Genomic DNA, 115,343 nt, shown 5'->3' with positions numbered 1-115,343 from the left:
AACGGCAATTTTGAAGAATTTGGCAAACAATTTCGCGCCTTTTTTGACAGTCAACCACCGGAAAACAAGGTTTGGGCAGTTGTCTTGAGTTCGGCGATTTACGAATACTTTGTCCGCTATATATCGGCGGCTGCGGGTATCGATCCGTTCAAAGAATTTCGGGTAATTATTGTGCCGCCGCCGCAGATGGTGACGAACATGAGAATTGGTGCGATGCAGGCTTACATGGTAGCTGAACCTTGGAATACGCGGGCAATTACAGGCAATTTGGGAGTGGGTTTTACCTTCGCGCAAGGCAAGGAAGTTTGGTTGGGACATCCCGATCGCGTTTTGGGAGTCATGCAATCATTCATTGACGAAAACCCGAAGACTTATTACTCGCTGGTTAAGGCGATGGTGGAAGCTTGTCAGTTTTGCAGCAAGCCGGAAAATCGCAGTGAAATAGCAGCACTGCTGACGGAGCGATCGTTTACGGGGGCAAAACCGAAAAAAGGGGCGATCGACAAATTTACGAAGCCGGGAATAGTTGGGGAATATAATTATGGTGGGTTTGATGAAAAAGACCGCACCATAACATCGGAAGATACAACTATTTTCTTTGATATTCCGAAGAACTTGCCTCAGATACCGGGAAATCATTCAACCTTTTTGTGGCAGTCTCATAGTATTTGGTTGATGACTCAAGCCGCCCGCTGGGGACACATTAAGGAGGTGCCGAAAAATGCCGATGAATTAGCTAAGAAAGCTTGGAGAACCGACCTTTATCGTAAGATTGTTGCCGAAATGGCGATCGATTGTCCCAAGGAAGATTATAAGATTGAACCTGCGGAAGTTTTTATTGACAAAAAAGCATTCGATCCCAGCGATCCGGTGGGTTATTTGAAGAGTTTTGAAATTCGAGCCGATCGCCCTCAATCTTTTTTTCAGTCTTAATGTTTGACTGCTTTGGCTTTTCCTAATATGCCGCCAGAGACTTAAGTCTCACAGCGAGTAGCTAAAGTCGGTTTCCACCGCCGGACGAAATTTGAGGATTTAAGCAGTCGCAGTTCAATTAAATTAACACTTTACTATTTTTCAGGAGAATAGCATGACTCAATTTACTTCTACATCTAACGCAACCAACGACAAAGTTAACAGTAAATTTACCGGATTTCTGGAAATAAATAACTTGTCCAAGTCGTACAAAACCGCTGATGGTAGTGGATTTAGCGTTTTGGAAAATATCAACTTAAGTATTGGGGAAAACGAATTTATTTCAGTAATCGGTCACTCGGGATGTGGCAAATCGACGCTGCTGAAAATAGTAGCAGGTTTGGAGCAACAAACTGCTGGAATCGTGACCCTCGAAGGCAAGGAAATTCGCAAACCGGGAGCCGATCGCATGATGGTATTCCAGCACTACGGATTGCTGCCTTGGTTAACGGTGCGGGAAAATATTCGGCTGGCAGTTGATGAAGTTTTGCAAAATCTCAACCGCCCGGAGAAAGTTAGCCTTGTCAACGAACACCTAGCAATGGTAAACTTAACAGCAGCAGCAGATAAATATCCCGATCAAATTTCAGGGGGCATGAAACAGCGGGTTGGGATTGCGCGAGCTCTCGCACTTCGCCCGAAGATGTTATTAATGGACGAACCGTTTGGAGCCCTGGATGCTCTGACTCGCGGCAAGTTGCAAAAGCAGGTGCTGGATATTTGGGAAAAGCACAGACAAGCTGCAATGATGATTACCCACGATGTGGACGAGGCAATCTATATGTCCGATCGCATTGTGTTGATGACAAATGGCCCGGCGGCGACAATCGGCGAGATTTTGGCAGTACCGTTTGCCCATCCGCGCGATCGCCAAGAGTTGCGGGAATCTCAGGAATATTACGAACTCCGCAACTACGCTTTGAATTTTCTCGATCGCTACTTTACTCAAGACGAATAACGCCTGACGAAGACACAGAAAAGTTCACTTAAGAGAGGTCAAGCCTGTGAATCTCAAAACAATTTTAGCGCGTTTTGAAAGTGCATTAGGATACCAAAACTTAACGGAAAAAATGGTGTTACTGCCGGAGCCAAAAGCACCAATTTCTAAAAAGTCAAAATTGACAAAGACGACAAAAGGTATCAACTTTATTGTCGGTTACAATAGCTCTCCTCAAAGTCAAACTGCTCTCGACATTACAATGTGGATGGCGCATCAAACTCGTTTGGTAACAACAAAAGAAGTCACGGTGCAAGTCGTCTACGTGCTCGATGAATCGCCCAGCAGTGATCACGAAGATACTTGTAGTTTGGGTGTAGAAACTCCCCGGGCGATCGGGCAAAAACCATCGGATTTAGAGGAAATATCTGCCCTGAAGTGTGCAGCACCTGCGATCGCTTTGCCTGCTGCGGAAATCCAATCGGTATCGCAGCGGGAAACTTGGATCGATCCGCCTTATTTTCGAGCAATTTTTTGTGGAAACAATGAGTATGAGGTAGCAGATAAATTGTTGTGGCAAGCCCGCTGTTTGGCTGAGGAATGGCGCGGTTTATTTAAAGCTCACTTGCGGATCGGCCGGGTAGCCACAGAATTGAGAAATGTCGTAGAATTAGAATCAGCAAATTTATTGTTTTTGGGCTGCAATTCTGCCAATCACCCGCTCGTCAAGCAACTGGGAAAAAAATTTCCCTGCTGCGTGCTCGGCATTCCTGAACAACTCAGCTATCCGAGGGATTTGGCACCTGAAGAAAGTTTGAGCAAGTTGCAGTTTGCTACAGCTATGCCTGCACGCTAAACGGGAACTTAGGCAAAACTACTATTATGTAAGGCGTGTGGCGTACTGAATACATAATAGTAGTTTTCTAAATCCGGATTAAATACTCTTTTTATTTCTTAATTTCTTAGTTTCTTAGAAAGCAATACGGTTTACTTAATATTGTCCGAAGAGAGGAACGAAGCAATCGCAGAGTTGATTTTTAATCGTATTTTACCCCTAGGAAGGTCTTAAGTCAACAGTATTGTCTTAGAAAGAAACTAATTTTTGTGTAAATGCAATGGGAAGATACGGTTATACCATTTTGACAAAAGATTGCTACACAATAAATTTCCTGTTCGTTTATTATACTGTTGTGAGAAGGTGCGGATTTGTTATATTGTCGATAGGTAGCTAGGGATTATTCGTGGCGGCGCACCCTACCATCTTCGTCTGTTAAAAAGCTCCGAAATTTTGTGTAAATGCCATGGGAAGAGACGGTTACTCTGTGATATCGCGTCCGGATTAACCGCACTACCAAAGGTTTGTAGTAAGGTTTGTAGTGCGGACTTCAGTCCGCTATAGGGCTGCCGAATAAATTCCGCACTACCAACTGAAATAAAAAAACGCAAAAAATGCACCCACTCCCGAAGGAAGTGGGTGCAAAAAAAAACCAACTGTATTTTTTTTAGCTAAGGAATGAAAAGTTAATAACTTACACTTTTATTCTTGTGGGATGGGCGTCTCGCCCGTCCCGAAAGGGCGGGCGAGACACCCCACAAACTTGTGTAAATTATTTAATTCGCGATCCTAAGAAGTCAAAAATCCCTTAATAGGCATCTTGCAATTCGTAAAAGTCGGGGGAAATGTAATCTTTCCGCAGCGGCCAGCCTACCCAATCTTCGTTCATCAAAATCCGTTTCAGATTCGGATGTCCTTCGTAGATAATGCCGTACATATCGTAGGATTCCCGTTCTTGGAAATCTGCTGCTTTCCAAATCCAGTAGACTGATGGTACTCTGGGATCGGAGCGGGGGATGAATACTTTGACCCGGACTTCTTCGGGATGGGAAGCATTATCTGTCAGCTTGGCCAAGTGGTAGACGCTGACTAAATATTCTCCAGGGCCTTGGTCGTAGGCGCACTGGCACTGCATATAATTGAAGCCGTAGGCGTACAGTGCTGTTGACATCGGAATTAGGAATTCTCGATCGACCTTTAGTATCTCTACACCCAAATTATCGGGCGCTAAAGCTTCGTGTTCAAAGCCATTCTGAGTCAACCACTGAGAAACCTTCCCAGCTTCAACAATCGCAGATTCTGTCTCAGCCACGTGGTACCTCCTGTTTTTGTACGGAAAGCAGGGCGGGCGGTACGGGCATTCCCATGGCTTCCGTCAATTCCTTGGGTGGGGCTATGCGGCCGGGAATTGACAAATATTTGCCGTCCAAAATGTCGTCTACTACTTTCATTTTGTGGGGTCTGGTGTAGTAGCGATGAGTCGGTAGCAAGTTTGCACGTTCTTGCATCGAGTCGTTGGCGATTTTTTTACGCAGTTTGATAATTGCGTCAATAATCGCTTCGGGACGGGGAGGACAGCCGGGGATGTAGACATCTACGGGAATCAGTTTGTCAACGCCTCTGACTGCTGTGGGGGAGTCTACGCTGAACATTCCGCCGGTGATCGTGCAGGCGCCCATGGCGATGACGTATTTGGGCTCGGGCATTTGTTCGTACAGCCGCACCAAGATGGGGGCGTACTTCATGGTAATTGTACCGGCGGTGATTAACAAGTCGGCTTGCCGCGGGCTCGATCGCGGTACTAAGCCGAATCTGTCAAAGTCAAAGCGCGATCCGATCAAAGCTGCAAACTCGATGAAGCAGCAAGCCGTGCCGTACAGCAGCGGCCACAGGCTCGAAAGTCTCGCCCAGTTATAGATGTCATCAACCGTGGTTAGGATGACGTTTTCTGATAGTTCGGATGTGACTTGCGGCCGCTCTGCGGGATTGACAATTAGGGATTTTTGTGATGTATCTGAACTTAAGACCATTCTAAGGCTCCTTTGCGCCACGCATAGACAAGAGCAATAACGAGGATCGTGATGAAAAACAAGGCTTCGATGAAAGCCAACAGTCCTAGCTGGTTGAAAGCAACCGCCCAAGGGTAAAGGAAGACGGTCTCTACGTCGAAGATGACGAAGACCAGGGCGAACATATAATATCGGATGTTGAACTGAATCCAGGCTCCGCCGATCGGCTCGACGCCAGATTCGTAGGTAGTGCGTCGGTCGTAGGGACGACTTTTGGGCCGCAGTACCTTAGACGCCGTGAGGGCGAGGATAGGCACTAGGCTCGAAATTAACAGGAAGCCTAAGAAATACTCGTAGCCGCTAAGTGCAAACACGGTGAATGATTACTGCCTCTGTGAAAGGGTTCTGTAACTTGTCTTTACATTATATAGATTTTGGGTAGCTAAAATTACGAGTTGATCGAGATTAACGGTACATTTTCTGCAATAATTTTTAATGTATATTTTAAGATTAGCTGACCTACTCTTTTGGAGCTATGAGCGATCCAGCCACTGAGACTAAAACCCTTGACCGGCACGAGTGCCGCGCCTGCGGCTACGTCTACAATCCGAAAAAGGGCGATCCTAAAATTGATATTGCCCCGGGCACGGCTTTTGAAGATTTGCCCATGACTTGGGTCTGTCCCGTTTGCGCGGCGCGCAAGCCGATGTTTCAAAACCTCGGTCAGCAGGAAGGAGTTTCGGGATTTAAGGCAAATCAGCGCTACGGTGTCGGTGTGAACGGCATGACTGAAGGTCAGAAAAGTTTGCTAATTTTTGGCGGCTTGGTCGTTGGTTTCTTGTTGTTACTTAGTATGTATGGTTTGCAGTAAAACGATTGTGAGATTTTGGCAACGAATTGTAATGTTATTGGCGGCTGCACTCATCTGTACGAGTTGCAGCACGATCGGTTCTGTGAGTTACAACCCCTGGCAGGTGATTTCCTTGCCGACGTCCGCTAATTTGCAGGATATTGCCTTTACGGGTAATGACGATCGCCACGGCTGGGTTGTCGGTTCGGAGGCGACTTTGTTTGAAACCACCGACGGCGGGACTAACTGGAAGCCGATGGCTCTAGATATTGATGAGCCGAGGTCGCGTTTCTCGTCGGTGAGTTTTTCGGGTTCCGAAGGCTGGATAGTCGGCCAGCCTTCGGTTTTGCTCCACACGAACGATGAGGGCAAATCTTGGACGCGGATTGCTTTGAGCTCTCAGTTACCGGGTTCTCCAAGTACGATCGCAGCTATTGGCCCAAATACGGCTGACATGACGACGGATGTCGGAGCAATTTACCGGACTTCTGATGGCGGCAAAAATTGGAAAGCGATCGTCCAAGATTCTTTTGGGGTAGTTCGCAATATCAACCGTTCAGAAGACGGGCAGTATGTTGCGGTATCCTCGAAAGGCAATTTCTACTCGGTGTGGAAACCAGGACAAGAATCTTGGGAACCCCACAACCGCAACAGTTCTCGCCGCCTGCAAAATATGGGCTTTACCAAGGACGGGCGTTTGTGGATGCTCGCCCGCGGCGGTCAAATTCAGTTTAGCGATCCGTCGAATCCTGAAGGTTGGGGAAAACCGTTTTTTCCCGATCGCAAGGCGAGTTGGGGTTTGCTAGACATGGCTTACCGAACTGATAATGAAGTTTGGGTAGCCGGTGGTGGCGGTAATTTGCTGTGCAGTTTGGACGGCGGGAAAACTTGGCAAAAAGACCGCGAAGTTGAAGATGTTCCTGCTAATTTTTACAGGATTGTCTTTATGGGCCCCGATCGCGGATTTATTATCGGAGCCAGCGGTACTCTACTGAAATATCAAGGTTCAGCGCAAGCTGCTTGATAGTAGAATAGTAATAGAGATTGTCTGTCGATTTGTTGTTGAAAGGAGGATTCTACATGGCCGGTACAACTGGAGAACGTCCGTTTGGGGACATTATTACAAGTATCCGTTATTGGGTAATTCACAGCATCACCATTCCAGCTTTATTTGTTGCTGGATGGCTGTTTGTGCAAACGGGTTTGGCTTACGATGCTTTCGGAACTCCTCGCCCCAACCAGTATTTCACACCGCAGCGCGAAGAAGTGCCGATTATCTCGGATCGCTTTGAAGCTAAGAAACAAGTTGATCAGTTCATTGCCAAGTAATTTAACAAGGAGTTGGAAAAATGACTAGCAGAACGCCAAACAATGAGCCGATTTCGTATCCGATTTTTACGGTACGCTGGTTGGCAGTTCATACTTTAGGTGTCCCAACAATTTTCTTTTTGGGCGCGATCGCAGCAATGCAATTTATTCAACGATAGGAGTTTACAATGCCTGAGCGCGTTCCCAATCCCAACGAGCAGCCCGTCGAGTTAAATCGGACTTCCCTATATTTGGGTTTGTTGATGATTTTTACTCTGGGTATTTTGTTCTCCAGTTATTTCTTTAATTAACTGGTGACGCGAGTTTGATGTCTGTAGTTCGATCGAATTTGTTTTGCTGTGAATTAGTGAGGTGACGGCTATGTTTAGTGAAAGTGGCAGAATTCCATTGTGGCTGGTAGCTACTGTCGCAGGCCTCGGTGCTCTGAGCATTTTGGCTCTTTTCTTCTACGGCGCTTATGCCGGTTTGGGTTCTTCGATGTAAGGACAATTTGGCATATTTTTATGCCTCTAACCCCCCTTTTTTAAGGGGGGTTTTAATTATAAAAGAAGGAAGAAGGAAGAAGAAAGAAGGAAGAAGGAAGAAGGATATATAGCGGTTCTCGCTCTGGATGAGGTAGGCGAGATTCTGCGAATTCGGGTTGAGATCACGAGTTTTTACATCCAGAAACCAGAACAATAGGCACAAGCAATTACCTTTTTCCAAATTAGCACACATACCTCATATGAGAGCTGGAAAGGCTATAGACTGCAAGGGCTTCAGCAATTAAGAACGCGATCGCCCTCAGGCGGATTTGTGAGAGTGAAAGTGTTGATTATTTAGCAAATTTATAAGATTTTGGTGCAACGATCGCAGTGCTAACTTTTGGGCGGGGTGGAAATTTGCGACAATGAGCAGATTAATTGGCAGATTAATGCACTTGGACGACATGGGGTCGGGTTTAAAACGAGTATCGCAGCAGCAAGTCGGTTAAAACGACGGAAACATGATTAATGTTGAGTTTGATTGGAGATGATGCGGGGGCGCTGGCTGCGTGTGGGATCGGGCTGCGCGATCGCTCGAATCTTGACTCGCTCCGGATTGGTGGTCGTTAGAATAGCATTAGGAAGGAGTAGGAAATATTTGTATAGTTATGACTGCTGTTGCTGCAAAACGCTTTACTATCGCTGAATATCACCGCCTGGGTGAATTGGGTTTTTTTGAACCGCACGATCGGGTAGAGTTGATTAGAGGAGAAATCGTACTGCTGCCACAAAATACAACATTCCACTCGGATTGCTATGCTAATTTGGTTGATTCTCTAGTTATACTTTTGGGCGATCGCGCGATCGTGCGGGGACAACAACCGATTATTTTGTATGGTGAGAGCGAAACTGTGCCGGATGCGGTAGTTGCTCGCAATCGAGCTGATGATTATTTGGCTTCTACACCGGAACCTGCGGATATTTTGTTGGTAGTTGAGATTGCTGGTGCGACTTTGAGTTACGCTCAGAGGGAAAAATTATCGGTTTATGCTGAAGATGGCATCTCGGATTACTGGATATTGAATTTAGTCGATAATTGCCTAGAAATTTATCACGATCCGTATCAAGATAATCAAGGTAGGTTTGGTTACAGGTTGAAAAGAATTGTTTTGCCGCATGAAACGGTGGGAATGCTGTGTTTCCCAGATTTTTGTCTTGATTTATCGAGGATATTTCCGGCGCCGGATGATGTTTAATATGATTGAGAAGCTGTCTTTTGGCATAACTATAGTAAAGTTAGATCCTGCGGACTTGAGTTTTATGTTGAGGCTGTTAGTCGAAAATTGCTTGCATTCCTCACGACGATCGAACAAATTTGATGTTTGGTGATGAATCGGGGAAGTCTCAGGTTGACCACCACCACCCGAAATTTACATATAACTTATCGTAGTTCTCAGAAATATGAGTTAGGTTTGGGGTAATCGGGAAAAAGGTAATTCGGAATTGGCAATCACCGAAAAGCTGGGGCTTGGGCATCTAGTGTCGTGATTTCTTACCAATCACCAATTACCATAAGCCGGCCTCATCTTTTTAAGAAAGACTATAAATGAGTCTGTAAGCCAGATGTTTGGTGTCTGTAGGATTCGCACCACTGCCAAAATTGCTCCCAAAATCGCCTCTTGGTGCGGGACGGATTGTGAAAATAGCCAAAAGTTGCGAGTAGAATGGTGCAAGAGCCGATCGCTCGATCGTAGTCCATAGCGAAATATGACCCCACCGCAGCCGCCCCGCAAACCTCAAACCGTCTTGGGTGCGATTACCCAAGCAGTCCAGACAATTGCTAAGGTTAATTTTAACCAGCTAGCCCTGAAACCGAATGCCAAAGTACCCGAACTCTGGGTGCAGGATGCGGGTGCAGCTAAAGCTGAGGTATATCCGCTATTGGGCGATCGATATTTGTTAGGTCGATCGTCCAAAGCTTCAGATATTGTAGTTCGCAACCCCGTTGTTAGTCACGTCCACCTATCCCTAGCACGGGATACTCGACGGCGCACACCTTTTGTAATCAAAGACGAAGACTCTACAAACGGCATTTACAGGGGAAAAAGACGAATTAAAAGTATGTCCCTGCGTCACGGAGACGTGTTCACATTAGGCCCACCGGAACTCGCCGCCGCCGTTAGAGTTCAGTACGTAGATCCGCCACCTTGGTATTTAGAATTTTTGCGCTACAGCTTTTACGGTGTCAGCGGAATCACCACTCTAATCGCTATTTTGGTTGGTGTTGAATCAACTAAGTTTCAAGTACGGCCTCTACCGAGAAGCATTAATGGGCCCGTGATAGTTTACGCCCGCGACGGTCAAACTCCGCTGCGTCCTCCTCAGAATAACGCTCACTTAGAATTAAAGAAATTGCAGGATTTTTCGCCTTATTTATCCAAGGCGGTACTGGCTTCGGAAGACAGCCGCTACAACTGGCACGTAGGGGTAGATCCGCTGGGGATTTTGCGGGCGCTATTGACAAATGTTCGCGGGGGAGGAATTCGCGAAGGTGGCAGCACTTTGACGCAGCAGTTAGCGAGGAGTTTGTTTCGAGATTATGTAGGTACTCAAGATTCGGGGGGACGCAAGTTCCGGGAAGCCGTGGTTGCGTTGAAACTGGAGACTTATTACAGCAAAGATGAGCTGTTGCTGACTTATTTAAATCGAGTGTTTTTGGGAATTGACCTCTACGGTTTTGAGGATGCGTCTCGATTTTATTTTGCCAAGTCGGCGAAGGACTTGAGTTTGTCTGAGGCGGCGACTTTGGCGGGTATTTTGCCCGGGCCAAACAGTTTCAATCCGATTCAAAATTATCAGTTGGCGGTGCAGTATCGCGATCGGGTAATCGAACGAATGCGCGCGATGGGGACAGTTTCTCAGGAAGAAGCCGATCGCGCGAGGCGATCGCGAATTGACATCAATCCCAAAGCCCGCCAATACCTCCAAAGTACGATCGCGCCTTATTTCTACAATTATGTCTTTGACGAATTGGAGTTTTTGTTGGGGGAGCAGTTAGCCAGAGAAGGGAATTTTATTGTAGAAACAGGCTTGAATCCCAGCCTGCAAAAAGTAGCTGAAGCTTCCCTCAAAAATGCCGTCGAAAATGCGGGAGCGAGTGCAGGTTTTTCTCAAGGAGCCGTCGTAACTCTCAATACTAAAACAGGAGAAGTCTTAGCTTTAGTTGGGGGCGTAGATTACTTGCAAAGTCAGTTTAATCGGGCAACCCAAGCATTGAGACAGCCCGGTTCTACATTTAAGATTTTCACCTATACAGCCGCCCTAGAACGCGGCATACCAGCCAGCAAAACTTATTCTTGCGAGCCACTTTCCTGGGGGGGACAAAGTTACAACGGCTGCGCCAGAACCAGCGGTAGTGCGGATATGTATCGGGGTTTAGCACAGTCGGAAAATCCCGTTGCTTTGAGAGTCGCCCAAGATGTCGGTTTAGACAATGTAGTGGAGATGGCGAGACGTTTGGGAATTACATCTCCCCTGCGTTCTGCCCCTGGTTTGGTATTAGGTGAAAGTGAAGTTAATGTATTGCAATTAACGGGTGCGTTCGGAGTTTTAGCGAATCGGGGTTTGGGGAATCGCCCCCACGTAATCAAGCGAATTATTGATAGCAGCGACTGCAAAGATCGAAATGATTTTAAAAGTTGTCGGGTGATTTATGATTATCAAAAAGATGGCGTTGCTAACCGGCAGTTAGTTTCTGAAGGGGTAGCGGATACGATGACTGATATGCTGCAAGGAGTTGTCCGGGGAGGTACTGGTAGCAGTGCTGCTTTGGGGTTGGGAGAAGCTGGAAAAACAGGCACAACTAATGATAATAAAGATTTGTGGTTTGTTGGTTATATTCCCAGCGAGCAAATGGTGACAGGAGTTTGGTTGGGAAATGATGATAATTCTCCGACTGGCGGAGGTAGTGCAAATGCTGCTCAGTTGTGGGGAGAATATATGCGGCAGGTGGCGCGTTGAAAATAGGTTCGTAGTGAGGACTTTAGTCCTTCTTTTCCACTTTTGTAGGGTGTGTCGCCATCAACAATCCGTAAATTAAATCGACAATCTCATGGCGACGCACCTTAAATAATAGTTGAGGAAACAAACCAACAATTGTTGTGTAGCACTTTTTTGACAACTGGTATAATATCACATCCGGTCGATTACCATAACACAAACGGTTTGTAGTGTGGACTTTAGTCCGCAGTATGTTGCGGACTAAAGTCCACACTACGAACGCTCAATTGTGTTTGTCAGGTGCGTCGCTATGAGATTGTCTGTCTTGTTTGGAGATTTTTCAAGGGCGACACACCCTACAACTACTTCCGTAGATTCTGCCCCAATTATTCCGCTGATTTTACAATCTGGGAAACAGGCCGACAGCCTGACAATATTGAGTGCAAATTGACGACATTTCCGATTACGGCGATCGCAGGTGCGGAAAATCCAGCGGCCTCAACTTGCTCTACAATTGTACTCAAAGTGCCGATCAATTCTTCTTGTTCCGGGCGCGTTCCCCAGCGCACTAAGGCTATGGGCGTTTCTGCACTCAATTCGGCTGCTGTTAATTCGCCGACTATATAAGGTAAATTGTGGATTCCCATGTATACTACAATGGTTTCGGAGCCACGGGCGATCGCCTGCCAATTTACCTCTGGCCGATATTTTCCCGCTGATTCGTGGCCGGTGACAAAGGTGACTGACGAACTGTACGATCGATGTGTCAGAGGAATTCCCGCATAAGCCGGGGCCGCAATCCCAGAAGTGACACCGGGTACAACTTCTACAGAAACTCCAGCTTTGACCAAATCTTCCATTTCTTCGCCGCCGCGCCCGAAAATAAATGGATCGCCGCCTTTGAGACGAACTACGATCGCATTATCTTGAGCTTTTTCGATCATTAGCTGAGTAGTTTCGTCCTGCATTAACGAGTGACGCCCTTTGCGTTTGCCGGCATCGATTCGTTCTGCTTGGGGGTTGATGACTGCCAAAATTTGAGGGCTGACTAAGGCGTCGTAAATCACCACATCTGCACACTCTAACAGAGCTTTTCCCTTTAAAGTCATCAAGCCCGGATCTCCGGGGCCTGCACCTACTAAATACACTTTACCTAAAGACATTTTTCTGGATTCCTTTACGTCTTCTGTGTCTCTGCGGTTCATTTTTGAATTAAATTATGAATTAAGTCTGCTAATTCTACACTTGCGCCTAGAGGATTTGCGAGATGAAGCTCTGCTGTGGGAAATTGCTGCTGTAGCTGATCGACATTTTTGGCGATCGCATCTGTAATTCCTCCATTAAACAAGAAGTATGGCACAATTCCTATTTGCTGCTGTCCACCGCGAACTAAATTGTCGATTTGTTCTGACAAACTCGGCTTTACCGACCAATAAGCTGTCTCTGCACTGAGTTGGCTGGCGATTTCTTCAACTGTCGAGTTACCTCCGGGGCGGCGGCTACCGTGGGATAGTAAAATCCATTTTGGCGATAACAAATTGGGGAGAAAAGCTACTGCTTGCATCTGAGTTTTTAGCAAGTTTGTTAAGCCTGCTGCTTGAGTACCTAAATGCGGGCGCACTTCTATTTTTAGTTTGGAACCAAAAGTTTTTTGGGCAATTTCCACCTCTGTCGGGATGTCGTCGGCGACATGAACTCCCGGTAATAGAAATACAGGGAGAATTTGCAATTCTGTCAGTCCGAGGGAAAGGGTATGTTCCCCAAAATTGCTAATTTGTTCGTGGAGTGGCGCGGGGCCGAGTTCTAGGGTAGCGGTGGCTACTGCGGAGAACGAGTCAGGCAATTTTTGAGACAGCAGTTGACTTAGATTTTCCAAACCTAGTTGGGGTCTGGGGTCGCGGCTGCCGTGGGAAACTAATAAATAGGTCGATCGCAATTTCAATATGGATGTGATGTTTATGTTCGATGATGATTTCAAATAATTATAACACCAGAGGGTGCGTGAGATCAGGCAGATTAGACGGCGGTTGAAACCGCGTCTACACAAACGATGTCCGCCTCCGCGGACTGAAGATAAGATCAGACGTGCGGTTGAAACCGCCCGGTATTCAACCCGCGGAGGCGCGTGAGTGTTTGTGTAGACGCGGTTTCTAACCGCCCTGTCTTCTTCAACCCGCGGAGGCGCGTGAGTGTTTGTGTAGACGCGGTTTCTAACCGCCTTGTCTTCTTCAACTAACCGCCCGGTTTTCTAGCAATTTCAACTACAATTCTTGTCGCATTCGGTTAATTTTGCTGACAGGGCATCGAGGTGCCGCAGCCACTGAATGCCGCCTACCCAACTGCGATATGGGAGGTGTCCGATTGGTGCTTGCTGAGTAAATTTAACTTTTCCTGGACTGGTAGTTGAATTGTATGTTGGCCAGTTTACCCGATCGCAAAATCTGACATAATCTCCCTTGACACTTTCGTAGATTTGCTTTTGGACGCTGAAGCCAAACCGACCTTGACTGTAGTGCAGCCACAGGCGATCGACTGTTTGCAAATCTTCGCATGGTAACTTATAAATTTGGCTGACTTCTAGCTGAGTTCCCGGTGTCAGCGACAGACACTGACACATTACAGCCCAAGTTTCGCGATCGGCTTCTTTCCACTTTTTTGTTGACAAAAAATACCGCAGTTTGGTATAATCAACTCCCGCTGCTGAAATCATGGTAAAATCAAAATCTGAAATCGCAGATGAGGAAACAGTTTCTGCGTAATTGGCGACTAATTTCGGTGCTAAAACTGGATACTCAGTAGCTGGAAGCACTTTTAAATAAGAAATTATTTTGGTATCAATGAGATTAAGAACTATCGGATTTTCTTGCGAAACAGAATCAGGATCGCGCACATCTAAAACTGCCTTAATATCTTGCAAAACTTCCTCGGCAAAACTGTAGCGCTGAGCAAGATGAGTGTGCAGCAATTTATCTAAAATTTCACCTAAATCGGCCCTAATAGTCGTACCTTTGGGGAGAAACTCTCGCCAGTACCAGCGCTCGGTTTTATAATCATACATATCCAACGGCGGAACCTGCGTCATCAGGCGAATGCAAGTAACACCTAAACTGTAAAGGTCGCTAGCAGGAAATACTTTACCGCGCATTTGTTCGGGGGCGACATAATCTTGACTTCCGATGAGGGTTGCTGAACGGAGTAAAGCTGAATCAGTCAGCAATTTGGCAATGCCAAAATCGATTAATACGAGTTTGTTGTCGGACAGGCGGCGGATAATATTTTCCGGTTTGACATCGCGGTGAATGACGCGCTTGTCGTGGATGAATTGCAGCACGGGTAATAGGTCTTGCAGCAGTTGCCAAATTTGATTTTCATCGCAGACACTCTGGTCTAATTCTTGCTTGAGAGTCGGCCCATCTATAAACTCTTGAACTAAATAAATATGACTTTCTTGTTCAAAAGCTGCTAATAATGTGGGAATTTGCGGGTGTTTTCCCAATTCGTCTAAACGGACTGCTTCTTGGTGGAATAATTCAACAGCTTTCTTGAAGATTTCGGGATCGCGGTCATGAAAATAAAATTGCTTGACAGCGCAGCGTGGTTGTGATGGAATGTCTTCATCAATGGCAAGGAAAGTTTTGCCGAATCCGCCTTTACCTAAGACTTGAATTGGGCGATACCGCTGTCTCAATAACAGATTAAAGCCACAGTTTAAGCAAAGTTCTGCGGTGTTGGGGTTTTCGGGTTTTTGACATTCTGGATTTACGCAGTAACTCATATTGATTTGGGATTTTTTTTAAACGAACCGCGAAGGCGCTAGGGTACTAAGGAACAAGAGGAGAAGGAAGACGGAATTCATGCAGATGCAGATGGCGGTTGAAACCGCGTCTATAGAACCCATTTGACATCTTTGAGTTTTTGGGTTGGGTGACGAGAAATACCTAGATTAACCCGGTTTCTGAGATTTACGCCCGGGGCAAGAAACCGGGTTTCTACGAGTTTTTGGGTTGGTCACGAGAAATACCGAGAGAAACCCGGTTTCTGAGATTTACGCAGAATAGATCTCAAATGGGTTCTATACAAACGATTTCCACTCGCCTGCGGTCTCTAAAGAAGATAATGTTATTTTAACCGCCTGGTCTTCAACCCGGGAAGTCCGCGTGAGTGTTTGACAAGAAGCGGTTTTAACCCCCCGGTTTTCTGGGGCGCGGAATTATTGCTGTTGGCGAAGCCCGCCGGAGGCTAGGCCAACGAAGACGATCGCCCAAACCGACTATTGTGCTAAACTCACGCTGTATTGGGAATTTGAAGCGCAAGCGATCGGTCTGGTTCAGGGAGGCTGAAAAATATTTTTGCTTTACCCCTAGACTTGTGCTGGAATATAGTGCTATAGTTAGAAACGTTATGGCGAGTGTAGCCAAGTGGTTAAGGCAGTGGTTTGTGGTACCACCATTCGTGGGTTCAATTCCCATCATTCGCCCTTTTAATTTGATTGTGCAAACACAGACGCCCGTTGGGTGCATCGCCTCCGCGACGGCGGTTGAAACCGCGTCTACACAAACAATGTCCGCCTCCGCGGACTGAAGAAGGTGACAAGATTTTTATCGTCTTCGTCTTCAACCCGCGGAGGCGGGTTTCGTCTGTGTAGACGCGGTTTCTAACCGCCGGGTCTTCTGAAGAAGGTAACGTGATTTTTATTGCCCGGTCTTCGTCTTCAACCCGCGGAGGCGGGTTTCGTCTGTGTAGACGCGGTTTCTAACCGCCGGGTCTTCTTAACCGGTGCTTAACCGGTGCGATGCACACCTACAAATTCAATTGGTGGGCGATGCACACCCTACGAATCTATAGAACCGATTTGACATCTTTGAGTTTTTGGGTTGGGTGACGAGAAATACCGAGATTAACCCGGTTTCTGAGATTTACGCGCGGGGCAAGAAACCGGGTTTCTACGAGTTTTTGGGTTGGTCACGAGAAATACCGAGAGAAACCCGGTTTCTGAGATTTACGCAGAATAGATCTCAAATGGGTTCTATATGCTAATCTTAAATCCAATCTAAAATCTAAAATCCAAAATCTAAAATCAAAGTATGCCATCTTTAGTAACAGAAGATTGGGGATATAAATTTAGTGGCGATCGCACAATTAGTAAGTTTATTGGCCAAGTTGAAGGAGACGCGGCTTTAGCGAAATATTGCGATTGGGAATGCAGAGATCGGGCGGAAGTTGTAATGTCGGAAATAGCCGGCCAATCTCCGAGTCTTTTCTACGTGCGGCGCCAAAAGGTAAATGAGAGATTTTCGGAAGAGGAAATCTGGGAATTGGTGCTTGCTACGGATCGAGATGATTGTGAATTACCCGAATTGTTGCAAAAAGCCGATCGCACTTTACGATTGTTAGCAACTGTACGCATAGAAGATGGAATCGGTGGCTTAAAACTGCTGGATGCTGGATTGGTAGCGACTCCGAGAGGTAGAAAAGATGGATATGCTTTGCCGGTACAGTTGCGACTTTTGCCGAAAAGTAGATCGCCAATTCCTGCAAAGTCGATCGCCCGCATTCAACAAATGCCATTCTGGAACGATAGACACATACCGAGTACCGAACAATTAAAAGTTTGGCACACTTTCTTGAATGTGGAAAAACGCATCGCCGAAGCGCGTCAATTTTGCGTACCTTTCCGCGCGCACAACTATGATTCTGGCTTCAAAATCGTTACTTTTGAAATCGATCGCAATTCGGCAACTCTTGACGGCTACGATGAGAATCCCTTACAAATCGGCGACTTTCGCGAAAGGCTGAAACAAGCCAGAAATGAAGACATTATTTTGTTTGATTCGCCGCCCGGAAGCAGAAGCGGGCGTGACGGCGAGACTTTGGGTAGTATTGCCGAAATTGAGTTCGATCGTGGTAAGTTACGGATTAAGTTAGATGTTGATTTGGGCGATCGCCTGGCGGGTGGCAGATATCAACTACCCAAACAAGGATTTTTGTATTTCGAGGCGGCGGGCGATATCAGTCAGATCGATCGCAAAAAGAAAGCTTTAAAAATGCTGACAGATGGGCGCGCTCAAAATCCCTATTTAAGCGAGTTTATATTCGACTCTTCCCAGGCGAGAATTCCCGACAAGCTGGTTAAGTTGGATCGGGAAGACTTATTAAATCGCAATGCTAATGATGATCAACTCGCCGCCGTAGAAATGGTGCTTTCGGCGCGGGATTTAATTCTAATTCAAGGCCCGCCGGGAACCGGGAAAACGACGGTGATTGCCGAAATTTGCTATCAAATTGCGCGTCAGGGTGGGAAAACTCTGATTGCTTCCCAAGCTAATTTAGCCGTTGATAATGCTTTGAGTAGGCTGGTGCACAATCCGGCGATTCGGGCTTTGCGGAAGGGAAAAGCCCATAAGGTACAGGAGGAAGGCCAGCCGTTTTTGGAAGAAAATGCGATCGGCACTTGGCTGCAAAATACGGCGATTGATTGCGAACAAAAGCTATCGCAGCGTCAAGTTAATGTGACATCTTTGCGGCAGTTGTTGGCAGATTTCGACAGATTTAATGCCTACTTTGCTGCTGAAAGAGCTTTTTTTAAAGAACAAAAACATCTGCACGACGGGAAAGCAGATATTGAGGAAAAGTTGACCGCGCAATCAGCAGCGTATCAAGAAAGTTTAACCGCAAAAAGTGAGATTGCATTTTTATTTGATGGGCTGGCTAATCTGCTATCTGCGCCGGAGATTAACTGGGAATCTTCGGAAGTTGCCGAGTTTATGCCGAAACTAAAACCTTATTCTGAAGATAATGTTTTAGTTGAAAACTTTATGGCGAATGTGCGGATTTGCGTGAATCATACTATTCAAATAGGATTCGATCGCCCGACGTGCGGCGCGTTTGGGATTGCGGTTTGGTTGCGGGAAACTGTAGCAGCGCAAATATCGGAATTTAAGACGGCTTGCGATCGCGCTGAGGAAGCTTGTCACGCTATGTCAGGGGTTGCGGAATCGTTGCGGATGTCGCGCCAGTTATCGGATGCAGTCAATCAGCTACAATTGGGCGACAAGCAAAATCAGACACACCGCCACAATCTCGAACAGAAAATCAGTAATTTGGAACTGCGAAAAGCCGAAATTGCCGCCGTTGTTGTCGCCGTTGCGGGATGGATTGAGACGGCGGATACGGGATTGTATGAAGTCGTGAAAGCTTGCTGGGAAACGGGCGCGATGCTCACGGATGATATGGTAGAATTGCCCGCAGGACTTTTGAAAATTGCCCGTCAGCTCAAAATGCCGATCGTCCCGCCGAAGTGTAAAGTCAGTTTACCTGATCTGGATCGGTTGCGACAAGCCCTATCCCACGAAGCCAACGCAGGTTTTAAGGACATTCAAGGGCAACAATTCCGGTTTAGCGAGTTTTTGCACCTAAATTTGAGTCAAACGCCGATCGTGCTCACTGTGGGCGATCGCGCACAATGGCAACAATTAGCCAGAGACTTCGCCAGCTATTCCCAAATTAGTGCCAGTCAACGCAAATTTATCATCGACAAAGCCAGCACTTTCTTAGCTAACATCCAACAATTTTACAGTGAAGCCTTGCAGCCAACTCAAATCCAGGCAACTTGCGATCGCCTAGTCAAAGAATTGCTGCACAGCATCCTCGGAAACGCCCGCCAGTGCATAGTTCCCCTAAAAACCGAAACCGAACAACAACTAATTAAACAGCAACAATTATTAGATAAAATAGGTCAAACCGTCAGCCAGCAGCAAATATCCGCCGCCCAACTTCAGGTAGAAACAGCGCAGCAAGCAGCCAACTTAAAAATTAGCGAAGTTACGAATCTATTGCAAGCAATTGTCGCATTACCAAATGTACCAGAAAAGTTGAGGATTTTAGCCGAACAATATCTCGCGCAGAAGTCGAATATTTGGGAACAACCGCAGCAGTTTGTCAAACAAGTTGACGTTTGGAAAAGTAGCATTATTCAACTTGAGAAATCCATTACTGAATTACATCCATTCTGCATTTTGGAAGTCATCAAAACTACTCTTGATGAGCAATTATCCCCCCTGCAAATTGCCGCCACAGCTTCCCAACAGCAACTCGCACAACTGCAAACAGAATTAAGCGAAATTACGGCTCAACTTCAACAGCAACAACCCGCGCCAGAATTAATCGGAGAGAGAAGTTGGTGGGAATCAGCATGGCAAAATATCCCGACTAAATACCAGATAGAAGTCCCGATTACGGGATTATTTAACGTAGATTTTTTAAGCAAAATCAAGCGTATATTCAAACATTGGCAGCGGGAATTAGAACGAGAAGAAACAGCCCTCAATCGTTCTCAAAACTTAGTCACAGATTGGATTGAAAAACTCCGCAATCCCTCAGAGAAAGACCGCAACGATTTAAAACAAATTTATATTGACAATGCGAACGTCATCGGCATTACCTGCGTACAAGCTGCGAGTTTCGATTTTAGCAAAAACTTTCCCAGCTTTGATGCAGTCATCATTGACGAAGTGAGCAAATGCACTCCGCCAGAATTATTAATTCCGGCTTTGAAGGGCAGAAAATTAGTATTAGTGGGCGATCACAGACAATTACCGCCAATGTTTAATCAAAGTACAATCGATGATATCGCCGAAGATATTGGTTGTACGGGAGATGAACTTAGCTTTATCAAAGAATCGCTGTTCAAAATATTGTTTGAAAATGCAGGCGACGGTATCAAAAAAATGCTGACAACTCAATACCGAATGCACCCGCAAATCATGGGCGCAATCAATCAGTTTTACCAGCAAAAGCTCAATTGCGGGATTTTGGAAGCAGACACGAGGCGCGCGCACCATCTCACAGGTGAGATCATTAAAGAACACAATCACATCCTGTGGGTGAAAACGCCCGTGGGACAAGGGTTTGAAGAGGGGAAACAGGGTACTTCGCGGTTGAATGTCAAGGAGATAGATGCGATCGAGCTTTTGTGCGAACAGATGGAAACCGCTTGGCGGCCTAAAATGGTACAGGGTGAACCACCGAAGGAAATCGGAATCATTACTTTTTACGGTGCTCAATTGAATGCAATTAAAGATAGAATCGCCTCCGAAAGATTCCCATCTTTGAGCATTCGTACTGGTACGGTTGACATATTTCAAGGCATGGAAAGACCTGTAATTATCGTCAGCACAGTATGTAATAATGTTAGGGGCGATATTGGATTTGCTAAGGAACCGGAACGGGTGAATGTGGCTTTTTCGCGCGCCCAGGAATTGCTGATAGTTGTCGGCTGTCACGATTTATTTACCCAACAAACAGGTACTGTGGGAAAAATGTATCAGGAAGTTTCAAAAACGGTGCGTCATTGCGGAGGTTTTGTAGATGTTGCTAGCATCCTCAACTAAACAAATTGACTCGAATTTAACTTCGCTAGCGGCACAAATTGAGCAAGAAAACCCTGGCTTGTCAGTGTTGGCGGCGCGTCAATTCCGCTTTGCTATCCGCCAAACTCCGCTGGAAGTCGCGATTAGTGAACCGCGCGAGTTTAATGTGTTAGAAGAGTTCATTTTGCGGGCTGGTGTGGAGTTCGATCCCGCGCCGACTTTGCAGGAATTAGCCGATTTGCTGGGGTTGGATCAGGTTTTTGTGAAGACTGCGGCGACGAATTTGGTTAATTTGGATATTTTGGATGTCGCGGATCATGGTAGAATTACGATCGCGCCCCAAGGTCAAGATTTTGTAGAAAAAGGTGCAGTTAGTCGATCGCAAATCCAATCAATTTACGCCATCTCCGATCCATTAAATCAAACTCTCACCTTCGGGTTCGATGCTTTACCCGCAGAATCGCTCAACTTACCAAATTTAGCAGAGTTAGTCTCACTCGAACATCAAATTAGCGACCTTGCAGAGTTAAGCATAACAGAAATGCAGCCGTTGATTCAAGCTTCCGGCTTAGGAATCCACGCCCCAGCCAATGGCAAAATTGTGTCTGAGTGCGCTGTTATCGGCGACGATATGGATATTTGGCAAATTGTATCAGTTTTTGTGTTGCTGGATGCGATCGCAAATAAAACCACCATCCAAGCCCGACAGGGAAAACAAATATTAGAAACAGCATCAAATCGGCTAAATGAGCTCGAATCTCAGCAGAAATTGTTGAATGAATTGTGCAAATCCACCGCAGAAATCCCACAACCTGAGTCAGAAACAATCCCGGTTCCAAAAACTCCTAAAAAGTCATCAAAGAAGAAAGCCAAGGAAATCGAGTCGGGAAACAAGTAATCTGCGGACTAAAGTCCTCACTACAAACCTGGTTCGTAGTGCGGACTTCAGTCCGCATTTACTCAAAATTATTGAGAAAATTAGTATTTTAATGATTGACAATATACTGTAATTTCGCTAAAATTTGTAGTTACGCGATATCAGGTATTTCTAATCGTATACGATTCAAAAAATGAGGTAATTGTGCAATGGACAAACTAGCTCAATATCGTCAATACGTTCAGACATTAATCACCCGTTATGCCGAAGAAGATGTTTCTAATGATGAAGTCGAAGTGCAACTTATCTGCGACACAGAACGAGATCATTATCAGTGGATGAATGTCGGCTGGGAACACCTTAACCGAATTTATCGAAGCATCATTCACATTGACATCAAAGATGGAAAAATCTGGCTTCAGCAAAATTTGACCGACCAAGATCCTGCGAAAGAATTAGTTGAAATGGGAGTGTCAAGAGAGGATATCGTTTTGGGATTGCAACCGCCATACAAACGACCGTATACTGATTATGGTGTAGCTTAAACAGTTGACAGTTGACAGTTGACAGTTGACAGATGTCCACTTAGTATAGGGCGCGTCTCTTGGGAAAATCCCAATTATTTTGCATTCGCTTCTGTGACGCACCCTACAATGATTCTATTGAGCTTTAACGCATTTCAGCATCCGCAAAGTAGCCGCCGCCGCGTAATTCCGCTTTGCAGAATCATCGGGAGCAAAACGAGTTCCAACTTCGTTGAGAGGCGAAGCTACACTACAATAACCAGACATTTGAGTAATAATAGCAGCAGCCCAATGATTCTGAGTATCCGAAAAACCTTGCTGCGGCCGATCTGAAACTAATTCCGGCTGCTTTCCCCGCGCAGATAAACCAAATTCTCCTGCTCTTCGCAGCACCGCCATCAATTCAGCGCGAGTCACTGATTGCATCGGTTTAAAAGTGCCATCTGTATAGCCACTAACTATTTTATTTTCCCGCGCAAATTTAACTTTTCCGGCACTCCATCTGGTGCTATCAACGTCGCTATAGGGACGGGTAGAAACATTGCTAGGAAATGTGATATTAGCACCTGGGATTCCTTTTAAAGATTCCAATACTAAAGATACTAATTGTTCTCTGGTAACGGCAAGTTGTGGCCGAAAGGTATTATCTTGAGCAAAGCCGGCGACAAATCCTAGCGCTACAGCTTCTTTTATTTCGGAAGCGTAGATATCGGTAGCAATATCTCCGAATGTATTTCCGCCGGTATTTCCGCCAGTATTTCCGCCAGTATTCCCGCCAGTATTTCCGCCAGTATTCCCGCCGGTATTTCCGCCGGTATTTCCGCCGGTATTTCCAGTTGTTCCTGGTGCGGGTTGACTGCTAGTTAAATAAAAGTGACCTAATACTTTGCCTTGATAAGCTCTTTTGGTGAAGCGCCAAGCTGGATCGAGGGTGATTTTCATAAAGCCGTTTGTGTCGCCGTTTGTGCGGCCGATGACGATGGGTTGATCGTTGGGATCGACGGGAATTCCCATTAGTAAAATATTGCCATCAATATTTTGCAAAATTAGGCTGTATTTTAATGCTAAATCGGTGCCGGCCATGCGGATAGAAAAGCCGTTGCTGTCGGTGGCCCGACCGCAAATGCCGGTGAAATCAAAGGTAACTAATAACGGATCGACTGTCACGGGATTAGAGCCGCTTTCGCTCCAGCACTTGCGTCTGTCTGTGACTTGTTCTACAATTAACAGTTGGTAGCCGCCTAAACCGCGGGGTTGGGCGATCGCAATTACTCGATCTTGGTTAATTTGGCTTTCGTCAAAAGTATATGCTTTCGCTGGAGCGATCGCCCCGAGTGTTAAAATTGCTGAACCGACAAAGGCGGCCGCTGCTCGTACCAGTGAATGTTTCATAGTTTTTCCCTATTTACCCATTGTTTTGGCGAGACATCTCTAGAATATGAAAAGCTCGCACATCTGAGACAACAAGATAGAATTTTACCATTACTTGTTCCGATAATGCTCAGTCCGATCAAATAAACATCATAAAATTGGTTCGATCGTGCGGACTTTAGTCATCGGAAAATTGATAGGACTAAAGTCTTCACTACGAACCAATTGAAAAATGGTGCGTTACACTCTGGTTAACGCACCTTAAAACAAATATTGAACAAGTGCCTTTTCTACTTAGCGGAACATACTGCTAACAGAACTATCTTCGTGAATCCGCCAAATAGTTTCGCCCAGCAAATTTGCTACCGAAAGCACCGTCAACTGCTTGAATCGGTTCTCTTCAGGTACGGGAATTGTATTTGTAACAATTACTTCTTCTAAGACTCCGCTAGACAAACGCTCGATCGCCGGATGCGAAAAAACTGCATGAGTAGCACAAGCATATACCTGTCTCGCACCTTCGCGGCGTAACAATCTCGCACCTTCGCAAATCGTGCCCGCAGTATCGATCATATCGTCCACTAACACGGCTGTTTTGCCTCTAACATCCCCGATGAGGTTCATCACTTCGGCGACGTTGTGAGCTTGGCGGCGCTTGTCAATAATTGCTAGGGGAGCATCGCCAAGCTTTTTGGCAAAAGCTCTCGCCCTAGCAACTCCGCCAACATCCGGCGAAACCACAACAATATCTGTCAACTGCTTGCTCGCGAGATAATCTAAAAGCACTGGCGAACCGTAAACATGATCGAAGGGAATGTCAAAATAACCTTGAATCTGAGCCGAGTGCAAATCCATACCCAAAATGCGATTTGCTCCGGCTTCAGTAATCAAATTAGCTACTAACTTGGCAGTAATTGACTCTCTGCCGGCTGTTTTGCGATCGGCCCTAGCATAACCATAGTAGGGAATCACGGCAGTAACTTGTCTTGCCGAAGCGCGACGACAAGCATCGATCATAATTAGTAATTCCATGAGGCGATCGTTCACCGGACAGCAAGTAGGCTGAATTAAGTAAACATCGCAACCCCGAATCGATTCTTGAATTTGAACGTAGAGTTCCCCATCAGCGAACCGCTTGCGAACCATCGGCCCCAAATCGATCCCCAAATAGCGAGCCACCTCTTGGGCGAGGGGAACGTTAGCAGAACCGGAGAACAGCCGCAGACGGTCGTGAGCGGAAACCGGCGGCTCGGGAAGCGGAAGCGGTAAAGTAGCAGAACGGATCACAGCAGGCCTCTTGCAAGACGTTTATTTAACCGCTATCTTACCATCGGAAATTAGAAATGTTCAGCCTATATTTGAAGAGATTTAACTTTCGGGGGGGCAGGAAGTGTTAAGTTAGGCGAACTGAATAGGACTTGCACAAATATGTCCGATAAACAGAGTTTATGGCAGGCTGTGGACAGTCAGAAGTACGATCGCACTTGTGGCTGTTTGTCTAAAAATTATGGCTACAGTCTGTTTGGGGCGGAGACTCCAAGTGCAGCCGCCCCAAATTCGGTGTGCGGCCCAAGCCCTCCGGGTTCAAGACGATCGAAACACCACCAACAGGCAATAAACTTGCAAAATACTGTAAAAAAGTTAAGAATCGGAAGCATACTCCTGATTTTTGAGATCAGGCAAAGCAAGGTAGAAATCGATGAGCTTAAGAGAACGGATTGACGCAGAAATCAAAGCAGCGATGAAGTCGAAGGACAAAGTTCGCTTGGAAACTGTTCGCGGCATCAAAAAAGTTATTCTCGAAAAAGAAGTCAGCCTGCGTCCTTCGGGACAAGAGACGCTGACAGAAGCTCATGAATTGGAAATTTTGATGCAAATAGCCAAACAGCGCCGGGATTCGATCGACCAATACCGCAAAGGTGGCCGCGAGGACTTAGTGGCACAAGAGGAGGCGGAGTTGGCAATTCTGGAAGAGTATTTGCCGGCGCAGATGTCAGACGAAGAGGTGAGTCAAGTGGTTGACGAGGTGATTGCGTCGGTGGGCGCTACTTCTGCTAAAGATATGGGCAAGGTGATGGGCAAGGCGATGCAGCAGCTTAAGGGCAAAGCTGATGGTAACAGAATTCAAGACATGGTGAAGGCAAAGCTTAACAGTTGACTGTTGGCGGTTGACTGTTGGCGGTTGGCGGTTGGCGGTTGACTGTTGGCGGTTGACTGTTGACTGTTGACTGTTGACTGTTGGCAGTTGACGGTTGACAGTTGGCAGTTGGCAGTTGGTGGTTGACAGTTGACTGTTGACTGTTGACTGTTGGCAGTTGGCAGTCAGGAGGGAGAATTTAGTGGTAAATCTTCTGGGGTTTGGCTTTGCGGACGGGTTTTAGGGGTCGATCGCAAAGCAACCAGAGGGAGTTTACCCCTCGTTGACCTGGAAAAAACCAAATTTCTCAAAGTTGCTCAAAAAAAATGTAAAATGCTAACTTTGGTCGGGACTGGGAACTACAGACAGTGAAGTAAACTCTGGGGCATTAAAGACCTAGAATTCTAAGTCTGCGATCGATCGCCTATTATTTAACAGTTTCTACTTAAACTTATGCAGCCACCTATTGCTATTGGAACTCTACTACAAAACCGCTACCGCTTGGTAAGTATTTTAGGTCAAGGGGGATTTGGCCGGACTTATTTAGTAGAAGATGAAGGGCGGTTTAAAGAACGCTGCGCCCTGAAGGAATTGATTCCAATGCAAAGCGGGCCTTACGTTTTGGAAAAATCGAAGGAATTGTTTCAAAGAGAGGCGGCTATACTTTACCAAATTGCCCACCCGCAAATTCCCCAGTTTCGGGCAATATTTGAAGAAAATCAACGTTTGTTTTTGGTGCAGGATTACGTGGAAGGGATGACTTACCGCGAACTTTTGCTCGATCGCACTTCCACAGGTAGCACCTTCAGCGAAGCCGAAGTTTTAGTATTTATAAGGCAAATGCTGCCGGTACTGGCTCACATCCACGCCCGGGGCATCATCCACCGCGACATCTCGCCAGAAAATATTATCCGCCGAGAAATGGACAAGTTGCCGGTACTGATTGACTTTGGAGTGGTGAAGGAACTCGCCACCAAGGTGCAGTCTCCCGAAGGCACAGCCCATGCGACAACTGTGGGTAAAATTGGCTACGCGCCGATGGAACAGTTACAAAGCGGACGCGCTACGGCGAGCAGTGACCTGTATGCTTTAGCTGTAACGGCGATCGTCCTGCTGACGGGCAAAGAACCGCAGGAATTGCTGGATCAAACAACGCTACAGTGGAATTGGCAGCAGCGAGTGCAGGTAAGCCCGGGTTTGGCTTTGGTGTTGAATCGGATGTTAAATCGCTCTCCGGGCGATCGATATCAATCTGTCAGCGAAGTCGCCCAAGCACTCGACACCCAAACTAATCCTAACCCTCAATCTAACGTCCCCACTGCACCACCCGCGTCAGCAGTCGTGCCGTCAAATGCTTCGCTAATCGCAACGGTAGCCGTGGGCCGGCCACCCGAGTCCGAGCCGATGGTGCCCCTGAGTCCCGGCCCGCAAAACCAGCCAGATCCGCTAATTGAGGCGGCTGGTGGCTCTTTGTGGGATAATCCCGCTGCTGCGATCGGACTGCTAACAGGCTTAGTCATCTTGACAGGGTTTGGTTCCTGGGCATTAGTAGGCTCATTTCTCAACAAACCGACGCCCAAACCTACTCCCACAGCGCCACCACCAGTCATCATAAATCCGACGCCGAGACTAACGCCAATACCAAACCCAGAACCTTTACCAAGCCCAAGCCCAGAACTAAGTCCACTACCAACTCCAGCACCTGTACCGGAACCAAGCCCAGCACCTTTGCCGGAACCAAGCCCAGAACCTTTGCCGGAACCAAGCCCAGCACCTTTGCCGGAACCAAGCCCAGCGCCTGTGCCGGAACCAAGCCCAGCGCCTGTGCCGGAACCAAGCCCAGCGCCTGTGCCGGAACCAACACCAACGCCCAAACCTACCCCTACGCCCAAACCTACGCCCAAACCTACGCCCAAACCTACCCCAGCACCGGCTCCGGCACCTTCACCGACTCCCGCACCAACTCCCGCACCTTCACCGACTCCCAAACCTACCCCAGCACCAACTCCCGCACCTGCACCGACTCCTGCACCGACTCCCGCGCCCTCGCCGGAACCTGCACCAACTCCCGCACCGTCGCCGGATCCCGCGCCAACTCCCGCGCCGTCACCGGAGCCTGCACCAACTCCCGCACCCTCGCCTTCACCCTAGTTCTGGCAAAATTCCCCTAGACTAAAGTTGAAGCCAATTACTTATTCGCTATTTGCCAATGAACTCGCTGCTGATTGCTGGAACTGATACCGACGCGGGCAAAACTGTTTTGACCAGCGCTCTGGCTGCTTATTGGCAAATGTATTTTCCCGATCGCAGTTTAGGAATTATGAAGCTGTTGCAAACCGGCACGGGCGATCGCGAACTCTACACCCGTTTGTTTACCCTCGACCAATCCCCCGAAGAACTCAATCCTCTGCACTTTAGCGCGCCTTTAGCACCGCCGGTGGCTGCGGAACGTGAGGGGAGACATATCGAACTTGAAAAGGTCTGGACGGCCCTGCAAAGCCTCACTGAGCGCAAGGATTTTGTGTTGGTCGAGGCTTTGGGAGGACTGGGTTCGCCTGTAACCCGGGAACTGACGGTGGCGGATATTGCGCGAGATTGGCGTTTGAGGGGTGTTTTGGTGGTACCTGTGAGGTTGGGCGCGATCGGGCAAGCTGTAGCAAACGTTGCCCTCGCCAGACACACAGGCTTTCAGCTTAGAGGCATTGTCCTCAATTGCGTGCAAGCTTGTTCGGAACAAGAAATTGCCGATTTGGCGCCGATCGATTTAATCCAGTCTTTGACTCAAATGCCAGTGTTAGGTACTTTGCCATATTTAGATGACCCAAATGACCTGACAAAATTAGCGGCATCAGCTTCAGGATTAGATTTAGAACGCTTATTACCAGGAGTTAATTTAGTTTCTACAGCTTCCAAATAACCCTATTCTCAACACCTCTCTTGCTCATTCTTCTCATCCTCTGCGTACTCTGCGCCCTCTGCGGTTAATCAAAAAAAATCTCCGGCACAACTCAGATAGGATTGATATAGCATTTACATTTGATTGTTGAATAAGATTTTTTTTACCACAGAGAACACAGAGAGCGCAGAGAAAGAAAGGAGAGAGTTTTACAAGTTGTTCATAATTTAAAAAAACATGGTTTCTACTGTGCCGAATTTAACTGATGTCGATTTATCTCAATTACGATTGGAGATTAGAAGTTTGCAGCCTCAGCTAGTGGAATGGCGGCGCCGCTTGCACCAAAAACCGGAGTTGAGTTTTGATGAGAATTTAACGGCGCAGTTTGTCTCGCAAAAGTTGCAGGAATGGGGGATTGAGCATCAAACTAATATTGCTAAAACGGGTGTTGTCGCAACTATCGACAGTGGGAAACCGGGGCGAGTTTTGGCAATTCGGGCGGATATGGATGCTTTGCCGATTCAAGAGGAAAATGAGGTGGATTATCGATCGCAGCATGATGGTATTATGCACGCTTGCGGTCATGACGGTCATACTGCGATCGCCCTTGGGACAGTCTGCTATCTCGCCAAACACAAACACAGCTTTTCGGGTAAGGTAAAATTCATCTTTCAGCCCGCCGAAGAAGGCCCGGGCGGCGCAAAACCGATGATTGATGCGGGAGTTTTGCAGAATCCTGATGTTGAGGCGATCGTCGGCTTGCATTTGTGGAACAATCTACCTTTAGGCACTGTAGGCGTCCGCAGTGGCGCGCTGATGGCGGCTGTAGAAGTTTTTGACTGCACGATTTTTGGCAAAGGCGGGCATGGTGGAATGCCACATCAGACTGTAGATGCGATCGTCGTTACAGCCCAAATAGTCAGCGCCCTACAGGCAATTGTCGCACGAAACATTAACCCGATCGACTCCGCCGTAGTTACAGTAGGCAAATTCCACGCAGGGCACACCCACAACGTCATCGCCGACACCGCCCACATCGGCGGCACAGTGCGCTATTTCAATCCAATATATCAAGGTTATTTCACTCAGCGCATCGAACAAGTAATTCGCGGAATTTGTCAAAGTCACGGCGCAACTTATAAACTCGATTATTGCGCGCTTTACCCGCCAGTCATCAACGATTCCAGCATGGCTGACTTAGTACGTAGCGTAGCCGAATCCGTTGTAGAAACTCCTGCGGGAATAGTACCGGAATGTCAAACAATGGGCGGCGAGGATATGTCATTCTTTTTACAAGAAGTCCCCGGTTGCTATTTCTTCTTGGGCTCGGCAAATCCCGAGAAAAACTTAGCTTACCCGCACCATCACCCGCGCTTTGATTTTGATGAAACTGCGCTAGGGATGGGTGTAGAAATGTTTGTGCGCTGCGTAGAACAATTTTGCAATTAACTTTCTTCATAGGTTCGTAGTGAGGACTTCAGTCCTTCTTGTTTGCGGACTGAAGTCCTCACTACGAACCTGGTTATTTATAGGTTCGTAGTGAGGACTTCAGTCCTTCTTGTTTGCGGACTGAAGTCCTCACTACGAACCTGGTTATCTATGGGTTCGTAGTGAGGACTTCAGTCCTTCTTGTTTGCGGACTGAAGTCCTCACTACGAACCTGGTTATCTCGTTTGAAAGATATTCTGCACCATTTTCTTATCTACACTCGCCGCCACCTTATCCAATTCCGCAACCTCCCCCGAGTCCAACTTCCAGCCCAAAGCACCAATATTATCCATCGCTTGCGCCGCAGATTTAGCTCCAGGAATCGGAATAGTTTCTTTACAGATACACCAATTGATTGCTACCTGCGAAACAGTCTTATTTCTGAATGTCGCTATTTCTCGCAAACAATCCAAAAGTAATTGCATTCCCGGCAATAACTGCTTGCAAGCCAAACCTCGAATACCCTTAGGAAGTATACCATTTTCAGAATATTTACCAGTCAGCAAACCCAAAGCTAAAGGACTGTAAGCAATCAATTTAATACCCAATTCATCGCAAACATCTTTCAATCCGAGTTCAGTCACCGGATAGGTAGAAAGTAGCGAATATTGCACTTGTAAAGTAACAATTGGAACTTGGCGCGAACTAAATCTTTGATGCACCCATTTCAATCGTTTCGGCCCGTAATTAGATAAACCCACTCCCTTGACCAATCCTTGCTCGTAAAGGTCAGCCAAACCGTCCAAAAGAGCCCCCTCTTGCCAAGGGGCATAATTAGCCGTAGACCAGTGCATTTGCACCAAATCCACATTCTTTCCGAGGCGTGCAGCCGAGGCTTTTCCAGCCGATATCATGGATTTTCGGGTGAGTCTCCAAGGATAAGCAGCTAGTTTTGTTGCAATACAAATATTATCTTGATTTGCACCTTGATATTGTTGAGAAAACTGCCCCAAAAGTTGCTCGCTGCGTCCGTTTAATTTCCCGGTTCCGTAGGAATCACCTGTATCAAATAAAGTGACACCATTATTAACAGAAAGATTGAACACGGCTTGTAATTCCGCGTCCATACTTTCATCGTAACCCCAAAGCAGTCGGTTTCCCCAGGCCCATGTACCGCAGCCCATTTTTGGTAGTACAATTTGTTGATTTGTTGGCATTTTTATTGATGATTAATGATTGATAACCTGTTCTACATTTAAATTTAATTTTTCTTTTCGGGCGGGCTAGGAGCAACGCCCCACAACAGATTCAAAAAACAAGATGGTTGAAATTAGACCAAGACCAGCTTATCACGGTAAGCTGTAGCACAGCACACATCTACTTTTTACTTTTTTGATGTGGTTGGTGAGGGTGATGGCGAAGGTGGGCTATTTTTTGTAGGTTGATTTGGCTTAGCTTTGGGATCTGGTTTGGCTGGGGGTGGCGGAGGAAAAGTTGCGGCGCGTCTGGGTATTTGTAGTGCTGTGCGGAATGCAGAAGATGGGAAGAAAGCACTAAATTGAGAAAGTCTATCTGCAATTGGTTCAGGTGCATCTTCCCACAAGCTTTCGTAATAAAAGAAAGCAGCACCTAAGCCGTATTCTTGGACAGCCCGTACCTGGGATTGAATTTGCTGCATTGGTACTCGGCGATTTCTCAAACCTGTCATAATCCCAACTCCGGTGGGAATCTTTTGCTGTGCTTCTCGCATTTCTGGACGGTTAATCTTGTCCACAAATGATTCTAAATTGGGACGGTACACTTGCACAATTAGTTCATCGGCAATATCCAAACGCACCCAAGCCAGCCAATCTTGCAGGTGATATTTGTAAGCAAATTCGTAGTAATTGGGAGAAATTGAGAAAATTGCATTGGGTTTTGCTGCTTTGACGGCTTGATTTAGTTGCGACATAAACGCCGTAATTTTATTAGCCCGCCATTTCACCCAGGCTGGATCTTGAGAATCGGTTGGAGGTGCTTTTTTTGTTTCTTTAGTATACAAAGCGACTGTATATTCGTCATAGCCAAATTCTGATGGCAAACTCATGTGATCGTCGAATTGAATGCCGTCGGCGTTGTATTGTGTGGTGATTTCTAGTACAAGTTCAGTAATAAATTTCTGCACTTCGGGATGAAATGGATTGAGCCAAACTACTTCGCCACCTGCCCCATTTGATGTTTGGCTACCGTCTTGTTTTTGTGTGAGCCAATCGGGATTATTTAATGCTAATTCTGAGGTAGGAGGAGTCATGAAACCAAACTCAAACCAAGGAATTACTAGCAAGCCTTGGCGGTGGGCTTGAGCGATTAAATCTCCGATCATATCTTGTCCGTCTAACCCTCTATAAACAAAGGGTTGAATATCTCTTTGCTGGGCGACTGGGCTGGGATACATTGCATAGCCAGAGTTCCAGACTACGGGATAAATGGTGTTAAAATTTAATCGCTTTAATTGGCTGACAGCCTCGGCTACTTTGCGCCTATCTCTGAGGATGTCTTTGTCATTTGTTGTCATCCAAACTCCGCGAATTTCTTGGCGGGGTTGTTGGGCGATCGCCCTGATCGCATAATTACCCAGCAATACTATAATGAATGAGAGGGCAAACAGCAGTGGGAACAGGCGTTTAATCGATCGCGACCAACTGCGAGGAATCATCCGTAATGTCATAATTGTGAATGGTGAGTTAGCTATCAAACACACCCCAGCATAAGTTGGTGATAAAATTTGCTCGCTCTACAGTCTACAGCCATTTGTGCTGAATGTACGATCGCACAATCGCTGTAAATCTGTGATGCAGGGGGTGAGTGAGAGCATTTTGTCAAAGTGCTGGCCAATCTTCATTACACGCCACCAGCTCTCCTGACCGGACAGCGCTGCCTCCCGAAGTGGAAGTGTTGTACAATATCGGTGCTGAGATATTTCGATCGAACATCTGTAATTGTGAAAGATTTAGTCTTAATTGGTGGCGGTCACAGTCATGCTATTGTATTGAAAATGTTTGGTCTCAAACCGCTGCCCTCCGTGCGGTTGACTCTGATTAGCGACGTAGTGCACGCGCCTTATTCGGGAATGTTGCCGGGACACGTTGCCGGATTTTACGATTATGATGAATGTCACATCGATTTGCGATCGCTCGCGGAATTTGCCGGATGTCAAATATTGGTCGATCGGGCGATCGCGATCGACTTTAACAAAAATTTAGTAATTTGTCAAACCATCCCTCCAATTAACTTTGACGTGCTGTCTGTGGATATCGGCAGCACTCCCGCCACTCTATCAGTACCGGGTGCGGCAGAATACGCAATTCCCGCTAAGCCTGTACCGGAATTTTTAGCTAACTGGAATCAGTTAATTGCTGAACAACAAAATCAGCCAGAAAAACCCGTGCGGATTGCCATTGTCGGTGGCGGTGCAGGCGGCGTAGAATTGGCATTAAATATGCAATCTCGTTTTGCGAAAGAAGAGGGAAGAAGGAAGAAGGAAGAAGGAAGAAGGAAGAAGGAAGACGGATTAGAAATTCACTTGTTTCATAGCGGTGCTGAATTGATGCCGGGACATAACTATAGAGTACGTCATCGCCTCAAAGAAATTCTGATTACTCGTGGCATTAAAGTACATTTAATGGAAAAAGTCCGTGCGATAGAAAACCAAGAAATGATTGAAATAGCATCCAATGCCCAATGCCCAATGCCCAATGCCCAATGCCCAATGCCCAATGCCCAAATATACTGTAAATCGGGTTTGAACATGGAGTGCGATCGCATTTTTTGGGTAACACAAGCATCCGCCGCCCATTGGATCGGAGAATCAGGTTTAGCGATCGACTCAAACGGATTTATGCAAGTCAACCATTACCTGCAATCAGCCTCTCACCCCAACGTATTCGGGGCTGGAGACATCGCCACCATGATTAACCATCCCCGTCCCAAAGCAGGCGTATTTGCCGTGCGTCAGGGCAAACCGCTGTTTGAAAATTTGCAACACTTTTTACTAGCACAACCGCTGAAACCCTTTGTACCACAGGAAAAATATTTAGGCTTAATCGGTACCGGGAATAAAAGAGCGATCGCATCTCGCGGCACGTGGATGTGGGAATCAGCATTACTGTGGTACTGGAAAGATTGGATCGATCGCCAATTCATGCAACAATTCAGTAATCTGCCCAAAACCAACAATACCAAATAACAATACATTCAAATCTAATCATCTCTCCTCTACTCTTCCTCCGCGTACTCTGCGCCCTCTGCGGTTAAAAAATCCAAAATCAGCATTACTGTGGTACTGGAAAGATTGGATCGATCGCCAATTCATGCAACAATTCACTAATCTGCCCAAAACCAACAATACCAAATAGTAATACATTCAAATCTAATCTCCTCTTCTCTTCCTCTGCGCCCTCTGCGCCCTCTGCGGTTAAAAAATCCAAAATCATTTAAAATTGCTATACTAATACCAAAATAAAAAAATAACTATGTCGAGAAAAATTGGATTTTGGCTACTTTGGATTGCCTTCAGCACCTACGCCTTTGTATTTGCACCACCCGACAGCCCTGACACCATCACACTAATTACCAACCTTTCCACAGGCAAAGTAGCAGACATCAACCCCTTAATTGTAGCCTTATTCAACATCATGGGAGTCTGGCCGCTCATCTACAGTTGCGTCTTATTCGCCGACGGTAGAGGGCAGAAAATACGAGCATGGATTTTTGCCACTTTATCATTCGGTGTCGGCGCATTTGCCTTACTGCCTTATTTAGCCCTCCGCGAACCGAATCCAGAATTTGCTGGAAATAAAAATATATTCTTAAAAATATTAGACTCCCGATTTACTGGGATTGTCCTAACATTAGGCGCTGCGGCGTTAGTTGCTTCTGGCTTGACAAAAGGCGATTGGTCTGATTTTGTTCAGCAGTGGCAAACCAGCCGTTTTATCCACGTCATGAGTTTAGATTTTTGTATGCTTTCTCTGGTATTTCCTGCCTTATTAGCCGATGATATGGCGCGCCGAGGAATGCAAAATTCTACAGCATTTTGGGCGGTAACATTAGTGCCGTTGTTTGGCCCGTTGGCTTATCTGTGCACGCGCCCACCATTGCCAGCAACTGATTCTAAAACTGTTACCAATTAGACAGCAGTGCCGACACTGCTCGGTTTAATCTAGGAATTAAAATAAGTTTGTAGTGAGGACTTCAGTCCTTCTTGCGGACTAAAGTCCGAACGATCGAACCTCTAAAATAAGTTTGTAGTGAGGACTTCAGTCCTTCTTGCGGACTAAAGTCCGAACGATCGAACCTCTAAAATAAGTTTGTAGTGAGGACTTCAGTCCTTCTTGCGGACTAAAGTCCGAACGATCGAACCTCTAAAATAAGTTTGTAGTGAGGACTTCAGTCCTTCTTGCGGACTAAAGTCCAATATAAATAATTATCTGCCACTCTGTAGCAAATGAAAAAATATCCCATCATTGGCATCACAACTTACAACCGCAGTCAAGCAGGTGAATATTGCCTCAACGGATCTTATATTGATGCAGTGCAGGCAGCAGGTGGCATTCCGATTTTACTGCCGCCTAATCAATTAAATCCGGCTAGTATTTTTGATGCCGTAGATGGTTTGATTTTTTCCGGTGGTGGAGATATCAATCCAGAACTTTATGGCGGTTTGCTCGATCGCACAGTTTACTCGGTTAACGCAGAACGTGATAACTTTGAATTAAGCTTAGCCAAGCTAGCTTTCAAGGCGGATATACCTGTGTTGGGGATTTGTCGCGGAATGCAAATCCTGAACGTAGCTAGCGGTGGCAGTTTGGTGATTCACGTACCGGATGCTTACGGTATGGAGGTTAGTCACGGATCGGGCATTCCCCCACGTGCGATCGAGCATAGCATTGAAATTGAGCCAAACAGTCGGCTCGCAAAAATCATGGGAACAACTTCCACAACAGTTGTTTCCTGGCATCATCAAGCAGTGCGGAAAGTAACATCCGATTGGGAAATTGTAGCCGATGCACCTGACACTTTAGTAGAAGCAATGGAGCACCAAAATCATCCTTGGATGATAGCAGTGCAGTGGCACCCAGAGATGTCACCAAAATGTTCAATAAACTCTCGAATTTTTCAGGCTTTCGTGCAAGCAGCCGCTGCAAAATTCATGAATTCTACAAAATCAGCTACAAATCTAATTCCTACATTTTCATAATCAATTATTCTTGATAGTCTGTGTCTATTTCAATATCGAGCGTATCTTCATCTATTCTGACATACAGAACATTCGGGCGACAGCAAACTTGACAATCTTCGATGTAAGATTGCTCCATACCTGCGCTGATATCAACAAAAGTTGTACTCGGTTCGCCGCAAAAAGCACAATAATATTCAGCCGTTGTTTCCATCTTTTTCGCACTCTCTTTTTGTAACTTCGTGGCGGTAGCGAAACATATCTGTTAAGCGCATTTCTACCCACCAACCTAACAACAAATCGACAATCGGGCCGCCCGGTATCGAAAAGGCGATCGCATCCGTTAATCTAGTCTGACCATTTTCTGTGGTAAACTCGTGTCGGTGAGTCCAACTTGCCATCGGCCCCTCAGTTTGTTCGTCCACAAACAAGCGATATTGTTCGCACTCAGTGTGAGTCGCCACCCATTTTACCGGAATCGGCCCCAATAACAAGCGAAATTCTGATACAGCGCCGACACCAAGTCCACCTTCGCGGCGAATGATTTTTACCGGTTGCCAAGGCGGAGTCAAAAGTTGCAGAATATCCGGCTTTTCGTAAAATTTCCAGACTGTTTCAACGGTGGCATCAATCAGAGACGAGTATTTAAAATTGGGCATTTTTTGAATTGCGCTAAACAGTTAATTCCGCTGGAATTTCAGCATTTACAGTATTATCCTCTGTATCAGTACAAACAGCAACAGTTAGTTTCAATCCCAAAGCATTCAGCCAAGTTCCCAGATTATAAATCGTATCACTGCCTTGATGTGACAGCAATTCATCCAGTTGTTTCAAGTGCAATTCATATTCTTCTGGAGTCATTTTGGGTTGACCCAAAGCTTCTGCTACATCGGTGAGTGCCTGTTTCAGCAGTTGAGGTTCCGGGTTTTCTTCTTCAATTGTCGCAGTTATGTAGGCGGCTGATAATGCCGGATCTTTTCTGAGAGATTCAATCAAAAACGGATGATCCGGGATACTTTTAGTCATTGCTTTCACTCCTATTATAATCTGTCCAGTATTCTTTTGCTTGGCGGATATCTCGGCTTTGAGTGCTTTTATCTCCACCGCAGAGAAGAATCACAATTGTTGTTCCTACTTGCCCAAAATAGATTCTAAAACCAGGGCCATAGTCTATTCTGAGTTCGCACACTCCTTCTCCAACTGAACGATAGTCTCCAAAATTGCCAGTAATAACCCGATTTAACCTAGATCTAATTTTGGCTTGAGTATTGGCATCTTTGAAGGAATCAAACCACTCAGCGAAAGGTACTCTGCCGTCGGAGGTGATATAACGCTTAATTTCCTTGGGTTGGACTTCTGGCATAACTATATTATAGCTGGGTTAGACATCCCAGTATACTTGCAACTAATTATACTCAAGAAATGCCACAGGGGAAAGATGAAAAAACTTAGCTAACTTTTGAATTTGACTCACCGTCAATTCCCGCTTTCCATTCATTACCTCAGATACCCAAGACTCGGATTCAAAAATATCAATCAAATCTTTTTCTTGAATATTGTCTTCAATCATCAACGCTTTCAGTAGTTTAATACCTTGCAAAACTGGCATTGGCTCATGTTTTTGTTCGTAATCATAAACAAGTGTACCCAGCACATTTAAGTAATCTCGATCGTCTTGCGTGAGAGTTCTCCGATTCACAATAGAATCAATCCGATTTTGTGTAGCAATCAACTCAGCTTCACAAGTAATTGGACGCGGTGGAAAAGTCGTGATGATCTCAATGTAGTAGCTACTAGGAGTTTTTAAACCAGTTGTCATTTTTCCAGTTCTCCTTATCATATTCTGCATGAGTTAAAACACAGCGGACAAACACTATCTGGTATTCATAATCGATAAAAGTAATTAATCGATAGTTATTACCACCAATATTAAATACCATAAAGTTACCGACTAAATCAGCCGAAGGAAATACTTTATGCGTATCTACTAAACTTTGCCATTCAGCATCACAACTACGCTGATACCACAGCAACAGACTTGTTTCAGCATTGGGGTGTGTTTCCCAAAATTCTTTTAGTCGTTTTCGGCTAATGACACGCATGAGACTATTATAATCTAATTTACTAAACCGGACTTAATGAATTCTCACATCCTTTATCTTGCTGTCGCGTTGTATGAGTCATCGCCTCAGCCAAATGCTTCTTCAAAGTCGCCTCTGGTAGCGGCCCTTTCAAATGACTCCAAGGCAAAATTCGATCCAATTCCCACTCTTGAAAAACATAAAAATCCATCTCCGGTAACTGTCCGCGCAACTCCTTAAAAGCCCGCCGATAACTGCCCAAAGTATCGCCGTAATGCCGGACTAATTCTAATAGCCGAGATAATCTACGATCGCCCTTCGATAGCAAACCCTGAATTACCGACCAGTTATAGCTTTCAGGTCTAAATTCTAAACCCAACTTCCGCATCTCTTTATCTAGAAACTTCAGTCTCTTCTCCGCATCTTTGTTCACACCAAACCACTGAAAAGGAGTGTGAGATTTCGGCACAAAAGTGCTGCATCCCAGAGTCAATCGCAAACCAGGAACAGCTTTTCTGATCGCTTTCATCATCGCCACAGTCTCCTCCAAATCCTCCATCTCTTCCCCAGGAATTCCCGCCATTCCGTAAAGTTTAATCCCTTTTAAGCCCCCAGCTTTAGCATTGATAGCAGCTTCGATAATTTCCTCATTTGTGAGTTTTTTGTTGACTATTTTACGGAGGCGAACGCTCCCACTTTCCACAGCAATTGTAATCGATTTGCTATCTCTTTTTGTCAATATTTCTGCGAGTTTTACTGTCACTGTATTCGTCCGTACCGAAGAAAGACTCAGCCGCACGCCGTCATATTTCGGATGATTCAAATGATCTAATAAAACTTCAAATTCCGGGTGCTGAGTCACCGAAGCACCCAACAAACCCAAACGATTAGTCACAGCTAAACCGCGATCGATCGCCGGAATTAGCGAATCCTCCAAACTCGCAGTTCTAAATGGTAAAGTTAGATAACTTGCCAAACAAAAACGGCACATTTCTGGACAACTTCGCACCACTTCTACCATATAAATATTTTCCCAAGCCGCCTTTTCTGTCACCACAGTAGAAGCAGACAAAGTATTACCGCGATAAGTCTGTTTTTCCACCATACTAGGAATTGCAGAGCTCACAGGTTGAATCGATTTAATCCCCGCAGTTGCATCCAGATAAGTTACTTCGTATAAACTGGGAACATAAACCCCCGGAACTTGGGCTAAATGCCGTAATTTAGTTTGTCTATCGGCGCTACGAACTTCTTTACAAGCATCAATAAAATTATCAATGAGATGTTCGCCATCTCCGAGCAAAATTACATCAAAAAAATCTGCAAAAGGTTCAGGATTAGCCGTAAGCACCGGGCCGCCACCGAATACTATTGGATGGTTATCAGTTCGTTTTGACGACCAAATCGGAATTTCTAGAGATTCCAATAAATTGAGAATATTTACATAATCAAGTTCCCAAGAAAGCGAAAATCCCAGTAATTCTGGATGTCGGGGAAGTTGTTCGCGAATATCAGTAAATAAACGGCTGACTTCAAGATCCGATCGCACAGCCAAAGTTGCCCATACTATCTGATAGCCGAGACTGGTAATCCCCACCGTGTACTCGTTGGGAAATGCAAAAATAGTCGGAATAGCATCAGCATCGGGGGTTGCTGGGGCAAATAGCAGGCGTTCTTGGGCAAATGGATTAGGAGTCACAGGCAAGTTGAGCTTTAAGAATATATCTGTTTCTACCTCATTTTAAGGCATTACGAAAGATAAAGTTATTGTATGGTGCGTCAAGTTTAGCCGTAGGGTGCGTCGCTATTCAACTATCTCCCCAAAAAATCGACAATCTCATAGCGACGCACCTGTGTTATCGCCAGCAGAGTGCAAACAACCACGATAAAAATACTATTACTCTGAAATTGAATCGCTATCATCTCGGTTTCTCGGTGGCGGTGCACCGTGAAAAGTCGCAATCAGCAAACAGATAATCCCAGCATTAATAAACACATCGGCTAGATTAAACACAGGGAAACGAATGATCCGAAAATCGATAAAATCTACAACGTGGCCCAAAACAAATCGATCGATTCCGTTACCCAACGCCCCACCCAAAATCAAACCGTACCCAGCTTGTTCCCAGCGGTTAATTCGCGGCCCGAACCAAGCCAGCACCATCAATCCCACACTCACGCCCAAAGACAGCCACCGCAACCAAATAGCCCCGCCATTGCTAAACAAACTAAAAGCTGCACCGGTATTAACAACATAGGTGAAGTGAAATATCCCCGGTAACAGCGGCTGAGTCTGCGGGGGAACCGTCAAGTCAAAATTTTGCACCACCCAAAACTTAGTCAAGTGGTCTAAAACCAAACTGATAATAGCAGCAACCCAGAACAAGGGATTTCTTTTAAAACGCATGGATTAGGGAATAGAAGATAGGGCATCGGATATTTATTTATTGGCCGCAGCGAGATGACTCTCTCGTTGTGCAATAACAGTATAACCCAATATCGATTTTAGATTGGAGAATTCAAGAATTGACACCACGAATCAATCCGGGGACTCTGTACCTTGGATGCTTTCCGCCATAACCTCCAATGACAAATGACAAATGACAAATGACCAATGACCAATGACCAATGACCAATGACCAATGACTAATGACTAATGACCAATGACCAATGCCCAATGCCCAATGCCCAATGCCCAATGCCCAATGACTAATTAATAAAACATCAAGCGGCGCAAAGTAAATGACAGAAGTGCGATCGCACAAACTACAGCCAATTGTCCCGGCATGGGATAAACCGAATATTTCAGAATTTCATCGAATAAAGGTATTTTTTTCCCCGGAATCAGCAAGTAACTAAAAATCAGATAAATTAAGCCGATCGCGTGAACTGTAAATAAACCACATAAACAACTAAAAGCCATCGATTCCAACCGCGAAGCCACCTTAAAAGCCACCCAGCCGCACACCCAAGCACCAGGCACAAAACCCAGCAAATAGCCAAAACTCGCTTCTTTGAGATAGCCGATGCCGCCACCTTGAGCAAAAACTGGCCACAAAGTCAATCCTAATACCAAATAGGCAATTTGTGAGAGAGCAGCAGCATTTTTGCCACCCATGCAGCCTACGAGCAAGACGGCTCCAATTTGATAAGTAACACCTAAAGAGTACGCCTGAAGTCCGCGATCGTCCCAAAACCCGATCGGCATTGTCACAGATGCAGGCAAAAAAGTACCTCCTATCGTTAGGAGCAAACCAATAACAGCCCAGATTAATTCGATAGGAGCAGGCATTATAACGAAGGAAGAAGGAAGAAGGAAGAAGGAAGAAGGAAGAAGGAAGAAGGAAGAAGGAAGAAGGAAGAAGGAAGAAAGAAGAAGGAAGTTGCGATCGACTTTTGATGCTTGTGCAATACGAGAGCGTTTTAACCGTCAGGGCGGTTTCTGTATCATCAAACAATGTTCGTCACATGGTGTTCGTCAGATGCAAGCTGGAATGCCCGCAGCTTTTAAGTTCTCCATACTAGCACCTTGTCAAAACAACCACCATTGTAGGGTTTTATGGTTCTCAAGTCTCGATCTGCCGATCGCCTAATCGGGACTTTTGCGCGATCGTCAAAATCGAATACTTATTTTTCTACCAATTTATCAGCGAAATATTATCATATGACATCTGTCAAGCTCATCAATCGATTTGATTGATTAATAATATTAATCTTAAAATGTGATTAAATGTAAAGATTCTTAACCTAACCTTTACTTTGGCGCGATATGCTGGTGCGGGACACCTGTATAACGATCGCAAATTTCGTATACCTATGCTTTTTCGTATCAACTTGATTAATTCAAACCGTCTGACTACCGCAATTTCCGCAATGGCGATCGCTCTGAGCTTAACAGCTTGCGGCGGCGGCAGCAGCACAACCAGTAGCAGCCCCAGCCCCGGCGACACCGCCGCCTCCCCCAGCGCAGCCCCCGTTGCAGCCCCAGCAGCCAACACCAAACTCGCCCTAGCCTCAGACGTAGCCATCACAGCAGCAGGCGCATCATTCCCCGCGCCCTTATATCAGCGTTGGTTTCAAGACTTCAACAAAATCAACTCCAAAGTACAAATCAACTATCAATCAGTAGGTAGTGGCGCTGGAGTCGAACAATTCACCAAAGGCACAGTAGACTTTGGTGCCAGCGACACCGCCATGAAAGACGACGAAATCGCCAAAGTTCCAGCAGACAAAGGCGTCCTTTTGTTGCCAATGACAGCCGGCAGCATCGTCATCGGCTACAACCTCCCAGACGTACCCGAACTCAAACTACCCAGAGACGTTTACTCAGAAATCTTCCAAGGTAAAATTACCAAATGGAACGACCCCAAAATTGCCGCAGCAAACCCAGGCGCTAAATTGCCAGACCAAGCCATCACCGTCGTCCACCGTTCCGACGGTAGCGGCACAACTGCCGTCTTCACCAAACACCTGAGTGCCATCAGCCCCGACTGGAAAACAGCAGTAGGCGACGGCAAAACAGTAGAGTGGCCCAAAACTGGTACTTTTATTGGTGCAAAAGGCAACGAAGGCGTCACAGCCCAAATCTTGCAAACCGTCGGCAGCATCGGCTACATAGAATACGGCTACGCCAAAAACAACAATGTCAAATTTGCATCTTTGCAAAACAAAGCAGGCAGCTTTGTCACACCTACAGACGATTCAGCTTCTAAAGCTTTAGCAACTGTTCCCCTACCCGAAAACCTGCGAGCATTTATCGAAGACCCCGAAGGTGCTGAATCCTATCCAATTGTCACCTACTCTTGGATGCTCGTCCCCAAAAAAGTTGCTGACCCCAACAAAGCTAAAGCCATCGAGGCAATGGTAGAATACGGCTTAACCGAAGGTCAAAAAGTTAGTGCAGAATTGGGCTATGTTCCTCTGCCCCAAACCGTCAAAGAAAAAGTTGCTTTGGCAGCCGATGGCATCAGCCCCGACTACAAGATTGAGATTGGCAAATAGTAATTGAGGGAAGAAGGAAGAAGGAAGAAGGAAGAAGGAAGAAGGAAGAAGGAAGAAGGAAGAAGGAAGAAAGAATAAACAAATATTTCTGTAGGGGCGAGTTTTGCCATAAATATTTGCTAAAAAGTCAGGGGATTAATCAACCCGCCCTTATTTTAGATAAGAATCAGTGCATCAGTTGTCAACACTTGTCTTTTCTTTTCTTTTCTTCCTCCTTGTGGAACAGGCAGGATGCCTGTTCATTTCTCTAGTTCCTTCTCAGTTTTTCCTGCTCAGGTTCAGTTAAGGTGCAGTGTGCATTGAACCCTATATAATTAGCTTCAGGTCAGGTGCTGTGTGCATTGAACCCTACTAAAAAGACTATTTTTCCTTAATATTGTTGAGGATTTTTGTGTATGACTTCAGATAACAATAGTGCTCAATTGGAGAGCCGTTCTCGCTCTCCCATAGAAAAGTCCTTAGACAAAGGCTTTATCTGGCTGACTAGGATTTTGGGAATAGGAGTTGGTGTAATTTTGTTGATAATCGCGCTCACCGTTGCTTACAGAGCCTTGCCAGCTATGCAACAGTACGGTTTGGGCTTTCTGTTTAGCAGTGCTTGGAATCCGGTTAAAGATGAGTACGGTGCGCTGCCGATGATTTATGGGACGATCGTCAGTTCGGCGATCGCGCTCCTAATTGCAGTACCATTAGGAGTAGGGACTGCCATCTTTTTGAGCGAAGACTTTTTACCGCTGCCAGTACGTACAGCTTTAGTTTTTTTAGTAGAACTTTTAGCCGCTATTCCGAGCGTCGTCTACGGTTTGTGGGGAATTGCTGTATTGATTCCCATACTTACCAGCATCGGAAAGTTTCTCAACGGTAACTTCGGATGGCTGCCAATTTTCAGCACTCCGCCAGTTGGGCCGGGAATGTTACCCGCCGGAGTAATCCTGGGAATTATGACTTTGCCCATTATTACTGCTATCTCCCGCGACTCTTTAGCCAGTCTCCCGCCCGAATTGCGACAAGCATCTCTAGGTTTGGGAGCAACTCGCTGGACAACAATTTTTAGAGTCCTCGTACCAGCAGCTTTTTCCGGGATTGTCGGCGGAATCATGCTCGGCTTGGGCCGCGCGATGGGAGAAACAATGGCAGCCACTCTGTTAATTGGCAATTCCAATCAGTTAAGTGCTTCCGTGCTAGCTCCTGCAAATACTATTGCTTCTTTAATGGCAAATCAATTTGCCGAAGCTTCGGGATTGCAAGTGTCTGCTCTGATGTACACCGGAATAATTTTGTTTATTATGACGCTGATTGTTAATGTTTTGGCAGAGTGGATTGTTTCCCAAGTAAGAGCCAAGTACAACTAAAAGTTTGCCGCAATTTCCTACAGAGCTTTATTTTATGTCAACTCCCGTCTCTGACGAGAATTCTTTAGAACAGAAAGTCGGCAGCTTAAAGAAAGTCAAAAATAGCCCTAGAGCGCTGCTAAATCTAGCAATGACTGCAATAGCTGGAGCTTGTATGGCTATCACTTTGCTGCCTTTATTCGCAGTGCTTTCCTACGTAACAATACAGGGTTTTAATCGCCTAAATTTAGACTTATTTACCAAATTGCCACCTCCGCCTGGACTATCGGGAGGCGGCATCGCTAATGCAATGCTCGGTACATTAATGACCGTAGGAATTGCTGCTTTAATTGCTGTTCCTTTTGGCGTATTGGCCGCCGTTTATTTGTCAGAGTTCAGCAGCGGCGAAGTCGCTCGCTGGGTGCGCTTTGCGACTAATGTCCTCAGCGGAGTTCCATCGATTATTGCAGGGGTTTTTGCCTACGGTTTGTTCGTGGTGAATATGGGAGGTTTTTCGGCAATTGCAGGGGGTGCAGCGTTGGCTGTGCTGATGTTACCAACAATTGTACGAACTACTGACGAAGCTCTACAAATCGTCCCGCAGGATATTAGATGGGCGTCAGTTGGTGTAGGGGCTTCTAATTATCAAACGGTGTTGCAGGTAGTTTTGCCTGCGGCTATTCCGGCGATTTTAACTGGTGTGACGCTGGCAGTTGCTCGCGCTGCTGGTGAAACGGCTCCTTTGATTTTCACGGCGCTGAATTCGCCTTTTTGGCCGGCTGGATTTGATAAGCCAACTCCGAGTCTTTCGGTTTTGGTTTACAACTTTGCAACGGTTCCTTTTAAGGCGCAGAAAGAGTTGGCTTGGGCGGCATCTTTGATTTTGGTGTTGATGGTTTTGCTGACGAGTATTCTGTCTCGTTGGGCAACTCGTCAAAAGGTTTATTAGTCAGTTGACAGTTGACTGTTGACTGTTGATGGTTGGTCATTTGTAAGTAATTTGTAATTGGTCATTTGTAAAAATCGATTGGAGTATTAACTGTATGATGCACTTGGAAAATAAGACTGAAACTGTTTTACGGACTGAGAATATCAATATTTTTTACGGCGCTTTTCACGCGGTAAAAAATGTTTGTCTGGAGATTCCTAAAAATCAGATTACTGCTTTAATCGGGCCGTCTGGTTGCGGCAAAAGTACGATTTTGCGATGTTTTAACCGCCTCAATGATTTGGTTAATGGTTTTCGTTTAGAGGGCCGGATTGATTATCATGGTCAAAATCTTTATGATCCTGATATTGATGCTGTGGAAGTGCGCCGCAAGATTGGGATGGTGTTTCAAAAGCCGAATCCTTTCCCGAAGTCGATTTATGACAATATTGCTTACGGCGCGAGGGTGAATAATTATAAGGGTGATATGGATGAGCTGGTGGAAAAATCGCTCAGCCAAGCTTATTTGTGGGATGAGGTGAAGGATAAGCTGAAGCAAAGTGGTTTTTCGCTTTCGGGCGGCCAGCAGCAGCGTTTGTGTATTGCTCGGGCGATCGCGATTAATCCTGATGTAGTATTGATGGATGAACCTTGCGCTTCTCTTGACCCGATTTCGACGATTAAGATTGAGGAGTTGATGCGGGAACTGAAGGAGAAGTATACGATTGTGATTGTTACTCACAATATGCAGCAAGCTACTCGGGTTTCTGACTTGACTGCTTTTTTCAATGCTAAACTTTCTGAGGATGGTAAGCGGTTTGGTTATCTGGTGGAGTGTGACAGGACTGAGGTGATTTTCCAAAATCCGAAGGAAGAGTCTACGATGGATTATGTGAGCGGCCGTTTTGGTTGATTTGCGAGTGTCTCGGTAGGGCGTGTCGCTACTGAAGAATCCCGGCTTCTCTAAGAAATCGGGATTCTGGGTTTTATGTTTAAAAGCTCGATCGTACTTTTTGCAGATACAAGTTGCTGATTTTTGTTGGAAGAAGTTTTAGAGCGGTTCACATTTTCTTCATCCAATACTTTAACAGGTTTTCTTTGACCATGTTTTGCCGCATCACTTCTAGCAGGTATTCCTGAGCTTGGTCTTGGCTCAAGGTTTTGACTTGTTCGCGCAATACTTGCAATTTAAACTGCTGTTCTATGCTGAGGCTGGTTGTAGGCATATCCATAAAATCGCTCCTCCAGTTTGTTACTTGAGATCGATCGAGATCCGATAGATCGGAATGACGTTTTGCAGGCTTTGTTGTGTTCCCTCTATTGTAAACTATCATAACATCTGCTTGACAATATGTCCAAAGTAGACATTTTGAAACTAATTTGTGCAGCAAAAGTACATCTAAGTGGGGGTAGCTTTATCATAAAAAAGCGTAAAAACCGGGAAGCCTAAGCCTAAGGAGCTAGTTTGTATGGATGCAATGGAGTTTTTTGAGAGCAGTGCAGGGCAGTGGCGATCGCAGCGCAGCACTCACCACCTCGCTTTTCGCCAAGCGGAGATTGGGGATTCAAATATTCAGGTAACGGCGCTGGCCGCAAATGACGATCGCGTGGCTGAAATTTGCCAGATGCACGATGTCGATCCGAGTCGGGCTGCGGGAGGAGCTTTTGTGACTTGGCACGGCACGATGGCGTGGGATAAGGATGATGAGAATCATAAGGGTTCTACTGTATTCGCGATCGTACCCGATCCTGAAAATCCGCGGCAGGGTTTGATGTTGCGGGAACGGGGCTATGCGGAAATTACCCCGGTGGCTGGCCGTTTTGAGATGGATGATGAGGATGCGCTGCTGCTGATTACGGAATATGAGACCATGAGTTCGATCGAGCGTTTTTGGTTTCCGAATCCGAACGTGCGGATGCGGACAAGTGCGGTAAAGCGCTTTGGCGGTTTCAGCACATCAACTTTTTGTACGGAAGTTCGGGTAGAACCCGACTCGGATGCAACGGCTCCAGCCGCCAAGAAGGAACCGGTTGCTAGCGAGTTTTACTCAGCCCTGGGCTGGTAATTTATAAGCTTCCAGGCTCGTTCCCAGGATCTGCCTGGGAATGCTCTGACGGAGGCTCTGCCTCCCGTTTGACGAGGCAGAGCCTCGCTTATGGGCCGATAGAGCCACTTTTGGGGAACGATCCCTCTTTCTTCCTTCTTCCTTCTTCCCTCTTCCTTCTTCCTTCTTTCAAAGTCAACAAATGTTACAGATTGTTGCAAAAATTCAGGAAAATCGGATTTAGATTGCGGGAATCCCCTAATCTGTATGTTGGTTAGTTGTATCGTTATGCTGGCAGCTCGCGGTGTCAACTATTTCAAAAATTTGAGATAACGGAGATTTTAACGTGGCGCTTCCTTTATTAAGCTACGCCCCCAAGAGCCAAAACCAGCGCGTTGCTGGTTATGAACTAGGGGGCGACGAGCAGCCCAGAGTTTTCACAACTGAAAATGTGCTCTCGTCCGGGGACATGGAAAATTTGATTTGGGCTGCATATCGTCAGATTTACAGCGAACACCAAATCCTCAAGAGCAACCGCCAAAAGTCTTTGGAGTCGCAACTCAAGTTCGGCCAAATTACTGTGCGGGATTTCATTCGCGGTTTGGCGACTTCGGCTCCTTTCTTGGAACGGAATTACCAAACTAACAGCAACTACCGGTTTGTGGAAATGTGCGTGCAGCGCATTTTGGGCCGGGATGTCTACAGCGATCGCGAAAAGATTGCTTGGTCGATCGTCATAGCAACTAAGGGGACTCAAGGATTTATTGACGAATTGCTCAATAGCAGTGAGTACCTGGAAAAGTTCGGCTACGATACAGTACCTTACCAACAGCGCCGAATTTTGCCTCAGCGAGTAGGAGGGGAAACTCCTTTCAACCTGAAAACGCCCCGCTACAGTGAGTACCACCGCTCGCAGCTCGGCTTCCCGCAAATCATCTGGCAGACAAGCGTTCGCCGTTTTGTTCCTCAAGAACAACAAGCGAAGGCTGGCGATCCGTCCAATTATTTGGGTATGGCTCGCAATATGCCTATGCCTGCTACTCCGCCGCAGCGCGTGTCTCTGGCTAATATCAATATTGCCACGATGGTTCCTCGCCGCTAATTGATGCTGCTTGGTGCTATTGTTGGTGTCGGACGATGCACTGAATCTATCAGTTTTTAAGCTGAGAGAGTTTTGAGTCTTGAGTTTTGAGGTTTGAGTTTTTGACTAAACTCGGAATCCAAAACTCACGACTCATAATTTTTTGAGGGAAGTTGGGCAGCGAGCAATAGACTCATTGCATAAATCTTTACTTGATATAAAAACCGCAGATGTCAGGCAGATTAACGCCGATAAACGCGGATAATTTTAAAATAGTTTCCGCATCAAGTACGAACCTTTATTGTCCTCAGAAAGAAGGACTAAATTCCTCACTACGAACCTTGATTTTATTCAGAAAGAAGGACTAAATTCCTCACTACGAACCTTGATTTTATTCAGAAAGAAGGACTAAAGTCCTCACTATGAACCTTTATTTTATTCAGAAAGAAGGACTAAAGTCCTCACTACGAACCTTTACTGTCTTTAGAAAGAAGGACTAAAGTCCTCACTACGAACCTTTAGTTTATTCAGAAAGAAGGACTAAAGTCCTCACTACGAACCTTTATTGCGGGTAATTGACAGGACATGATATCAAATATGGGCTCGCAGGCGCAATATTTTGAGCAGGGTGTTGAATTGATCGGGTAAAGGTGCGATCGCCTCAATCAACTCTCCAGTTAACGGATGCTGCAATTGTAGCCGCCATGCGTGGAGGGCTTGTCCGGTTAAATTGACGCCGATAGAACGGTTGGAACTGTACATGGGATCGCCGACAATCGGATGTTTGATTTCGGCTGTGTGGACGCGAATTTGATGGGTGCGGCCGGTTTCTAGTTGATAGTGGATTAAGCAATAGTTGCCGAGTCTTTCTTTGATTGTCCAGTGAGTAACAGAGGGGCGGCCACCTTTTTCTTCTGGTACTATACCCATTTTTTTGCGGTCTGTGGGATGCCTGCCGATGGGTAGGTCTATTGTACCTGTTTCGGCGCTGGGAACTCCGTAAACTATGCCTAAATATTCGCGGCGGGCGGTTTTGGTTTTGAGTTGGGCTTGCAGGTTTTGGTGGGCAATGTCGGTTTTGGCGATCGCGATCGCACCTGTTGTATCTTTGTCTAATCTGTGGACGATTCCGGGCCGTTGAACGCCACCGATTTCTGCGAGGGGACAGTGGGCTAACAGGGCGTTGACTAAGGTGCCGTCTTGATGTCCGGCGGCTGGATGGACGACTAATCCGGCGGGTTTGTTGATGATAATTAGGCTGTCGTCTTCGTAAAGGATAGAGAGGGGAATTGCTTGGGCTGCTAATTTTGTGGGCTGGGCGTCGGGTAAAGTGATGTGGATGCGATCGCCCGTTTTGACTGATATTTTTTTTGAGGTGCAGGTTTCGTCGTTGACTTTGACGTTGCCTTGTGATATGAGAGTTTGGATTCGCGATCGGGACAAATCTGGTATTTGGTTGGACAGCCAAATATCTAATCGCTGAGTAACATTATTCTGGTTAAATTCCTCCGTATTTTCTACTGTGTACATCTGTGTCGCAGTCTCTGTTTCTATCATTTATTTTTTACTGTTTTTTGCCTTTATTAAGCAAGAATTACGCAAATATCGGAGGGCGGTTGAAACCGCGCCGACACAGACAAAACCCGCCTCCGCGGGTTGAAGACGGCGGTTGAAACCGCGCCGACACAGACAAAACCCGAGCTCAGAGGGGTTGAAGACGGCGGTTGAAACCGCGCCGACACAGACAAAACTCGCCTCCGCGGGTTGAAGACGGCGGTTGAAACCGCGCCGACACAGACAAAACTCGCCTCCGCGGGTTGAAGACGGCGGTTGAAACCGCGCCGACACAGACAAAACCCGAGCTCAGAGGGGTTGAAGACGAAGGCGTTAAAATTACGTTATCCTCTTCAGTCCGCGGAGGCGGACATCGTTTGTATAGCAGCGGTTTCAACCGCCGTCTTCTCTTTTATCCTAACATTTTTAAGTAAAATTGACAATTTTACCTACAATTATCGCAGTGGCCACACCGCATTGATGTAGCTTCCTTGGTAAAGCCAAAAGCTTGCAGCAAAAATTGCCATCTGCACTCCCGATGTTTGAGATATTTTGCCATTTCTGCGGCGGCGCTAAAGTTTTGTTTACCACCTGTTTGCTGTGCGGATTTGTCGATCGCATAATTAAAAGGATCTTCCCATTTTAACTGTCCGCTGCTGTGCAAAATTGAAAGGGCGATCGCACTTTCGGGAAATTCCCGCGACACAGCATCTACATCGCCCTTAGCTGGGAGTTGTTTCGCCAACTTCTGGGCTTCTCGAAATTGCGATCGCAGTTTATCTTGAAAAAATTGTGCTCTTTGTTTGTCATCGGGATAAAGCAAACCCGTCGGTTCGCTAATCAACGTCAGGGCGATCGATAATTTGCCGTCGCGTCCGCCTCTACCAATTTCTTGAATGTATTCTGATAATAGCAAAGGTGCTTGAAAGTGAACAACCCACCGCACATCCGACTTGTTAATTCCCATACCAAACGCTGAGCTACAAACAACAAATTTAAGATCGTTATTCAGCCAAGCAGTTTCTATTTTTCTGCGCGATTCTGCACTCAAACCTGCATGATAGGCTGCGGTTTTGTAACCTGCATCTCCCAGCAAATTCGCCAAATTTTCGCTATCTTTTCTCGTGCGGACGTAGACTAAACCTGCTTCTTTGCGTCGAGCTTTGATAAAATTTAATAACTGTTGTTTTCGTCCTCTGGGTGTCCAGACAGTTTGCACTTGCAGGTGCAGATTAGAACGGTATGGACTCAGCAAAAATGCTTCCGGCTTGTGCAGTTGCAAGACTTTTTTGATTGTTTGCTGGGCTTCCGGGTTGGCTGTAGCTGTGAAAGCGGCGATCGCAATTTTGCTGTTTTCCGGCTTAGATTTCAACAAAGCCGGCCGCACTGTTCCCAAACGGCGGTAAGCTGGGCGGAAAGTATCACCCCATTGAACTAAACAGTGAGCTTCATCTAAGATTAAACCGTTGATTGGTATGTGCGGCTGACTGATAATTTGCCAAACAGGTTTGCTGAGTAATGTTTCGGGAGACAGGTACAGCAATCTCAATTTATTTTGTTGCAGCGATTGCATAGTTTGCTGTCGTTGCTGTACAGGTAGTTGACTGTGGAGGATGGAAGCGGGTAAATTGCGATCGCGCAATTCTTGCACTTGATTTTCCATCAGCGCGACTAACGGCGAAACTACCAAAGTTAAGCCTGTTTGTAACAAAGCTGGCAATTGAAAACAAATAGATTTGCCGCCACCAGTCGGCATAATGATCATTGTATCTTTTCCGGCTAATAAACTGCTAACTATTTCTCCTTGCGGTGGTCGAAAGTCGTCGTATCCCCAGATTTGTTTGAAGGCGGCGCGGGCTTGATTTAATAATTTTGGTTCTGGTTGGTATTTCATTTGGTTTATCCCCAAATCAGACCTGTCAATTATACCTGAGTCCGTAGAGTGCGTCAGCAAAATTCTGATCTATGTTTAGCAAAGATTTTCATTCCTGACGTACCCTACTTTCAACAGTGTTGCAATGTTTTGAGATTCTTTGTTTCATCTCAATTCCATTTGTATCGGATTGATTTAACCGCAGAGAACACAGAGAACGCAGAGAAAGAGAAGAGAGAGAGGAATAATTCTATTCTATACGCTGGCAAATCTCCAAATCTCTCTTGAGTAATCCAAAATCCAAAATCTAAAATTCCCTAAGACTCTTCACCGTCTCGGCGCCCTAGTTCGTAGACACCACCGCCAATACAGGCGATCGTCCCCATAGATACCGCCCAACTGGTGCCCAACGATAATTCGACGCCCCAATTGCACAATCCACCCACAATCAAAAAGGGCAGAATACTCAGCAGCGAAGCGTAAAAGGCATTTTGAGCTTCTCTGGCTTGCTTGGTTCTCTCAAACTCTTCTTGGGAGGTATAGAGGGATCTTTCGGCAAAATTCATCCAGCGGTTGAGTTGCAGGATTATCCATTCTGTGATGGGTGACAGACCCCAATACAGGGCTAAAGACCATAGTGACGCACCGGCGATCGCAGTTGCGTCGATCGCAAAACTAAAAGGAAAAATTTCGGTAAGCATTGCTTGATCTGTGTGTTATGAATTTGAGATTTCAGACGGCATCCAAAATCCCGGACTACACTATAGTGTCAAGCAAAAGCCCGATCGAATTCAACCGCAGCACAAATTCGGCTGGCAAATAATTGTCCGTTACCCCCCAGCATTTAACCCGGAGCCTTGACACAAGTTGTGCATAGGGTAAGATACACGTTGGTCAACTGATTCGCTAGTGGGTAGAGCACGCGAGGCAATCTTGCAGCGAATTGGCACAACAGACAACGCACATTCGCCAGTACATTAAACTTTCAGGAGTTAAAGAAATCGTGCAAGACTCTACAAGCCCGATCGCAGTAAAACGCTTTTTTCGGCTTAGACAGATACTACTGTTAACTCTTTCGCTTTGTATCGTAGTGATTAGCCCTTATTTGCAGCAGCAGTTAGTCAAGGCTCAGTCAGGTTTACCAAGCAAATTAGCCACGGGTAATATGTGGCAGGAAGCCTCTTTTCCCGTCGAAAGTTTTGAAGCCTACACTTCCCCCTTTGGCCCCCGGGGCGGCGATTTTCACTACGGTTTGGACATGGCAGCCCCGGAAGGCAGCTACATCCGCAATTGGTGGGCTGGTCAAGTTGTGGAAGTTTGGGAAGATGGTCGATGCGGCACTGGTATGGTGGTGCGATCGGGAGATTGGGAGCACATCTACTGTCACCTCAAAGGTAGGGTGCAAGCCGCTAACGGCGGGCGTTATTATGTCGATCGCGAAGGTGGGCTGCAAATTTGGCAGGGTCAAACTGTGCCGGCTGGTGCGAGAATTGCCAGGGTGGGAATGACGGGCCGCACGAGTGGGCCTCACCTGCATTGGGGATTGAAGTACGGCGGGCGCTGGGTAGATCCGGCTTTGGTTCTGCGCGAAATGTATTCCAATCAATCTTAGTGCAGTGCTGTCCCGCCCCCGAACCTTCATTTCTCTTCGTTTGTAGTAAGGACTTTAGTCCTAATTGTTTCGGTTTGTAGTAAGGACTTTAGTCCTAATTCTTTCAGTTTGTAGTAAGGACTTTAGTCCTAATCTTTTCAGTTTGTAGTAAGGACTCTAGTCCTAATTTTTTCGGTTTGTAGTAAGGACTTTAGTCCTAATTGTTTCGGTTTGTAGTAAGGACTTTAGTCCTAATCTTTTCAGTTTGTAGTGAGGACTTTAGTCCTAATTTTTTCAGTTTGTAGTAAGGACTTTAGTCCTAATTCTTCCAAGAAGAAGGACTGAAGTCCTCACTACAAACCTTACTACAAACCTTTAATGACTACTAACTAATTCACGTTGGTGCCAACTCTTTTTTGGTAGACTCAGCATATCGATCGACAATTTTGCGGAATTCATCACCGTCAATGGTTTCTTCATCCAACAGCGCTTCCACCAGCTTGTCTACCAAATGGCGGTTTTCGCGGATAATCCGGCGGGCTTCTTCGTAGCAATGAACTGCGATTTCCCTGACTTGCCGATCGATCTTAATTGCCATTGCTTCGGAATAATCCGACGATCGCGAATTCCAGTTTTGGCCCAAAAATACCTCACTGTTGGGACTTTCCAAAGCCACAGGCCCCAAATCCGACATTCCGTAAAGCGTTACCATCTCCCTCGCTAGCTTGCTGACTTCTGTGATATCGCTGCTGGCGCCCAAAGTTACTTCGGCATCGCCGTAAACTTCTGCCTCCGCCGCCCGTCCCCCCAAAGCTACTGTAATCCGGCTTAACAGCCACGCCCGACTCCTCAAACCTTCGCTGTCGATCATTTCGTCGTCGAGTACGTAGTTGGCAAAGCCTGCGATACCCCCGGAACGCGGAATAATCGTTACTTTTTCTAGGGTGTCGGTATTTTTCAGCATCGTTGATACGAGGGCGTGTCCGATTTCATGGTATGCTACCAGCCACTTTTTCTTACTGTCGAGCAGCGGGTTGAGCGTCAGCCCGATCGTAATTCGGTCGATCGCATCGTTAACTTCTAAATTACCGATCGTGTCTTTGCGCCGCCTCGCTGTGAGAATAGCTGCTTCGTTGAGCAAATTTGCCAAGTCAGCGCCGGAAAAGCCCGGAGTGCGGCGGGCGATCGTATCTAGGGCCACTTCTTCGTCGAGTTTTTTGTTGCGTGCGTGCACTTCCAAAATCCCCAAACGCCCTTTGTAGCTGGGCAAATCTACCGTTACTTGGCGATCGAACCTACCGGGCCGCAGCAGGGCAGTATCGAGCACGTCGGGGCGGTTAGTCGCTGCAATCACAATCACGCCGCTGTTACCCTCAAAGCCGTCCATTTCTGTCAGCAACTGGTTGAGAGTTTGTTCGCGTTCGTCATTTCCGCCGCCAATACCAGCGCCGCGCTGCCTTCCTACGGCGTCTATTTCATCGATGAAGACGATGCAAGGCGCATTTTCTTTAGCTTTGCGGAACAAGTCGCGCACGCGCGAGGCGCCGACTCCGACGAACATTTCGACAAATTCGGAACCGGAGATGCTGAAGAATGGAACGGCTGCTTCGCCTGCGATCGCTTTTGCCAACATTGTTTTACCTGTTCCCGGAGGCCCGATTAACAGAACTCCTCTGGGAATTTTGGCGCCGATGGCGTTGAAGCGTTCGGGTTTTTTGAGGAAAGTGACAACTTCTTGCAGTTCTTCTTTAGCTTCTTCGATTCCTGCTACGTCGTCGAACATCACACCGGTTTTGGCTTCCATTTGGAAACGGGCTCGGGATTTGCCGAAGTTCATGGCATTTCCTTGCGATTGAGTCGATCGGCGCAGGATTGCCATCAACACTGCCAGCACCGCAAAAATCACTAGCAAGTTTACTACTAAACTGACTGCTGCGGTGTTGTCTGCTGTTTGTTTGACTTCAAAGTCGATCTTTTTGGCGCGGATTTGCGAGTAGAGTTCTCGGTTGTTGTAGTCGAAGAGAGTAACTATTTGCGCCTGATCGTTTTTTTGATCTTTTAGCCTAACTTTGGCAGTTCTTTGGATTTCGTCTATTTCGACTTTACTGACTTGTCCTTTTTCTATGTTCTCGATGAGTTGGCTGTAACTCATGGTGTTGTTTGGCGCGCTTTCGGCAAAAACCGGGGTCGAGAGCAATATTCCTTGAGAAATCACCAAACTACCCAGGATGCGCCAAAGATTTCGTCCTGGAATTGATTTTTTAGGATTCTGCTGGCTCGATTGGTCTTTTTTTACAGCTAGATGCCCCAGCCATGCGTGTTTCCAAGAATTTTTCATATATATTGCTTTGCCCAAGGTTGAAGACTACCAAGATTGACCGCTTGTGGTTTGCTACGTTCGTTTATTTTAACAAGATGCCGGGTGTTCAATGGGTTTATCTGTCGCTAACATCTCAAGAGGTCGCTCTAGATGCTGGATTTTTAACCCGCTGCGACTCAGAAATCGGGTTGTTTACCAAATCTGTCGGCTCTCACCCAGGATTTTGCTCAAAAAACCTGTTTCTCGGCCCCCTCCACTTAACTTACCCGCTGCGACTGAGAAACCGGGTTTTTCACCACATCTATCGGCTCTCACCCAGGATTTTGCTCAAAAAACCCGGTTTCTTGACCATAAATCGAAAATCGATTGACACTTGCCGATCGCACTTGTTACACTAATCATAGTCGTAATGAGTACGTCTTAGTCAAGCAGTTATTGTTTTTAAGTTTTATGGTAAAGATAGTCGGCATTGGTGGAAGTTTGCGAGCTGGCTCCTACAGCCAGTTAGCACTGAAGATAGCAGCAGAGAGGGCGCAGGCCCTGGGTGCATCCGTTGAAATATTCGATTTGCGATCGATCAACCTGCCCTTCTGCGACGGCGAGAATGATTATCTCGATTACCCGGATGTGGAAAAGCTGCGGAATGCGGTACGCCAAGCCGACGGTTTGATTTTGGCAACACCGGAGTATCACGGTAGCGTCAGCGGTGCCCTCAAGAATGCCCTGGATTTGATGAGTTTCGAGCATTTGGACGGCAAAGTTGCGGGTGCGATCAGCGTGTTGGGAGGACAAGTCAACAGCAACGCCCTTAACGATTTGCGAACCATTCTCAGATGGGTACACGCTTGGGTAATTCCCGAACAAATTGCGATCGGAGAAGCTTGGAAAGCTTTTAGTCCTGACGGTAAATTGTTGGATGAAAAACTATCTAAAAGGTTAGACGAATTTGCTCGGAGTTTGGTAGAAAATACCCGAAAATTGCGAGGAGTTTCTTAGTAAAAGGCTGGGAATTGGGAATTGGGAATCGAGAATTGGGAATTGGGAATTGGGAATTGGGAATTGGGCATTGGTAACAGTTAACAGTTAACAGTTAACAGTTAACACTCAACTGACTTCAAAAAGGCATATCGATCGCATCTCCAAAAGGATGCGGTACGTCGATCGGCATTCTTCCGGGTTTTGACTCATACTTGTCAATCCACTTTTTCGCCAATTCCAAAGCTTCCTCCTCAGTTTTGGCATTTTGGACAGCCACGTGGCGGTTCCCGTGGCTGTCCCAAACTTCGACGTAGAAGACTGTCTGCGATTGCAGAATCCAACCTTTATAAGTGTCTGCGGGTTCCATAGTGAAAATCCTCAAATCATCCGGCGGGGAGTTGGACTGGCGACCTAATTGTAAATATTGCCCCGTGTAAAATGAACTTTACGGGGGTTTCTATAGTATTTTTGGAAAAAAGTCAGTTTTACGGTTAACCTCATGACTAGACTGCTCAAGCAATTATTTAACTGGAGAAATTATCTCCAACCAGCAGCGATCGCGATCGCGATCGTCCTGATCGCATCCCAGATAGCGGTACTGCCGGCCTTGGCGACGGGCGTGTACGAAATACCGATGTTGTCGGCGGGCGATCGAACTTGGGTGTTTGACAAAGGCGACGTACTCAGCCGCAGCAGCGAAAGCAACATCAGCAGCGTGCTCGACACCTTGGAACAGAAAACAGGAAAACAAGTCAGGTTTGTCACCATCCACCGCCTAGACTACGGCGAAACAACTGCCACTTTCACCGACCAATTATTTGAACAGTGGTTTCCCGCAAAAGAAGACCAGACCAATCAAATTTTACTCGTTCTCGACACTGTTACCAACAGTGCGGCAATTCGTACCGGCGAAGGGGTTAAATCCCTGCTAAGCGATGAAATTGCCCAGAGTGTAGCTGGAGAAACCGTCCAAGTGCCGCTGCGCGAAGCCAACAAATACAACGAAGCATTTACCGCAGCCAGTTCGCGGATTGCGACTGTGATGTCGGGCGAACCCGATCCGGGCGCGCCTAAAGTTGTGGACAACATTCAAGTTGAAGGCACATTTAAGACGGCTGAAGAAACAGACCAAGGTAATGCCACAGTTATTGTGGTTGTGCTGTTGGTATTGGCGACAGTGATTCCGATGGTGACTTATTTCTGGTATCAAGGTTTTTCGTAATCGCTTGCTGTCAGATGTAATAGACTTGCATTGCATAAATATTTGATAGATCGACCGCAGATGAAAGGCAGATTAACACAGATTAACGCAGATAATTTGAAGAAGAGCGATCGAATAAATGCAATGCAAGTTTAATGATTTGCCATTTTTTCAATAAGTTACGGCGTGGTTGGACTAATCTTGAATGTATTCTCGATCGCCCAACAAAGCAATTTCTGCCCGCACAAATTCCCGTCCCAGATAAGCCGCGTGATCGAACATCGTCACCGGGCTGGGGCGGGTTTCTTCTAGGATTTTGACGCAAAGTTCTTTGGCGGTTCTGCCGCTAAAAAGTGTGCACTGAGTGCGTTCTACCTTGCCGCGCGCGGGGATTGGTTTCCCTGTTTCTGGATCGACGGCGAGGCCGCGATCGTCGATGATGTTGGTGAAGTGTTTGGCGCAAATTAGGCTGGTGGGGCGATCGATGTAGATGATGAAGTAGCCACCAGGATCGAGGTCGATGTGGCGTTTGGATAGGCTGTCATCGATAGCTGTGAGGTTTTCCAAGGTTTGACTCATGGTTGGGGAAAGGCAGTAAATAATCGCTGCTGTTTGTTTGGCTATTTCTAGTTTAGTGGGCTGCGGGGCAAGTTTGGGATTTTTTGGGCAACATTCTCGGCGATATTTGTAGACACGGCAATGCCCTGTCCGGCGCGGGTTTTTGTTTAAATTAGTATTATTAACCGCAGAGAACGCAGAGAACGCAGAGTTAAAGAAGATAGAGAAACAAAATATGTTATTATTGGCTGAGTAACATTTTGCATTAAATTATAAATGAAATTTATAGATTTATTTGCGGGAATAGGAGGTTTCAGGCAAGGTTTTGAGAATGCGGGATTTGAATGTGTTTTTTCCTGCGAAATCAACAAAAACTGCCAAGAAGTTTACAGCAAAAACTTTAACGAAACTCCTACAGGAGACATCAAAGAAATCAATCTGGCTGATTTGGATGAGTTTGATGTTTTAGTTGCCGGGTTTCCGTGCCAACCTTTTAGCATTTGCGGTAAAAAGCTAGGTTTTGAAGATACGAGAGGAACGCTATTTTTCGAGATTTGTAAAATTCTCAAAATCAAACAACCTCAAGTTATCGTCCTCGAAAACGTCAAACATTTGATTCATCACGACAAGGGAAATACCTTAAAAGTAATTATCGCAAGTCTTGAGAGTTTGGGATACAATGTCAACTGGCAAATATTAAATGCTAAAGATTTTGGAGTTCCCCAACATCGAGAAAGAATATTTATTATTGGAACTCAGGGGAAAGCATTCAATTTTTCTCGACTTCCGACCAAGTTTCCGCCACAACTCAGAGATTTTCTGGATGTGCGAGGTGACTTTGAAATCTTGGATAGTTCTAAATATACTTTAATTGAGCATCCGAAAAAGCAAGTTTCGGGGCTGTTATTTGTAGGTTACAGAAATAAAGGTACTTGGAAAACTGGCGTCAGGCCGAATACAGAACATTTATCAAGGGTTCACCGACAACCTAATCGCATTTATTCGGTAGATGGAGTGCATCCGACAATTCCTTCACAAGAAACATCGGGCCGATTTTTTATTTATTTTCCTGAAACAAACACTGTCAGGAAACTAACGCTGAAGGAGTGTTATCGACTGATGGGTTTTCCTGAAGATTTTAAAATTCATCCCAAGGTTGGGGAAAGTTACAAGCAAATTGGGAATTCGGTTTGTGTGCCGGTAGTGGAAGCGATCGCGAAAGAAATATTAATCAGCTCTTAAAACCGCTTCTATAGAACCCATTTGAGATCTATTCTGCGTAAATCTCAGAAACCGGGTTGATCTCGGTATTTCTCGTCATCCAACCCAAAAACTCGTAGAAACCCGGTTTCTTGCCCCGGGCGTAAATCTCAGAAACCCGGTTGATCTCGGTATTTCTCGTCACCCAACCCAAAAACTCAAAGATGTCAAATGGGTTCTATACGAACACAATCAGGATAGTGCGCGGACTAAGGCATAATCGCACTTAACATGATATCATATTAATTAGCCAAGTCAATTGCAACCAACTTTAAAATAGGATTATTCAGTAATGCAACTCGAAGAATATTTCGACTTTCAGCGGGCCGATGATATTCGAGTCAAAGGGACGCGAATCGGCATTGAAACTATCTTATATGATTTCATTCATCGCGCTCGCACTCCCGAACAAATTGCTCAAACTTATCCATCTCTCAACTTGGAACAAGTTTATGCTACTATCCTTTACTATCTGCACAACAAAGAGGCGGTGAGTAACTATATTGCTGATTGGTTGGAGTGGAGCCACCAGCAACTTAAAGCACAACAACTTAATCCTCCACCCGGTATTGCTAGACTGCAAAAATTGAGAGCGGAACAAAAAGCTAAACAAATCAAAAATGAGTCTGAATTATCTATTGGATGAAAATGTCGATCCTAGCTATAAAGCAATACGGTTCACTTAAGACAGTTCATGGGAAAAATAATGTGACAAATAGACGCTGCGATTGCCGCGCGAGGACGCTCGCAATGACAAATAAACCTTAAGTGAACCGTATTGAGCTATAAAGTTGAAATTCTGACAAGCAATCCCGATTTTATAGTTTGGTGCGTGGGCGAGCCCGAAGCTCCGAGTCGGGGAACTTTAGATCCAGAAATTCTTAAATGGTGCGAGGAATATAACTTTATATTGGTGACTAACAATCGTAAATCAATGCCCGTACATTTAACAGATCATTTAGCTGAGCGTCGTCATATTCCAATACGGTTCACTTAAGGTTTATTTGTCATTGCGAGCGTCCTCGCGAAGCAATCGCAGGGTCTATTTATCACATTATTTTCCCCGTGAACTGTCTTAAGTAAACCGTATTGCGTCATATTCCAGGCATTTTTCTCCTGAATGCCCAATTAAGTATCGGACAAAATATTCGGCAATTGATTTTTCTTGCCGAGGCATCTTTTGATGATGAATATCAAGATCAAATTGTTCATTTACGAGAGATTGTTTGAATAATTTTGTCAAGGGCGATCGCACTTTTATTGATTCATAAACCAGGTTGCTGTCAATATCTAGTTGAAGATGACAATCTCGAAAGCCGACACCCGTTATTCGATCGGAAAACTTGCTAAGCTATGTTTGCCTATGTTGCCATACAATTATAGATCGCTCTGCTAACAAATCAGCTAATCGTTCAGCCCTGTCTCGGTCATCTTTCGGGTAAGGTAAACCGATAATTTCGGCGTGGGATGCTGAATCAGGTACTGCATCTAAGCCTAATTCACGAATTTGTCCTACTTGGAGACTAGCAACTCCATAACAATTCTTGAAGTTTGCTGCACATTTTTCAGGCGAAGAAACGCTGGCAATTGTCAGGGATAACCCACGGTCATTTGGGCGCAGTAGATAAGCGTCAAATAAAACTAAATTATTTTCTCGATCGATCCATTGTTTTCGGAGTAAAGCTCTATAGACAATAGCACTGTCAGCTAAAGGCTCGAACTCTAAGTTACTGCTATCAGATATCTCATTCATACCTTGTTAAACCACTCTAGCCAATCAACTAAAGTTGATACAGAAATGATATCTTCCGATTTGTAATCCTCATTTTTTTGATGATAAACGTAAGCTTGAGCATCGGCATTAGCTGGGCAAAATAACCTAACTCTACAATCTGCTTTTTTATTTTGCCAAGCAAGTCTGATACTACCTGCATCGTCTGTACTTGTTGATGCTTGAGGGAAATTATCGCCCAAAATATCATAGGCTTCTACAATTAATTTCATCGCTGTCTTAAAAGCGTACTCAGTCGGTCTTAAGATTCCATATTCGTCTTCTTCTTCTAAATCTAAAAGTTCGAGAAGACGTTCAACTGTTACCCGAAAGTTTGATAATCCCTTTGTGCTATTGCTATTAGTAATCTGTTGGTTAGCTACAGTCATAAGATGTAAGTTCCTCAATGCTGGCCAATTTCATCTTAACACAGGCTCATACTGCGAAATTTGTCGATCGCAAAATGGCGATTCCCTACGGGATAGCTGGCTTTGCGCGTACTTCCATTGAGTCAGAAGCCCGGTTTCTTTGATTTTTAGGAGAAAAGGGCGATCGTAGTTGGTGTTAATCGACCGCCTTGTCTAGAGATAATTTACGCTGAGAAACGACACAATCTTGCAAATAAATATTAATTAATTCCTGAGAAGATATCCCGGCTTCTTGAGCCATATTTTCAAAATATTCAATCACATCAATCCCTATAGAAATAGTGACCTGTTTTTTCAACTGTTGGGCATAAGGATTAGGTCTTTTCTTCATCCTTGAAAGATCGTATTCCGGTTCCAACTTATTCCCGACTCCACACATACCTTTGACAAACCGACTTGGCTCCTATTCTACATCATCCGCAGGCGATCGCACCCTGTAAAATAGGCATTGAATCTGTTACATAACTTCACCAAATACAAATTATTGATAATTGTTTTCCTCTTGACAAACTTTTGATTTTTATTTTTCCTCTGGACGAGTAACGAAATAGTCCTTTAACCAGTCACACTTCCTTTGAGTCAGAAACCGGGTTTCTATCAATATCTGATTTTAGCCGACAGTCCTTAACCAGAAATAATGCCAAATTTAAGGACAAATATCATCGCAGAGATGTCGATCGCTTTCACTCACATTCGGATTAGTTTTGAGATAATCCTTAATCCAATTACAACCTTTTTTGAGTAAGTTATTTAGTTTAACATCTACGTCTAAGATTAAATCTTCAGGATCGATAGGCCACAACCGCACAGTTTTGTCAAAACTAGCAGAAGCAATGATTTGACCATCGGGACTAAAACTTACTCCATAGACTGAATCAGTATGCCCTTCTAGGGTTCTCAAGAGTGTTCCATCAAGGTTCCACAATTTCACGGTTCTATCATCACTAGCAGAAGCAATGATTTGACCATAGGGACTAAAACTTACTCTCCAGATCCGATCAGTATGTCCTTCTATGGTTCTCAAGAGTGTTCCATCAAGGTTCCATAATCTCACAGTTCTGTCAGCGCTAGCAGAAGCAATAATTTGACCATCGGGGCTAAAACTTACTCCATATACTCGATCAGTATGTCCTTCTATGGTTCTCAAGAGTATTCCATCAAGGTTCCATAATCTCACAGTTCTGTCAAAACTAGCAGAAGCAATGATTTGACCATTGGGGCTAAAACTTACTTCGTATACTCGATCAGTATGTCCTTCTAGGGTTCTTAAGAGTTTTCCATCAAGGTTCCACAATTTCACGGTTCTATCAGAACTAGCAGAAGCAATGATTTGACCATTAGGGCTAAAACACACTCCCCAGACCTGATCGGTATGTCCTTCATGTCCTTTTAGGCTTTTCAAGAGTGTCCCATTGAGACTCCATAATTTCACAGTTTTGTCAAAACTAGCAGAAGCAATGATTTGACCATCAGGGCTAAAACTTACTCCATATACTCGATCAGTATGTCCTTCAAATCCTTCTAGGGTTCTCAAGAGTTTTCCATCAAGGTTCCACAATTTCACGGTTGTATCAGCACTAGCAGAAGCGAGGATTTGACCATTGGGGCTAAAACACACTCCCCAGACCTGATCGGTATGTCCTTCATGTCCTTTTAGGGTTTTCAAGAATGTCCCATTGAGGTTCCATAGTCTCACGGTTTTGTCAAAACTAGCAGAAGCAATCATTTGACCATCAGGGCTAAAACTTACTCCATAGACTGAATCGGTATGTCCTTCTAGGATTCTCAAAAGTTCTCCATCAAGGCTCCACAATTTCACGGTTCTGTCAAAACTAGCAGAAGTAATGATTTGACCATCAGGGCTAAAACTTACTCCCCAAACCCAATTATTATGTCCTATTAGATTTCTCAAAAATGTTCCATCAGAGTTCCATAATTTCACGGTTCTGTCAGCACTGGCAGAAGCAATAATTTGACCATCAGGGCTAAAACTTACTCCATATACTTTAGCAGTATGTCCTTCTAGGTTTCTCAAGAATGTTCCATCAAGGTTCCACAATTTTACAGTTTTATCAAAACTACCAGAAGCAATGATCTGACCATTGGGGCTAAAACTTACTCCATATACTCGATCAGTATGTCCTTTTAGGGTTCTCAATGGTGTGCTATCAAGATTCCATAGGCGCACGGTTCTGTCAGCACTGGCAGAAGCAATGATTTGACCATCGGGGCTAAAACTTACTTCATATACCCGATCAGTATGTCCTTCTAGACTTCCCACGATTGTTCCATCGAGGCTCAATAATTTCACAGTTCTGTCATCACTAGCAGAAGCAATGATTTGACCATCGGGGCTAAAGCTTACTCCCCATACCTGAGCATCATGTCCTTCAAAATTCATTAATAGTTTACCGTCTAATCCCCAAAGTTTAACAGTTTTATCATCACTGACTGAAGCAATCATTGAACCATCTGTACTAAAAGCAACACCACTTACTTCACCCTTATGACCTATCAGTTGATTTTTTTCGCTAATTTCATAGTTTCCTTGCTGTAATCTTTCAATAACATTTATTTTTGACTCCTCTGAAGGTTCTTTAATATTGCGTAACTTAACACCTGCTTTAATAGCAATTACCAAGGAACTTAACTGTTGTTTCAACTGTAATTCCTTTTGAGATAAAGTCAATAAATCTTGAATGCGCTCAATATCTTCTTGTTCCTGATACTGACGACTAGCGAGGATAAATTTTCTTTCTTCTTGGTCAATAATACATTCACTTCTTTTGTTTAACCAGCCTTCAGCTTCTACCAGTAATGCTCCTCGTAGCAAAGCACTATTATCTTTACCACTATTTTCCCAGCTATTTTTTTCATCGCGTAACCGATCTTGCCATTTCCGAAATTCCCGATCTTCCTCCATCCACTCTCGCAGGCGTTCCCATCCTCTAATTAAAGCTTCATGGATTACCTCAATAGTTGCTTGTTGTTTAGAATCTTTTCCTGTAACCACTAAACGAGCTTCTGCATTAGCTAACGTACTCACTAACTCCCAATTTTTTTCTCCTATTTGCTCACGGGTTGCTATGCGACGAGTAGCATCGGTATTTTCCCCAAAACGAACTAATTGGGTAAAGATATGCTTAAGTCGATTTTGCTCGTCTTCATTTAATTTATGATAGAATTCCTCAGCATGATTGGCTAAGGCTTTTTCAACTCCGCCCATTTCATGATAAGCTGCGATTGTTAATTGACCATCCCTTTGTTTTTCCCACAATTGTTCTAAACAAAACTCTAGTAAAGGTAACTCACCTGGGTTACTTGTAACTGCATCTAAGATAATCTTTGTCAGTCCATCCTGAATTGTCAGACCAACTTTTCGCGCTGGTTCTTCAATGACTGATTGTAATTCCTCTTGATTCATTACACCGATGAGTTTTTGAGCTGAGTTTTGGAATACTTCTAGTAAAGGCTGATAATCTATAGCGTGTCCATAAAAATCGGCTCTGAGAGTAATTACCAAAACAATATCATGGGTTCTATTTTTCTGTCTTTCTGCATTAATCACTTCTAATAGTTGGTCTATAAAAACCTTTCTTTCATCTTCTGGAGAAAGAGTATAAATCTCTTCAAATTGATCTACGAAAATCAGAAAACGCTGCTTAGGCGATTTTTTTTGTAAACTGACATCTAAAACATCTTTTAGAGTTAATTCACCTGTTTTAAAATTGTTTGCGGATCTTTTTGCTTTAGCAAGACACTCCAATGAATCAATCTCAGGTTCTAGCAAGGATAACAGAGCATTAGCTAGTTGAAGTAACGGCGAGTTTGTTGGTCGGAAGGTAATAAATTTCCATCCTCCCATTTCTTCTAATTTAGGAATGAGGCCGGCAAAAACTACCGAAGATTTACCACTGCCAGAGTTACCAATAACAGCTACAAATGGTTGTTGTTGTACGGCATCCACTAGGGTTTTAGTGAACTTTTCACGTCCAAAGAAAAAGTGAGCATCGTCTTTTGTGAAAGCTGATAAGCCTTTATAGGGGCATTTTATAATCTTTGGAGGAGTCTCATTAACCTCATCTTTTTTGTCTGATATCCAAGCCTCATATTGTGCTTTTAGCCATTCCTCTAATTCTGGCAATTTTCCTGAGCCTTGAGAACGAAATTCGTAACCATCCGGTTTTTGCTTGCTTTTGGCAAACTTATCAAAAATTTCCCCTTTAAATTTTTTATAACTATATAAACTTATTCCTTTTAATTGATTTACTAACTCATTTTCCGTTTGTCTGATTCCTATATTCTCTTCAGAAAATTGTTTTAAAAACACTGTTGTTTGGGCTGTACTTAACTCATAAGTGTCAGCAATTTCTCTCAAAAAAGCATTCCACATCTTTATTTTTTCCATGATATTTTTTGTAAATGATCTACCAAAATAGCAAAGTAGAAAATATCTTCTACTTTCTTCTACTTTTAGTAGAAACAATTGGTGACTGACATTGAGAAGTCGGATTGTCTAGGATGGATGTACACCAGGGGAGATGGAACGACGGGCAAGAAACTTGCCTGATCTATTCACCCAAATCATTTTATCACGAATCCAGGAGTCATTTATGCAGTCTTTTTCATCAAATCAATCGACAAACGCCATGATCCAGGTCATAAGCCAGTCGGGCAGTAATAGTTCTTGTATTGTTTCTGAGATAAATATTGAACAACTTTCTAATGGTTGTATTGCACTGACAACAATCTTCGCGATCACTCTGCTCATTAAACAAATCAGATTACTGATTGAATCCGGCAAGGAATAGTAGTTAGGGGAGTTATAAGCTGTTACGCATTTTAAAATGTCTATTAGTAGGCTGACTGCCTGTGATAAGCAGGATGCTTATCCTACATTATGTCGTTTAAATGCGTAACAGCTTACTTATTAATTGCCGATTTACGACATTTGTACAACAGGGCTATCTACTGTTTAAATTTTGATTCCCTATCTACCCCTTAGTATTTTCCAAAGAAACGATCGCACTTAAACCCGCCCTTAACTGTTCTCCTCTCTCCTGCACATTCGCCAAAATCTCCTCTGATTCTATAGTTTGACACACTGACAAAGCCACAGCACCAACAAAATTCGTAAGGACACGGCATTGCCGTGTCCTGAAAACTTAAGCTGGAACTTGGATTCTTTCACTTCCGGAAAGCTCAAATGCGGCGTGAATTGCCTTCAAGGCTGTGACACCTTGTGCCTCATCCACAACGCAGCTAATCTTAATCTCGGAAGTGGCAATCATTTGAATGTTGATTTTGTGCTGCGAAAGCGCTTCAAACATCTTCGCCGCAACTCCCGGATGCGCTACCATTCCAGAACCGACTACGCTAACTTTGGCAATTTCTGTATCGACTGCTACTTCGCCCCAGCCGAATTCAACGGCTGATTTTTCCAGGACTGTTTTGGCAGAATCTGCGTCAATTTGTGCTACGGTAAATGCAATGTCGCGTGTTAATATGCCGTCGATATTTCGGCAGCGCTGCGATTGAATGATTGTGTCTACGCTGATATTTTCTTCGGCTAAAAGTCCGAACAGTTTTGCTGCTACTCCGGGCCGATCGGGTAATTGGCGAATTGCGAGGCGCGCTTGATTGAGATCCAACGCTACGGCGCGCACTGCGGGCGGTTTTTGGGATGATGTATGCAGCCCCACAGGGGAGTTAGCCACATCAAATGCTTTGCAGAGTTCGGCAACTGCCCGATCGCACTGTGCAGCATCGATCGTACAACTAACCTTCACCTCGGAAGTGGAAATCATCTGAATGTTAATTCCCGCATCCGCCAAAGTCTTAAACATCTCGGCTGCTACCCTCGGCCGCCCGATCATTCCCGCACCCGCAATGCTAACTTTAGCTATGGGTCTTTCTTCTGCTTTCACTTCCGGTTCCCCCAATTCTGGGCGCGAATTCTTGCCGAGGGCGGGGACGATTGCATCTGCAACCGCAACAGCTTGATTCAGGGAATTTCGCCTCACCGTAAAGGCAATATCGTTCGTATTTCCTTCGTGAATTGACTGGATAATTAAGTCTACATCGAGATTTTGTTGCGCGATCGCCCCAAACAACCGCGCTGCTACTCCAGGGCGATCAGGCAAACGCAACAACGAGACGCCCGCCTGATCCAAGTCAAACTCCACCGCATCGACCGCTTTTGCGAGCTCCAAGCCCTCCAAAGGCCGGGGTTTCGGGGGGGGAGACACTACCCGCGTACCGGGGGTGTCACTCCAGCTAGAAAGCACTACCAGCGGTACGCCGTAATTCTTGGCAATTTCTACGGCGCGCGGATGCAGGACTTTTGCACCCAAACTTGCCAATTCCAGCATTTCGTCGCAGGTGATTTCGTCCATCAGTTGCGCGTCGGCTACTAAGCGCGGATCTGTAGTTAGAATTCCGGGCACGTCGGTATAAATTTCGCATTTGTCGGCGCGCAAGGCTGCGGCGAGGGCGACGGCTGTGGTGTCGGAACCCCCACGCCCCAAGGTGGTAATTTCCAATTCTCCGGCGTCGGCGATGCCTTGGAAACCGGCGACGACTACGACTTTACCGCTGTTTAACTGGCTTTCAATCCGAGTCGGATCGATTCGCAAAATCCGGGCGCGGGTGTGGGCGGCTTCGGTGACAATCCCGACTTGGGCGCCGGTGAGGGAAATTGCGGGCTGTCCCATTTCCTGTAATGCCATGCTTAAAAGCGCGATCGATACTTGTTCCCCAGTGGAGAGCAACATATCCATTTCGCGTTTGTTGGGATTTGCGGAAATTTCTTTAGCGAGTTTCACTAAACCGTCGGTGGTTTTCCCCATTGCTGAAAGTACGACGACGAGGGAGTTTCCTAGCTGTACTGTTTTGACTACTCGTCGGGCTACTTCTAAAATGCGATCGACTGTACCAACCGATGATCCGCCATATTTCTGAACAATTAGTGCCATAGGACTTACACAAAAGTGATGCAATACTTACCAGTTAATATACGCAAATTCTGGATGATCATCGATGTTTCTATCGTTTTTGAGTGGGCTGGTAGTCGATCGGGCTTTTTACCGCAGTAGGACTTATGCACTCTCCATAAAGAAACCGGGTTTTTAGCAGATTGAGAGTTTTAAGCGAGTATTTTGTTGAAAAACCCGGTTTCTGGCCACCTGTGTGTCAGTCCAAAGAAACCGGGTTTTTTAGGAGAGTGAGAGTTTTAAGCGAGTATTTTGGTTGAAAAATAAAGGTGATGGCGACTACAGGAATCTGGGGCTTATTCTCCTTCTAACTCTCGCAAACGCGCTTCTAAAGCTTGAATTCGCAACTCTGCTTCTATGCGCCTTTGTCGTTCTTGTTCTGCCCGTTCCTCCGCCGCCGGCAGCAAAGTCCCGGAGTCATCCCACCAGCGCAGCCAAGGCAGTTCTACGCCCTGATAAACTCCTTGCCAAATTCCTAATTCTACTCCTATTTGGGCGATCGGGTAATGTCCGCCATTATTTGGTGCGGCTAACTCGAAGCGGTCTTCGACTAAATGATAGACTTCGACTTGGGCTTTTTTGACTTCATAAATCGCGTAAAAAGCAGGTCTAATTATCCGTTCGTAAATCCAGAACTTGCCTTTTCTTGGAGTCCTATCTCTTTCTTCACTGCCATCTCCCGACACAAATTCTATTACAATTAGAGGTGGCATTAATTCCCGCCACATGACATAGGAACGCCGCAGATTTCCGTCAAGAGTTGGCGGCACGTCGGGCACGTAAAACCAATCGGGTGCTTCGGCGCCTCTTTCAGGCGGTTCCGGGGGTTGGGCTACTCGCCAGTAAATACCGGAATCTTGACCGATGCAGTATTGTCCGTCGGGATGAACTTGGTCTAAAATCTGTCTAATTGATGTTGTTAATAGGATGCTTTGAGGGTGTTCTTGAAAGTTTTTCACAAAAGTACCGTCGGAGTCTGGTAATTGAGTGTGGTCGGGAAAGTCTGTTGCTAGAAATTCGGGTGTTTCGGTGACATTCATCTTGACCTCTTGAATGTTGAAAGATTATTTACTATTCGGTCATAGGGCATGGGGCATGGGGCATGGGGCATGGGGCATGGGGCATGGGGCATGGGGCATGGGGCATGGGGCATTGTTCGTTAGTCATTGATGTAAAGGTAATTACCAGAACAGGTAACTTCATTAATAACCGCTATATTTAGTTGTTTGTCACTCCGAGATTGACAGTGTTATTATATCATTGTCAGCCTCTGGTTGCTAGCTAGGAAATCTCAAAGAACATGAGTCAGTATAAGTTAATCATTTTCGATTTTGACGGCACTTTGGCAATCACTCACAAGGCTATTATAGCTTGCATTGCCAAAACTTTTGAAAGTTTCAATATTGCACCGCCTGATGCCGAGATAATTCAAGGGACGATCGGCATTAATTTACCAAATAGTTTCAAAATGCTGTATCCGGCGATCGAGGAAAGCGCAATTCCGGAATGGGTGGAAACTTACCGATCTTATTATCGGACGGAAGGTGAAAAGCAGCTCGATTTATTTCCCGGGACAAAGCAAGTTTTGCAGGTGGCTAGCAAGTCGGGATTGAGTCTGGGAGTTTTTAGCAACAAACACGTTAGTTTTGTTAATTTATTTATGAGAAAATTGAGAATACACGGTTTTTTTGATTTGATTTTAGGTGATGACGGACAAATTATTCAGAAACCAAACCCGAGTGTTTTTCACTCAATCATTAAACCGCTGTTCCCGGATTTGGATAACAGTCAAGTTTTAATGGTGGGCGATACAGCGGTTGATTTGCTGTTTGCTAAAAATGCTGGGATCGATGTTTGTTGGGCGGCTTACGGATATGGCGATCGCGCTGAATGTCTCGCCCTAAAACCGACTTTTGCGATCGAGGATATTTCCGAACTGGCTGCGATCGTTCAAAATTAATCGGTACTAGGTTTTTTTCGGCAGAGTTTTCATGATATTACTGATTTTTTTTAATAAAAATATTTGATGGGAGTCGCAGGCTCTATTTATGGCAAAGATGTAAAATTTGACTGCTGGAAGTAATCAGCCGACTAAACGCTGCCAATTAATAGCAGTTTCAAAAAAGAGTAGAACTATAAATAAGCTCTTAACCATAACTTGCATCAGTCACCCGCAATCGCCAATCTCAAATCTCAAGTGTAACATTTCAAACGGTATAAACTATACCAGAGATAGAGAGAGCGAGGCAACAACTATTATAAGTTAAAAGATAACAGTATTTTGAAGGTAAAAAGTACCAGGCACAAGGCATAAAAAAAGAAAAATGAGGGAGACGAGATTTAAATTTGGTATAAATTAATGCCGGAATCCTGAACGATCGCCTTGTTACCAGAAAGAATAGGTTGAACGCCTCTCCCTTTTAGGGAGAACTTAAAATCAGACTATTGATTAGTAATCCTCTGGTCTCCAGGTAGAGGTAGCTGTTAACGGTCAACTGTAAACTGTCCACTGAAAGAATTCGACCTTCGGAAAACAGGGCAATTTTGTTAAACTAACAGGGTATGCTGCCAGTCGAGATCGATAATAAACTCAATCTATAAAAACTCATGCAGATCGATATAAGTATTCCTTTTGACAACCTATCGCCGAATCGTAGTGGCCCCAATGCACCGAACTTAATAGAAGAAGTATGGAGGCTGTACGATCGCGCCCTCGCAGCTACCAGCAACGGCATCGCGATCGCGGACGCTACACTCCCGGACAAGCCAATAGTTTACTGCAACCCAGCCTTCGAGCAAATTACAGGCTACGATCGCAGCGAAATTATCGGGCACAACTGCCGCTTTTTGCAAGGCCCGGATACTGATCGCGCAGCCCTAGCTCAAATCCGCGTAGCCCTTCAAGAACAACACGACTGCAAAGTAGTTCTCAAAAACTACCGCAAAGACGGCACCCCCTTCTGGAACGAACTTACCATCTCGCCAGTGCGCGATAGCAGCGGGATTGTCACCCACTTCATCGGCGTCCAATCTGATATCACCGATCGCTTCCAAGCAGAAGAAGCCCTCAAACAAGCCGAAGCAAACTACCGCAGCATCTTTGAAAACGCCACCGAAGGCATATTTCAAACCACCGCTGATGGGCGCTACCTCAGCGCCAACCCGGCACTAGCCCGCATCTACGGCTACGATTCCCCGTCAGAAATGATCGCAAAATGTTCGGCAAAAAACCTTTATGTCGATCGCACTCGCCGCGCTGACTTCATTGCAGAAATCATCAAAACTGGTTCCCTGAAAGAGTTTGAGTCCTGCGTATTCCGCTGTGACGGCAGCACTACCTGGATCTCGGAAAACGTGCGTCAAGTCTGTGGCGAAAACGGCGAACTTCTCTACTACGAAGGAACAGTTGCCGAAATCGCCGATCGCAAGCACGCCGAAGCAGCCGAGCGCGATCGAGAATACTGGCTGAAAACTGCGATCGACGCCGTACCCGACGCCCTCAACCTCACAGACAGCGAAGGGCGCTGGCTGATTGCTAACGACTGCGCCCTGCAACTTTTGGGCTGGGAAACCGCAGCCTACCAAGGCAAAACTACTGCCGAACTCGCAGCCGCAGCAACTCCCAGAGTCAGAGAAATCCTGCTAAATTGGCAAGCAACCAACGAAACTACCTGGGAAGCAGGCACTCTTACCTCCAGCCGCCAAGTTGTCGCCTTACCTACAGGCGGCAGCAATTGGTTTGAAGTGCGGAAAGTGCCCCTGTTTAACCCCGACGGTTCCCGCAAAGGCATGGCAGTGGCGGGCAGGGACACCACCCAAGAAGTAGAAGCCGAGGCAGCTTTGCGGGACAGCGAACAGCGGTTTCGGGCAATTTTTGAACGCGCTGCGATCGGCATGGCGGTGGCTACCCTCGAAGGCGCGGCGATCGCCACTAATCCGGCATTTCAAGCTATGCTGGGGCGATCGGAATCCCAACTGCGCGGCGTTGGACTCGACAACTGGGCGCACCCAGAAGACACACAGTCCGATCGCCATTTGCGCCAACAGTTGGCATTTGGCGAACGCCAAGCTTACCAAATCGAGAAGCGCTACCTCCGCCCAGACGGCAGCATCAGGTGGGGACGCCTCAGCGCCTCTGTCATCCACAACAGTCACGCCACACCGCAGTTTATTTTGGACATGGTGGAGGATATTACCGATCGCAAACTTGCCGAATCAGCTTTATTGCAAAATGAGGCTAAGTGGCGATCGCTGATTCTCAACAGTTCCGACATCATTACCATTCTTGATGAAAATGGCCTGATTGTTTACGAAAGCCCTTCTGTAGAAACAGTTTTGAGCTACGAACCAGAGGAACTCATCGGTCAAAATGCCCTCGATTTCATCCACCCTGACGACATTCCCTCGGTGATCTCCGACGGCGAAAAACTGCTCGCAAATCCCGGCGATCCGATCGCCCTAGAAGGTCGCTTCCGGCGTGCTGACGGTTCTTGGTGTTTTCTCGAAGGAGTCGGCATTAACTTGCTAGCAGACCCCGCTGTGAACGGAATTGTGCTCAACTCGCGCGACATGACGGCGCGCAGACAAGCAGAGTACCGCCTCAGCAAAATCAACGAGTGCTTTTTGGGCTTCACCACCGACGCCACCGACAACATCCAACGCCTGACAGCCTTAGCCGGAGAGCTTTTGGGCGGTAGCAGCGCCATCTACAGCCACGTCGGTGACGGGCTGCTGCGCGCGATCGCGACTTGGCAAACGCCCCCAGACTACCCGGAGGTCGATCGCGCTGAGGGTCACATTTGTACCGATGTCTGCAATCAAGCAAGCGATCGGGCTGTGGCAATTCCTGACTTGCAGAACACCATCTACAGCCAAATCGATCCCGCTGTCATCCGCTACCAACTCAAAAGCTATCTCGGACAAGCAGTGCGGCTGGGTGACAATTACGTGGGTGCGCTGTGCGTCATTTACACCGAGTCGATCGCACCCACAGAAGCCGACTGCAAGCTGATCGGAATTATTGCTGGGGCGATCGGAGTTGAAGAAGAACGGGCGACTGCTGCTGCGCGCGATCGGCAAAAATCAAGAGAATTGCAAACAGCTTTGCGCGAATTGCAACAAACTCAAATGCAGTTAGTCCAAACCGAAAAAATGTCCTCCCTCGGACAAGTGCTAGCAGGAATTGCCCACGAAATTAACAACCCCGTTGGGTTTGTCGCCGGCAACCTCTGCCACGTCCGCGGCTACGTTCTCGATTTATTAGACATCGTAGAAATGTATCGAGAAGAATGTCCAAATCCCCCAGCAAAAATTAAGAAACAAGCCGAGGAGATAGATTTAGAATTTCTCGCCGAAGATTTGCCCAAATTGCTTAACTCGATGCACACAGGATGCGATCGAATTGTAGAAATCATTCAAACTCTGCGTAATTTCTCCCGGGCGGACGAAGCGAAATTCAAGCCCGCCAACATTCACGAAGGTTTAGAAAGTACCTTGTTAATGTTGAACAGCAGGCTAAAAGCCAAGGCAAACTGGCAGGGCATAGAAGTGATTAAAGAATACGGAGAACTTCCCCAAATACCATGTCATCCCGGACAGTTAAACCAAGTGTTCATGAATGTATTAGCCAATGCGATCGACGCCTTAGAAGAAAGTAGCAGCCAAGGCAAAAATACCCAGAATCTAACTTCTCCAGAAATCACCATTAAAACTGAAATGATTAATGGTAAGAGCATTTGCATTCGCATCAGAGACAACGGCCCGGGAATCCCCCAAGAGAATATCGTGCGTTTATTCGACCCATTTTTTACCACAAAGCCCGTAGGTAAAGGCACAGGTTTGGGTTTATCAATTTCGCATCAAATTGTGGTTGAAAAACACAAAGGCAAATTGCAGTGTGTCTCGGAACCTGGTAAAGGCACTGAATTTATCATCGAACTTCCAATTAAATAAGCTCGTTTCTTCCACTTTGTGCCATTTTCGATATGATACCAAGAATGGTTTGTAGTGCGGACTTCAGTCCGCTCTTCGATTGCGGACTGAAGTCCGCACTACGAACCGAACCGTTCGCGGTGCGGTTAATGTAGCGGGCGCCATATCAGTCATTCCCAAATGTACAATCTAAAATCCTATGACTTCTGTCGCGTCTTGTTGTATAATAAGAAGATCAGAGGTGTCAGTCTGGCTGCTAACGTCGGCACTGTACCGACTTCAGTAGCTTTTTAAGACTGAGGAAAGTTTGCAATTTCTAACTCACTTGGGGGCAATTTACGAATTGCCCCCGTTACTTTTGGGGCTGTTGCTGCGATCGCCTCTGTTGCTGTATCTTCTTCTGATGAAGGACTCCCGAAGCTGGCAGTAGCGTCATAGCACAATTTCCTGACTTGAGTTATCGTGAATATCAGTGATGGTGGCGATCTGCTTTACGCCCCGCCGCATCACAAACAAAAAAAGATAGCAAAAACTAAGATATTTTTTTGTGCAATTGAGTAATTACCAATTACAAATTATAAATTACTTATTAAAAAATGAAATTCTTATTAGTGACAGATTTAGACAACACATTAGTCGGAGACGACGAAGCCACTCAAATTTTAAACCAGCGGTTGCAATCAATGCGATCGCAATTTTGTTTAGTTTATGCTACCGGGCGTTCCCATGCTTCAACCTGCGAATTAATTGCCCAAAAGCAACTCCTAGCCCCAGACTACACCCTCGCAGGTGTAGGCAGCGAAATTTACCAAAACGGCACCCTAGATTTAGATTGGGCGGAATATATTTCTCAAGATTGGGATAAAATGGCGATCGCCTCTTTAGCTCAGCAGTTTAAGCAGCTTCAACCCCAATCCCTAACCGAACAAAATCCTTGGAAAATTAGTTATTGTCTGCAACCAGCACCAGAAAACAGCTCGATTCTCCAAACCTTGCAGCAAAAGTTAACTGCATCGGGACTCTCAGCTCAAATCATTTTTAGCAGCAATCGCGACCTAGATATTTTACCAAAAACTAGCAATAAAGGCAATGCCCTTACTTATTTACAACAGCGCCTGCAAATTTCATCTGAGGCTACATTAGTTTGTGGCGATTCTGGCAACGATATCAGTATGTTTGAACAAGATGTTCGGGGAGTAATCGTCGCTAACGCTCTACCCGAACTATTAGCGTGGCATCGCGAATGCGGCAATCAAAATCATTATTTAGCTGGCTCTGGTTGCGCTGGGGGAATTATGGAAGGGATGACTTATTTTTGGCGATTGTGATGCCTTGACATACACCCCAGCCTAAAGGCGTGGGGATTCTTGACACTTCACTGACTGGTGCTGCCATGCGGCAAGTCTTACCCTGTCTCTGTGTCCTGAAGCGAGTCGTGGCAATGCCCTGTCCCGACTTTTTCTATATTTATCGAAGCGTTTAAATCTCGATCGTGTTCAGTTCCGCAATTCAAGCAACGAACAGAACGCACCGACAAATCGAGCTTTCCCCATCTAAACCCGCACTCCGAACAGACTTGGCTAGTCGGTTCCCAGCGACTAATTACCACAAATTCCCGTCCGTATTTCTCGGATTTAGCCTCGCACAAAGTCCTAAATTCTCTCCATCCTTGCAGGCTAATCGCTCTAGCAAGTCTACGATTTTTGACCATCCCTGACACGTTTAAATCTTCCAAGACAATAGTTTGGTTTTCACTTACTACCTTGGTTGACAGCTTGTGCAGAAAATCTTTGCGGGTATCGGCTATTTGGTTGTGACGTTTAGCTATTTGCAGCCGGGTTCTGTTCCGGCGGTTAGAGTCCTTCTGTTGGCGAGCTAGTTTCTTTTGGAGACGGCGTATTTTGCGATCCAACACTTTGTAGCAAGGACTGATGGCTGTTTCTGCGTTACTCATTAGCGCAAAGGTTTTCAGCCCTAAATCAATGCCGATACTTTGGCTTTTAGGTTCGGCTTGCACGGGTTCAATTTCTACAACAAAGCTTAAAAAGTAACGGTTGGCGCAATCTTTGATGACTGTTACCGAACTTGGTTCTGATGGTAGCTCCCTTGACCAAATCGGATTTACAACACCAATTTTTGCTAGGTAAACGCCGACTCCTTTAATACTGAAACCAGTTTTTACAAAAGTAGCAGACTGGTTGTTAGTCTTTCTTTTAAATCTAGGTTGACCTACTTTTCTCCCCTTTCGCTTTCCTTTTAGCGAGTCAAAGTAATTCTTGTAAGCGATTTCTAGCTGTTTTAGCGACTGCTGTAAAGGCACTGCCGATACACTGTTCAGCCATTCTCTTTCGGCTGTTTTCTTAGATTGAGTAAGGATTTTAGCCAAAGTATTGTAACCCGGATACTTGCTAGACTTACTTAAAGCTAAAGCGTCGTTCCAGACAACCCGGCAACACCCAAACAGCCCGGCCAAACTCTGCTGCAGTGGAGTCGTTGGATAGAATCTGTACTGGAATCTTGCTTTCATGTCTTTCGATTGAGTGCTATTGTTAGTATACCAACTGCTACTGGATTTAGCAATGACTTTCCGGGAAAACAACAAATTAGGTTTCACTAGCGACAACCCCTTAGAAAAGACTCCCATTTGCTTTAAGGGGAGAAAAGGGCAGAGAGAAGCTTTGATGGCTATTCCCAACTGGCCAGAAAAACTTAGAGATGCAATCGATCGCCTGTTATTCGAGAAGCCGTCCTAGAAGGACGGGGTTTTAGACCCATCTCTCTGATAAAATCTGGCGAGGGTGCGATCGCACCCCAAGCACCTCAAAGTCCCGCAAACCCTTAAAATCTGTTGGGAATCTCCACCGGATCTCGATCGCACCTGCGACTGCGATACCATCAGCGTGTACTCGCTTGTCGCACCGCCACATGGAACAAAATACTTTACCAGTAGAAGTGATTCTATCACAGCCCCTCCAATCGCTAGGCAGCATTCGTTTGGATTGGACGCCACAACCGGGGAACTATCTCGATTTAGAGGGAAAAACCTACGCTGTTTTGGAACGTCACCACCGCTATCAACTCAAATCTGGGCGCTACCAACTGCAAAAAATTGCGCTGTACGTGCAGTCTGCCACACCGCCGACGGAAAGAACCTTTGTCAGCGGCATCTGGGTTATTGGAGATGATAGCTGCCGCTTTAACGCTCGATCGGAAATTCTGCGCTGTGCTGTCAACCCCAATGGCCCCTGCGACGGCTGCTGCGATTACCAAAAGTCTTGAGCGCGAGCTCTGTGTACAGACAATTTTAGCTCGATCGGGCGATCGAGAATGCCGAGGATCTCGGCATCTCCCTCAATTACCGCAAATTATCAAAACTAACCACCAACTCTAGCAGCCGATTTAACTTGTTCAAGTAGGCGGTAATCTACCTTCGGATAGCGGTGCATTAAGTCGCCAATACCAGTATGAATCAAATTTTCTATCTGCATCAACTGCTCTGAAGAACAACGAAACTGAACTGTTTGGTTCGCCGACTCGCCGGAGTCTATCGCCATATATTTATTAGGAACTCTGCTCAGCACGTAAGCAATTAAATCCTGTCGCCCGCCAGAGTGTGAAAAAGCCTGTTGGTAAGGATACTTGGGATAAGACTCCAAGATCATCTCTACTTCCTCTATGACTGCGCCCAACGTAATATTTACAAGATTCTTCGGCATTTTCTCCCTCCCCGAATACTACTTCACTAATATCTTTCCTTTCGAGATCGAGATCATCTATCTCATCAATCGAGAATTTTAGCGGGCTAATGCCGCCAATTGTGCTGCGGGAACAACCATATCTAGTTCATAATTCACCTCTTCTATAACCCGCAGTATGTAGCACGGAATCCTGTCAGCTAAAATAGCACTTGCCACTGCGCCGGCATGAATTTCTAATACTGCTTTTGCCGCCGCTTTAAACATCAGTCGCTGTCCCGGAAACACCACCTTTTCAAAGTACCAATTAGGAATATTGCCAATCCGAACCACCTGAATTTTGTTGGTGCCATTGGCGTAATAGCAGAGAATCTGGCTGTTACCTTTAGAAGATAGCTGATCTGACATTTGAAAAATCTCCACACTCTTTAAATAAATTACTCAGACTTGGCGCGAGCCTATTAGTGGCAAGTGCCTGTTTGGCTCCAGACAAAACGATCGACTTATTTTTGGCGTTATTCGAGAGCGCGAATCACATCCACACTTATTAATTTATTTTTGATTTATTTCTCCTGCCAACACTTATAGGACTTACACAGCAACCAGGTTTTTCGCGGTTCAAAAATCCAGTTTGTTTGGTATGCAGTTCCTAAGCCCTGACTGATTCAGCTTGGTTGTGCTGTCGCATTAGCTAATCGACAGTACCGTTACTCACCCTAACTCCCCTGACAACAGGTTCGTTCTTTGGCAGCAGGATGCTGCTGAGAGTGCCAACTTCAACTCAAGAACCTAGAATAAACCTTATCTAAAAAATATGAGGAAATTATGAAGACGATCATTTTTTTAAATCAATATACTTTGGCAGGAGTAGAGATTGAAACACTTAGGCAGAAGTCTGGTTTTTTACCAACAAACTTCGCCAGATTGCGGAGTATAAGTTGAAAACCCCGTTGCTTCACCCAAGTCTCTGTAACTTCAGGAGCAGTTACTCTGCGTGTAAATACGGCGTTTGGCGATCGACTTTACACAAAACAAAAGACCCCGACTCCCTGAGGTCATCTCTGGAACTTCTAGGGAATCAGGGTTTGAAGTAACCAATCATCGATCGATCTCAAACTTAAATCAAAAAAATGAGGAAATTCTGAAAACACCCGAAAAAACTATGACTTTCCTAGACGCAGAAACCCGCTTTGTTAACATAATTTCGTGATTTTAGCAACGGCCTGAGAACAGCCCTGCTGTTTCATTCTCGAAAAAATCCAGGTTTTGTAGGGGTAGTGCCAAGAATGCCTACCCCATCCAACGACCATTTGTCCTCGTTTCAGGCATAGGGGCTGCCACGGGGGGCAGCCCCTACAAGAGAATGAAACAGCCCTGCTGAGAACAAGAAACCGGATGTCTCAGCGTCCTCTAGCTTTCATGCTGCTGATTCTTCAGTTAGCCCAGCCGGATACCGACTTTATTTGTCTAGTAGCAGTTTCAACTGCCGATTTTGAACTTTTCGACAGTTTAAGCCGACATTTCCCAACCCAGAATATCCGCAACTTGCTGCGCCAAACCTAAAGGATCGAAAGGCTTAGCAATCACCCCTCCTACCCCCAAATCGGCAAACTCGTTCAAATCCATAGCCTGCACCTTAGCCGTCAGAAAAATTACCGGAATCCCCCGAGTAGCAGCATTTTTTTGCAGCAAACCAAACAGAGTAACTCCATCCATATCAGGCATCATCACATCCAGTAGAATAGCGTCAGGGACTTGAGTTTCAGCTAAAAGAAATCCTTGGCTGCTGTCAGGCGCAACCAGCACCGTCCAACCACCTAAATGTTCCAGACAAGCCTGAATCACGCTACAGAGGTTTGGTTCATCATCGATTACTAGAATGCGCTTTGCAGACATAATTAAAATCCTAATTTAAAATGAATCTTCTTAACAGTTGACAGTTGACAGTTGACAGTTGACAGCGAAGTTTTTAGGCAGGGGCTTAAATCCCCTGCCTAAAAACTTCGCACTCCGAAGTCAACTGTCAACTGTCAACCCTTCCCCTTCCAGCGGTGCAGGCACTGTAAAATAGAAACTCGTGCCTTCTGAGACAACACTTTGGGCCCAAATTCTGCCGCCGTGCTGCTGCACGATGCTGCGACAGATAGCTAAACCCAAACCTGTACCTCCTTTTTGGCGGGAGTCAGAAGCATCGACCTGTTGAAATCTGCCAAAGATAGTTTCTAGTTTATCAGCAGGAATCCCTCGACCCCGATCTTTGACTTCAAATAAAACCCGTGAAGCGTAGCTACCCCCTAGGGAATCGCCTAAATCTTCAACCCTGACAGTTACTGTACACCCCGGAGGCGAAAATTTAATCGCATTGCTCAACAAATTTACTAGCATTTGCACAATCCTGTCGGGGTCAGCCCAAATTTGTGCCGATGCAGGTAACACCGACAAATCAATCTGATTTTCCGCAGCCAGAGACATCACAGCTTCGGCAGACTTCCGCATCAAAACCTGTGCATCACACCACTGCTTAACGAGGGTAACTTGGCTTGATTCGAGCCGTTCTAAGTCGAGAATATCGTTGACCAAACGCACTAACCTTTCGGTATCGCTAGACGCGATTTCTAACATCTGTTTGGCAGTTTCCGGTTTGTCTTTCAGTACCCCAGCCGCCAGCAAACCCAAAGAACCGCGAATTGAGGCTAGCGGCGTTCGCAGTTCGTGGCTGACAATCGAAATAAACTCATTTTTAATTTTTTCAATTGCCAGACTTTCTGTGATATCTATGACTGTGCCGACATAACCGATTAGTTGACCTTTGTCGGAAAAAATCGGAGCTGTTTTGACCCGACCAAACCGAATTGTTCCGTCGGGCTGGATATGGCGGAATTCGCAGAAAAATTCCCGATCTAACGATCGCGATTCCGACCACTTTGACTGAATTAATTTAATATCTTCGGGGTGAACAAACCGCATCCAGCCGTCTCCTAAAGCTTCGGCCGCTGTGAACCCGCCAATTGCTTGACACCGGGGATTTGTATAGGTACATTTCCCGTCAGCATCGATTTTGAAAATGCCCACAGGAGAACTCTCGCTCAAAGAGCGAAATAAAGCTTCGCTTTCCCGGAGTTCTGTTTGAGAGGTTTCTAGTTCTCGGGTGCGCTGCAAAACTCGCATTTCTAACAGTTCGTTGAGCTGTTGCAGGGCAGATTCAGCAATTTTGCGATCGCTAATATCGCGCTGCACAGATACCCAATGGGTAAACCAACCGCTTTCATCTGCGATCGGCACCAGGCTCAATTCTACCCAAAATTCCGTCCCGTTTTTGTGGTAATTGATCAAGTCAACCCGCAGCGGCTGCCAGGTTTTCAAAGCTGTGCGAATGCGATCGAGACTTGCCCGATCTGTTTTTTCTCCTTGCAAAATGCGCGGCGTTTTGCCCAAAACTTCTTCTAGCGTATAGCCAGTCATCCGCGTGAAAGCTGGGTTGACATAAAGAATTCGCGGGCCCGGTGCGTCAATCGGTTCAGCTTCGGTAATTAACACGGCGTCGTTAGTCGTGGTGATTACAGATTCCAACAAACGCAACTGCAATTCTTTAGCTTTGCGATCGCTAATTTCTCTAACAGTCCCCACCATTCGCACTGCTTCACCGGTTTCGCTGTAAAAAAACTTACCTTTGCCCTCCATCCAGTGAATGCTGCCATCGGCCCAAATTACGCGGTTTTCGTGACAGAAATCCGATCGCTGGGCGAGCGCCTGATTTCTCGCATTCTCCAAACCTGTTAAATCTTCCGGGTGAATGCAAGCTGCAAAACTGCGATCCGTTCCGTCAAAAGTTCCCGGAGCCAATCCAAACAATTCTTCGTGTTCCCTCGACCAAACAATGCGATTGTTCTGCACGTCCCAGTCCCAGAATCCTATTTTGGTAGCCGACAAAGCTAAGTTTAGCTGTTGGTTGATTTTCCGCAACTCAATGCTAGCAATTGCCACTCGCAGTTCTCGGGCTATTTCGATTTCGCACCACTGCCAAGGCAAAGATTTTGACCTCACCGTTTCTTGCCACAACTCAAAGGAAGTGCGAGGAGACATTACTGGAGTGCCATCTGGTTTAAAATCAATTGGCCAATCTGGTTTACCTGCCCAGTTGACAGTTTGAACTGCTTCGGGACGGAACCACAAAATGTAAGAATTTTCCATCTCTGACATGGCAAGCACCAGCAAACCGCTAGCAACTTCTTTCATTTGTTGGGCTGGCGGATACATTTTTGAGAGACAATCTGTATGAAAAACATCTTTGTTATTTATTTGAGTTTTTATCCAATCAATTAAGACTTTAATCTCTGCCAATTCCGGGGTTTTGCCGATAGTTGTTAAATTGTCATTGGCACACACAACTCCCCCGTTAGCGCCCACTAATGCCAGCAATTCATTGGGAGATTTAAGTAAACCTTCGACGAAGCAGTTTTCTACAGAAAATTCAGTGATAAATTTCTGGCAAATTTCTTTGAGATAAATTGCATATTCCCGGTCTTCGCTATCTTGTTTGTAGCTGAGTTCTAGATTCACAAACTTTGCTACCAGTTCGCAAGCTGTTCTGGTTTCGTAGTTGACATACTTTGGTGTTGGATGGTGACAGGCGAGCAATCCCCAGAGTTTTCGATTTTTCATTAATGTCACGGTCATGCTACCGCCAATGTTCATATTCTTGAGATATTGAACGTGGCAAGGCGAAACAGTTCTTAACAAGGAAAATCCCAGATTCAGGGGGCGATCAGTCAGGGGATTGCAGTCAGGAATTAGTTTTACAGGCTGATAGTGAATATCGGGAATAAACCGAATTAAATTCATCGTGAACTGCTTTCTTGCCTGGGGGGGAATATCGGCAGCCGGATATTGCATTCCCAATAAAGGAGCCAAATTTTCTATTTTGTCTTCGGCGATGACTTTCCCGGCACCGGTGCTATCAAATTGATAGACGATCGCGCGATCGAACCCAATCATCCTCCGCACTTCTTCAACTGCTGTCTGACACAGCCCTTGCAAGTTTGGTGTGTTGTGGATTTTGTCGATCGGCTCTTGAACTAAATAATAAGAATTGAAACAATCACTAGCTTTTGGGGCAATAACCTGCTCTAGTTCCACAATTAATAGAGGCCCCGATTGATGCAGGGTTCCATGAAAAAAATACTTGCGGTTTTGACTGATGAATGATAAGCTGATAGTGTTACGTTGATGGCAGTTTTCCAATAAGACTTTTTCAATTGCCTCAATTTCCTCAGTCTCGACAAATTCCTGTAAAAATTTGCCCAAAAGTTCTTGCGGGTAAATGCCGATCGCTTCAAAAGTATTGTTGCTAGCTTGCAAAATTTTCAACACAGGAGATTCCAGCACCAACAGGATGCCGTGAGGTTGAATCGAAGCTGGATCGTAAATTAATTCGCAGTCGCTCTCATCGCGATCGCGTGTGTCTGATGTTAATACCATTGCTTTCTTGTTATTGTAAATACTTTTCTAAATTAGCCTGTGTTTTTGACGATCGGGCAAATATCAATCAATGCGATCGCATCCGCATCAATAGGTGTCAATAATCCCCTAAAAACCTTTGCATCTCTCGTTTACCGTCGAGGCCAAATCCCCCTCGCATCCCCCGAAAGCAAGGGGGACTTTGATCCGCCCTAAATCCCCAGCCTAAAAACTTCGCACTCCGAAGTCAACTGTCACAGGTCAACTGTCAACTGTTAACTGTCAACTGTCACAGGTCAACTGTCAACTGTTAACGCTGTGTCAGAGCAAGCTGGTGTCGGAGTTGCGTGCGCTCCAAACGATTCAGGATGCGAGCAATTAATTCCGGTTCCACGATCGGCTTATTCACGTAGTCATCAGCACCCGCGACAAACATTTGACGCACTATTTCCGACTCGGAATGAGCTGTCAAAAATAGCACGGGAAGTTTGCTCCAGCGCAAATCGTTCCGCACCGCCAAACACAGCTCGATACCGCTGTAACCAGGCATCTCTACATCTAAAATTAGCAAATCCGGACAAGTAGTTTCAAGTACCTCCCAGAACTTTTCTGGCTCGTCCAATGTTGTTACTTGCAATCCCCAAGGTTGTAGAATCACTTTCAGTGCAGCCAATAGATGCACGTCATCATCTACCACCATAACTTTGGCTTCAGCAGCGCCGGTTTGGTCGAGAACTTGGCCAACTGCTTTGAGTATATCTGCTGGGGGGATCGATTTGTGTAAAAAGCCGGAAGCTCCCAAACGAGCAACTTCAATTCGATCGCTCAATTGATTGTGGCTGCTAAAAACGATCACCGGAATTTCTGGTTTTTCACTGCGGAGCTCGGCGAGGAGAGCAAGTCCGTTTTCCTGAATTCTGGAAAATGTCAAATCCAGCAAAATCGCGTCGGGAGGCTGTTGAGAAATTGCAATTCTTGCCGCTTGAGGAGATTTGGCGACTTCTATCTCAAAGCCGGAACCCGATGCTGCTGTTTTCAGTCGATCGCTCTGCAAACTATCATCATCAACGATCAGCATCCGGCGCTTTTGGCGAACCGGACTAACCAGCTCGCTTTCCGGTTCCAGCGGGCGATCGAATATCTGTTTGAGCAAATCCAGAAATTCCTCAATCTGCCGATCGCTCCCCGGTTTAAAGACGTTTTCAGCCTTGAACAAATGTTCGATATGCCGCGCCACTTCCGAACCTTTGGGCAGCCCTAAAGTTCCCAAAGAACCGACTAATTTATGAGCTTCCGCCTGGGCTTCCTGCCGGAGTTCGTCGTCCAAATTTCCGGTTTTGAGTTGGGCGATCGCGCGATCGAATATCACCACCTTTTCGATAAAATTAGCTCTTAACTTCCCCCGAATTTCTGCCACCACACTCAGAACTTTGAGGCGGCGCTCATCATTGCTTAATTCCCGCCTCTTCCCGCTGGATTCCGCAGATAAAGTTTCTTGACTTTTAGCGGTTTCTGCCCTTCCCAAGGCAACTTTTAGATTCTCCATATCCTCCGGCAGACTTTTGAGCCTGTAGCCCAATCCATACACCGTTTCCACTAAATCTACAGTCATCCCCGCTGCTTTCAGCTTGTGCCGCAGCCCTTTGATATGAGCGGTAACGGCTTCTTCCTGGGGAAATTCGCCGGCAGACCAAATGCGATCGAGCATGGCGCTGCGGCTGAAAATGCGTCGGGGATTTCTCAGAAAAAGTTCCAGCAAATTGTACTCTTTTGGAGTCAAGTGCAGCACTTTTTCAGCATAAGTTACTTCCGTAGTATCCGGGTTCACTTGCAGTTTTTGCCAGGTCAAAATTGTACTCGACAAACTTGCCTTTCCCCGGCGCAGCAAAGCCCGAATTCGAGCAATTAATTCTTCGATATTAAAGGGCTTGACCATATAATCGTCTGCCCCCGCCTCTAAACCTTCGACTAGATTGCTCCTGCTGTCTAGCGCCGTCAACAGTAAAATCGGCATTTGGCACCCAGACGATCGCAATTCCCGACACAAACTAATGCCGTCGAGTTTAGGAATCAGCACATCCAAAACAATCAGGTCATAATCGTAGGCTTGCGCCAACTGCAAGGCTGTTTCACCGTCTGCCGCCGTATTTACATTGTAATTGTGAGAACTCAGCGCTTTGGCGAGCAAATTAACTGTAATTTTGTCATCTTCTACTAGCAGAATTTTCATTAACTTCACCTTTTATTGATGCTATTATTTCGACTTATCCTCAACTTTTTGTATTTTCACAACCTTGAAAACCTGTTTAATATTCTTATGATTATACTTGATATATCTAAATTGTCAATTATTATTTGGGTTTTATTTTTTTATAACCGCTGCACCCGACGATAGTTACGTTCTCAACCGCTAAAAAACGAGCTGGTATTTCACGATTTTTTAGATAATTCAAGCCTGCTTCCTTCTCTCAACTTCCTGCTTGTCAATTCCGTAAGTCCGTTGCATCGGTAGAACGAATAGGTTGCCGAACTTCCTGCTTCGTTCTTATATACATACGAAAAGACTTCATCAGACAATCGTTGAGATTTTAGGGTTTTTTGGACTTGAGCGCCTGCTGAATTTTTTGAATCAGATATTGCGATGAATCTTGGTGCTTAACAATGTCTTCCAATTCGGAAACTGCGACTTCGGCGTGTTCTATTTCTTTGACTAAAGAATGAGCAGCCACACTTTTTTTAACTCCCAAACGTTCTGTGATAGCGGTCAAGGAATTGAAATCTTTTTCCGCTATTAATTCATCCAACTCTAACAACGCCATTTCCGCGCGATCGATCTTGATCGTCACCGCTCTCGCCACATTAGCACCCGCTCTTGCTGCCTCCGTCAGTTCGTGAACGCGAAGTTTAAATCGGCTGGCAATTTGCTCCATTTGAGTCCCCAATTCAAAAGTTTTACTTGCCAGTCTGCCAATTTCCAGACTCACTTGGCTCAGCCCGCTCGGCTGATTTCCCATTTGATTGGTAACTACAGCCACCTGTACTGCTAAATGCCTGACTTGTTCGATCGCCTCCCGGATGGTTCGGGAAGTGCGGTTAACCGCTTCCAGATCGCTAGCTATTGCTTTGCCAACGCCCAAAATTTTATCTGTATTGTTGCAAATAGAATTAGCACCTTGAAAAGTAGCTTGAAATGCTTGGCGACCTTCCGAAGAAATCAACTTCGCAATTGTCAGAAATCGCTGATTTATTTGAGCAAGGTTCTCAGCTTTTTTAACCAGTGCTGCTTCCTGAACACTAGGAATTTTAGGCATATTTTCTGATTGAATTTTTTGGTTTTTCAACAGCTCGTTGCAAACCTGAAATTTCGCCTGTTCTTGTTTGATATTTTCTACGTATTTCTGTCTTTCAAGCCTATATTTTTGAATTATTTTGTTGGCTTGAGCTAAAAGTTTAGACTGGGCCATCACTAGAGTCTGAACGTCTAAAAGGCGGAAGCTATGGTTTTCCATTACCACAATAATTGGTTCATAAATTAAATCTTTAGGTCGGTTGAGAGACGCTTGTACGGCATCATCAACTTTCCAATTTTCCTCCATCAGCAAAGGCGGAATTCTCATAAAATCTAACAACGAGCGAATCGGGTGCAGCCCGTAAAATTCTACGCGATCGGGAAGGCTCATTTGTTCTCGAAACTTGACGCGAGAAATCATGCCCAATACCTGGGATTTATGAGTGATAATGACTCCCGGCAGGTCTGGTTCTTGCTCGAATCTTTGGGCCACTACCTGTCCTGGAGTTGCAGCACTCACTTGGAATTGGTGACACGGGAGATGTCCGATCGTGAAATCGGAGGTGAGTTGAGTTAGATTGCTCATTTACCCGGATAGTGTTAAGTAGAAGTTAACAAATTATATATTGATATTATACTGGAATAAGATTGTTTAAAGTAATGACAACAATAGGCAGAAATCAGCTTTGTGCCTCAAGCGGGCTAGTGGGCCGCTCCGAGAGCCAGCCTTCTGACCTCGCCCAAAAACGGATACCAGCGCGTAACTTAATTTGTGAGCAGCCCAAAATTTTCTACTCCTGTTCGGACTCCCAGATTCACTGCGCTGCAAGTAAATCGAAAATGGAAAATGTCATATCGAGTGACTGCTTTCATCTTAAGTCTCTAGGAGAACTTGCCCGTGCCGAGCCGCGGGTGCTGTATCCCAAACATGGGCATTCATATTTTTTTCTTGAAAACAACCGGGAAAATACCTAGATTGAAACCAAAAACCTTATATCGTACTTTGCCGATCGCAAGCTTTGAGGCTGCTTATCAATTGTTACAGCAAATGGCTGAACTCCCCGGGGCGATTTGGGTTACTGACGACGATCTCGCAGGTACTGAAAATCCGGGGGAAATTTCGTCCCAAAGGTTTGCAGCAGTGGTATCGGATCGGTTTAGCGCGCTGCTTTGCGGCAAACTATTAGATGAGGCTGCAACAAACGGACGCAAACACAACGAAAAAAAATCCAACTCCCACTTAAATGTAGAGTTGACTTTCGACCCCGGGGCGATCGCCAATTTCCTCTCTCCCCTCTGGGACAAACTCGCAGCAATGACACCTCCAGCCCCGAGACAAATTGACATTGGCGCCCTGAAACAAGCAATTAAAAATATACAGCCAAACTCGGCGGTTATTCAAAGCGAATTTACCCTCAATTTACTAGAGCTCCTCGCGGATGGTACCCTTCAAAACAGTCGCCCTCCCCTACAGTCCCACACAGACACAAATCAAAATTCCGCACCCAAACTGATTGCTCCAGAAACCCTACATCACCAGATTGCCGAAGCCACAGAGCGTGTTGAAATTCCCAGTTCCTGCATTCCATTTTATCAGCCAGTAGAAGATGCTTTGCAGCAGCAGCTAGAACAAGAGCGACTGTTGAATCAGGTGACAACTCAAATTCGCCAGAGTTTGGAATTGCCTGTGATTTTATCAAAAGCAGTTGCGAGAGTGCGAGATTTTTTGGATGTCGATCGCCTGTTAATTTATCAATTTGAAAAAGTGCCCGCGCCGCACAGGGACGAGTCAGGTAAATTAATATCGCCTCCGGTTTCTGGGTCGAAAAGCCAAGTCAAACAAAATTCTGGTTCTTACTTGTATTTAGGTCGCGTCACCTACGAAGCTTTAGCCAGCGATGCTATTTCTTCTGTATTGAATTTTAGTGAAGGCGCCCAGTGCTTCCCCGAGGGAGTCATCGATAGAGAGAAATATCGCAAAGGTTTGGCTTTGTGCGTCGCCGATGTCGAAAAAACCTACTCTTCGCAGCCTTGTTTTTTAGAATTGATGCGCCGTGCTAAGGTGCGGGCGAAGTTGCTAGTGCCGATCGTAGTTCAAGACGACTTGTGGGGACTGCTAATTGCTCATCACTGCACTCTGCGGGAGTGGGAAGAAAGCAAAAAAACATTTTTGCGCCAAATAGCCGAACATTTGGCGATCGCCATTTACCAAGCCGAGCTTTATGCAGAAGTCCAGCAGCAAAAACGCACCTCCGAACAGCGCGTCATCGAGCGCACGCGAGAACTGCGCGACGCACTCGCCGCCGCTCAGTCCGCCAGCCTCGCCAAAAGCGAATTTTTGGCAGCCATGAGCCACGAATTGCGGACTCCCCTCACCTGCGTCATCGGCATTTCCGACACCCTGCTGCGGTGGTCTTACGGCAAAGTTGGCACCAAACAAGTGCCGGTACAAAAGCAGCGGCAGTACCTGCAAACAATCCGAGACAGCGGCGACCACTTATTAGAATTAATCAACGATATTTTAGATTTATCGCAAGTTGAAGCAGGAAAAGCAGTATTGAAAATTAGTGAATTTTCAATTTCTAAATTAGCTTCTCAGAGCCTGCACGCCCTCAAAGAAAAAGCTCTAGCTAAAGGGGTAGAACTGATACAAGAACAGCGGATCGAACAAGAGTGCGATCGCTTCATTGCAGACCCGCGCCGCTTGAGACAAATCCTGTTCAATCTTTTAGGAAATGCGATTAAATTTACTCCCGAAGGCGGGCGAGTCATCCTGCGAGTTTGGGTGACCGAAGATCAAAACCGAACGCCTCCAGTGCGGCAGCCCGGTACAGCCCCAGCAGGCAGAACCGCTGTGTTTCAAATCAAAGATACCGGGATTGGAATTCCCGACGATCAGCGATCGCTCTTATTTCAAAAATTCCAGCAGTTGGATTCCCCATACCGTCGCGAATACGGCGGCACCGGTCTGGGATTGGCTTTAACTAAACAGTTAGTAGAGCTTCACGGCGGCGCGATCGAAGTCAACTCTACAGTTGATGTCGGCTCTACTTTTACCGTTTTTATACCCATCCAAACTAAAAGCAAAGATGAGTCCACAAAATTTAAATATCAAAAATCAAATTCTTCTTTACCGCTGCACTCTTCGTCCTTGCGGGGCAGCCTCGTCCTCATCGAAGAAGATGAAGAAACTGCCATGCTGATTTGCGATATCCTGACCGCCGCAGGACTGCAAGTTGTGTGGATGATTGAAGGCTCGGCGGCCGTAGAACAAATTGAACTGTTGCAGCCCAATGCTGTGATTGTAGATATGCGTTTGCCCGGGATGAATGGCTGCGAAATTATTCACAAACTCCGCCACAAACCAGCTACAAAACATCTCAAGATTCTCGCTTTAAGTGCTAATGAAATTGCTGCCGACGAGATATCTTTCGTGACAGCGGGAGCTAACGATTGTTTGGCTAAACCGATTCAGCCGGAGCAATTGCTTGACAAAATTCTTTCTTTGATGGCCGCCGGGATTGCTAATGGATAATTGGGAATTGGGCATGGGGCATTGGGCATGGGGCATTGGGCATGGGGCATTGGGCATGGGGCATTGGGCATGGGGCATTGGGCATGGGGCATTGGGCATTGGGCATGGGGCATTTAATATAATTGAGTTTTTGAGGTAATTATGGGAAGACCTGATTTTGAGGAATTAGAGGTTTATAAGTTGGCGGAAAGTTTGGCGAATCAGATTTGGGAGATTGTTAAAAAATGGGATTACTTCACAAAAGATACGATGGGCAAACAGATCGTTCGGTCTGCTGATAGTGTCTGTGCTAATATTGCTGAAGGAAGAGGTCGTTATAATGACCAAGATAATCGGCGTTTTGTAAAAATTGCCAGAGGCTCTTTGTACGAAACAGTAAACTGGTTAAGATTAGCCTATGCTAGACAACTTATCACAAGCGAAGAAGTAAGCAAATTCAAACCAATTGTCGATAAATTACTACCAAAACTCAACGCTTATTTGAGTTCAATAGGGCACAGGGAATAAATTACCAAAAAAGCCCCATGCCCAATGCCCCATGCCCCATGCCCGATGCCCGATGCCCGATGCCCGATTCCCGATGCCCGATGCCCCATGCCCCATGCCCCATGCCCCATCCCCCATGCCCAATGCCCCATGCCCAATGCCCCATGCCCCATGCCCAATTCCCAATTCCCAATTCCCCATGATTAACTCTCAAATTCCTACAGGATTAATTGTTTCTTGTCAAGCACCTGCTGATTCGCCGCTGCACGATCCGATCGCGATCGCAGCAATGGCTCGCACCGCCATCCATCGAGGAGCCTCAGGGGTACGGATTGACACTCCGGCTCACGTGGCGGCGGTGCGACAACAGCTATCGGCTCCGATAATTGGGATCTGGAAGCAGCAATTACCCGGATGCGAGATTTACATTACTCCTCGGTTTGAAGACGCGCGGGCGATCGCCCTTGCAGGAGCAGATATCATCGCCATTGACGCCACCTTGCGAAACCGCCCTGCTGGCGAAGACTTAAAAACGTTAATCGATCGCATCCACAGCGAATTAGGGAAATTAGTCATGGCGGATGTAGATACCATAGAAGCTGCGATCGCCGCAGCCGAAGCTGGTGCAGATACTGTAGCAACTACTCTTTTTGGCTACACACCCCAAACGGAAAAATTCTCGCCCCCCGGATTTGATTTGCTCGCCCAAATGGTAGAAAAGCTGGAGATTCCCGCAATCTGCGAAGGCGGAATAGCTGCGCCATCCATGGCAAAAAAAGCATTAGATTTAGGAGCAGTGGCTGTGGTTGTAGGCACAGATATCACGGGAATCGATATTAAAGTGACAGCCTATAAGTCAGCGATTGAAAAATAAAATTGTATCCCTGATAACACGACAAAAAATAGGTTTGTAGTGAGGACTTAAGTCCTCCTTCTAAATTACCAAACTCAAATCCTCACCACAAAAAATAGGTTCGTAGTGAGGACTTAAGTCCTTCTTCTAAATTACCAAACTCAAATCCTCACCACAAAAAATAGGTTCGTAGTGAGGACTTAAGTCCTTCTTCTAAATTACCAAACTCAAATCCTCACCACAAAAAATAGGTTCGTAGTGAGGACTTAAGTCCTTCTTCTAAATTACCAAACTCAAATCCTCACCACAAAAAATAGGTTCGTAGTGAGGACTTAAGTCCTTCTTCTAAATTACCAAACTCAAATCCTCACCACAAAAAATAGGTTCGTAGTGAGGACTTAAGTCCTTCTTCTAAATTACCAAACTCAAATCCTCACCACAAAAAATAGGTTCGTAGTGAGGACTTAAGTCCTTCTTCTAAATTACCAAACTCAAATCCTCACCACAAAAAATAGGTTCGTAGTGAGGACTTAAGTCCTTATCCTGAATTTGCGGAATAAATTCCTTACTACAAACCTAATTTCTCAATGGCAATTAACCAAATATCAGATGAGAGGGAAGAATCGAGAAACAACCAGGAATATTCAGTGATTGAAATTGCTTTTAGGCAAAGCAAACGCACTACGGAAACCTCAGAAATATTGGGCGGTGGAAATCGCCCGTAGGCGATCGCCCCCAATAGTGCGATCCACAGGTCCACTCGCAAGCCAAACCCTGCAACTAGCTTCGCAGCAGAGGCAAAAACATCGCCGTCATCACAAAAGCAAGCGCGCCCGAGAGCAATCCCAGCGCCAACAGGTTTCGCACTAAAAAAACTGCTTTCACAACAGGCAAAATTAAAACATTAAAAATTCCCAAAGCAGCAGAAATTAATGCTTTCGAGGTGCTATAAATTCCTACACCGGCAGTTGAGAAATTATCAGCCAACTGCTGCCCGTAACCAGCCAAACAATCAAAAAATCGATGCTTCCACAGCGCCGCTACCTCATTCACAGTTGAGCCATCATAAAAAATTCATATTTAACAGGTAAATTAATCTAAAAATCCGGCTGATCCGTCTCCCAACAGGCAGAATTTATCTCTGTGACTAAAGAGTGAAAAGTTGGCAGGGCTATATCCTCAGATCCTGAGCCAAACAATCCGGATGGAAACCGTCTCTACCTGTTAATTCAATAAAAAGAGCAGATTAATTAATATGGCTGGCGATTTTTCTTTTAACTCTCAAGTCCGATTCGATAAAAACGGCTTGGACAATGCTGCACGCCAACGCAGCCGATCGTTCCAAGTGATGGTTTTTATGCTGATAGTCACTACCATGGTGGCGATGCCGATGTTTCGTTTAGCCGAATTGCAACTCGTACAGGGAGCCTACAACCGCCAGCGGGCGGAAAACAACCGCATTCGCCCTGTTTCAGTCGCCGCGACTCGCGGTCAACTTTTAGATCGCAACGGCAAAATTTTTGCAGCCAACCGCGTATCGCGATCGGTGTATTTGTGGCCAAAAGAGCGATCGCCCCAAGAGTGGCAAGAAGTCGCTGCAACACTTGACCCCATCGTCAAACTTCCCGCGGCCGAAATCATCAAAAAAATCGATGGAGCCGGCTACAAATCAGCCTTACCAGTGCGCCTCAGCAAAGATATCGATGTCGGTACTTTCGTCGCTTTGGGAGAACAAGCTAATGCTTTGCGCGGAGTAGAAATTCGTGCTGAATCGAGCCGAGACAATCCCAACCAGCAATTAGGAGCTCACGTTTTAGGATACGTCGGTGAAGCTAGTTTAGATCAATTAAAAGCTAACCCTGCATATCCGATGGGCATGATCGTCGGTCAAATGGGAGTTGAAAAATTAGCTAATTCAACTTTAGAAGGCGTTTGGGGAAACCGTTTGATCGAGGTGAATGCTAAGGGCGAGGAAATCCAGGATTTAGGTGTAAAAGACCCTATTCCCGGCAAACCCGTGCAGCTAACTTTAGATTTAGATATGCAGAAAACTGCGGAAAAAGCTTTGGGCGATCGCCTCGGTGCCGTGGTGGCGATCGACGTGAAAACCGGAGCGCTTTTAACAATGGGTAGTTGGCCGACATTTGACCCCAATATTTTCACCCGCAAAGTGACTCAAAAAGAATGGGATCGACTGCAAGGGCCAGAAAAACCCTTTTTAAATCGCGCAGTTCAAGGTTATCCAGTCGGTAGCACATTTAAAATTGTCACCTCTGTAGCCGGGATGGAATCGGGCAAGTTTGCTCCGGACTCCATTTTAGAATCATCTTCTTCAATTACGATCGGCGGAATTTCTTTCAACGAACACGGTGCGGGTAAAGGCGTTATCGGTTTCCGCGATGCTTTAGCCTACAGCAGCAATACATTTTTCTATCAAGTAGGCATGGCTGCCGGCCCCGAACAAATGTCGAAATGGGCGTCTAAAATGGGCATTGGCGGCACGATTAATTTAGACCTTTTGGGGATTGACGGCGCCAATCACGGTCAAGTGCCCACGCCAGCCGAGAAAAAGAAAATGTACAAGGAAGATTGGTATGTTGGGGATACGGTAACAATGGCGATCGGTCAAGGGTTGGTACTTTGTACTCCCCTAGAATTAGCAGTTATGGTATCAACAATTGCTAACGGCGGTTCGCGAGTGCAGCCGCATTTGTTGGCATCTCAAACCAATACACCGCTCACCAAAAAAATCCCCACAGGTATTAAACCTTCTACTTTAAAGGTCATTAAAGAAGGATTGATTGACGTGGTGAAAAAAGGTACAGGCCGCGGTCTGAATGACGGTACGATTCCTCTAAGTGCTGGTAAAACTGGGACGGTGGAAATGCCCGGTCACGCTGACAATTCGATGTACGTGGGTTTTGCTCCCGCTGACAAGCCGGAAATTGCGATCGCAGTCATAGTCGAAGGCGGCGGATTTGGCGCTGTGTCGGCCGCACCAATTGCTCACGAGGTATTTAAAACCTATTTCCAAAAGCAAGGCTTTAAACCAACCAATAAGCCTTTCTAGTCATGAGTTACATTATCTCCTGTGAATGACCCATCGTAATAAAAAAGGTTCGTAGTGAGGACTTTAGTCCTTCTTGATGCGGACTAAAGTCCTCACTACAAACCAATATTATGATTGTCTTTAGATGGCACATGATATTAATTATTAACTGTTGACTGTTAATATTTTGTGATTTAGGGTGCGCGGGCGCACCTTTTTGCTGTAAGTACACTCAAAAGTTTTCCCCTACCAATCGCCTGACTTCCAAACTCGATAAATTCATCATTTGCGCCACCTGTTCCGGATTCATCCCAGAATTTAAAAGTTGAGTTACGAGCGATCGCAAAGCTAACCCCGCCGCCAGTCGCGCTTGCTGTTCTTCCTTGTGAGTCTTCAAGGAATTCAAAGGGTTGGATATGCAATAATTTGACGGAGGCAACCTTCTAGGGAGCTATGTTACATAGTATTTATTTGGAAAAAGCCAAGTTGACTCTAACTGACTTCCGGGAAGCCGACTTCGAGGTGAAAGACGATCGTGTTTTCGGGGGCGACTTCCGAGATTGCCATTTTGACGAAACCCTGATGCCCGATCGCAGCGTGCGGAACAATAGCTAAAGTAAATTAATAGACTTCCCTGATGGGAAGTCTATTGCAGCGATCAGGTGAGTTATGCTGGAAGGATAGCCGTCACTTCCTTGAGCTTTTTCTTCGCAGCAGAATTGGGGATATTAGAAAGAAAATCGTACTGACTGTGTTTCGATGTTCGCTTCTGCCGAATCTGTGATGTCATGAGTTTACAAAAATTTGCTCCAGAAGTAAGCCTTTTCTGGTTTTTAAGCATTAAGCTATTTTAGTAATATCAACATTTTTATTATCCTCAAAAAATTCGAGGAATAAAGTCATGAACGAAGAAGAACGAGAAGCAGAATTGATCAGAATATACAACAGTAGAAAACACTTGTGGCTTGAAGAAGTGATCAGGCGCTATGACGCAGGGGAGAGAGACTTTTCTCTGGTTAAAGTGAAATTGAGCAACGAGCAGTCTAAGGAGCGCTACTTAAGTGGAGTGAACTTGAGTGGAGCTAACTTCAAGGAAAGTGACTTACGATCCCTGGTTTTTTACGGACAAGGAATCAATTTTAGTGGCTCAGATTTGAGCGACCTCGACTTGGCCTACGCACATTTTGAAGATGCGGATTTGACTGGGGCTAACCTGAGCGAAGCTTGTCTGTGGCGAGCTAACTTTGACAGAGCGGATTTGACTGGGGCGAATTTGACTCAAACCGATTTGCAGGAGACTAAGTTTTACGACGCGAATTTGAGTAGAGCAAACTTAAGTGGAGCCGAGATGATTGAGACAAGTTTTGGTGATGCTAACTTAACCGATAGTGATTTTAGGAATGCTAAGTTTAAAAATAGAGTTAGTTTTTATCGAGCTGACTTGACGAGAACTAACTTTTTTGGTACCGAGTTGGATCTGGATGAAATTAGAGGTAACAAATCTGACATGGCTATTTTTACAGACGCTTACTTTAAAGACACCATCATGCCTGATGGCACTATTTGGAACAGTGTAATCCCGGAGTAGAATAGCTTTTTCTAAGGTGGTATTGTTAAGAGTGTAAACCGATAGAGGTAGAAAGTTATGGACAAAGAAGAATTGCTCATCCGCTATGCCGATGGCGAGAGAGATTTCTCTGGAATGAGCTTAGTCGATGCCAATCTAGCAAACATCAACTTGAGTGGCATCGATTTCAGTGGTGCTGATTTGAAGGGTGCTAATTTCCGAGAAACTAATCTCAGCGGAGCCCATCTAGCTCAAGCTAACCTCAGCACTGCTAATCTCAGTCGCGCTATTTTAAGTAATGCTTGTTTAGAAGAAGCTGACCTCAGTGATGCTGACTTATCACAGGTTGACTTGGAAGGGGCTAATCTGGGTCGCGCTAATTTGTGGGGAGCTGATTTCAGTGATGTTCAGTTGATTGATGCTAATTGTACCTCGGCAAATTTTAGCATGACATTCTTGGTTGACGCGAATATTGAAGGTGCTAACTTTCAGGGAGCGCAGATAGATACCGCTATTTTTAAAATGGAAAAGATGCTGTTTACAGATATCATCAATCGATATTCGGCTGGGGAGAGAAATTTCAGCGGCTTGATGGTAGAGCGTTATGATTTTCTGGAAGGTAAGTATTGGGAACTCGAAGAATTCAAAGGGTTGGATTTGAGCGATATTATTTTGCGTAACAGTAACATCCTAGCTATCAGACACTACATGAATGGAGTGATTTTGCGGGGGGCTGACTTGACTAGGGTTGATTTGTATAAAAGCAATTTTGAAGGAGCAGATTTGAGCAATGCTATTTTGCGCGAAACCAGTTTCTTCCAATCAGTTTTTGACCATGCCAATTTAAGCGGAGCTGACTTGACGAGAGCTGGGTTCTCTGACGATAGTTTTTTCTATACCGATTTCAGTAGAGCCAAATTGAATAAGGCAGGAATCGTCAATCTCGGCTTTATCTGTAATAATTTCACGGAGGCAACTTTCAAGGGAGCTATGTTGCACAGTGTTTATTTTCACAAAGCCAAGTTGACCAGAACTGACTTCCGTGAAGCCGACTTTGGGGTGAAACATGATCGTGTTTGCGGGGGCGACTTCCGAGATTGCCATTTTGAGGAAACCCTGATGCCCGATGGTAGCGTGCGGAACAATAGCTAAAATAAATTAATAGACTTCCCATCAGGGAAGTCTATTGCAGCGATCAGGTGAGTTATGCTGGAAGGATAGCCGTCACTTCCTTGAGCTTTTTCTTCCCAGCAGAATTGGGGATATTAGACAGAAAATCGTACTGACTGTCTTTCGGTAAATCTTTGTTAAGTCTGGCTTCCAATGCTTCTATCGTGATGGTAAATGCTTGATCCTTCCACGCTCGATTTTTGATTGTTGGCCCACGCTGACCATCTGGATAGTTAATGGGCTGTTGGTAGTTGAGCAACTCTTTAATGCTGTAAGAATTGTTAGGTACCCACCAGGCAAAATGGATGTCGGGATACTCAGATTTGTTCTGGGGTGAAAAGCCTAATACTATCTTCCAAAGTGCATCCGGTACTTGAATTCTTGTGGGATTTGTGGTATCTGTTGCTGGCTTAAAACTGGCAAATTGATTTGGGTTAGCATCTCCCCTTTGAATTGGGGTAACTCCGATCACATTTTCATTGGCAGGTAGAGGCCCATAGGTTACTTTTCCGCCGCCCTGACCAGAACCCCCTGCAAAGAGGACGAACCGATAACCTTTTTTTGCGCGTTCCTGAAGTTCTCCTTCTTGAGTTGCCCAAACCCCTGAGTTTTGCTTGGTATCTTGAGGAATAATATTTGTGGTCAAAAACGTGGCTAGGTTATCCTTAATGCTTCTTTGGCGATCTGCTGAAGGAGTCAAGTGACCGCGAGCGGAACGGAAGAAAGCTTTCTTTCCCCAGAAAAACCGATCATATTCCTCCTTAGTGTATTTTTCCGCAATCTGAGAATCAAAATCGTAATCACCATCCTGAACCTTGTAGAAATTTGATGTAGGCAATTGAGGATCTTCCGCGAATTTTTCTGCTGCTCTGCCTGCTTTACCATCTAGCCAACCTTTGTCAAGTACCCAGCCAACCCAGTTCGGTGTATTTTTGTCAGCATTGTACGAAACAGTATATTGAGGCTTCTCTACCAAGTAGTTACTTTGATAGGTGTTATTCAGAGCGGTTCTAGCATTATTAGGATTGCCAAACCTCAGCGATTCGCTGCGGAAAAAGACATTATCTAGATAGACGGGAATAGATGCTTCGCTCTTAAATTCAAGAGTTGCCGGCTGACCGCGCAGTCTTTCTGGTACGTCAATATAGAAAGATTCAAAGCCCTTGATGCCGTAATCTACTTTGAATTTATCTGCTAGGTAACTAGCAGGAGCTTTGCTAGGCTCACCCGTCGTTTGATTTTGAGCTCTTTGAAGAGTTATTGTTTGAGAAAATGCTTGAAGTGAGGTATCTAATGGTCGAATAGTGACATCCAGCGTGCCTTTAGGGTTGTCAGTAGGTTTATTGGAAATCCCTGGTGCGTGCAGATCAAATCGAAGAGCGCCCCAATCGGGTACCACAAACCGATTGTGAACAATTTCCTTCACCTTGCTGGTTTCTAACTTAAAGGCATAGTTTGGTTGGCTGTTCCCTTGGATAAGTTTTACGTCTTCCAAACTTTGAACCAAATCAATATTTGCGGATTGACCGTTGTGGAACGACCATCCAGGTAGACCCTTAGACAAAGGAGTTCGAGTTACTCCCGAAGGATCGAAAACAGCATCAAAATTCCCATTAAACAAAGTAGGAACCGCCGCGTCTCCTCGCATCCTGGCATCATAAGTATTGTCAAAATCTAGCGGGATACGCTCTACATTTGTTTTAGGGCGCGAACTGTAACCGCCACCCAGAGCCGAATAAAACCAGCCCGTACCAATCCCTTCCCAAGGAGCAGCATCTGCACCGTGTTGGAATTTGCTTTCCGGCGTATACCAAGGGCTAACGCGAGCCGGGCCTGTCACAACACTATTGTTAAATGAAAAGTCTTTATCGAACAACCGTTCCCGATATCCATCACCTCGCCGACGAAATACAGGATTAACTTCTAAGTTTTCATTGGACGGAAAGTTAGTTGGAAGCAAGTCGGATGTTCCTCCGTACCAACTCACGACACGTCCGTGTACATCTCCCGGTCTAATCAGAGGATCTGTCGTAAACCCAGCACGGCTGTTATTGTAACCTGGGTTATTTTTATTAGTTCCCAGCAAAGCGGACAAATCTGGTTTTCCTAACAGCGGAGCATTAGGATTCGGATTATCTGACCTCCAACCTTCTCGCGGAAACTTAACTCCTGGAGCTGTTTTTCCATCCTCAGTAGAGGGTAGATTCGGAATATCGCGACCGGCCGGCGTCAATGTACTGCCCGATAAAGTCGGGACTGTCTGATAGTAATTGTCGGCAAAAGTAACATTTTTCCACACCTGAACTTTCGGTTCACGGAAATCGCCGAAATTTTTGGTCACCACATTTAGCGACGGTTGGTTGAAATCATGGGGGTCTAAAGTTGTCATCTGAAGGTCGCGAGTATCATTTTTTCGCGATCCGCCAGCATTAGGAAAATAAGTACCCAAACGCTGAATAATTTCGCTGTTAACAACCGTACCCCGACTGAAACCAACAAAGTGCAACGGTGAATTTAAAACTGGGCCTTGTTTGTCAGTAGGAGTGTTCGTTTTATTCTTCAGCATTCCATCCAACAGCACGAGGGAAGTAAAGAAAGCATCTGCTGCCCCCTCTGTAAAGCCTGAATCAGGAACTGCCGACTCATTATTTTCTGACCAGTTATTTAGCAGGACTAATGGTTGTTTTTTCGCCAGGTATGGAGCTATATAACTTCCTAGCTTAGTGAGATAGTTTGGGTCGGTTTTGGGAGTCAAACCTGCTTGGAAGTCTGGGGCTACTGCACCATATTTGTTGATAGGAACCCAGTAACCAGTAGGCAAGTCGTACTTCATCATCAAACCGCCACCGTCGATACCTGCATTGGCAATGCTATTACCCATTTGGTAAAACTCTGAAGGAATTCCCGGCTCATTAAAAAGTGGAGGTTTAAAGCCGTGAGTCAGCACGGTGACGCTGCTGAAGGTATTGTCACCGTTGAGGGCTGGCGGTAGTGGCGTCCAGAAATTACCAAACTCCTCGTTGCGTTTTCCTTGTTTATTCCAAGCTTCAACAGCCCAATTATAATTCTGACCCGCAGTCAATTTGAGACTGGGAGGAAGCGTAAAACTGGTATTTGTTCCCGGAGTAAATGTTTTACCGCCATCGAAAGTCCACTTGCCGATATTGGTGCTATCTTTCTGCCAAGTCGCAGTTAAAATCCGGTTGGGATTGAAATCGTTTTCTTGACCGTGGTAAAAAGATGTGTTCCAAGGTTTTGTCAGTAAACCTAACTGCTGCGGTTTGCTCAACCCTTGATCGTAGAGAAATTTGTTACCGTTAGGGTCGGGTAAATCTACTACTTTATCCCACGGCAACAGTCCCTCGCCTTCGTCAAATACGCTGACGAAAAGATTAACCTCTGTAATGTCCTGATTCGGTGGACTGTCAAAACTCCATTGGAACTTTGGGTTAAGGGGATTTTCTGAATTTTTGCTAGTACCTATCGGCTCTTTCAAATCCAGCCAATCCAGCGGTGTCGCCGCCAAACCGCGAGGGTTAGTCACAGAAATGGGAGCTTTCTTACTTCCCGGCGGCACGCCGTAAGTATATTGGTTGTTCGCGTCGGTGAGAATCTGAAAATCAGCAGCAATACTAACTGCTGGATTAATATTGTCAATTGGTATTGTTGAAAAGTCAGCAACCGTAGCAGTTCGTGCCGTAGCGCTATTAAACAATGGCAAGCCAACACCCCGACCTTTATTATCTACTCGGTATTGACTGGGGTTGGTCAGCGTTTTGACAAATTCCGCCACATCAAAAACATAAACTTTGCCGCCAGCACCGCTTAAATTCGGATAGGAAGCGTAAAGGTATTTGCTATCACTTGACAGCGCTAAGTCGGTAGCGAATCCATTGGGAATTGGTCGAGTTGCTGCCACTAATTGTGGATTTGTTAGCGGGTCTTTGATAATCCCGATGTTGCTGCCGGCTCGCGGGTCTCCATCTACGCTGGGTAGTTCTTGACCGAAAAATTTCGTGTCGGCATTGCGGCCGACAACAAAGGCATAACTGGCATCTGGCAGTACCGTTACTGCGACTCCCTCATTCACATCAAAGTAATCTAAATCGGAACCCAGCCCTAAATTTGTATATCGGGTGGTAGCAGCAAAGCTCAGCGGGTCATTATTAGTAATGTTGAGTACCCCAAATTCTTTGCTATCTTTGCCGCTGTTGGTGAAGGTCATGGCTAGCGGATTGACGGTGCTGGCTATTCCTTCTAGCCCTTCATCTGCTGTGATACTTCCGATTAATTGATTCCACTTTTTAGGATTTGCACCGGGGCTGATTGGTCGGTCTTTGGGGTCAATATTAACGGCGTAAATCTTGCTGTTCGCGCCGTTTGGTGCGGTAACAAATAGCTTTTTGCCGTCGCTGCTAATGGCTATTTGTCGCAAACCGCTTGGGGCTGTTCCGACTGGGATGGTTTGGGTGACTTGGTGATAGGTTGGTGAAAATGGGTTGATGTCGAGAACGTAGATGGAGTTGCTGCCGGTTTTTCCGTCGGCGATGTAGGCGTATTCGTCGCGGGGGTCTATGACTATCGATCGACCTTCTGCACCACTCGGCAAATTTATCGGGTTAATACCAGCGGTATTTGGCTGAGTGTCTATCTGTTGCCGCGTCATTGGATCGACCACAGCAACGCGCCCAGAACGATCCATGACTACGTAAGCACGGCTACCGTCACTGGTTACAGTTAGTTCTCGCGGGCGATCGACTATATCATCCGTGCCTACAGAAGTGCTACCAATCGACAAGTCCTGGCTATTAGTAGCTGTGACGACTGATTTGGGATTTGCACCGTTAATAATTGCAACTTTATCTGCTGTCCACTGCGCGGCAAAGATGTATTGTGTATCGTTTTCAATTCGGTAAGGAGTGCTATCGTATTTGACTTCCTTGGGTACTTCTGAGGGCTTTGGGCTGACTTTTTCATTTTGCTTCCGGCTGATGACGATGCGCGATTCACCTAACGGTACGGTGTTGGGAACAAGAACGGCGATTTCAAATTGATTGTTTGCTAATTTGCGACTTTTGTCTGTCAAAACTGTTGCTTCGTAAGCTTGTTTGCCGACGATAAATTTGACTGTTAAGTCGCTGAATCGACTGCCTAGCGGGTCGCCAAAGTTATCTACTAATACATTGGTAGCCGTGATGAAGAGAACGGGTTGATTGTTGGGAAAGGGTTGATTGTTGCTGTCTGTAAACTTAAGTTCGGCGTTTTGGATGATGGGAGGTTTCTTGGGATTTGAAGCTAATGTGTGGATTCGGACTCGATCGAGTTTTTAGTGCTTGATTTTTATTGAGTTGCAAAGCTTTTATGAAAAGTTAAGAATAATGTTGCCGTATTTTTGGCAGCCAGTCAATCACGGGAATTACTGATATTTTCAGTCGGGTACTGGAAAACTGGCAGTGTCCGCAACAACTTAATAGCAGCGAATATGTGAAGGTTGCTGCGCTTGTTAGTTTGTTTTACTGATAAATTGTGATTGAATTGTTAAAAATTTACAGATTCTTTATCAAAGTAATGTACGTTTCTCAGCAAAAATACTTAGATTGTTGTAGGCTCGTATTTCAAGCCTGCTCAAATTTACTGCCTTGAAATTACGGAACAACGTTGTTCGTTTATTCATAATAGATCAAAGAATTAGCTGACACGTAAACATCTGAACGCTCTTGAAAGTAAAGGTTGAGAGCTTCAATGCCGTAAGCCATATAATCGCGCGTGATGTCACTTTCAGCGATCGGCTCTCCGTCGCTGCTGGGATATTTAATTTCTACTTGTTCGATTTGAGTTAAAATTGTCATTTTTCAATTTCCCTCAATGTTAATTAATATCATGTCCGGCAAAAAAGCGTTTTAAGGTTTGATCGTTCGGACTTCAGTCCTGAGGATATTATGAGGACTGAAGTCCGAACGATCAAACCTATTTAAGCCCTCTACAGAATTATGTCCTGCATCCTGGACTTTCAGACTGGTCTGACTCTTTACAAATACAGACCCATTTAAACTTTGTTAATCCCTCTCTCCAAAATAATCATCTCCGAACCAACAACCGGACTTCTAGCTATTAACTTCCCTTCCAAATTGGCAATTTGTAATTTGCTGAAATCGAGGGAGTTAGCCTCTTTCCACATTTGACTGGCGAGCTGATTTTGCTCTACATCGCTGAGTTTGTACCAATCTTCAGCGACTTGGACAGTCAAAAGACCGATCGAGAAATCAGCTTGCACAGACTTGACTAAACCGCCGCCCAGGCGATTTGTGATGTCAGCAACTTGATTTTGAATCGCAGCAATCAGAGACTGTTCCGGCGTCAGCGGCGGCGGCGGGATAATTTCTACAGGTTCCGGTTTTTTCGGCGCCGCTAAATCGGGCAAGTTACTTTTAAAATTAGCGGGTATAGGCTGAGAATTTGCGATCGCCTCTGGGGATTTCGCTGTTGGCGACGCCACAAAATCGCCAAAGGTTGGGAATAGCTGTGCTGCTGGGATAGGCACTTTTGCCACTTTCTGGGGCGGTTTTGCCGAGAAACTGTTGAAAGTTAAACCGACTGTAACGATGAGAATTGCAGCTAATCCCGCGTTTAAAATTGGATCGGAGAGCTTGGCGTTTGCAGATGCCGGTAAGAGCGATCGCACTAAGCGCACAATACTTTGCCAAAGTACGCCTACTTTCTGTAAAAAACTGTCGCCCGTCGGTTTTGATACAGACTTGCGATCGAATTTTACCGAAACTTTGGGCGGGGGAACGCTGTTAACTTCCGCAGCAACCGCTGGAGGAGGAGTTGTTGCTGAGTCAGAAGCCGTGGGCGCGATCGGCTTTTGGGCCTGCAACGGGGGTGCTGCTGGTGATTTTTTCGGGCTTTTTCCCAAATTCCCGATCGAGGCCATCAAAGCTTTGATTTTCTGATTTGTGGGAACAGTGCTGCTGGCCTTTTGAGCTGGGCTGCGAGTCGCAGCCGACTTGCTTCGCGAGTCTACCTCCGGTGTCGGAGATGCAGATGCTTGTGGAGTTGGTTGGTTTAGTGGTTCTTCTGACATTTTCTCTGCCTTGGAGCGTTACAAATATATATCTAAACCCGATAAATTTTAGCTGAGTCATCTCAGCCTTAATTTATCATTTCATTAGTTGTAACTGAGTCAAAATGAGTATCAAACGCCGTCACTTTCTAATTTTAGGCAGTCTGAGCAGCTTAGGTTTTGCCGGAGTCTGGAAAATGCTTCAGCTTCGGACTTCTTGGGGTACAGATGCCAATGCTGCTGTGCCTTCTAATTTTGAGGCCCCAAGGGCGATCGTTCCATTGCCGGCCTCACAGCCTATTCTACGCTTTATTTCGGTGGCCGACACCGGCACCGGGGCTGAAGGTCAGTATGCTGTAGCTGGGGCGATGGCGCAATATCACCGCGAAAATCCTTTTAATGTAGCTGTTCTCGCCGGTGATAATATCTACAATAACGGCGAATTTGAAAAAATTAATGCTGTTTTCGAGCAGCCTTATCAGCCGCTATTGCAGCAAAACGTTAAATTTTATGCTTGTTTGGGAAATCACGACATCCGCACGGCTAACGGCGACCCGCAAGTTAAATATGCGGGTTTTAATATGCAAGGTCGCTACTATACTTTTCGGCGCGATCCGGTACAGTTTTTTGCTTTAGATACCAATGATAATGCGGATTGGAAAAATCAGCTTGTTTGGCTGGAGAAAGAATTGAGTCAAAGCACTGCACCGTGGAAAGTCGTGTTCGGCCACCACCCGATTTATTCCTCTGGCGTGTACGGCTCCAATCAATCTTTTATTAAGACTTTTACGCCTTTGTTTCAAAAGTACGGCGTGCAGCTTTATATCAACGGACACGAGCACAGTTACGAACGCACTCGCTCGATTGACGGTACGACTTATTTGATTTGCGGTGCTGGCGCGGGCACTCGTCCGGTGGGACGTTCTGAGTGGACGGAGTTTTCTGCTAGCCGCCTGAGTTTTGCGACGTTTGATGTCTATGAAGACCGAATGTTTGTCAGTTCTATCGGTACTGACAAGCAGGTTTTTGACCGCGGAGCGATCGCAGTGCGATCGGCTTAATTCAGATTATTTTCAGGAGCCAACAATATGAATAGGGGTTGTAGAGCCAATAAAACTGGTTTTGTTTTAGAAGCAACTGTAGAAGGTACCTTGAGAGGTCACGGATATCTCGAAATCTGTCCCGAGTTGCCGAAAAAGCGCAAGCTAGATTGGCTCTTGCTCTCCACGGCAAATCCCAAGCGCTATGCTAAACAAGTTTATATCGGGTCTAGCATTTATGAAACTGAAATAAATGTGGATTTTTATATTGTTGGTTCGGCTTTGTCTCCTCTCGGTCTCATTGTTGAGTGCAAGTGGCAAGAAGATAAAGGTTCCGTTGATGAGAAGTATCCTTATCTCAATTTAAATATCAAAAGTTGCTACCGGGTTCCCACTATTGTGATCGTGGGCGGCAACGGTATGAGGCAAGGTTCGATCGACTGGTTTAAAAAACAAATTCCCGACAATCAAAATTTGTTGGGAGTTCACAAGCTCGAAGCTTTTATTACTTGGGCTAACAAACATCTTTAATTCAGTTAACAGTGGGCAGTTTATAGTTGACAGTTGGTAGAAGAGCCATCCGAGCGCAGTCTTTGGGTTTACAGCTACCTCTCTCTAAAAGTCCGAGGATTGAAACAGTGAATAATTTTGGTTTATTTCCCCCTAGAAGCAGGAGGCTTTAAACCCATTCTTCTTGGCAAGCAAACATTCTCCATCGAGATTTGTCTGTCACCGATCGCGATCGCCCTTTCCAGCTTCCCTACAGTTGCATTTTTTGGGCGCAACTGCTATTATTCGCAGCAGCGCGACATTCGGCTATTTTTATATTTTTGAATTAAAAAAAATCGCCTTTTTTTTTCGGCTTGACTGCTTGACTTCGAGTGTTTTTGGAAGTATAATTTGATAATGGAAATATTGGAGAAATTAAAATTTAAGTTACCACTTCCATTATCTAAAATATACCCCAAAAGTCCAGAAAAATCAATAGGTAATAGTTCCTTTTTTTCTAGCGAATTTAGCAAACCAGTTGCTTGACTTCGAGTGTTTTTGGAAGTATAATTTGATAATGGAAATATTGGAGAAATTAAAATTTAAGTTACCACTTCCATTATCTAAAATATACCCCAAAAGTCCAGAAAAATCAATAGGTAATAGTTCCTTTTTTTCTAGCGAATTTAGCAAACCAGTTGCTTGACTTCGAGTGTTTTTGGAAGTATAATTTGATAATGGAAATATTGGAGAAATTAAAATTTAAGTTACCACTTCCATTATCTAAAATATACCCCAAAAGTCCAGAAAAATCAATAGGTAATAGTTCCTTTTTTTCTAGCGAATTTAGCAAACCAGTTGCTTGACTCTGAGAGTTTTTGGAAGTATAATTTAATAATGGAAATATTGGAAAAATTAAAATTTAAGTTACCACTTCCATTATCTAAAATATACCCCAAAAGTCCAGAAAAATCAATAGGTAATAGTTCCTTTTTTTCTAGCAAATTTAACAAACCAGTTTCTGCGAGTTTCCCGTTGAGTCACTACAAATAAACCCAGAAACCGGATTTCTCAGGTCAGGGCTTGCCCGTACAAATATATGTATTTACCAAATTTCCGGAAGTGTTTATTCAAAATGAACATATTAATAATTCCTTGACTTGGCCGCGCTGGCAACTTTTAGAGTTAATTCCCCTAGATGCTGATATTTCAATTAGTTTGGGGCGCCGCTCTCTTGTAAAAGCTTGAGGATCGCTGTAGATTTCTTTGATGAAGTCGCAGTTAGAATTAGATAGCATAACTTTGACGCCACGTTCTGCAAGTTCTGCAAAAACGTCTCTGAGTTTGAGCTGTTCGGATTCTTTAAAATTATCCCGGCTGTAAGCGGTGAAGTTACTTGTGGCACTAATCGGATAGTAGGGCGGGTCAAAGTAAACTAAGTCTTCGCTGCTGGTAGCAAAATCCAAAATTTGATCGAATTTCCTGACTTCAATTTGAGCGGGCGCGAGTAAAGAGGAGACCGATCGCAATAAATCTGCTTGACAAATGTTAGGATTTTTGTATCTGCCCATCGGCACATTAAATTGACCTTTGGAGTTTTCTCTGTAGAGGCCGTTGTAACAAGTTTTATTAAGGTAAATCAGGCGAGCGGCTCTTTCTGTGTCTGTGTTGTAGGAGCGCGATCGCACGGAGTAATAATAATCAAGATTGTCCTTGGTGTGTTCGCAGGCGTGCTCCAACAACAGCTCAATTAGCTCCTCTACTCGATCCCTGACACAGCAATAGGCATTAATTAACTCAGGATTAACATCTGTTAACACAACTTGCAAAGAAGGGTGCTGTTGTGCTAAGTAAAAAAATACAGCTCCGCCGCCCACAAAAGGCTCGTAGTAATTTTTGAACTTTTCAGGAAAATAAGGTTGATATTGTCCAATCAACCTAGTTTTGCCTCCAGCCCATTTCAGAAATGGACGCGGCAAGACGAAAGAAGGTGCGCCAGCAGACATTTATCTAGAGATAACAGCCATATAATATTTATCACAACTAGAACTCAATAGAAATACTTGTAAAGTTTTCTACCGGATGTCGCGTCCGGGGATTAAACAGACAGTGTTGGAGCGATCGACCAAAAGTTTTCGTTAGAATTATATATGTCAGCATCGCCCGTAAAAATGCCCGATCGCTCGATCGGCTCCTTTAGCTCCGGCTGTGCCAAAATTGTCTAACTCGCTCACAAGTGTTACAAGTCAAAGATCGAGCTGTAACACTTTACCCCACCTGTGCTCATGCAAGATTTCATTAATAACGTCTCTCGCTACCCCCGCTTTTTCATTACGATTTGTCTGGGGATTTTCTTTTTCCTGTTCGAGCGACTCCAGCCCCTGCTCACTCGACCGGCAACTGCGATCGCCCTGATTACTTCGATTGTAGCGACTTTCGTGTTTCTAACTTTTACACTGCGCGCTATGTTAGGTCTGAGTCCGGTTTAAAGGCAAAGTTTCTGTCTCAAAAACTTTGCCAACTCTAACAAGCTCCTTCGCACAGACAAGCTCGATCGAGAGTTTGGGGAAGTTGCCAATTTTGAATGAAAGGTTGAAACACCAACTCCCGAACTAACAGCGAACTCTTGCCGTGCGATCGCACGCTTAGCAATCGTCGCTGCGATAGATTGGAAGAGGAACCTCGCTGGCGGCGTTAGGCCAGCGCTCCTCAACCTTGGTGCTAGCAAACATTACCTCCCGTGCACTCCAAGCATTTGGGGCGATCGAAATTCACCGGGGAAATACTGCACCTCTGTTTCCCCCATTCTCAGTTAAACCTAAGGAAGCGGCACACCCCGCCCCGCTTTCCTCTCCCGTTAACCTGACGGTATCACGAGAGTTTCTAGCGGACAAGACAGGTCAGTAACTCAGCCCTTTAGGGACTGAGCTTGTAAGAGAAATCGAGCAAGCTGTACTAACCAGACCCCTCGATCGCGAGGAGCCGTTATTTAGGTCACGACACCGAAGAATGCGACGCCAGTTTTTCGCTCTGTCATCTGCAATTAAACAGTTTTAAAGTCACTGAAACAGTGTTGCAGGTCTAACAAGCCTTTATAACCAGGTCGAGGCCAACATTACCCCGCAAGGGAGAAAGGAGACCACAATATCTCCATTGGATGGGCAACCATACCCTTCCAACCCCGCAAGGGGGTTCACGGGGACTAAAGTCCCCCGGGTCGTTTCCCTCTCGGGACTAAAGTCGCCGAGTTTCCCACTTACCGTATTTCTTTTTATGAAATTTGAACACATCTATCAATTCTTTCAAGACCCCCCTCCTGTTTATCTAAACAAGGAACTGGCAGTGTGCTACATTCTCTCGGTGTTATTGCGCGGAGATTCCTACGGTACAGAACTCATCGGACAACTAGAGCGGGAATTCCCCATCTACCGACTTTCTGATACCGTCCTCTACAGCGCTCTGAAATTCCTCGAAGATGAAGCCGTAATCACCGGTTACTGGAAAAAAGTAGAAGGACGCGGCCGCCCCCGCCGGATGTATCAAATCCTGCCGGAGTGGCGCCACCAAGCTCAAGACCTGGCTCGTCTGTGGCACGACTATATCGGTCAGGGCAACGGCGGCTCTGGGCGTCGGCCCCGGGCCTTAGAAAGCGGTCACACGGGTTAGCTGGCGTTGGAATCCGATGCCTAAAACCTTGCAGATGCTGGCGCTACTAGCAAAGCGAATTGCCTTTCTTGTCTTCGCTTTGCTGACTCGCCACTAGCAGCGATGACAGCAGCGATCGCACAGCAAGAGGACTTACGCACGGTCACTTGAAAATTAGAGATGATGGGGAGATATGGGAATTGGGTGATGAGGAGAAAAACATCTTGCTACAAAGCTTTCTGCGAATTTTGTGAAAAAAGTGCCTGTGTAAGTCCTCGATCGCTTTCATCCGTAAAGTTATGTAAAGTAGGAGTAGACAATTTCACTTACACAAACTTCTACCGATGGATACTGCTGTTCTTCCTTCAACCTTTGTGTTGACGCTGCTGTTGGCTGTTGGCTTGTTTTTCTTCATCAAGGCCTCAGTCAAAGATCGCATCGAACAAGTCAAGCTTGCTTCAGAGAGCGCCCAAGAGTCACTGTTGACCCAGCTACAAGAGTATTTTGCTTCTAGGGCTTACCGAGTTGCAGCCGTCGATGCCCCCAACTATAAAGTCACCTTTGAGGGTTTTGTACGGCCGAGTTTGTTTTTAGCTATTTTTCTAACTTTGCTGAGTGCAGGTGGCACTCTGTGCTTGGGACTTGTTTTGGGAATGCTCGTGCCGCAGCAAGGTCAAATTTTCCTAGCTTTGGTACTGCTGTCCCCGCTGGCCGGAGTGTTTTATTGGAAACGAGCCGGACGATCCGAGCAAGTTTGCTTGAAACTCGAATCCGTCGCTGAGTCTGGAACCAAAACTAAGAGCTTGGTTACTGTGCGAGCTCACCGCGACGAACTCGCAGCTATGCAAGAAGCTTTAGATTTAAAACTTCTAGAAGATTAAAAGAGGAGTGCGGAACCTTTTTTGATATGCTAGATGCCAGACTGAGGCTTCGAGCAGACCAACCGATCGCTGAGGCTTCGATCGACAAAACATTCACGCGAAAATCGCGTTGAAGATTTGAGATTTATGCTACAGATGAATCTGGGAGCTTAAATTTGCGTCTAAAATTTCGGGTGGCTCGCGACTCCAGTCGGGGGCTGGCATTGGTTTTTGGGCGGGGTCAAAAAAAACATTATCCTGAGAGTGCCAATTGTGCCGAGCGCCCGCTATGGCGATCCTTGCTGTTGCGATGGCTCCTTATGCCCTAATTAAATCAGGACTTTTCGCGTAAATTTCAGTTGGCACTCTTGAGACAATGAAAACTCTCGCGAGTAGTGTTAAAAGAGTTATCAAACATTGCTGTCAATGTTTTTAACTAAACATTGCAGTTTATGCGCGACTGGCGGACACCACAGGAATTTTTTCTGATGTGGCTTCCAGCATCACCTTTAAGCTGGGAAACAAGAAATGGTTCTCTTCTACGTATTGGGCTCCGAATAAACCTTTTTCAGCCCAGAAGTATCTATCGGTGGTATGCTCGTTACGCTTTACTAACAGCAAAGCTGGGGGAGCAATGCCTTCAGCATGGATGAACTTGCGAGCCGCTGTTACGGGTTTATCTTCGCCGCTCTCGATGCTATATTGAGGCACACACTCTAAAATTCTGCGTCCTTCTTGTCGGCGGCGACTCTTGCGTTTGCGTCTCCTGGCCAATTTCTTTACCTCCTCTGTGAGCAGACAGTATGAGTAGACAGTATGAGCAGACAGGTTTTGACATACTCCCGAGCCTTAAAGACATGGGGATTCTGGATTCAAACAGCAAACGCAAGCACAGCTTGTCTGATATTGCCTAGCCCTCAGGTTGATGCCCCAACCTCTAAGATTTTTTTGGATGATAGAGTTGAGACCGGATTTTGACATCTCGCGAATCAACAATATATGATTCAATCATTAAAGCCGTCCCGATCGGACGGGGCTTTAGATCCAATTTTTAGGTAATCATAGCTACCAAATCCGAGGCCAGTATATCCCTTCTAGCTCAAAAGTTCAACTGTTTTTAATATATCGACATAATCTTAACATTGGCCCCGATCGACAAAAGTACAGCGGTTGTGGTATCGTAGCGCAAAAGTTTCGGGCAACAGCCCCCCAAGAGGGGAGCTGTGGGAGCCAATAACAGCGAGTTTGGGGCAAAAATTGCTAGTTGAAGCCCCCAAGCATTGAACTCCGGCCAGTATCAACCACAGGAAGACACCAAAAATCAAAAAGTCTCTAACCTGTAATCGGCGACAGATCAATTGTAATTTACTTAAAATTCCGTTAGAGATCTTAATGTGGCGCTCATGTTAATGCCAGCCAGTTCAGAATTTGTCAAGCTTTGCCGATCGCAAGTGGCGATCGCCGTTAGCTTGGGAGCGACATTCAGCGCCGTATACCTGACACAAGAGCTGGTATCCGGGAGCGAAGCAAAGTTGGTGCCGATCGCAGTTTATCCAGACACCTCAGTCACCGACGCCGAAAATCAGGAGTTGAGGCTGGAATCTGCTGCAAGCTCGACAGTCAAACAGGTGCCGCGGCTGGCGGAGCCGGCTGTGACTGTCGAAGAATCCACAGTGGGGACGATCGCGCCCGAGCCACTCCCGGGTTTTGAAAACCGGGACGATCGCTGCCAGGGCCCGGAGAACGTTTGGCAGCAGCGGAGGCAAATTGTGACGCCTCTGATACACGAGGGAGCTGTAATGGGTCTCCTGGTATGCGGCAGGCAAGACAGGGCTTGGAACGATCGCGAGGAGGCTCAGATGCAACAAATTGCTCGCACCTTGGCCCTGGCTTGCATTTTAGACCAGCGATCGCAGTGGATGCAGCAGGAATTGGGATCGGCGAGGCAAATCCAAGCTCAGGTTTACGACACGATGCACAATTTGCTGCACCAATTTAAAAGTCCGCTGACAGCGCTGCGAACTTTTGGCAAACTGTTAGCGCGACGGCTGGTACCCGAAGACAAAAACCGCAATGTGGCTTTTAGTATTGTCCGAGAGAGCGATCGGCTCTCTGAATTGCTCAGTCAGTTCGATCGCACCGTAGACACCGGCGAAGCAAATCTCAGATTCCCATCTGCGACTTCAGAAATAGCCACCTCCCACGGGGAATTAACCAGAGATTCTCCTCTGTCGCTGTCACCGGTGGCGAATTTGGACAAATCATGTTTTGTGGAATTAGTCTTAAAACCGCTGTTAGTTTCCGCCGAGGCGATCGCATCAGAAAACCACCTGTCATTAGTAGCCGACATACCGCCGGATTTGCCGCCAGTCTGGGCGAACGATCGAGCTTTGCGCGAAGTTTTGAGCAATTTAATTGACAATGCTTTGAAATATACTCCTCCAGGCGGTCAAATTTATATTACAGCAAGCTCTGAGAAAGCAGGGCGCCCGTCGCCTGCGGTAGCAGTAGCAGTCAGCGATACTGGCTCGGGAATTCCCCCTCAAGATTTAGAACATTTATTTGAGCGCCACTACCGGGGAGAAAAAGCGCAGACAGAAATTCCCGGTACAGGATTGGGTTTGGCGATCGCCCGCGATTTAGTCCGGCAAATGCAAGGAGAAATCCAAGTATTTTCCCCAGTAAATCCGGAATGGCTGCCACCTGCGGCAGCTTATTTATATCCTAGCGATCGCGGCACTACCTTTGTGGTTTTTCTACCAGTGAGATCATGTCCCGTAGATTGACCGCAATAAGTAACGTTTGTAGTGCGGACTTGAGTCCGCAACCTGAAAACGGACTCAAGTCCGCACTACAAACTATGATTATTATGCTAACCTACCGAACATGATATGAATAAGTAACAAAGTCTATTGCTTGGAAACAACTTTTATGAAGCATCTGCCTTTATTTGATAAACTTCCCAAGTTTGCGAGTTTTTTAGATTTGCTCCAAAAACACTTTTTTACTGTACCTTTTTTAGCTGTTTGCAACACGCTGACTCTCCTGCTTTTAGGCGGGCTGAGCCTTTATGCAAAACTCAAAAACCAGGGAGACGGAGTTGAACGTTTGTTTAGCGATCCTTTTAATTCCTGGTTCCCTTACGAAGGCATTCTCACCGGAGTTTCCGAAGTTCTCTGGTGCATTCCTGTCGCCATTTGTGCATTTACCTTCGGAGTGCTGCGCCAAAAAGAGCCGCGCAGTCGATCGGCAATATTCTTATTTTTTAGCGCTTTACTGCTGGCAGTCTTTTTCTTGGATGACAGGTTTCGGATGACTTTGATTCTTTCTCGGTTAGGAATTTCTACTAAATTAATTTATTTGTGTTATGGTAGTGCTGTTTTGCTTTACGGATTTAAGTTTTGGCGCTACATCAAAACCACTCCTTACTTGCCGTTAGTCGCAGCATTTTTATTATTCGCTATCTCGCGATTGGAGGATATTTTAAACTCCCGAAGTTTAGGAGTACACGCAATGTTAGAAGATGGTACTAAATTATTAGCTCTTTTGAATTTGGCTTTGTATTTTTGGCACGTGTGCGATCGAGAGGTGTGGCGACATTTGCAGCAGAATCAAGAACCTTAAGGAATCGAAGTCATATCGTGTCCAGATTAACCCCACGCGCGATCGTCGGGAGCTCGGGCTGCGGACTCGCATTCCGCACTACAAACCATTTTTTTTTACGGCGATCGACCCGAAACGATATCATTAGTTATTAGTCAGACGGAAAACTCAATAAATAAGCAGAGTCAGTAACTCAGGGCTTTAGCCACTGAGCTTGGATGATTACTCATTCAAGCTGATACTGACCAGACCACCTAGAGATAGGTAGCCGTTAGATAGTTGAGTTAGGTCGAGGGAGGCTATTAAGCCCCGCCCCTCCCAATTAGATCCGAACGTGCGACTTTCATCGCATTCGGCTCCCGATATTCTAGTCACGCGACTTGCTCATGTGGGTGTAATCGTGGC

General features: G+C 45.6%; 105 protein-coding genes and 1 tRNA gene (1 of these 106 running past the window's edge). 53 read left to right on the top strand and 53 right to left on the bottom strand.

Annotated features, from left to right (window positions below):
* The 3 genes from QZW47_RS16550 to QZW47_RS16540 form a co-directional block, all read left to right on the top strand.
* Nucleotides 1–933, top strand: partial view of an ABC transporter substrate-binding protein gene (locus QZW47_RS16550; protein ID WP_293128724.1) — the 3' portion only. It extends 495 nt beyond the left edge of the window; only the last 933 of its 1,428 coding nucleotides appear in the window; the start codon falls outside the window, past its left edge; its stop codon occupies nucleotides 931–933.
* A gap of 154 nt (nucleotides 934–1,087) precedes the next feature.
* Nucleotides 1,088–1,930: a nitrate ABC transporter ATP-binding protein gene (locus QZW47_RS16545; RefSeq protein ID WP_293128722.1), complete on the top strand. Its 843-nt coding sequence runs from the start codon at nucleotides 1,088–1,090 to the stop codon at nucleotides 1,928–1,930.
* A 46-nt stretch (nucleotides 1,931–1,976) separates the two neighbouring features.
* Nucleotides 1,977–2,765: a universal stress protein gene (locus QZW47_RS16540; protein ID WP_293128720.1), complete on the top strand. Its 789-nt coding sequence runs from the start codon at nucleotides 1,977–1,979 to the stop codon at nucleotides 2,763–2,765.
* Nucleotides 2,766–3,552: 787 nt separating this feature from the next.
* Here the strand turns inward: QZW47_RS16540 and QZW47_RS16535 are convergent.
* Genes QZW47_RS16535 through ndhC form a run of 3 tightly spaced genes read right to left on the bottom strand, consistent with a single transcriptional unit; the run spans nucleotide 3,553 to nucleotide 5,127 of the window.
* On the bottom strand, nucleotides 3,553–4,056 hold the full coding sequence (locus tag QZW47_RS16535; protein ID WP_293128718.1) for an NAD(P)H-quinone oxidoreductase subunit J: 504 nt from the start codon (nucleotides 4,054–4,056) through the stop codon (nucleotides 3,553–3,555).
* Nucleotides 4,049–4,774: a photosynthetic/respiratory NAD(P)H-quinone oxidoreductase subunit K gene (ndhK, locus tag QZW47_RS16530; protein ID WP_293128716.1), complete on the bottom strand. Its 726-nt coding sequence runs from the start codon at nucleotides 4,772–4,774 to the stop codon at nucleotides 4,049–4,051. The genes QZW47_RS16535 and ndhK overlap by 8 nt, the downstream gene beginning before the upstream one ends.
* Entirely contained in the window at nucleotides 4,765–5,127 is a 363-nt protein-coding gene (gene ndhC, locus QZW47_RS16525; protein WP_006635500.1) for a photosynthetic/respiratory NAD(P)H-quinone oxidoreductase subunit C, read from the bottom strand. Before ndhC ends, ndhK begins: the two co-directional genes overlap by 10 nt.
* A 161-nt stretch (nucleotides 5,128–5,288) precedes the next feature.
* On the opposite strand from ndhC, the gene QZW47_RS16520 reads away from it, so the two are divergent.
* The 8 genes from QZW47_RS16520 (at nucleotide 5,289) to QZW47_RS16485 (ending at nucleotide 11,416) form a co-directional block, all read left to right on the top strand.
* Nucleotides 5,289–5,624: a rubredoxin gene (locus QZW47_RS16520; protein WP_293128711.1), complete on the top strand. Its 336-nt coding sequence runs from the start codon at nucleotides 5,289–5,291 to the stop codon at nucleotides 5,622–5,624.
* Entirely contained in the window at nucleotides 5,611–6,627 is a 1,017-nt protein-coding gene (locus tag QZW47_RS16515) for a photosynthesis system II assembly factor Ycf48 (RefSeq protein ID WP_293128709.1), read from the top strand. Before QZW47_RS16520 ends, QZW47_RS16515 begins: the two co-directional genes overlap by 14 nt.
* A 56-nt stretch (nucleotides 6,628–6,683) precedes the next feature.
* Nucleotides 6,684–6,932, top strand: coding sequence for a cytochrome b559 subunit alpha (gene psbE / locus QZW47_RS16510; protein WP_293128707.1), 249 nt, complete (start codon nucleotides 6,684–6,686; stop codon nucleotides 6,930–6,932).
* Between the two features lie 20 nt (nucleotides 6,933–6,952).
* Nucleotides 6,953–7,090, top strand: a complete 138-nt coding sequence (gene psbF / locus QZW47_RS16505) for a cytochrome b559 subunit beta (protein ID WP_006635504.1) — start codon at nucleotides 6,953–6,955, stop codon at nucleotides 7,088–7,090.
* A 9-nt stretch (nucleotides 7,091–7,099) separates the two neighbouring features.
* Nucleotides 7,100–7,222: a photosystem II reaction center protein L gene (locus tag QZW47_RS16500; protein ID WP_106146846.1), complete on the top strand. Its 123-nt coding sequence runs from the start codon at nucleotides 7,100–7,102 to the stop codon at nucleotides 7,220–7,222.
* Nucleotides 7,223–7,292: 70 nt separating this feature from the next.
* Nucleotides 7,293–7,415: a photosystem II reaction center protein J gene (locus tag QZW47_RS16495; protein WP_293128692.1), complete on the top strand. Its 123-nt coding sequence runs from the start codon at nucleotides 7,293–7,295 to the stop codon at nucleotides 7,413–7,415.
* A gap of 649 nt (nucleotides 7,416–8,064) precedes the next feature.
* A complete protein-coding gene (locus QZW47_RS16490) occupies nucleotides 8,065–8,652 on the top strand; it encodes a Uma2 family endonuclease (protein ID WP_293128690.1) in 588 nt (195 codons plus the stop codon).
* A 511-nt stretch (nucleotides 8,653–9,163) separates the two neighbouring features.
* Nucleotides 9,164–11,416 carry a transglycosylase domain-containing protein gene (locus QZW47_RS16485; protein ID WP_293128688.1) on the top strand — a complete coding sequence of 751 codons (2,253 nt, stop codon included), beginning with the start codon at nucleotides 9,164–9,166 and terminating at the stop codon, nucleotides 11,414–11,416.
* A gap of 365 nt (nucleotides 11,417–11,781) precedes the next feature.
* Here QZW47_RS16485 and cobA read toward each other — a convergent pair whose 3' ends face one another.
* The 3 genes from cobA to QZW47_RS16470 all read right to left on the bottom strand — a co-directional run bounded on the left by cobA (nucleotide 11,782) and on the right by QZW47_RS16470 (nucleotide 15,170).
* On the bottom strand, nucleotides 11,782–12,600 hold the full coding sequence (gene cobA / locus QZW47_RS16480; RefSeq protein ID WP_293128686.1) for a uroporphyrinogen-III C-methyltransferase: 819 nt from the start codon (nucleotides 12,598–12,600) through the stop codon (nucleotides 11,782–11,784).
* A complete protein-coding gene (locus QZW47_RS16475; RefSeq protein WP_366930888.1) occupies nucleotides 12,597–13,373 on the bottom strand; it encodes a sirohydrochlorin chelatase in 777 nt (258 codons plus the stop codon). Before QZW47_RS16475 ends, cobA begins: the two co-directional genes overlap by 4 nt.
* Nucleotides 13,374–13,652: 279 nt before the next feature.
* Nucleotides 13,653–15,170, bottom strand: coding sequence for a serine/threonine-protein kinase (locus QZW47_RS16470; protein WP_293128684.1), 1,518 nt, complete (start codon nucleotides 15,168–15,170; stop codon nucleotides 13,653–13,655).
* 629 nt (nucleotides 15,171–15,799) lie between these two features.
* On the opposite strand from QZW47_RS16470, the gene QZW47_RS16465 reads away from it, so the two are divergent.
* From QZW47_RS16465 to QZW47_RS16450, 4 genes are all read left to right on the top strand, one after another.
* A tRNA-His gene (locus tag QZW47_RS16465) sits at nucleotides 15,800–15,872 on the top strand.
* 607 nt (nucleotides 15,873–16,479) lie between these two features.
* Nucleotides 16,480–20,784 carry an AAA domain-containing protein gene (locus QZW47_RS16460; RefSeq protein ID WP_293128682.1) on the top strand — a complete coding sequence of 1,435 codons (4,305 nt, stop codon included), beginning with the start codon at nucleotides 16,480–16,482 and terminating at the stop codon, nucleotides 20,782–20,784.
* Entirely contained in the window at nucleotides 20,762–21,661 is a 900-nt protein-coding gene (locus QZW47_RS16455; protein ID WP_293128680.1) for a hypothetical protein, read from the top strand. Before QZW47_RS16460 ends, QZW47_RS16455 begins: the two co-directional genes overlap by 23 nt.
* A gap of 188 nt (nucleotides 21,662–21,849) precedes the next feature.
* Nucleotides 21,850–22,185, top strand: coding sequence for a XisI protein (locus QZW47_RS16450; RefSeq protein WP_293128678.1), 336 nt, complete (start codon nucleotides 21,850–21,852; stop codon nucleotides 22,183–22,185).
* Between the two features lie 114 nt (nucleotides 22,186–22,299).
* On the opposite strand, the gene QZW47_RS16445 is transcribed toward QZW47_RS16450, so the two are convergent.
* On the bottom strand, nucleotides 22,300–23,556 hold the full coding sequence (locus QZW47_RS16445) for a DUF3747 domain-containing protein (RefSeq protein ID WP_293128676.1): 1,257 nt from the start codon (nucleotides 23,554–23,556) through the stop codon (nucleotides 22,300–22,302).
* Nucleotides 23,557–23,829: 273 nt separating this feature from the next.
* Entirely contained in the window at nucleotides 23,830–24,822 is a 993-nt protein-coding gene (locus QZW47_RS16440; protein ID WP_293128674.1) for a ribose-phosphate pyrophosphokinase, read from the bottom strand.
* A 412-nt stretch (nucleotides 24,823–25,234) separates the two neighbouring features.
* Between QZW47_RS16440 and QZW47_RS16435 the strand changes: the two genes are divergently transcribed.
* The 4 genes from QZW47_RS16435 (at nucleotide 25,235) to QZW47_RS16420 (ending at nucleotide 30,017) form a co-directional block, all read left to right on the top strand.
* Nucleotides 25,235–25,693: a GatB/YqeY domain-containing protein gene (locus QZW47_RS16435; RefSeq protein ID WP_293128672.1), complete on the top strand. Its 459-nt coding sequence runs from the start codon at nucleotides 25,235–25,237 to the stop codon at nucleotides 25,691–25,693.
* A 432-nt stretch (nucleotides 25,694–26,125) separates the two neighbouring features.
* Nucleotides 26,126–27,823, top strand: coding sequence for a serine/threonine-protein kinase (locus QZW47_RS16430; protein WP_293128670.1), 1,698 nt, complete (start codon nucleotides 26,126–26,128; stop codon nucleotides 27,821–27,823).
* Between the two features lie 58 nt (nucleotides 27,824–27,881).
* A complete protein-coding gene (gene bioD / locus QZW47_RS16425) occupies nucleotides 27,882–28,589 on the top strand; it encodes a dethiobiotin synthase (RefSeq protein ID WP_293128668.1) in 708 nt (235 codons plus the stop codon).
* 216 nt (nucleotides 28,590–28,805) lie between these two features.
* Nucleotides 28,806–30,017 (top strand): M20 family metallopeptidase, encoded by a 1,212-nt coding sequence (locus QZW47_RS16420; RefSeq protein ID WP_293128666.1) that lies wholly within the window; start codon nucleotides 28,806–28,808, stop codon nucleotides 30,015–30,017.
* Nucleotides 30,018–30,232: 215 nt separating this feature from the next.
* Here the strand turns inward: QZW47_RS16420 and QZW47_RS16415 are convergent, their stop codons facing one another.
* Together QZW47_RS16415 and QZW47_RS16410 are read right to left on the bottom strand one after the other, a co-directional pair.
* Nucleotides 30,233–31,213, bottom strand: a complete 981-nt coding sequence (locus QZW47_RS16415; RefSeq protein ID WP_293128665.1) for an aldo/keto reductase — start codon at nucleotides 31,211–31,213, stop codon at nucleotides 30,233–30,235.
* Between the two features lie 167 nt (nucleotides 31,214–31,380).
* Nucleotides 31,381–32,703 (bottom strand): glycoside hydrolase family 10 protein, encoded by a 1,323-nt coding sequence (locus QZW47_RS16410; RefSeq protein WP_293128663.1) that lies wholly within the window; start codon nucleotides 32,701–32,703, stop codon nucleotides 31,381–31,383.
* Between the two features lie 240 nt (nucleotides 32,704–32,943).
* On the opposite strand from QZW47_RS16410, the gene QZW47_RS16405 reads away from it, so the two are divergent.
* Nucleotides 32,944–34,221 (top strand): FAD-dependent oxidoreductase, encoded by a 1,278-nt coding sequence (locus QZW47_RS16405; RefSeq protein WP_293128661.1) that lies wholly within the window; start codon nucleotides 32,944–32,946, stop codon nucleotides 34,219–34,221.
* Nucleotides 34,222–34,306: 85 nt separating this feature from the next.
* Here the strand turns inward: QZW47_RS16405 and QZW47_RS16400 are convergent, their stop codons facing one another.
* Nucleotides 34,307–34,468, bottom strand: a complete 162-nt coding sequence (locus QZW47_RS16400; RefSeq protein WP_293128659.1) for a hypothetical protein — start codon at nucleotides 34,466–34,468, stop codon at nucleotides 34,307–34,309.
* A gap of 39 nt (nucleotides 34,469–34,507) precedes the next feature.
* Between QZW47_RS16400 and QZW47_RS16395 the strand changes: the two genes are divergently transcribed.
* Complete coding sequence (locus QZW47_RS16395) at nucleotides 34,508–35,167, top strand: DUF2834 domain-containing protein (RefSeq protein ID WP_293128657.1); 660 nt, start codon at nucleotides 34,508–34,510, stop codon at nucleotides 35,165–35,167.
* Between the two features lie 314 nt (nucleotides 35,168–35,481).
* A complete protein-coding gene (locus QZW47_RS16390) occupies nucleotides 35,482–36,234 on the top strand; it encodes a gamma-glutamyl-gamma-aminobutyrate hydrolase family protein (RefSeq protein ID WP_293128655.1) in 753 nt (250 codons plus the stop codon).
* A 4-nt stretch (nucleotides 36,235–36,238) separates the two neighbouring features.
* Here the strand turns inward: QZW47_RS16390 and QZW47_RS16385 are convergent, their stop codons facing one another.
* The 9 genes from QZW47_RS16385 to QZW47_RS16345 form a co-directional block, all read right to left on the bottom strand.
* On the bottom strand, nucleotides 36,239–36,427 hold the full coding sequence (locus tag QZW47_RS16385; RefSeq protein ID WP_193976309.1) for a CPXCG motif-containing cysteine-rich protein: 189 nt from the start codon (nucleotides 36,425–36,427) through the stop codon (nucleotides 36,239–36,241).
* Nucleotides 36,411–36,872: an SRPBCC family protein gene (locus tag QZW47_RS16380; protein ID WP_293128651.1), complete on the bottom strand. Its 462-nt coding sequence runs from the start codon at nucleotides 36,870–36,872 to the stop codon at nucleotides 36,411–36,413. Before QZW47_RS16380 ends, QZW47_RS16385 begins: the two co-directional genes overlap by 17 nt.
* 13 nt (nucleotides 36,873–36,885) lie before the next feature.
* Nucleotides 36,886–37,239 (bottom strand): transcriptional regulator, encoded by a 354-nt coding sequence (locus QZW47_RS16375; protein ID WP_293128649.1) that lies wholly within the window; start codon nucleotides 37,237–37,239, stop codon nucleotides 36,886–36,888.
* Nucleotides 37,232–37,576 (bottom strand): type II toxin-antitoxin system RelE/ParE family toxin, encoded by a 345-nt coding sequence (locus QZW47_RS16370; RefSeq protein ID WP_293128647.1) that lies wholly within the window; start codon nucleotides 37,574–37,576, stop codon nucleotides 37,232–37,234. The genes QZW47_RS16375 and QZW47_RS16370 overlap by 8 nt, the downstream gene beginning before the upstream one ends.
* A 42-nt stretch (nucleotides 37,577–37,618) precedes the next feature.
* On the bottom strand, nucleotides 37,619–38,032 hold the full coding sequence (locus QZW47_RS16365; RefSeq protein ID WP_293128645.1) for a transcriptional regulator: 414 nt from the start codon (nucleotides 38,030–38,032) through the stop codon (nucleotides 37,619–37,621).
* Nucleotides 38,007–38,315: a type II toxin-antitoxin system HigB family toxin gene (locus QZW47_RS16360; RefSeq protein WP_293128644.1), complete on the bottom strand. Its 309-nt coding sequence runs from the start codon at nucleotides 38,313–38,315 to the stop codon at nucleotides 38,007–38,009. The genes QZW47_RS16365 and QZW47_RS16360 overlap by 26 nt, the downstream gene beginning before the upstream one ends.
* A gap of 22 nt (nucleotides 38,316–38,337) precedes the next feature.
* Entirely contained in the window at nucleotides 38,338–39,993 is a 1,656-nt protein-coding gene (locus QZW47_RS16355; RefSeq protein ID WP_293128643.1) for a radical SAM protein, read from the bottom strand.
* A gap of 198 nt (nucleotides 39,994–40,191) precedes the next feature.
* On the bottom strand, nucleotides 40,192–40,701 hold the full coding sequence (gene lspA, locus QZW47_RS16350) for a signal peptidase II (RefSeq protein ID WP_293128642.1): 510 nt from the start codon (nucleotides 40,699–40,701) through the stop codon (nucleotides 40,192–40,194).
* Nucleotides 40,702–41,007: 306 nt separating this feature from the next.
* Entirely contained in the window at nucleotides 41,008–41,586 is a 579-nt protein-coding gene (locus tag QZW47_RS16345) for a biotin transporter BioY (RefSeq protein ID WP_293128641.1), read from the bottom strand.
* A gap of 524 nt (nucleotides 41,587–42,110) precedes the next feature.
* On the opposite strand from QZW47_RS16345, the gene pstS reads away from it, so the two are divergent.
* The 4 genes from pstS to pstB all read left to right on the top strand — a co-directional run bounded on the left by pstS (nucleotide 42,111) and on the right by pstB (nucleotide 46,467).
* On the top strand, nucleotides 42,111–43,295 hold the full coding sequence (gene pstS / locus QZW47_RS16340; protein WP_293128639.1) for a phosphate ABC transporter substrate-binding protein PstS: 1,185 nt from the start codon (nucleotides 42,111–42,113) through the stop codon (nucleotides 43,293–43,295).
* Between the two features lie 395 nt (nucleotides 43,296–43,690).
* Nucleotides 43,691–44,647, top strand: coding sequence for a phosphate ABC transporter permease subunit PstC (gene pstC, locus QZW47_RS16335; RefSeq protein ID WP_293128637.1), 957 nt, complete (start codon nucleotides 43,691–43,693; stop codon nucleotides 44,645–44,647).
* Nucleotides 44,648–44,681: 34 nt separating this feature from the next.
* Nucleotides 44,682–45,575 (top strand): phosphate ABC transporter permease PstA, encoded by an 894-nt coding sequence (gene pstA, locus QZW47_RS16330; protein WP_293128635.1) that lies wholly within the window; start codon nucleotides 44,682–44,684, stop codon nucleotides 45,573–45,575.
* A 97-nt stretch (nucleotides 45,576–45,672) separates the two neighbouring features.
* Entirely contained in the window at nucleotides 45,673–46,467 is a 795-nt protein-coding gene (gene pstB, locus QZW47_RS16325; RefSeq protein ID WP_293128839.1) for a phosphate ABC transporter ATP-binding protein PstB, read from the top strand.
* Between the two features lie 148 nt (nucleotides 46,468–46,615).
* Here pstB and QZW47_RS16320 read toward each other — a convergent pair whose 3' ends face one another.
* On the bottom strand, nucleotides 46,616–46,786 hold the full coding sequence (locus QZW47_RS16320) for an NblA/ycf18 family protein (RefSeq protein ID WP_293128633.1): 171 nt from the start codon (nucleotides 46,784–46,786) through the stop codon (nucleotides 46,616–46,618).
* A gap of 237 nt (nucleotides 46,787–47,023) precedes the next feature.
* On the opposite strand from QZW47_RS16320, the gene QZW47_RS16315 reads away from it, so the two are divergent.
* Both QZW47_RS16315 and QZW47_RS16310 read left to right on the top strand, forming a co-directional pair.
* On the top strand, nucleotides 47,024–47,620 hold the full coding sequence (locus tag QZW47_RS16315) for a phycobiliprotein lyase (protein ID WP_293128631.1): 597 nt from the start codon (nucleotides 47,024–47,026) through the stop codon (nucleotides 47,618–47,620).
* 325 nt (nucleotides 47,621–47,945) lie between these two features.
* A complete protein-coding gene (locus QZW47_RS16310; protein WP_293128629.1) occupies nucleotides 47,946–48,701 on the top strand; it encodes a phycobilisome rod-core linker polypeptide in 756 nt (251 codons plus the stop codon).
* A 570-nt stretch (nucleotides 48,702–49,271) separates the two neighbouring features.
* On the opposite strand, the gene QZW47_RS16305 is transcribed toward QZW47_RS16310, so the two are convergent.
* The 3 genes from QZW47_RS16305 to QZW47_RS16295 all read right to left on the bottom strand — a co-directional run bounded on the left by QZW47_RS16305 (nucleotide 49,272) and on the right by QZW47_RS16295 (nucleotide 52,808).
* Complete coding sequence (locus QZW47_RS16305; RefSeq protein WP_293128627.1) at nucleotides 49,272–50,237, bottom strand: RluA family pseudouridine synthase; 966 nt, start codon at nucleotides 50,235–50,237, stop codon at nucleotides 49,272–49,274.
* Nucleotides 50,238–50,679: 442 nt separating this feature from the next.
* Entirely contained in the window at nucleotides 50,680–52,128 is a 1,449-nt protein-coding gene (locus QZW47_RS16300) for an ATP-dependent DNA helicase RecQ (protein ID WP_293128625.1), read from the bottom strand.
* Between the two features lie 296 nt (nucleotides 52,129–52,424).
* Nucleotides 52,425–52,808, bottom strand: coding sequence for a hypothetical protein (locus QZW47_RS16295; protein ID WP_293128623.1), 384 nt, complete (start codon nucleotides 52,806–52,808; stop codon nucleotides 52,425–52,427).
* A gap of 302 nt (nucleotides 52,809–53,110) precedes the next feature.
* Here QZW47_RS16295 and QZW47_RS16290 point away from each other — a divergent pair, with 302 nt between their 5' ends.
* Complete coding sequence (locus tag QZW47_RS16290) at nucleotides 53,111–53,719, top strand: M23 family metallopeptidase (RefSeq protein ID WP_293128837.1); 609 nt, start codon at nucleotides 53,111–53,113, stop codon at nucleotides 53,717–53,719.
* A 373-nt stretch (nucleotides 53,720–54,092) separates the two neighbouring features.
* Here the strand turns inward: QZW47_RS16290 and ftsH are convergent, their stop codons facing one another.
* Nucleotides 54,093–56,036, bottom strand: coding sequence for an ATP-dependent zinc metalloprotease FtsH (ftsH, locus tag QZW47_RS16285; RefSeq protein WP_293128621.1), 1,944 nt, complete (start codon nucleotides 56,034–56,036; stop codon nucleotides 54,093–54,095).
* Nucleotides 56,037–56,468: 432 nt separating this feature from the next.
* Between ftsH and QZW47_RS16280 the strand changes: the two genes are divergently transcribed.
* Nucleotides 56,469–57,014 (top strand): NADPH-dependent FMN reductase, encoded by a 546-nt coding sequence (locus tag QZW47_RS16280; protein ID WP_293128619.1) that lies wholly within the window; start codon nucleotides 56,469–56,471, stop codon nucleotides 57,012–57,014.
* Nucleotides 57,015–57,132: 118 nt separating this feature from the next.
* Here the strand turns inward: QZW47_RS16280 and QZW47_RS16275 are convergent, their stop codons facing one another.
* A complete protein-coding gene (locus tag QZW47_RS16275) occupies nucleotides 57,133–57,363 on the bottom strand; it encodes a hypothetical protein (RefSeq protein ID WP_293128617.1) in 231 nt (76 codons plus the stop codon).
* A 132-nt stretch (nucleotides 57,364–57,495) separates the two neighbouring features.
* On the opposite strand from QZW47_RS16275, the gene QZW47_RS16270 reads away from it, so the two are divergent.
* Nucleotides 57,496–58,218, top strand: coding sequence for a TPM domain-containing protein (locus QZW47_RS16270; RefSeq protein ID WP_293128615.1), 723 nt, complete (start codon nucleotides 57,496–57,498; stop codon nucleotides 58,216–58,218).
* Between the two features lie 174 nt (nucleotides 58,219–58,392).
* Here QZW47_RS16270 and QZW47_RS16265 read toward each other — a convergent pair whose 3' ends face one another.
* The gene (locus QZW47_RS16265; RefSeq protein WP_293128613.1) at nucleotides 58,393–58,776 is read right to left on the bottom strand and encodes a DUF4346 domain-containing protein; all 384 of its coding nucleotides are present in this window, start codon (nucleotides 58,774–58,776) and stop codon (nucleotides 58,393–58,395) included.
* Nucleotides 58,777–59,031: 255 nt separating this feature from the next.
* Here QZW47_RS16265 and QZW47_RS16260 point away from each other — a divergent pair, with 255 nt between their 5' ends.
* Nucleotides 59,032–59,997 carry a DNA cytosine methyltransferase gene (locus QZW47_RS16260; RefSeq protein WP_293128611.1) on the top strand — a complete coding sequence of 322 codons (966 nt, stop codon included), beginning with the start codon at nucleotides 59,032–59,034 and terminating at the stop codon, nucleotides 59,995–59,997.
* 28 nt (nucleotides 59,998–60,025) lie between these two features.
* On the opposite strand, the gene QZW47_RS16255 is transcribed toward QZW47_RS16260, so the two are convergent.
* Nucleotides 60,026–60,160, bottom strand: a complete 135-nt coding sequence (locus QZW47_RS16255) for a hypothetical protein (protein ID WP_293128610.1) — start codon at nucleotides 60,158–60,160, stop codon at nucleotides 60,026–60,028.
* 147 nt (nucleotides 60,161–60,307) lie between these two features.
* On the opposite strand from QZW47_RS16255, the gene QZW47_RS16250 reads away from it, so the two are divergent.
* On the top strand, nucleotides 60,308–60,661 hold the full coding sequence (locus QZW47_RS16250) for a DUF433 domain-containing protein (protein WP_293128609.1): 354 nt from the start codon (nucleotides 60,308–60,310) through the stop codon (nucleotides 60,659–60,661).
* 705 nt (nucleotides 60,662–61,366) lie between these two features.
* On the opposite strand, the gene QZW47_RS16240 is transcribed toward QZW47_RS16250, so the two are convergent.
* From QZW47_RS16240 to QZW47_RS16215, 6 genes are all read right to left on the bottom strand, one after another.
* Nucleotides 61,367–61,768: a hypothetical protein gene (locus tag QZW47_RS16240; RefSeq protein ID WP_293128608.1), complete on the bottom strand. Its 402-nt coding sequence runs from the start codon at nucleotides 61,766–61,768 to the stop codon at nucleotides 61,367–61,369.
* On the bottom strand, nucleotides 61,765–62,175 hold the full coding sequence (locus tag QZW47_RS16235; RefSeq protein WP_293128607.1) for a hypothetical protein: 411 nt from the start codon (nucleotides 62,173–62,175) through the stop codon (nucleotides 61,765–61,767). The genes QZW47_RS16240 and QZW47_RS16235 overlap by 4 nt, the downstream gene beginning before the upstream one ends.
* Before the next feature lie 175 nt (nucleotides 62,176–62,350).
* Entirely contained in the window at nucleotides 62,351–62,572 is a 222-nt protein-coding gene (locus QZW47_RS16230; protein WP_293128605.1) for an antitoxin, read from the bottom strand.
* A gap of 288 nt (nucleotides 62,573–62,860) precedes the next feature.
* A complete protein-coding gene (locus QZW47_RS16225) occupies nucleotides 62,861–66,622 on the bottom strand; it encodes a hypothetical protein (protein WP_293128603.1) in 3,762 nt (1,253 codons plus the stop codon).
* 757 nt (nucleotides 66,623–67,379) lie between these two features.
* The gene (locus QZW47_RS16220; RefSeq protein WP_293128601.1) at nucleotides 67,380–69,188 is read right to left on the bottom strand and encodes an aspartate kinase; all 1,809 of its coding nucleotides are present in this window, start codon (nucleotides 69,186–69,188) and stop codon (nucleotides 67,380–67,382) included.
* Between the two features lie 314 nt (nucleotides 69,189–69,502).
* Nucleotides 69,503–70,246, bottom strand: a complete 744-nt coding sequence (locus QZW47_RS16215; protein WP_293128599.1) for a Uma2 family endonuclease — start codon at nucleotides 70,244–70,246, stop codon at nucleotides 69,503–69,505.
* Nucleotides 70,247–70,506: 260 nt separating this feature from the next.
* Between QZW47_RS16215 and QZW47_RS16210 the strand changes: the two genes are divergently transcribed.
* Together QZW47_RS16210 and QZW47_RS16205 are read left to right on the top strand one after the other, a co-directional pair.
* Nucleotides 70,507–71,166, top strand: a complete 660-nt coding sequence (locus tag QZW47_RS16210; RefSeq protein ID WP_293128597.1) for an HAD family hydrolase — start codon at nucleotides 70,507–70,509, stop codon at nucleotides 71,164–71,166.
* A 647-nt stretch (nucleotides 71,167–71,813) separates the two neighbouring features.
* Nucleotides 71,814–75,158, top strand: coding sequence for a PAS domain S-box protein (locus QZW47_RS16205; RefSeq protein ID WP_293128595.1), 3,345 nt, complete (start codon nucleotides 71,814–71,816; stop codon nucleotides 75,156–75,158).
* Nucleotides 75,159–75,427: 269 nt separating this feature from the next.
* Here the strand turns inward: QZW47_RS16205 and QZW47_RS16200 are convergent, their stop codons facing one another.
* Entirely contained in the window at nucleotides 75,428–75,580 is a 153-nt protein-coding gene (locus QZW47_RS16200) for a hypothetical protein (protein ID WP_293128593.1), read from the bottom strand.
* Nucleotides 75,581–75,733: 153 nt separating this feature from the next.
* Here QZW47_RS16200 and QZW47_RS16195 point away from each other — a divergent pair, with 153 nt between their 5' ends.
* The gene (locus tag QZW47_RS16195) at nucleotides 75,734–76,465 is read left to right on the top strand and encodes a sucrose-phosphate phosphatase (RefSeq protein WP_293128591.1); all 732 of its coding nucleotides are present in this window, start codon (nucleotides 75,734–75,736) and stop codon (nucleotides 76,463–76,465) included.
* 77 nt (nucleotides 76,466–76,542) lie between these two features.
* Here the strand turns inward: QZW47_RS16195 and QZW47_RS16190 are convergent, their stop codons facing one another.
* On the bottom strand, nucleotides 76,543–77,664 hold the full coding sequence (locus tag QZW47_RS16190; RefSeq protein ID WP_293128589.1) for a transposase: 1,122 nt from the start codon (nucleotides 77,662–77,664) through the stop codon (nucleotides 76,543–76,545).
* 13 nt (nucleotides 77,665–77,677) lie between these two features.
* Here QZW47_RS16190 and QZW47_RS16185 point away from each other — a divergent pair, with 13 nt between their 5' ends.
* Together QZW47_RS16185 and QZW47_RS16180 are read left to right on the top strand one after the other, a co-directional pair.
* Entirely contained in the window at nucleotides 77,678–77,890 is a 213-nt protein-coding gene (locus QZW47_RS16185) for a hypothetical protein (protein ID WP_293128587.1), read from the top strand.
* A 172-nt stretch (nucleotides 77,891–78,062) separates the two neighbouring features.
* Nucleotides 78,063–78,416 carry a DUF6464 family protein gene (locus QZW47_RS16180; protein WP_293128585.1) on the top strand — a complete coding sequence of 118 codons (354 nt, stop codon included), beginning with the start codon at nucleotides 78,063–78,065 and terminating at the stop codon, nucleotides 78,414–78,416.
* A 95-nt stretch (nucleotides 78,417–78,511) separates the two neighbouring features.
* Here QZW47_RS16180 and QZW47_RS16175 read toward each other — a convergent pair whose 3' ends face one another.
* The 6 genes from QZW47_RS16175 to QZW47_RS16150 form a co-directional block, all read right to left on the bottom strand.
* Nucleotides 78,512–78,853, bottom strand: coding sequence for a hypothetical protein (locus QZW47_RS16175; protein ID WP_293128583.1), 342 nt, complete (start codon nucleotides 78,851–78,853; stop codon nucleotides 78,512–78,514).
* A gap of 78 nt (nucleotides 78,854–78,931) precedes the next feature.
* Nucleotides 78,932–79,240 (bottom strand): DUF1830 domain-containing protein, encoded by a 309-nt coding sequence (locus QZW47_RS16170; RefSeq protein ID WP_293128581.1) that lies wholly within the window; start codon nucleotides 79,238–79,240, stop codon nucleotides 78,932–78,934.
* 1,101 nt (nucleotides 79,241–80,341) lie between these two features.
* Complete coding sequence (locus QZW47_RS16165) at nucleotides 80,342–80,728, bottom strand: response regulator (protein ID WP_293128579.1); 387 nt, start codon at nucleotides 80,726–80,728, stop codon at nucleotides 80,342–80,344.
* A 120-nt stretch (nucleotides 80,729–80,848) separates the two neighbouring features.
* Nucleotides 80,849–84,310 (bottom strand): PAS domain S-box protein, encoded by a 3,462-nt coding sequence (locus QZW47_RS16160; protein WP_293128577.1) that lies wholly within the window; start codon nucleotides 84,308–84,310, stop codon nucleotides 80,849–80,851.
* Between the two features lie 289 nt (nucleotides 84,311–84,599).
* On the bottom strand, nucleotides 84,600–86,519 hold the full coding sequence (locus tag QZW47_RS16155) for a response regulator (protein WP_293128575.1): 1,920 nt from the start codon (nucleotides 86,517–86,519) through the stop codon (nucleotides 84,600–84,602).
* 358 nt (nucleotides 86,520–86,877) lie between these two features.
* Nucleotides 86,878–88,164, bottom strand: a complete 1,287-nt coding sequence (locus tag QZW47_RS16150; RefSeq protein WP_293128573.1) for a chemotaxis protein — start codon at nucleotides 88,162–88,164, stop codon at nucleotides 86,878–86,880.
* A gap of 342 nt (nucleotides 88,165–88,506) precedes the next feature.
* On the opposite strand from QZW47_RS16150, the gene QZW47_RS16145 reads away from it, so the two are divergent.
* From QZW47_RS16145 to QZW47_RS16135, 3 genes are read left to right on the top strand one after another with little or no spacing between them, the layout of a single operon-like run.
* Entirely contained in the window at nucleotides 88,507–91,113 is a 2,607-nt protein-coding gene (locus QZW47_RS16145; protein ID WP_293128571.1) for a GAF domain-containing hybrid sensor histidine kinase/response regulator, read from the top strand.
* Nucleotides 91,106–91,252 carry a hypothetical protein gene (locus QZW47_RS16140; protein WP_293128569.1) on the top strand — a complete coding sequence of 49 codons (147 nt, stop codon included), beginning with the start codon at nucleotides 91,106–91,108 and terminating at the stop codon, nucleotides 91,250–91,252. The genes QZW47_RS16145 and QZW47_RS16140 overlap by 8 nt, the downstream gene beginning before the upstream one ends.
* 2 nt (nucleotides 91,253–91,254) lie before the next feature.
* Nucleotides 91,255–91,620, top strand: a complete 366-nt coding sequence (locus QZW47_RS16135) for a four helix bundle protein (protein WP_190734244.1) — start codon at nucleotides 91,255–91,257, stop codon at nucleotides 91,618–91,620.
* Here the strand turns inward: QZW47_RS16135 and QZW47_RS16130 are convergent.
* A complete protein-coding gene (locus QZW47_RS16130) occupies nucleotides 91,600–91,800 on the bottom strand; it encodes a hypothetical protein (protein WP_293128563.1) in 201 nt (66 codons plus the stop codon). The two genes, QZW47_RS16135 and QZW47_RS16130, sit on opposite strands and share 21 nt — an antisense overlap.
* Between QZW47_RS16130 and QZW47_RS16125 the strand changes: the two genes are divergently transcribed.
* Nucleotides 91,799–92,473 (top strand): N-acetylmannosamine-6-phosphate 2-epimerase, encoded by a 675-nt coding sequence (locus tag QZW47_RS16125; RefSeq protein WP_293128561.1) that lies wholly within the window; start codon nucleotides 91,799–91,801, stop codon nucleotides 92,471–92,473. The two genes, QZW47_RS16130 and QZW47_RS16125, sit on opposite strands and share 2 nt — an antisense overlap.
* Nucleotides 92,474–93,020: 547 nt before the next feature.
* Here QZW47_RS16125 and QZW47_RS16120 read toward each other — a convergent pair.
* Together QZW47_RS16120 and QZW47_RS16115 are read right to left on the bottom strand one after the other, a co-directional pair.
* Nucleotides 93,021–93,212: a hypothetical protein gene (locus QZW47_RS16120; protein WP_293128559.1), complete on the bottom strand. Its 192-nt coding sequence runs from the start codon at nucleotides 93,210–93,212 to the stop codon at nucleotides 93,021–93,023.
* Between the two features lie 20 nt (nucleotides 93,213–93,232).
* Nucleotides 93,233–93,505, bottom strand: coding sequence for a hypothetical protein (locus tag QZW47_RS16115; RefSeq protein ID WP_293128557.1), 273 nt, complete (start codon nucleotides 93,503–93,505; stop codon nucleotides 93,233–93,235).
* 202 nt (nucleotides 93,506–93,707) lie between these two features.
* Between QZW47_RS16115 and mrdA the strand changes: the two genes are divergently transcribed.
* Nucleotides 93,708–95,522 carry a penicillin-binding protein 2 gene (mrdA, locus tag QZW47_RS16110; RefSeq protein WP_293128555.1) on the top strand — a complete coding sequence of 605 codons (1,815 nt, stop codon included), beginning with the start codon at nucleotides 93,708–93,710 and terminating at the stop codon, nucleotides 95,520–95,522.
* Nucleotides 95,523–95,733: 211 nt separating this feature from the next.
* On the opposite strand, the gene QZW47_RS16105 is transcribed toward mrdA, so the two are convergent.
* Nucleotides 95,734–95,907 carry a hypothetical protein gene (locus tag QZW47_RS16105; RefSeq protein ID WP_293128553.1) on the bottom strand — a complete coding sequence of 58 codons (174 nt, stop codon included), beginning with the start codon at nucleotides 95,905–95,907 and terminating at the stop codon, nucleotides 95,734–95,736.
* 47 nt (nucleotides 95,908–95,954) lie between these two features.
* On the opposite strand from QZW47_RS16105, the gene QZW47_RS16100 reads away from it, so the two are divergent.
* On the top strand, nucleotides 95,955–96,116 hold the full coding sequence (locus QZW47_RS16100) for a hypothetical protein (RefSeq protein ID WP_293128551.1): 162 nt from the start codon (nucleotides 95,955–95,957) through the stop codon (nucleotides 96,114–96,116).
* A 52-nt stretch (nucleotides 96,117–96,168) separates the two neighbouring features.
* Here the strand turns inward: QZW47_RS16100 and QZW47_RS16095 are convergent, their stop codons facing one another.
* Nucleotides 96,169–96,291 carry a hypothetical protein gene (locus QZW47_RS16095; RefSeq protein WP_293128549.1) on the bottom strand — a complete coding sequence of 41 codons (123 nt, stop codon included), beginning with the start codon at nucleotides 96,289–96,291 and terminating at the stop codon, nucleotides 96,169–96,171.
* Between the two features lie 111 nt (nucleotides 96,292–96,402).
* On the opposite strand from QZW47_RS16095, the gene QZW47_RS16090 reads away from it, so the two are divergent.
* Together QZW47_RS16090 and QZW47_RS16085 are read left to right on the top strand one after the other, a co-directional pair.
* Nucleotides 96,403–97,089 (top strand): pentapeptide repeat-containing protein, encoded by a 687-nt coding sequence (locus QZW47_RS16090; protein WP_293128547.1) that lies wholly within the window; start codon nucleotides 96,403–96,405, stop codon nucleotides 97,087–97,089.
* A gap of 57 nt (nucleotides 97,090–97,146) precedes the next feature.
* Entirely contained in the window at nucleotides 97,147–98,220 is a 1,074-nt protein-coding gene (locus QZW47_RS16085; protein ID WP_293128545.1) for a pentapeptide repeat-containing protein, read from the top strand.
* Between the two features lie 52 nt (nucleotides 98,221–98,272).
* Here the strand turns inward: QZW47_RS16085 and QZW47_RS16080 are convergent, their stop codons facing one another.
* The 3 genes from QZW47_RS16080 to QZW47_RS16070 form a co-directional block, all read right to left on the bottom strand.
* Nucleotides 98,273–103,324: a DNA/RNA non-specific endonuclease gene (locus QZW47_RS16080; protein ID WP_293128543.1), complete on the bottom strand. Its 5,052-nt coding sequence runs from the start codon at nucleotides 103,322–103,324 to the stop codon at nucleotides 98,273–98,275.
* 580 nt (nucleotides 103,325–103,904) lie between these two features.
* The gene (locus QZW47_RS16075) at nucleotides 103,905–104,087 is read right to left on the bottom strand and encodes a hypothetical protein (RefSeq protein WP_293128541.1); all 183 of its coding nucleotides are present in this window, start codon (nucleotides 104,085–104,087) and stop codon (nucleotides 103,905–103,907) included.
* 197 nt (nucleotides 104,088–104,284) lie between these two features.
* Nucleotides 104,285–105,322 carry a hypothetical protein gene (locus QZW47_RS16070; RefSeq protein WP_293128539.1) on the bottom strand — a complete coding sequence of 346 codons (1,038 nt, stop codon included), beginning with the start codon at nucleotides 105,320–105,322 and terminating at the stop codon, nucleotides 104,285–104,287.
* Between the two features lie 104 nt (nucleotides 105,323–105,426).
* Here QZW47_RS16070 and QZW47_RS16065 point away from each other — a divergent pair, with 104 nt between their 5' ends.
* Both QZW47_RS16065 and QZW47_RS16060 read left to right on the top strand, forming a co-directional pair.
* Nucleotides 105,427–106,362 carry a metallophosphoesterase gene (locus QZW47_RS16065; RefSeq protein ID WP_293128537.1) on the top strand — a complete coding sequence of 312 codons (936 nt, stop codon included), beginning with the start codon at nucleotides 105,427–105,429 and terminating at the stop codon, nucleotides 106,360–106,362.
* 27 nt (nucleotides 106,363–106,389) lie between these two features.
* Nucleotides 106,390–106,872, top strand: a complete 483-nt coding sequence (locus QZW47_RS16060; protein WP_293128535.1) for a PD-(D/E)XK nuclease superfamily protein — start codon at nucleotides 106,390–106,392, stop codon at nucleotides 106,870–106,872.
* 122 nt (nucleotides 106,873–106,994) lie between these two features.
* On the opposite strand, the gene QZW47_RS16055 is transcribed toward QZW47_RS16060, so the two are convergent.
* Entirely contained in the window at nucleotides 106,995–107,126 is a 132-nt protein-coding gene (locus QZW47_RS16055) for a hypothetical protein (RefSeq protein WP_293128533.1), read from the bottom strand.
* A gap of 834 nt (nucleotides 107,127–107,960) precedes the next feature.
* Nucleotides 107,961–108,836 carry a DNA adenine methylase gene (locus tag QZW47_RS16050; RefSeq protein ID WP_293128531.1) on the bottom strand — a complete coding sequence of 292 codons (876 nt, stop codon included), beginning with the start codon at nucleotides 108,834–108,836 and terminating at the stop codon, nucleotides 107,961–107,963.
* 279 nt (nucleotides 108,837–109,115) lie between these two features.
* On the opposite strand from QZW47_RS16050, the gene QZW47_RS16045 reads away from it, so the two are divergent.
* The 3 genes from QZW47_RS16045 (at nucleotide 109,116) to QZW47_RS16035 (ending at nucleotide 111,356) form a co-directional block, all read left to right on the top strand.
* Nucleotides 109,116–109,319, top strand: coding sequence for a DUF751 family protein (locus QZW47_RS16045; protein WP_293128529.1), 204 nt, complete (start codon nucleotides 109,116–109,118; stop codon nucleotides 109,317–109,319).
* Between the two features lie 784 nt (nucleotides 109,320–110,103).
* The gene (locus tag QZW47_RS16040) at nucleotides 110,104–110,496 is read left to right on the top strand and encodes a PadR family transcriptional regulator (protein ID WP_293128527.1); all 393 of its coding nucleotides are present in this window, start codon (nucleotides 110,104–110,106) and stop codon (nucleotides 110,494–110,496) included.
* A 323-nt stretch (nucleotides 110,497–110,819) separates the two neighbouring features.
* Nucleotides 110,820–111,356, top strand: a complete 537-nt coding sequence (locus QZW47_RS16035; RefSeq protein ID WP_293128525.1) for a cofactor assembly of complex C subunit B — start codon at nucleotides 110,820–110,822, stop codon at nucleotides 111,354–111,356.
* 429 nt (nucleotides 111,357–111,785) lie between these two features.
* On the opposite strand, the gene QZW47_RS16030 is transcribed toward QZW47_RS16035, so the two are convergent.
* Nucleotides 111,786–112,109, bottom strand: a complete 324-nt coding sequence (locus tag QZW47_RS16030; RefSeq protein WP_293128523.1) for a DUF3155 domain-containing protein — start codon at nucleotides 112,107–112,109, stop codon at nucleotides 111,786–111,788.
* A 635-nt stretch (nucleotides 112,110–112,744) separates the two neighbouring features.
* On the opposite strand from QZW47_RS16030, the gene QZW47_RS16025 reads away from it, so the two are divergent.
* Nucleotides 112,745–114,121, top strand: coding sequence for a GAF domain-containing sensor histidine kinase (locus tag QZW47_RS16025; RefSeq protein ID WP_293128521.1), 1,377 nt, complete (start codon nucleotides 112,745–112,747; stop codon nucleotides 114,119–114,121).
* A gap of 145 nt (nucleotides 114,122–114,266) precedes the next feature.
* Nucleotides 114,267–114,959 carry a hypothetical protein gene (locus tag QZW47_RS16020; RefSeq protein WP_293128519.1) on the top strand — a complete coding sequence of 231 codons (693 nt, stop codon included), beginning with the start codon at nucleotides 114,267–114,269 and terminating at the stop codon, nucleotides 114,957–114,959.
* Nucleotides 114,960–115,343: the final 384 nt, after the last annotated feature.

The organism is Microcoleus sp. bin38.metabat.b11b12b14.051 (assembly GCF_013299165.1).
Lineage (GTDB): Bacteria > Cyanobacteriota > Cyanobacteriia > Cyanobacteriales > Microcoleaceae > Microcoleus.
This window is presented reverse-complemented; position numbering and strand designations above follow the sequence as displayed.

What these genes read in the sequence shown, in the direction of transcription:
- QZW47_RS16380 (WP_293128651.1), bottom strand. Translation starts at nt 36,872, where the DNA reads ATGCCCAATTTTAAATACTCGTCTCTGATTGATGCCACCGTTGAAACA.
- QZW47_RS16220 (WP_293128601.1), bottom strand. Translation starts at nt 69,188, where the DNA reads ATGGCACTAATTGTTCAGAAATATGGCGGATCATCGGTTGGTACAGTC.
- QZW47_RS16360 (WP_293128644.1), bottom strand. Translation starts at nt 38,315, where the DNA reads ATGCGTGTCATTAGCCGAAAACGACTAAAAGAATTTTGGGAAACACAC.
- QZW47_RS16150 (WP_293128573.1), bottom strand. Translation starts at nt 88,164, where the DNA reads ATGAGCAATCTAACTCAACTCACCTCCGATTTCACGATCGGACATCTC.
- QZW47_RS16375 (WP_293128649.1), bottom strand. Translation starts at nt 37,239, where the DNA reads ATGACTAAAAGTATCCCGGATCATCCGTTTTTGATTGAATCTCTCAGA.
- QZW47_RS16060 (WP_293128535.1), top strand. Translation starts at nt 106,390, where the DNA reads ATGAATAGGGGTTGTAGAGCCAATAAAACTGGTTTTGTTTTAGAAGCA.
- QZW47_RS16210 (WP_293128597.1), top strand. Translation starts at nt 70,507, where the DNA reads ATGAGTCAGTATAAGTTAATCATTTTCGATTTTGACGGCACTTTGGCA.
- QZW47_RS16140 (WP_293128569.1), top strand. Translation starts at nt 91,106, where the DNA reads ATGGATAATTGGGAATTGGGCATGGGGCATTGGGCATGGGGCATTGGG.
- bioD (WP_293128668.1), top strand. Translation starts at nt 27,882, where the DNA reads ATGAACTCGCTGCTGATTGCTGGAACTGATACCGACGCGGGCAAAACT.
- mrdA (WP_293128555.1), top strand. Translation starts at nt 93,708, where the DNA reads ATGGCTGGCGATTTTTCTTTTAACTCTCAAGTCCGATTCGATAAAAAC.
- QZW47_RS16035 (WP_293128525.1), top strand. Translation starts at nt 110,820, where the DNA reads ATGGATACTGCTGTTCTTCCTTCAACCTTTGTGTTGACGCTGCTGTTG.
- QZW47_RS16495 (WP_293128692.1), top strand. Translation starts at nt 7,293, where the DNA reads ATGTTTAGTGAAAGTGGCAGAATTCCATTGTGGCTGGTAGCTACTGTC.
- QZW47_RS16170 (WP_293128581.1), bottom strand. Translation starts at nt 79,240, where the DNA reads ATGTCAGATCAGCTATCTTCTAAAGGTAACAGCCAGATTCTCTGCTAT.
- QZW47_RS16400 (WP_293128659.1), bottom strand. Translation starts at nt 34,468, where the DNA reads ATGATTTTGGATTTTTTAACCGCAGAGGGCGCAGAGGGCGCAGAGGAA.
- QZW47_RS16250 (WP_293128609.1), top strand. Translation starts at nt 60,308, where the DNA reads ATGCAACTCGAAGAATATTTCGACTTTCAGCGGGCCGATGATATTCGA.
- QZW47_RS16280 (WP_293128619.1), top strand. Translation starts at nt 56,469, where the DNA reads ATGGTAAAGATAGTCGGCATTGGTGGAAGTTTGCGAGCTGGCTCCTAC.
- QZW47_RS16070 (WP_293128539.1), bottom strand. Translation starts at nt 105,322, where the DNA reads ATGTCAGAAGAACCACTAAACCAACCAACTCCACAAGCATCTGCATCT.
- QZW47_RS16430 (WP_293128670.1), top strand. Translation starts at nt 26,126, where the DNA reads ATGCAGCCACCTATTGCTATTGGAACTCTACTACAAAACCGCTACCGC.
- QZW47_RS16165 (WP_293128579.1), bottom strand. Translation starts at nt 80,728, where the DNA reads ATGTCTGCAAAGCGCATTCTAGTAATCGATGATGAACCAAACCTCTGT.
- QZW47_RS16085 (WP_293128545.1), top strand. Translation starts at nt 97,147, where the DNA reads ATGGACAAAGAAGAATTGCTCATCCGCTATGCCGATGGCGAGAGAGAT.
- pstB (WP_293128839.1), top strand. Translation starts at nt 45,673, where the DNA reads ATGCACTTGGAAAATAAGACTGAAACTGTTTTACGGACTGAGAATATC.
- QZW47_RS16065 (WP_293128537.1), top strand. Translation starts at nt 105,427, where the DNA reads ATGAGTATCAAACGCCGTCACTTTCTAATTTTAGGCAGTCTGAGCAGC.
- QZW47_RS16045 (WP_293128529.1), top strand. Translation starts at nt 109,116, where the DNA reads ATGCAAGATTTCATTAATAACGTCTCTCGCTACCCCCGCTTTTTCATT.
- QZW47_RS16190 (WP_293128589.1), bottom strand. Translation starts at nt 77,664, where the DNA reads ATGAAAGCAAGATTCCAGTACAGATTCTATCCAACGACTCCACTGCAG.
- QZW47_RS16390 (WP_293128655.1), top strand. Translation starts at nt 35,482, where the DNA reads ATGAAAAAATATCCCATCATTGGCATCACAACTTACAACCGCAGTCAA.
- QZW47_RS16135 (WP_190734244.1), top strand. Translation starts at nt 91,255, where the DNA reads ATGGGAAGACCTGATTTTGAGGAATTAGAGGTTTATAAGTTGGCGGAA.
- QZW47_RS16240 (WP_293128608.1), bottom strand. Translation starts at nt 61,768, where the DNA reads ATGAATGAGATATCTGATAGCAGTAACTTAGAGTTCGAGCCTTTAGCT.
- QZW47_RS16050 (WP_293128531.1), bottom strand. Translation starts at nt 108,836, where the DNA reads ATGTCTGCTGGCGCACCTTCTTTCGTCTTGCCGCGTCCATTTCTGAAA.
- QZW47_RS16130 (WP_293128563.1), bottom strand. Translation starts at nt 91,800, where the DNA reads ATGGGGAATTGGGAATTGGGAATTGGGCATGGGGCATGGGGCATTGGG.
- QZW47_RS16420 (WP_293128666.1), top strand. Translation starts at nt 28,806, where the DNA reads ATGGTTTCTACTGTGCCGAATTTAACTGATGTCGATTTATCTCAATTA.
- psbF (WP_006635504.1), top strand. Translation starts at nt 6,953, where the DNA reads ATGACTAGCAGAACGCCAAACAATGAGCCGATTTCGTATCCGATTTTT.
- QZW47_RS16300 (WP_293128625.1), bottom strand. Translation starts at nt 52,128, where the DNA reads ATGAAATACCAACCAGAACCAAAATTATTAAATCAAGCCCGCGCCGCC.
- QZW47_RS16370 (WP_293128647.1), bottom strand. Translation starts at nt 37,576, where the DNA reads ATGCCAGAAGTCCAACCCAAGGAAATTAAGCGTTATATCACCTCCGAC.
- QZW47_RS16470 (WP_293128684.1), bottom strand. Translation starts at nt 15,170, where the DNA reads ATGAGTTACTGCGTAAATCCAGAATGTCAAAAACCCGAAAACCCCAAC.
- ndhK (WP_293128716.1), bottom strand. Translation starts at nt 4,774, where the DNA reads ATGGTCTTAAGTTCAGATACATCACAAAAATCCCTAATTGTCAATCCC.
- QZW47_RS16160 (WP_293128577.1), bottom strand. Translation starts at nt 84,310, where the DNA reads ATGGTATTAACATCAGACACACGCGATCGCGATGAGAGCGACTGCGAA.
- QZW47_RS16545 (WP_293128722.1), top strand. Translation starts at nt 1,088, where the DNA reads ATGACTCAATTTACTTCTACATCTAACGCAACCAACGACAAAGTTAAC.
- pstC (WP_293128637.1), top strand. Translation starts at nt 43,691, where the DNA reads ATGACTTCAGATAACAATAGTGCTCAATTGGAGAGCCGTTCTCGCTCT.
- QZW47_RS16040 (WP_293128527.1), top strand. Translation starts at nt 110,104, where the DNA reads ATGAAATTTGAACACATCTATCAATTCTTTCAAGACCCCCCTCCTGTT.
- QZW47_RS16450 (WP_293128678.1), top strand. Translation starts at nt 21,850, where the DNA reads ATGGACAAACTAGCTCAATATCGTCAATACGTTCAGACATTAATCACC.
- QZW47_RS16195 (WP_293128591.1), top strand. Translation starts at nt 75,734, where the DNA reads ATGAAATTCTTATTAGTGACAGATTTAGACAACACATTAGTCGGAGAC.
- QZW47_RS16490 (WP_293128690.1), top strand. Translation starts at nt 8,065, where the DNA reads ATGACTGCTGTTGCTGCAAAACGCTTTACTATCGCTGAATATCACCGC.
- QZW47_RS16415 (WP_293128665.1), bottom strand. Translation starts at nt 31,213, where the DNA reads ATGCCAACAAATCAACAAATTGTACTACCAAAAATGGGCTGCGGTACA.
- QZW47_RS16305 (WP_293128627.1), bottom strand. Translation starts at nt 50,237, where the DNA reads ATGATAGAAACAGAGACTGCGACACAGATGTACACAGTAGAAAATACG.
- QZW47_RS16215 (WP_293128599.1), bottom strand. Translation starts at nt 70,246, where the DNA reads ATGAATGTCACCGAAACACCCGAATTTCTAGCAACAGACTTTCCCGAC.
- pstS (WP_293128639.1), top strand. Translation starts at nt 42,111, where the DNA reads ATGCTTTTTCGTATCAACTTGATTAATTCAAACCGTCTGACTACCGCA.
- QZW47_RS16275 (WP_293128617.1), bottom strand. Translation starts at nt 57,363, where the DNA reads ATGGAACCCGCAGACACTTATAAAGGTTGGATTCTGCAATCGCAGACA.
- ftsH (WP_293128621.1), bottom strand. Translation starts at nt 56,036, where the DNA reads ATGAAAAATTCTTGGAAACACGCATGGCTGGGGCATCTAGCTGTAAAA.
- pstA (WP_293128635.1), top strand. Translation starts at nt 44,682, where the DNA reads ATGTCAACTCCCGTCTCTGACGAGAATTCTTTAGAACAGAAAGTCGGC.
- QZW47_RS16410 (WP_293128663.1), bottom strand. Translation starts at nt 32,703, where the DNA reads ATGACATTACGGATGATTCCTCGCAGTTGGTCGCGATCGATTAAACGC.
- QZW47_RS16225 (WP_293128603.1), bottom strand. Translation starts at nt 66,622, where the DNA reads ATGGAAAAAATAAAGATGTGGAATGCTTTTTTGAGAGAAATTGCTGAC.
- QZW47_RS16125 (WP_293128561.1), top strand. Translation starts at nt 91,799, where the DNA reads ATGATTAACTCTCAAATTCCTACAGGATTAATTGTTTCTTGTCAAGCA.
- QZW47_RS16155 (WP_293128575.1), bottom strand. Translation starts at nt 86,519, where the DNA reads ATGAAAATTCTGCTAGTAGAAGATGACAAAATTACAGTTAATTTGCTC.
- lspA (WP_293128642.1), bottom strand. Translation starts at nt 40,701, where the DNA reads ATGCGTTTTAAAAGAAATCCCTTGTTCTGGGTTGCTGCTATTATCAGT.
- QZW47_RS16095 (WP_293128549.1), bottom strand. Translation starts at nt 96,291, where the DNA reads ATGACATCACAGATTCGGCAGAAGCGAACATCGAAACACAGTCAGTAC.
- QZW47_RS16090 (WP_293128547.1), top strand. Translation starts at nt 96,403, where the DNA reads ATGAACGAAGAAGAACGAGAAGCAGAATTGATCAGAATATACAACAGT.
- QZW47_RS16180 (WP_293128585.1), top strand. Translation starts at nt 78,063, where the DNA reads ATGGAACAAAATACTTTACCAGTAGAAGTGATTCTATCACAGCCCCTC.
- QZW47_RS16435 (WP_293128672.1), top strand. Translation starts at nt 25,235, where the DNA reads ATGAGCTTAAGAGAACGGATTGACGCAGAAATCAAAGCAGCGATGAAG.
- QZW47_RS16365 (WP_293128645.1), bottom strand. Translation starts at nt 38,032, where the DNA reads ATGACAACTGGTTTAAAAACTCCTAGTAGCTACTACATTGAGATCATC.
- QZW47_RS16485 (WP_293128688.1), top strand. Translation starts at nt 9,164, where the DNA reads ATGACCCCACCGCAGCCGCCCCGCAAACCTCAAACCGTCTTGGGTGCG.
- QZW47_RS16265 (WP_293128613.1), bottom strand. Translation starts at nt 58,776, where the DNA reads ATGAGTCAAACCTTGGAAAACCTCACAGCTATCGATGACAGCCTATCC.
- QZW47_RS16270 (WP_293128615.1), top strand. Translation starts at nt 57,496, where the DNA reads ATGACTAGACTGCTCAAGCAATTATTTAACTGGAGAAATTATCTCCAA.
- QZW47_RS16320 (WP_293128633.1), bottom strand. Translation starts at nt 46,786, where the DNA reads ATGGATATGCCTACAACCAGCCTCAGCATAGAACAGCAGTTTAAATTG.
- QZW47_RS16395 (WP_293128657.1), top strand. Translation starts at nt 34,508, where the DNA reads ATGTCGAGAAAAATTGGATTTTGGCTACTTTGGATTGCCTTCAGCACC.
- QZW47_RS16455 (WP_293128680.1), top strand. Translation starts at nt 20,762, where the DNA reads ATGTTGCTAGCATCCTCAACTAAACAAATTGACTCGAATTTAACTTCG.
- QZW47_RS16075 (WP_293128541.1), bottom strand. Translation starts at nt 104,087, where the DNA reads ATGACAATTTTAACTCAAATCGAACAAGTAGAAATTAAATATCCCAGC.
- QZW47_RS16175 (WP_293128583.1), bottom strand. Translation starts at nt 78,853, where the DNA reads ATGCCGAAGAATCTTGTAAATATTACGTTGGGCGCAGTCATAGAGGAA.
- cobA (WP_293128686.1), bottom strand. Translation starts at nt 12,600, where the DNA reads ATGAACCGCAGAGACACAGAAGACGTAAAGGAATCCAGAAAAATGTCT.
- QZW47_RS16145 (WP_293128571.1), top strand. Translation starts at nt 88,507, where the DNA reads ATGGGCATTCATATTTTTTTCTTGAAAACAACCGGGAAAATACCTAGA.
- QZW47_RS16515 (WP_293128709.1), top strand. Translation starts at nt 5,611, where the DNA reads ATGGTTTGCAGTAAAACGATTGTGAGATTTTGGCAACGAATTGTAATG.
- QZW47_RS16205 (WP_293128595.1), top strand. Translation starts at nt 71,814, where the DNA reads ATGCAGATCGATATAAGTATTCCTTTTGACAACCTATCGCCGAATCGT.
- QZW47_RS16020 (WP_293128519.1), top strand. Translation starts at nt 114,267, where the DNA reads ATGAAGCATCTGCCTTTATTTGATAAACTTCCCAAGTTTGCGAGTTTT.
- QZW47_RS16345 (WP_293128641.1), bottom strand. Translation starts at nt 41,586, where the DNA reads ATGCCTGCTCCTATCGAATTAATCTGGGCTGTTATTGGTTTGCTCCTA.
- QZW47_RS16445 (WP_293128676.1), bottom strand. Translation starts at nt 23,556, where the DNA reads ATGAAACATTCACTGGTACGAGCAGCGGCCGCCTTTGTCGGTTCAGCA.
- QZW47_RS16460 (WP_293128682.1), top strand. Translation starts at nt 16,480, where the DNA reads ATGCCATCTTTAGTAACAGAAGATTGGGGATATAAATTTAGTGGCGAT.
- QZW47_RS16520 (WP_293128711.1), top strand. Translation starts at nt 5,289, where the DNA reads ATGAGCGATCCAGCCACTGAGACTAAAACCCTTGACCGGCACGAGTGC.
- QZW47_RS16500 (WP_106146846.1), top strand. Translation starts at nt 7,100, where the DNA reads ATGCCTGAGCGCGTTCCCAATCCCAACGAGCAGCCCGTCGAGTTAAAT.
- QZW47_RS16100 (WP_293128551.1), top strand. Translation starts at nt 95,955, where the DNA reads ATGTTACATAGTATTTATTTGGAAAAAGCCAAGTTGACTCTAACTGAC.
- QZW47_RS16295 (WP_293128623.1), bottom strand. Translation starts at nt 52,808, where the DNA reads ATGCTTACCGAAATTTTTCCTTTTAGTTTTGCGATCGACGCAACTGCG.
- QZW47_RS16235 (WP_293128607.1), bottom strand. Translation starts at nt 62,175, where the DNA reads ATGACTGTAGCTAACCAACAGATTACTAATAGCAATAGCACAAAGGGA.
- QZW47_RS16315 (WP_293128631.1), top strand. Translation starts at nt 47,024, where the DNA reads ATGGATGCAATGGAGTTTTTTGAGAGCAGTGCAGGGCAGTGGCGATCG.
- psbE (WP_293128707.1), top strand. Translation starts at nt 6,684, where the DNA reads ATGGCCGGTACAACTGGAGAACGTCCGTTTGGGGACATTATTACAAGT.
- QZW47_RS16385 (WP_193976309.1), bottom strand. Translation starts at nt 36,427, where the DNA reads ATGGAAACAACGGCTGAATATTATTGTGCTTTTTGCGGCGAACCGAGT.
- QZW47_RS16260 (WP_293128611.1), top strand. Translation starts at nt 59,032, where the DNA reads ATGAAATTTATAGATTTATTTGCGGGAATAGGAGGTTTCAGGCAAGGT.
- QZW47_RS16025 (WP_293128521.1), top strand. Translation starts at nt 112,745, where the DNA reads ATGCCAGCCAGTTCAGAATTTGTCAAGCTTTGCCGATCGCAAGTGGCG.